The organism is Paenibacillus sp. NPDC057934 (assembly GCF_042887565.1).
Lineage (GTDB): Bacteria > Bacillota > Bacilli > Paenibacillales > Paenibacillaceae > Paenibacillus_AQ.
On the sequence record NZ_JBHVPB010000006.1, the window covers coordinates 235,821 to 351,163 of the forward strand.

The 115,343-nt window shown below is 47.5% G+C and carries 91 protein-coding genes and 2 pseudogenes (2 of these 93 cut by a window edge); 73 read left to right on the plus strand and 20 right to left on the minus strand.

Annotated elements, in window-relative coordinates; translation table 11 throughout:
* From ACFVRY_RS15905 to ACFVRY_RS15955, 11 genes are all read left to right on the plus strand, one after another.
* Positions 1–1,890, plus strand: partial view of a hydantoinase/oxoprolinase family protein gene (locus ACFVRY_RS15905; RefSeq protein ID WP_387501188.1) — the 3' portion only. The gene continues 153 nt to the left of window position 1, outside the view; only the last 1,890 of its 2,043 coding nucleotides appear in the window; the start codon falls outside the window, past its left edge; its stop codon occupies positions 1,888–1,890.
* 2 nt (positions 1,891–1,892) lie between these two features.
* On the plus strand, positions 1,893–3,863 hold the full coding sequence (locus ACFVRY_RS15910) for a hydantoinase B/oxoprolinase family protein (protein WP_387501405.1): 1,971 nt from the start codon (positions 1,893–1,895) through the stop codon (positions 3,861–3,863).
* Between the two features lie 773 nt (positions 3,864–4,636).
* The gene (locus ACFVRY_RS15915; protein WP_387501189.1) at positions 4,637–5,791 is read left to right on the plus strand and encodes an ABC transporter substrate-binding protein; all 1,155 of its coding nucleotides are present in this window, start codon (positions 4,637–4,639) and stop codon (positions 5,789–5,791) included.
* Between the two features lie 38 nt (positions 5,792–5,829).
* Positions 5,830–6,933 carry an ABC transporter ATP-binding protein gene (locus ACFVRY_RS15920; protein ID WP_387501190.1) on the plus strand — a complete coding sequence of 368 codons (1,104 nt, stop codon included), beginning with the start codon at positions 5,830–5,832 and terminating at the stop codon, positions 6,931–6,933.
* Between the two features lie 2 nt (positions 6,934–6,935).
* Positions 6,936–7,844: an ABC transporter permease gene (locus ACFVRY_RS15925; protein ID WP_387501192.1), complete on the plus strand. Its 909-nt coding sequence runs from the start codon at positions 6,936–6,938 to the stop codon at positions 7,842–7,844.
* Position 7,845: 1 nt separating this feature from the next.
* The gene (locus ACFVRY_RS15930) at positions 7,846–8,664 is read left to right on the plus strand and encodes an ABC transporter permease (RefSeq protein ID WP_387501193.1); all 819 of its coding nucleotides are present in this window, start codon (positions 7,846–7,848) and stop codon (positions 8,662–8,664) included.
* A 15-nt stretch (positions 8,665–8,679) separates the two neighbouring features.
* The gene (locus ACFVRY_RS15935) at positions 8,680–9,879 is read left to right on the plus strand and encodes a M24 family metallopeptidase (protein ID WP_387501195.1); all 1,200 of its coding nucleotides are present in this window, start codon (positions 8,680–8,682) and stop codon (positions 9,877–9,879) included.
* A 42-nt stretch (positions 9,880–9,921) separates the two neighbouring features.
* Positions 9,922–11,130, plus strand: a complete 1,209-nt coding sequence (locus tag ACFVRY_RS15940) for an MFS transporter (RefSeq protein WP_387501196.1) — start codon at positions 9,922–9,924, stop codon at positions 11,128–11,130.
* Positions 11,131–11,483: 353 nt separating this feature from the next.
* Positions 11,484–12,743, plus strand: a complete 1,260-nt coding sequence (tyrS, locus tag ACFVRY_RS15945) for a tyrosine--tRNA ligase (RefSeq protein WP_387501197.1) — start codon at positions 11,484–11,486, stop codon at positions 12,741–12,743.
* 1,138 nt (positions 12,744–13,881) lie between these two features.
* Positions 13,882–14,769 carry a YwqG family protein gene (locus ACFVRY_RS15950; RefSeq protein WP_387501198.1) on the plus strand — a complete coding sequence of 296 codons (888 nt, stop codon included), beginning with the start codon at positions 13,882–13,884 and terminating at the stop codon, positions 14,767–14,769.
* A 21-nt stretch (positions 14,770–14,790) separates the two neighbouring features.
* Positions 14,791–15,717: a DUF4261 domain-containing protein gene (locus ACFVRY_RS15955; protein WP_387501199.1), complete on the plus strand. Its 927-nt coding sequence runs from the start codon at positions 14,791–14,793 to the stop codon at positions 15,715–15,717.
* Positions 15,718–15,801: 84 nt separating this feature from the next.
* On the opposite strand, the gene ACFVRY_RS15960 is transcribed toward ACFVRY_RS15955, so the two are convergent.
* The gene (locus ACFVRY_RS15960; RefSeq protein WP_387501200.1) at positions 15,802–16,566 is read right to left on the minus strand and encodes a WecB/TagA/CpsF family glycosyltransferase; all 765 of its coding nucleotides are present in this window, start codon (positions 16,564–16,566) and stop codon (positions 15,802–15,804) included.
* 51 nt (positions 16,567–16,617) lie between these two features.
* Positions 16,618–17,493 carry a LysR family transcriptional regulator gene (locus ACFVRY_RS15965; RefSeq protein WP_387501201.1) on the minus strand — a complete coding sequence of 292 codons (876 nt, stop codon included), beginning with the start codon at positions 17,491–17,493 and terminating at the stop codon, positions 16,618–16,620.
* Positions 17,494–17,604: 111 nt separating this feature from the next.
* Between ACFVRY_RS15965 and ACFVRY_RS15970 the strand changes: the two genes are divergently transcribed.
* Together ACFVRY_RS15970 and ACFVRY_RS15975 are read left to right on the plus strand one after the other, a co-directional pair.
* Entirely contained in the window at positions 17,605–18,024 is a 420-nt protein-coding gene (locus ACFVRY_RS15970) for a tautomerase family protein (RefSeq protein WP_387501202.1), read from the plus strand.
* Positions 18,021–18,341 carry a carboxymuconolactone decarboxylase family protein gene (locus ACFVRY_RS15975; protein ID WP_387501203.1) on the plus strand — a complete coding sequence of 107 codons (321 nt, stop codon included), beginning with the start codon at positions 18,021–18,023 and terminating at the stop codon, positions 18,339–18,341. The genes ACFVRY_RS15970 and ACFVRY_RS15975 overlap by 4 nt, the downstream gene beginning before the upstream one ends.
* A 579-nt stretch (positions 18,342–18,920) precedes the next feature.
* On the opposite strand, the gene ACFVRY_RS15980 is transcribed toward ACFVRY_RS15975, so the two are convergent.
* Positions 18,921–19,487, minus strand: a complete 567-nt coding sequence (locus tag ACFVRY_RS15980; RefSeq protein WP_387501204.1) for a TetR/AcrR family transcriptional regulator — start codon at positions 19,485–19,487, stop codon at positions 18,921–18,923.
* 197 nt (positions 19,488–19,684) lie between these two features.
* Between ACFVRY_RS15980 and lpdA the strand changes: the two genes are divergently transcribed.
* From lpdA to ACFVRY_RS16005, 5 genes are all read left to right on the plus strand, one after another.
* On the plus strand, positions 19,685–21,073 hold the full coding sequence (lpdA, locus tag ACFVRY_RS15985) for a dihydrolipoyl dehydrogenase (protein ID WP_387501205.1): 1,389 nt from the start codon (positions 19,685–19,687) through the stop codon (positions 21,071–21,073).
* A gap of 30 nt (positions 21,074–21,103) precedes the next feature.
* Positions 21,104–21,736 carry a biotin/lipoyl-containing protein gene (locus ACFVRY_RS15990; protein ID WP_387501207.1) on the plus strand — a complete coding sequence of 211 codons (633 nt, stop codon included), beginning with the start codon at positions 21,104–21,106 and terminating at the stop codon, positions 21,734–21,736.
* Positions 21,720–22,856 (plus strand): ABC transporter permease, encoded by a 1,137-nt coding sequence (locus tag ACFVRY_RS15995; RefSeq protein ID WP_387501208.1) that lies wholly within the window; start codon positions 21,720–21,722, stop codon positions 22,854–22,856. The genes ACFVRY_RS15990 and ACFVRY_RS15995 overlap by 17 nt, the downstream gene beginning before the upstream one ends.
* 81 nt (positions 22,857–22,937) lie before the next feature.
* A complete protein-coding gene (locus tag ACFVRY_RS16000; protein ID WP_387501209.1) occupies positions 22,938–23,360 on the plus strand; it encodes an SRPBCC family protein in 423 nt (140 codons plus the stop codon).
* 1 nt (position 23,361) lies between these two features.
* Positions 23,362–23,694, plus strand: coding sequence for an ArsR/SmtB family transcription factor (locus ACFVRY_RS16005; RefSeq protein WP_387501211.1), 333 nt, complete (start codon positions 23,362–23,364; stop codon positions 23,692–23,694).
* 247 nt (positions 23,695–23,941) lie between these two features.
* Here the strand turns inward: ACFVRY_RS16005 and ACFVRY_RS16010 are convergent, their stop codons facing one another.
* Positions 23,942–24,847: a DMT family transporter gene (locus ACFVRY_RS16010; protein ID WP_387501212.1), complete on the minus strand. Its 906-nt coding sequence runs from the start codon at positions 24,845–24,847 to the stop codon at positions 23,942–23,944.
* Positions 24,848–25,059: 212 nt separating this feature from the next.
* Here ACFVRY_RS16010 and ACFVRY_RS16015 point away from each other — a divergent pair, with 212 nt between their 5' ends.
* Positions 25,060–25,386 carry a hypothetical protein gene (locus tag ACFVRY_RS16015; protein ID WP_387501213.1) on the plus strand — a complete coding sequence of 109 codons (327 nt, stop codon included), beginning with the start codon at positions 25,060–25,062 and terminating at the stop codon, positions 25,384–25,386.
* An 88-nt stretch (positions 25,387–25,474) separates the two neighbouring features.
* Here the strand turns inward: ACFVRY_RS16015 and ACFVRY_RS16020 are convergent, their stop codons facing one another.
* Positions 25,475–26,191 carry a YheC/YheD family protein gene (locus tag ACFVRY_RS16020; RefSeq protein WP_387501214.1) on the minus strand — a complete coding sequence of 239 codons (717 nt, stop codon included), beginning with the start codon at positions 26,189–26,191 and terminating at the stop codon, positions 25,475–25,477.
* 426 nt (positions 26,192–26,617) lie between these two features.
* On the opposite strand from ACFVRY_RS16020, the gene ACFVRY_RS16025 reads away from it, so the two are divergent.
* The 8 genes from ACFVRY_RS16025 (at position 26,618) to ACFVRY_RS16060 (ending at position 35,891) form a co-directional block, all read left to right on the plus strand.
* Positions 26,618–27,340, plus strand: coding sequence for a GntR family transcriptional regulator (locus ACFVRY_RS16025; protein WP_387501215.1), 723 nt, complete (start codon positions 26,618–26,620; stop codon positions 27,338–27,340).
* 24 nt (positions 27,341–27,364) lie between these two features.
* Positions 27,365–28,729, plus strand: coding sequence for an ABC transporter substrate-binding protein (locus tag ACFVRY_RS16030; RefSeq protein WP_387501216.1), 1,365 nt, complete (start codon positions 27,365–27,367; stop codon positions 28,727–28,729).
* Between the two features lie 52 nt (positions 28,730–28,781).
* On the plus strand, positions 28,782–29,672 hold the full coding sequence (locus ACFVRY_RS16035; protein ID WP_387501217.1) for a carbohydrate ABC transporter permease: 891 nt from the start codon (positions 28,782–28,784) through the stop codon (positions 29,670–29,672).
* Positions 29,669–30,535 (plus strand): carbohydrate ABC transporter permease, encoded by an 867-nt coding sequence (locus ACFVRY_RS16040; RefSeq protein WP_387501219.1) that lies wholly within the window; start codon positions 29,669–29,671, stop codon positions 30,533–30,535. Before ACFVRY_RS16035 ends, ACFVRY_RS16040 begins: the two co-directional genes overlap by 4 nt.
* A 26-nt stretch (positions 30,536–30,561) precedes the next feature.
* A complete protein-coding gene (locus ACFVRY_RS16045) occupies positions 30,562–31,917 on the plus strand; it encodes a sulfatase family protein (protein ID WP_387501220.1) in 1,356 nt (451 codons plus the stop codon).
* A gap of 206 nt (positions 31,918–32,123) precedes the next feature.
* Complete coding sequence (locus tag ACFVRY_RS16050; RefSeq protein ID WP_387501221.1) at positions 32,124–34,298, plus strand: LamG-like jellyroll fold domain-containing protein; 2,175 nt, start codon at positions 32,124–32,126, stop codon at positions 34,296–34,298.
* Positions 34,299–34,371: 73 nt separating this feature from the next.
* Positions 34,372–35,346: a formylglycine-generating enzyme family protein gene (locus ACFVRY_RS16055; protein ID WP_387501222.1), complete on the plus strand. Its 975-nt coding sequence runs from the start codon at positions 34,372–34,374 to the stop codon at positions 35,344–35,346.
* 275 nt (positions 35,347–35,621) lie between these two features.
* A complete protein-coding gene (locus tag ACFVRY_RS16060; RefSeq protein ID WP_387501223.1) occupies positions 35,622–35,891 on the plus strand; it encodes a hypothetical protein in 270 nt (89 codons plus the stop codon).
* 386 nt (positions 35,892–36,277) lie between these two features.
* Here the strand turns inward: ACFVRY_RS16060 and ACFVRY_RS16065 are convergent, their stop codons facing one another.
* Positions 36,278–37,861 (minus strand): helix-turn-helix domain-containing protein, encoded by a 1,584-nt coding sequence (locus ACFVRY_RS16065; protein ID WP_387501224.1) that lies wholly within the window; start codon positions 37,859–37,861, stop codon positions 36,278–36,280.
* Positions 37,862–37,927: 66 nt separating this feature from the next.
* On the opposite strand from ACFVRY_RS16065, the gene ACFVRY_RS16070 reads away from it, so the two are divergent.
* Positions 37,928–38,941, plus strand: a complete 1,014-nt coding sequence (locus tag ACFVRY_RS16070; protein WP_387501225.1) for an ABC transporter substrate-binding protein — start codon at positions 37,928–37,930, stop codon at positions 38,939–38,941.
* Positions 38,938–39,988: pseudogene (locus tag ACFVRY_RS16075) on the plus strand (NAD(P)/FAD-dependent oxidoreductase). Before ACFVRY_RS16070 ends, ACFVRY_RS16075 begins: the two are co-directional and overlap by 4 nt.
* Positions 39,989–40,077: 89 nt before the next feature.
* On the opposite strand, the gene ACFVRY_RS16080 reads toward ACFVRY_RS16075, so the two are convergent.
* Complete coding sequence (locus tag ACFVRY_RS16080; protein WP_387501226.1) at positions 40,078–41,037, minus strand: helix-turn-helix transcriptional regulator; 960 nt, start codon at positions 41,035–41,037, stop codon at positions 40,078–40,080.
* Positions 41,038–41,139: 102 nt separating this feature from the next.
* Here ACFVRY_RS16080 and ACFVRY_RS16085 point away from each other — a divergent pair, with 102 nt between their 5' ends.
* The 3 genes and pseudogenes from ACFVRY_RS16085 (at position 41,140) to ACFVRY_RS16095 (ending at position 42,651) form a co-directional block, all read left to right on the plus strand.
* Positions 41,140–41,604 (plus strand): VOC family protein, encoded by a 465-nt coding sequence (locus ACFVRY_RS16085; RefSeq protein ID WP_387501227.1) that lies wholly within the window; start codon positions 41,140–41,142, stop codon positions 41,602–41,604.
* 62 nt (positions 41,605–41,666) lie between these two features.
* Positions 41,667–42,083: pseudogene (locus tag ACFVRY_RS16090) on the plus strand (MFS transporter); the annotation flags it as partial.
* Complete coding sequence (locus ACFVRY_RS16095) at positions 42,082–42,651, plus strand: YdeI/OmpD-associated family protein (RefSeq protein WP_387501228.1); 570 nt, start codon at positions 42,082–42,084, stop codon at positions 42,649–42,651. The pseudogene ACFVRY_RS16090 and the gene ACFVRY_RS16095, both read left to right, overlap by 2 nt.
* Before the next feature lie 151 nt (positions 42,652–42,802).
* On the opposite strand, the gene ACFVRY_RS16100 is transcribed toward ACFVRY_RS16095, so the two are convergent.
* Positions 42,803–43,993 (minus strand): coenzyme F420-0:L-glutamate ligase, encoded by a 1,191-nt coding sequence (locus tag ACFVRY_RS16100; protein ID WP_387501229.1) that lies wholly within the window; start codon positions 43,991–43,993, stop codon positions 42,803–42,805.
* Positions 43,994–44,101: 108 nt separating this feature from the next.
* Between ACFVRY_RS16100 and ACFVRY_RS16105 the strand changes: the two genes are divergently transcribed.
* The 4 genes from ACFVRY_RS16105 to ACFVRY_RS16120 all read left to right on the plus strand — a co-directional run bounded on the left by ACFVRY_RS16105 (position 44,102) and on the right by ACFVRY_RS16120 (position 48,251).
* On the plus strand, positions 44,102–44,992 hold the full coding sequence (locus tag ACFVRY_RS16105; RefSeq protein WP_387501231.1) for a LysR family transcriptional regulator: 891 nt from the start codon (positions 44,102–44,104) through the stop codon (positions 44,990–44,992).
* Between the two features lie 266 nt (positions 44,993–45,258).
* Positions 45,259–45,645, plus strand: a complete 387-nt coding sequence (locus tag ACFVRY_RS16110) for a GNAT family N-acetyltransferase (RefSeq protein ID WP_387501232.1) — start codon at positions 45,259–45,261, stop codon at positions 45,643–45,645.
* 37 nt (positions 45,646–45,682) lie between these two features.
* Positions 45,683–46,621: an SDR family NAD(P)-dependent oxidoreductase gene (locus ACFVRY_RS16115; protein ID WP_387501233.1), complete on the plus strand. Its 939-nt coding sequence runs from the start codon at positions 45,683–45,685 to the stop codon at positions 46,619–46,621.
* 859 nt (positions 46,622–47,480) lie between these two features.
* Complete coding sequence (locus ACFVRY_RS16120; protein WP_387501235.1) at positions 47,481–48,251, plus strand: helix-turn-helix domain-containing protein; 771 nt, start codon at positions 47,481–47,483, stop codon at positions 48,249–48,251.
* Between the two features lie 394 nt (positions 48,252–48,645).
* On the opposite strand, the gene ACFVRY_RS16125 is transcribed toward ACFVRY_RS16120, so the two are convergent.
* On the minus strand, positions 48,646–50,622 hold the full coding sequence (locus ACFVRY_RS16125; RefSeq protein WP_387501236.1) for an alpha-amylase family protein: 1,977 nt from the start codon (positions 50,620–50,622) through the stop codon (positions 48,646–48,648).
* Between the two features lie 136 nt (positions 50,623–50,758).
* On the opposite strand from ACFVRY_RS16125, the gene ACFVRY_RS16130 reads away from it, so the two are divergent.
* The 6 genes from ACFVRY_RS16130 (at position 50,759) to ACFVRY_RS16155 (ending at position 60,485) form a co-directional block, all read left to right on the plus strand.
* Positions 50,759–51,637 (plus strand): helix-turn-helix domain-containing protein, encoded by an 879-nt coding sequence (locus tag ACFVRY_RS16130; protein WP_387501237.1) that lies wholly within the window; start codon positions 50,759–50,761, stop codon positions 51,635–51,637.
* 306 nt (positions 51,638–51,943) lie between these two features.
* On the plus strand, positions 51,944–54,289 hold the full coding sequence (locus ACFVRY_RS16135; protein WP_387501239.1) for a helix-turn-helix domain-containing protein: 2,346 nt from the start codon (positions 51,944–51,946) through the stop codon (positions 54,287–54,289).
* Positions 54,290–54,428: 139 nt separating this feature from the next.
* The gene (locus ACFVRY_RS16140) at positions 54,429–56,066 is read left to right on the plus strand and encodes an extracellular solute-binding protein (protein ID WP_387501240.1); all 1,638 of its coding nucleotides are present in this window, start codon (positions 54,429–54,431) and stop codon (positions 56,064–56,066) included.
* Positions 56,067–56,154: 88 nt separating this feature from the next.
* On the plus strand, positions 56,155–57,075 hold the full coding sequence (locus ACFVRY_RS16145) for an ABC transporter permease (RefSeq protein WP_387501406.1): 921 nt from the start codon (positions 56,155–56,157) through the stop codon (positions 57,073–57,075).
* An 80-nt stretch (positions 57,076–57,155) separates the two neighbouring features.
* On the plus strand, positions 57,156–57,980 hold the full coding sequence (locus ACFVRY_RS16150; RefSeq protein WP_387501407.1) for a carbohydrate ABC transporter permease: 825 nt from the start codon (positions 57,156–57,158) through the stop codon (positions 57,978–57,980).
* Between the two features lie 423 nt (positions 57,981–58,403).
* Positions 58,404–60,485, plus strand: coding sequence for an alpha/beta hydrolase fold domain-containing protein (locus tag ACFVRY_RS16155; RefSeq protein WP_387501242.1), 2,082 nt, complete (start codon positions 58,404–58,406; stop codon positions 60,483–60,485).
* Between the two features lie 250 nt (positions 60,486–60,735).
* On the opposite strand, the gene ACFVRY_RS16160 is transcribed toward ACFVRY_RS16155, so the two are convergent.
* Positions 60,736–61,239, minus strand: a complete 504-nt coding sequence (locus ACFVRY_RS16160) for a DUF3231 family protein (RefSeq protein ID WP_387501243.1) — start codon at positions 61,237–61,239, stop codon at positions 60,736–60,738.
* A gap of 150 nt (positions 61,240–61,389) precedes the next feature.
* On the opposite strand from ACFVRY_RS16160, the gene ACFVRY_RS16165 reads away from it, so the two are divergent.
* The 7 genes from ACFVRY_RS16165 (at position 61,390) to ACFVRY_RS16195 (ending at position 68,402) form a co-directional block, all read left to right on the plus strand.
* Entirely contained in the window at positions 61,390–62,097 is a 708-nt protein-coding gene (locus ACFVRY_RS16165) for a FadR/GntR family transcriptional regulator (RefSeq protein WP_387501244.1), read from the plus strand.
* Between the two features lie 71 nt (positions 62,098–62,168).
* The gene (locus ACFVRY_RS16170) at positions 62,169–62,957 is read left to right on the plus strand and encodes an ABC transporter ATP-binding protein (RefSeq protein WP_387501245.1); all 789 of its coding nucleotides are present in this window, start codon (positions 62,169–62,171) and stop codon (positions 62,955–62,957) included.
* Positions 62,958–63,209: 252 nt separating this feature from the next.
* Complete coding sequence (locus ACFVRY_RS16175) at positions 63,210–63,650, plus strand: CcdC protein domain-containing protein (RefSeq protein ID WP_387501246.1); 441 nt, start codon at positions 63,210–63,212, stop codon at positions 63,648–63,650.
* 164 nt (positions 63,651–63,814) lie between these two features.
* Positions 63,815–65,041 (plus strand): alpha/beta hydrolase, encoded by a 1,227-nt coding sequence (locus ACFVRY_RS16180; RefSeq protein WP_387501247.1) that lies wholly within the window; start codon positions 63,815–63,817, stop codon positions 65,039–65,041.
* Positions 65,042–65,091: 50 nt separating this feature from the next.
* Positions 65,092–66,348: a sensor histidine kinase gene (locus ACFVRY_RS16185; protein WP_387501248.1), complete on the plus strand. Its 1,257-nt coding sequence runs from the start codon at positions 65,092–65,094 to the stop codon at positions 66,346–66,348.
* Positions 66,345–67,022 carry a response regulator gene (locus ACFVRY_RS16190; protein WP_387501249.1) on the plus strand — a complete coding sequence of 226 codons (678 nt, stop codon included), beginning with the start codon at positions 66,345–66,347 and terminating at the stop codon, positions 67,020–67,022. Before ACFVRY_RS16185 ends, ACFVRY_RS16190 begins: the two co-directional genes overlap by 4 nt.
* 120 nt (positions 67,023–67,142) lie before the next feature.
* On the plus strand, positions 67,143–68,402 hold the full coding sequence (locus tag ACFVRY_RS16195; protein ID WP_387501250.1) for an MFS transporter: 1,260 nt from the start codon (positions 67,143–67,145) through the stop codon (positions 68,400–68,402).
* A gap of 865 nt (positions 68,403–69,267) precedes the next feature.
* On the opposite strand, the gene ACFVRY_RS16200 is transcribed toward ACFVRY_RS16195, so the two are convergent.
* Together ACFVRY_RS16200 and ACFVRY_RS16205 are read right to left on the minus strand one after the other, a co-directional pair.
* Positions 69,268–69,996 (minus strand): hypothetical protein, encoded by a 729-nt coding sequence (locus ACFVRY_RS16200; RefSeq protein ID WP_387501251.1) that lies wholly within the window; start codon positions 69,994–69,996, stop codon positions 69,268–69,270.
* Positions 69,997–71,765: 1,769 nt separating this feature from the next.
* On the minus strand, positions 71,766–72,968 hold the full coding sequence (locus ACFVRY_RS16205; RefSeq protein WP_387501252.1) for an MFS transporter: 1,203 nt from the start codon (positions 72,966–72,968) through the stop codon (positions 71,766–71,768).
* Positions 72,969–73,351: 383 nt separating this feature from the next.
* On the opposite strand from ACFVRY_RS16205, the gene ACFVRY_RS16210 reads away from it, so the two are divergent.
* The 7 genes from ACFVRY_RS16210 to ACFVRY_RS16240 all read left to right on the plus strand — a co-directional run bounded on the left by ACFVRY_RS16210 (position 73,352) and on the right by ACFVRY_RS16240 (position 81,883).
* Positions 73,352–75,193: a UbiD family decarboxylase gene (locus ACFVRY_RS16210; protein ID WP_387501253.1), complete on the plus strand. Its 1,842-nt coding sequence runs from the start codon at positions 73,352–73,354 to the stop codon at positions 75,191–75,193.
* Between the two features lie 185 nt (positions 75,194–75,378).
* Positions 75,379–75,816 (plus strand): MarR family winged helix-turn-helix transcriptional regulator, encoded by a 438-nt coding sequence (locus tag ACFVRY_RS16215; RefSeq protein WP_387501255.1) that lies wholly within the window; start codon positions 75,379–75,381, stop codon positions 75,814–75,816.
* 95 nt (positions 75,817–75,911) lie between these two features.
* Positions 75,912–76,607 carry an MBL fold metallo-hydrolase gene (locus ACFVRY_RS16220; RefSeq protein WP_387501256.1) on the plus strand — a complete coding sequence of 232 codons (696 nt, stop codon included), beginning with the start codon at positions 75,912–75,914 and terminating at the stop codon, positions 76,605–76,607.
* Positions 76,608–77,184: 577 nt separating this feature from the next.
* Positions 77,185–77,598 (plus strand): VOC family protein, encoded by a 414-nt coding sequence (locus ACFVRY_RS16225; RefSeq protein ID WP_387501257.1) that lies wholly within the window; start codon positions 77,185–77,187, stop codon positions 77,596–77,598.
* A 69-nt stretch (positions 77,599–77,667) separates the two neighbouring features.
* Entirely contained in the window at positions 77,668–78,537 is an 870-nt protein-coding gene (locus ACFVRY_RS16230) for a LysR family transcriptional regulator (protein ID WP_387501258.1), read from the plus strand.
* Positions 78,538–78,741: 204 nt separating this feature from the next.
* Complete coding sequence (locus tag ACFVRY_RS16235) at positions 78,742–79,638, plus strand: NAD-dependent epimerase/dehydratase family protein (protein WP_387501259.1); 897 nt, start codon at positions 78,742–78,744, stop codon at positions 79,636–79,638.
* Positions 79,639–80,002: 364 nt separating this feature from the next.
* Entirely contained in the window at positions 80,003–81,883 is a 1,881-nt protein-coding gene (locus ACFVRY_RS16240) for an amidase family protein (protein ID WP_387501261.1), read from the plus strand.
* A 102-nt stretch (positions 81,884–81,985) separates the two neighbouring features.
* Here the strand turns inward: ACFVRY_RS16240 and ACFVRY_RS16245 are convergent, their stop codons facing one another.
* The 4 genes from ACFVRY_RS16245 to ACFVRY_RS16260 form a co-directional block, all read right to left on the minus strand.
* On the minus strand, positions 81,986–83,065 hold the full coding sequence (locus tag ACFVRY_RS16245; RefSeq protein ID WP_387501262.1) for a Ger(x)C family spore germination protein: 1,080 nt from the start codon (positions 83,063–83,065) through the stop codon (positions 81,986–81,988).
* Positions 83,062–84,126, minus strand: a complete 1,065-nt coding sequence (locus tag ACFVRY_RS16250) for a GerAB/ArcD/ProY family transporter (protein WP_387501263.1) — start codon at positions 84,124–84,126, stop codon at positions 83,062–83,064. The genes ACFVRY_RS16245 and ACFVRY_RS16250 overlap by 4 nt, the downstream gene beginning before the upstream one ends.
* Complete coding sequence (locus ACFVRY_RS16255; protein WP_387501264.1) at positions 84,119–85,483, minus strand: spore germination protein; 1,365 nt, start codon at positions 85,481–85,483, stop codon at positions 84,119–84,121. Before ACFVRY_RS16255 ends, ACFVRY_RS16250 begins: the two co-directional genes overlap by 8 nt.
* Positions 85,484–85,626: 143 nt before the next feature.
* Positions 85,627–86,283 (minus strand): helix-turn-helix transcriptional regulator, encoded by a 657-nt coding sequence (locus tag ACFVRY_RS16260; RefSeq protein ID WP_387501266.1) that lies wholly within the window; start codon positions 86,281–86,283, stop codon positions 85,627–85,629.
* Positions 86,284–86,508: 225 nt separating this feature from the next.
* Between ACFVRY_RS16260 and ACFVRY_RS16265 the strand changes: the two genes are divergently transcribed.
* The 8 genes from ACFVRY_RS16265 (at position 86,509) to ACFVRY_RS16300 (ending at position 95,978) form a co-directional block, all read left to right on the plus strand.
* The gene (locus tag ACFVRY_RS16265; RefSeq protein WP_387501267.1) at positions 86,509–87,732 is read left to right on the plus strand and encodes a multidrug effflux MFS transporter; all 1,224 of its coding nucleotides are present in this window, start codon (positions 86,509–86,511) and stop codon (positions 87,730–87,732) included.
* 105 nt (positions 87,733–87,837) lie between these two features.
* The gene (locus tag ACFVRY_RS16270; RefSeq protein ID WP_387501268.1) at positions 87,838–88,404 is read left to right on the plus strand and encodes a dihydrofolate reductase family protein; all 567 of its coding nucleotides are present in this window, start codon (positions 87,838–87,840) and stop codon (positions 88,402–88,404) included.
* Between the two features lie 126 nt (positions 88,405–88,530).
* Entirely contained in the window at positions 88,531–89,322 is a 792-nt protein-coding gene (locus ACFVRY_RS16275) for a helix-turn-helix domain-containing protein (protein ID WP_387501408.1), read from the plus strand.
* Positions 89,323–89,408: 86 nt separating this feature from the next.
* Complete coding sequence (locus tag ACFVRY_RS16280; protein WP_387501269.1) at positions 89,409–90,311, plus strand: LysR family transcriptional regulator; 903 nt, start codon at positions 89,409–89,411, stop codon at positions 90,309–90,311.
* 220 nt (positions 90,312–90,531) lie between these two features.
* Positions 90,532–92,235, plus strand: coding sequence for an alpha,alpha-phosphotrehalase (gene treC / locus ACFVRY_RS16285; RefSeq protein ID WP_483875152.1), 1,704 nt, complete (start codon positions 90,532–90,534; stop codon positions 92,233–92,235).
* Positions 92,236–92,273: 38 nt separating this feature from the next.
* The gene (treP, locus tag ACFVRY_RS16290) at positions 92,274–94,364 is read left to right on the plus strand and encodes a PTS system trehalose-specific EIIBC component (RefSeq protein ID WP_387501270.1); all 2,091 of its coding nucleotides are present in this window, start codon (positions 92,274–92,276) and stop codon (positions 94,362–94,364) included.
* A gap of 108 nt (positions 94,365–94,472) precedes the next feature.
* Entirely contained in the window at positions 94,473–95,189 is a 717-nt protein-coding gene (treR, locus tag ACFVRY_RS16295; protein ID WP_387501271.1) for a trehalose operon repressor, read from the plus strand.
* Between the two features lie 39 nt (positions 95,190–95,228).
* Positions 95,229–95,978, plus strand: coding sequence for an NADPH-dependent oxidoreductase (locus ACFVRY_RS16300; RefSeq protein ID WP_387501272.1), 750 nt, complete (start codon positions 95,229–95,231; stop codon positions 95,976–95,978).
* A gap of 280 nt (positions 95,979–96,258) precedes the next feature.
* Here ACFVRY_RS16300 and ACFVRY_RS16305 read toward each other — a convergent pair whose 3' ends face one another.
* Positions 96,259–97,122, minus strand: a complete 864-nt coding sequence (locus tag ACFVRY_RS16305; protein ID WP_387501273.1) for a CPBP family glutamic-type intramembrane protease — start codon at positions 97,120–97,122, stop codon at positions 96,259–96,261.
* A gap of 309 nt (positions 97,123–97,431) precedes the next feature.
* Between ACFVRY_RS16305 and ACFVRY_RS16310 the strand changes: the two genes are divergently transcribed.
* Positions 97,432–99,273 carry a methyl-accepting chemotaxis protein gene (locus tag ACFVRY_RS16310; RefSeq protein WP_387501275.1) on the plus strand — a complete coding sequence of 614 codons (1,842 nt, stop codon included), beginning with the start codon at positions 97,432–97,434 and terminating at the stop codon, positions 99,271–99,273.
* Between the two features lie 69 nt (positions 99,274–99,342).
* On the opposite strand, the gene ACFVRY_RS16315 is transcribed toward ACFVRY_RS16310, so the two are convergent.
* Positions 99,343–100,224 carry an NAD-dependent epimerase/dehydratase family protein gene (locus ACFVRY_RS16315; protein WP_387501276.1) on the minus strand — a complete coding sequence of 294 codons (882 nt, stop codon included), beginning with the start codon at positions 100,222–100,224 and terminating at the stop codon, positions 99,343–99,345.
* A gap of 36 nt (positions 100,225–100,260) precedes the next feature.
* The gene (locus ACFVRY_RS16320; RefSeq protein ID WP_387501277.1) at positions 100,261–100,989 is read right to left on the minus strand and encodes an RNA polymerase sigma factor; all 729 of its coding nucleotides are present in this window, start codon (positions 100,987–100,989) and stop codon (positions 100,261–100,263) included.
* Between the two features lie 188 nt (positions 100,990–101,177).
* Here ACFVRY_RS16320 and clpP point away from each other — a divergent pair, with 188 nt between their 5' ends.
* Both clpP and ACFVRY_RS16330 read left to right on the plus strand, forming a co-directional pair.
* Positions 101,178–101,759 carry an ATP-dependent Clp endopeptidase proteolytic subunit ClpP gene (gene clpP / locus ACFVRY_RS16325; RefSeq protein ID WP_387501278.1) on the plus strand — a complete coding sequence of 194 codons (582 nt, stop codon included), beginning with the start codon at positions 101,178–101,180 and terminating at the stop codon, positions 101,757–101,759.
* A 30-nt stretch (positions 101,760–101,789) separates the two neighbouring features.
* Complete coding sequence (locus ACFVRY_RS16330; protein WP_387501279.1) at positions 101,790–101,996, plus strand: hypothetical protein; 207 nt, start codon at positions 101,790–101,792, stop codon at positions 101,994–101,996.
* Between the two features lie 44 nt (positions 101,997–102,040).
* On the opposite strand, the gene ACFVRY_RS16335 is transcribed toward ACFVRY_RS16330, so the two are convergent.
* The gene (locus ACFVRY_RS16335) at positions 102,041–103,036 is read right to left on the minus strand and encodes a LacI family DNA-binding transcriptional regulator (RefSeq protein ID WP_387501280.1); all 996 of its coding nucleotides are present in this window, start codon (positions 103,034–103,036) and stop codon (positions 102,041–102,043) included.
* Positions 103,037–103,314: 278 nt separating this feature from the next.
* Between ACFVRY_RS16335 and ACFVRY_RS16340 the strand changes: the two genes are divergently transcribed.
* The 6 genes from ACFVRY_RS16340 to ACFVRY_RS16365 form a co-directional block, all read left to right on the plus strand.
* The gene (locus ACFVRY_RS16340) at positions 103,315–105,066 is read left to right on the plus strand and encodes a glycoside hydrolase family 13 protein (RefSeq protein ID WP_387501281.1); all 1,752 of its coding nucleotides are present in this window, start codon (positions 103,315–103,317) and stop codon (positions 105,064–105,066) included.
* A gap of 233 nt (positions 105,067–105,299) precedes the next feature.
* Positions 105,300–109,628 carry an S-layer homology domain-containing protein gene (locus ACFVRY_RS16345; RefSeq protein ID WP_387501283.1) on the plus strand — a complete coding sequence of 1,443 codons (4,329 nt, stop codon included), beginning with the start codon at positions 105,300–105,302 and terminating at the stop codon, positions 109,626–109,628.
* 580 nt (positions 109,629–110,208) lie between these two features.
* Positions 110,209–110,481 carry a hypothetical protein gene (locus ACFVRY_RS16350; RefSeq protein WP_066372116.1) on the plus strand — a complete coding sequence of 91 codons (273 nt, stop codon included), beginning with the start codon at positions 110,209–110,211 and terminating at the stop codon, positions 110,479–110,481.
* Positions 110,482–110,849: 368 nt separating this feature from the next.
* On the plus strand, positions 110,850–114,416 hold the full coding sequence (locus ACFVRY_RS16355; protein ID WP_387501285.1) for a M14 family metallopeptidase: 3,567 nt from the start codon (positions 110,850–110,852) through the stop codon (positions 114,414–114,416).
* 395 nt (positions 114,417–114,811) lie between these two features.
* Positions 114,812–115,057: a GntR family transcriptional regulator gene (locus ACFVRY_RS16360; protein WP_387501286.1), complete on the plus strand. Its 246-nt coding sequence runs from the start codon at positions 114,812–114,814 to the stop codon at positions 115,055–115,057.
* Between the two features lie 10 nt (positions 115,058–115,067).
* Positions 115,068–115,343 carry the 5' portion of a DUF5808 domain-containing protein gene (locus ACFVRY_RS16365; RefSeq protein WP_387501287.1) on the plus strand. Its footprint extends 894 nt past the window's final position, so only the first 276 of its 1,170 coding nucleotides appear in the window; it begins with the start codon at positions 115,068–115,070; its stop codon lies off the right edge, out of view.

The following is a 115,343-nucleotide window of genomic DNA, read 5'->3' on the forward strand; positions in this document are numbered from 1 at the left end:
CAGAAGGCTTCTATTAATATTGCGGATATTGGCCTGTTCGTGCATGGGACAACACTGGGTGTCAACACGTTAATAGAGCGGAATGGAGCGGTAACCGGACTCCTTGTAACGGAAGGGTTCCGGGATGTGCTTGAAATTCGCCGGTTACGATTAGAAAATACTACGAATCTATACGGCGACAAGGCACTTCCATTAGTGCCTCGCCGTTTGGTCAAAGAGATCGATGAGCGTTGCCTCGCTAGTGGCGAAGTCTTTCGCAACCTGAATGAGCAGCAGCTTCTTCAAGCCGTTGAAGAGCTGGTACAAGAGGGCGTAACGGCCATTGCGATCAGCTTCTTGCATTCCTATAAAAATGCCGGGCATGAGCAGCTTGCTGAGCAGCTCATCAAGCAGCATTATCCAGAGTTATTTGTCTGCACAAGCAGCGGCGTGTGGCCGCAGCAGCGCGAGTACGAAAGAACGCTGGCTACGGTCATGAATGCCTATGTCGGGTCGCAAATGGGAGGATACTTCCAGCGGCTGGAGCAGGGCGTGCAGCATTATGGTCTGACTGCCAAGGTGCTGTCCACAATGTCCAATGGCGGAATCATGTCCTCCACCAGAGCGTCAAGCGAGCCGGTGAAGACATTGCTGTCCGGACCAGCTTCCGGGGTTATTGGGGCCACGCATGTAGCTCGTATGGCAGGACTGAATCAGGTGGTTACGTTCGACATGGGTGGAACTAGCGTGGATGTTGCGTTGATTGACGGGCAGCCCGCTTACTCAGTTGATAATCAAGTTGGTGATTTTCCGGTGATTATCCCGGCCATCGATGTGACCGCTATTGGAGCAGGTGGCGGCTCCATCGCCTGGGTAGATTCAGCGGGCGTATTGAAAGTAGGTCCCCGCAGCGTCGGGGCCCGTCCAGGACCGGCCTGTTACAATCGCGGCGGAACACTACCGACCACAACCGATGCCTATCTGCATCTGGGCATTTTGCAGGCAGATCGTTTCCTGGGCGGTCAGATGGAATTAAGACCGGATCTGGCTCAAGCGGTGCTGAAGCGTCTAGGCGAGCAGCTCGGAATGAGTTCCTATGAAGCCGCACAGGCCATACTGGATGTGGCAACAGCCAACATGTATGCCCAGTTCACACCGCTTATGGCCCGCAAAGGCGTCGACCCGCGTGATTTTACACTGCTGGCTTACGGCGGTGCCGGACCTATGCATGCATTTCTAATGGCTCGTGAGGTTGGGATTCGCAAGGTGTTGATTCCGCCTTCACCCGGAACACTGTGTGCGATGGGCTGTGTAGTAGCCGATCTGCGGAATGACTTTGTGCATTCTCTGAACAAGGTTAGCGATGAGCTGCAACCGGATGAGCTGGCACACTGGTTCGAGCATCTTGGGGAGCAGGGGAAACGCTGGATCGATGAGGAAACAGAGCGAGGCATTGAGCTGGACCATACGTATCTGATGTACAGTGCGGACATGCGCTATGAAGGACAAGCCTTTGATCTCAGCGTGACACTTTCCAGTGAAGCGTACGGAGATATGACCGATGCCGAGGCAAGATTCCACCAGCAATATGAAGCGGTGTTTGGGACTAGTCAACCTGAATCCCCTGTAGCCCTCATGAACCTGCGGGCGACTATTATTGGCGTCACTCGCAAATCAGAGACTGTTGTTGTTCCAGCGCCTGTAAAGACTGACTATGAAGCAGAGCGGAGAACGATTGTTTTTGATGGACAAGAGTATCAGGCCTTCATTACGGACCGGGAACAATTGAACGTAGGTGAGTTGTTGTCAGGACCGGTCATTATCAATGAGTATGATACCACCGTATTCGTTCCACCAGGATACAGCCTGACTAAGGATCGTTTTGGAAATATCATCGGGGAGGCCGAATAGTGATGACAGACAAGGTCTTTCTTGAGATTTTTAAGAATCGGGTACAAGCCATTGTAGAAGAAATGGCCAATGTCGTTCTTCGGACAGGCTTTACAGCATTCGTCAAGGAAACCGGGGACTTCGGAACCTACCTGCTGACACCGGCTGGAGAAACCTTTGGTTCGCCGCTGGATACAGGCTATAATCTGTCCCTTGGTATTCCGGCGGGCGAAACGATTGAAGCCATCGGAGAGTGGAAAGAAGGGGATATCGTCATCACGAATGATCCCTATGCCACAGGCGGAATGGCGACCCATCTGCCGGATGTGCATCTGATCAAGCCCTTTTTTCATCAAGGAAAGTTAGTAGCATTCGGGATGTGCTTCGTGCATTCTTCGGACGTTGGCGGCAAAGTGCCGGGTAGCGTCTCGCCGACTGCTTATGATATTCATATGGAGGGCATCCGGATTGCACCGGTGAAGCTGTATGATCAAGGCGTCCTTAATGAGCAGGTACTTCGTCTATTCCTGGATAACAGTCGTATTCCCGATCAGAACTGGGGCGATCTAAAAGCGCTGATGGCAGCACTACATCGGGGGGAGCTACGGCTTCAAGAGCTGATAGGCCGTTATAGCCTGGATAGGGTCGAGCAAGGAATTGTTGATTTGCTGCAATATTCGGAGCTTAAGGTAAGGACCATTATCCGTGATATTCCGGATGGTTCCTATGATTTTTGGGATTACCTGGAGGATGGTCCTGGTGGCTATCCGATCCGTCTTCGCTGCCGGATGGACATCGCCGGTGAAGAAATCTTCCTTGATTTTGATGGAACTGATCCGCAGGTTCGAGCTTCCTTTAATATTGTAACTGCGAATAAACAAGGCCACTATATGCTTGTGCCGGCACTGATTCGCTATTTTCGAACCGTTGACCCTACGATTCCGTGGAACTCTGGCATGATCCGTATGGTTCGTAATGATGCACCTCCAGCGACGATCCTCAATCCTGAACCGATGGCGGCGGTTGGGGCCAGAGCTGCGACCTTTATCCGCGTCATGGATGTGCTGACAGGTGCGATGAGTAAGGCACAGGGAGATAAGCTCCCCGCCGCGGGAGCTGGACAAGCCTGTATCGTCATGCTGTCGATCACAGACCCTGTCACAGGCCGGAAGAAGGTTGGCGTGATTCAGCCAATTTGCGGCGGATCGGGTGCGCGGCCGATGAAGGACGGGATAGACGGCATGGACTTCGCTGTCGGACATTTGCGGAATATCCCTGCGGAAGCGGTGGAGGCTGAAATGCCGATTTTGATCGAAAGATATGGCTTGCGCCAGGATTCAGCAGGTGCGGGCAAGTATCGCGGTGGTAGCGGTATTGATCTGAAAGTGAAAATCCTTAGCCCAGATACGATCATGACGGCGCGCAATATGGAACGGATGCAGTTCCAGCCTTGGGGCCGGCTCGGCGGCGGTGTAGGGCAGGTTGGTGCAGCGATTCAAAATGCCGGGATGGCAGATGAGCGTTCCTTGGGAAGAATTGATGAGCTGCTGCTTCATCCTGGTGACACGGTAACGTTCCTGTCACAGGGCGGCGGCGGCTATGGTGATCCTTTCCTGCGTGATCCGCTGGAGGTACTGGAAGATGTTCGCAGCGGGTTACTTACGGAAGACGCAGCTGCGACGCTGTACGGTGTTGCACTCGTTGGGCAGAAGGTAGATGAGGCGGCAACATCCATTCTTCGGAACAATCATCAGGAGAATGTGGAGGATTTCAGCTTTGGCAGCAAGCGCGAGCAGTTCGAGCAGCTATGGAGCGATGAAATGCAGCGGGCTGTCGGACAGGCGCTTCGGCAACACCCGCTTGCGCTCCGTGATTATCTGAAACGAAGAACGATGGATAAAGCTGAAGCACTGGCACAGCAAGGCGTGCAAATCGCCCCCGATGATATCGAAAAGCTCATGCAGGATATAAAGAATCAAATCGGAATGTACTAAGTTATAAGGCTATATTCAATGAAATTAACATGCAAATAGAAGACTAGGCGTTACTCTGGTTATGTCAGGACTCTAGGAATGAAGTTAGGGCTCTTCGACGCATTCCTATCCACTTCACTCGTCTTCATAACAGAGTATGGATGAAATTGTAGGGGGGTGGTCGGAATAACAGGAATTTTTCCTGTTAATGTAGCACATTTCTGCAGAATGCGCGAAATAACTGGAAAAACTCCCGTTAGTCAGCGCGTTTGAACAAAATTAGATGAAATTAGACGAAATAACAGGAGTTTTTCCTGTTAATGTGCCCCATCTCTGCGTAATGAGCAAAATAACTGGAGAAATTCCCGTTAGTTAGCTTGTTTGAACAAAATTAGATGAAATTGGACTAAATAACAGGAATTTTTCCTGTTAAAGTACCACATTTCTGCAGAATGAGCGAAATAACTGGAAAAACTCCCGTTAGTCAGCTCGTTTGAACAAAATTAGATGAAATTGGACTAAATAACAGGAGTTTTTCCTGTTAATGTGCCGCATTTCTGCAGAATGAGCGAAATAACTGGAGAAATTCCCGTTAGTCAGCTTGTTTGAACAGGCTTAGAATCCGATTAGAGTACAAGTCCAAACATCACTGTAATGACGACCAAGCTTTACGTTCGGATCTTACGCTCGGGCCTTACGCTCGGAGCTTACGTTCGGATCTTACGCTCAGTTCCTAAGTTCATCTTGTATGGATTCATCTTATATAGATTCATTAGATAAAAGGAGAGATTACCATGAAATTGAAGAAACGTTCCCTGGCTCTGTCTGTACTTACCTTGGCAACTGCGGTGGCTATCACAGCTTGCGGCAGCAATGCAGCTTCTAACAACGGATCTAATACGGGCAGTAACACAGGTTCAAAACAAAGCACTAATACTAGCACTAGTAAGGAAGACAAAGTTAAGTTGACGATGTTCATCTGGGCAGGCTCCAATCAGGATGTAGTGCCTAAAGAGGTTGTGGCAAAATATGTAGCTGCCCATCCCAACGTCGAAGTAACCTTCGAGGAATCATCCAACTCTGTAATGTATCCGAAAATGGTTGCTGGCAAGCAAGCAGATCCGAACAATCCGATCGTTAACTTCGGTTATTTTAACGCGGACGCTTCAGCCAAAGGCTTGAAGGACGATATGTGGGAATCGCTGGACCCTTCTATTGTGACGAATCTGTCTGACATTCCAGAGCAATATCATCAAGCTGACAACAAAGGGATTGTATGGGGGATCTCCAGCTTTTCACTGGTATATAACAAGGATCTTGTGAAGACCCCACCAACCAGCTGGAATGATCTGTGGGACAATGAGCAGTTCAAAGGCAAAGTTGCGCTGTGGGATTACATGTTCTATCCGGTGATTTCGCCGCTGATTGCCGTTAAAGGCAACGAACTAGGCGCAACGTATGACAATCCGGAACCTGCCTTTAAGTTCTGGGGGGAGCATAGCAGCCAAATTCAGACCTTGGTGACCTCAAATGATCAGCTTAAGAGCCTGCTTGATTCAGGGGATGCTCTGATCGCACCATTCAGTGCCCAAGTCGCGCAGACCTGGATTGATGGCGGTTCGCCGCTTGCAGTCGCCTATCCGAAGGAAGGCGCGATATCCTTCCCTTACTCTCTGCAAATTGTAAAAGGATCTACACCGGAACAAGCTCGTGTGGCTAATGAAATTATCAATGAGCTGATCTCTGCGGATGCGTTGACCCGCTATGCTGAAGAGACAGGCACACCATTCACTAGTACGAAGGCGACCGTTCCAGACAAGTATAAGAATGATCCATCCTTCTCCGCAGAGGTGCAAAGCAAAGGCATCAACCCGGATTGGAGCAAAATGGCCCAAGATAGCTCCAAATGGAAAGAGCTGTGGGATCGTCTCGTCAAAACAAATCTGTAAAAGCTGTAAAGTAAGTGGAGGAAGGTGGGATTGGCATCATGAGCAATCAGTATGCTGAGACAACAGCCATCGAGGCCCGTAATATTGTGAAACAATTCGCTGGGCAGACAGCCTTGAATCAGGTTTCACTGGAGGTGAAGCGGGGGGAGTTTATCTCCCTGCTTGGCCCCAGCGGCTGTGGCAAAACAACGCTGCTGCGGATTCTAGGCGGATTGGAGCATCCAGATGGGGGAGTCGTTCTGCTCTCTGGTAAAGATGTTTCCGGAGTGCCGGCTTATGGACGCAATACGAATATGATTTTTCAACAGCTAGCGCTGTTTCCTCATATGGATGTATACAACAACATTGCGTACGGCCTTAAGGTGAAAAAACTGGGCAAGGCTGAAATCAAGAAACGTGTGGCGGAGGTGCTGGAGCTTGTGCAACTGTCCGACTACAGCAATCGCAGCATATCGCAGTTGTCCGGTGGTCAGGCACAACGGATTGCCATTGCACGCGCTTTGGTCAATAAGCCGGAGGTGTTACTGCTGGACGAGCCGCTATCTGCGCTTGATATGCAGCTGCGTTTGGATATGCAGCATGAACTCAAGCGTATACAGCGCGAATTCGGCGGGACCTTTATCTTCGTTACACATGACCAGAATGAAGCGATGAATCTGTCTGACCGTATTGCTGTTATGCGTTCTGGTGTCATTTTGCAGTATGGTACACCTAGTGAAATCTATGAGCGGCCGGTAGACAGCTTTGTAGCCAAGTTCATCGGTGATACGAATCTACTGGAAGCTAAGGTGATTGAGAGTAGCGGCTCTAAGCTGATCGTGGAGTGCTGCGGCAGAACGTTTGAAGCGCGGAACCCGGGGGCAGCTGGCGTGGGATCAACAGGTCATCTCTCGTTGCGTTATGAGTATGTTCAGCTAGGCGAAAGCGCGGGACGCTGTGATAATCCGTTGACCGGAAAAGTTCTGGAGAGTGTATATGGCGGTGCGAGCATCCGCTACAAAATAGATATTGGCGGCGGCTATGAGTTGACAGCTAATGTACAGTACCAGCCCGGGAATCCTATATATGGCGTGGGGCAAGAGATCGCGCTTGGTTTTCAGCGAGAGCATGCGCTGTTCCTTGATAGCTCGAGGGAGGCGTAATCATGACAAAAGCGTCCAGCAAGCCTGTTAAAAGGCCACCGCAGGGCCAGTCTTCCTGGCTTATGCGCTTGCTGTTATTGCTGCCTGCGCTGCTGCTGATGGGGATTATTTATTTGGCTGGAATGCTGATTTTTAGCCGATTCAGCTTTGATGCTTTTGAGCAGGGGACTATTGTATCGGCCTGGCGCACAGATACGTACAAGGCATTCCTGAGTGATCCGTATTATTGGAAATTGATAGGCTCGACCTTCCGTCTTGCGCTAAAGGTGACCTTCTGGAGTTTGCTGCTGGCCTATCCGCTCGCTTATGTCATTGCAGGGGTGCGCAGCTCCGGCTGGCGGCAAGTGATGCTGCTTGTGACCTTCATGCCGCTGCTGATCAGTGCTGTGGTCCGTTCTTATGGATGGATGATCATCCTTTCCCGCCAAGGCTTCCTGAACTGGATCTTTGTGAAGCTGGGTCTTACGGAGACGGGCTTTAATCTGATGCATAATGAGACAGGTGTCGTTATTGCGCTTGTGCATATCTTCCTGCCGTTCATGGTCTTTCCGATATTGAGCGTACTGCTTCAGAATGACGGGGTGCTCAAGCATGCCGCACATGACTTGGGAGCTGGAAAATGGCGGACCTTCTTCACGATTACCTTTCCGTTATCGGCAAGGGGAATAGCGAGCGGAGTACAAATCGTATTTACGCTGTGTCTAACGGCTTTTACTACCCCTCAACTGATCGGGGGCGGACGTGTGATGACCTTGCCCGTGTTTATTTACCAGCGGACGCTGGATACGAACTGGCCGATGGCTGCGGTAGCGAGTCTGTTTCTGTTCGCAGCTTCGATACTGGTCTCCCTACTAGTGAACCGATCGGCTGAATGGTTGATGTATAGACGCAGTTCTGTAGGAGGTCGATAAGATGCGTACAAGGAATGTTAGCTTCAAATGGGTACTGTACGTTGCAGCGATCTTGATCTGTCTGTTTCTGACGCTACCGCTGCTGATTATTATCCTGACCTCCTTTGGTGCGGGCACTTCCAGTGTGTTTCCGCCCAAAGGCTTCTCTACAGAATGGTACAGTCATTTAGCGTCACAGAAGCAGTTTGGTCAGGCTTTTGTTAACAGTCTGATTGCCTCCAGCGGTGCTACTCTGCTTGCCCTGGTTGGTGGGACTTTGGCGGCTATGGCGATTCTGTATTATCCCTTTCCAGGGAGTGGCGTTCTGAAGGCTTTCTTCATGTCACCGATGGTCGTTCCGAAGATTACACTGGGCGTAGCCTATTTGATTCTTTTCTCCAAAATGCATATCGCAGGCGGCTTGTTTGCGCTGATTTTGGGCGAAGCAGTGACAGTGTTTCCTTTTGTGATCTCTATTGTCGGAAGTGCGCTGGCGAACTTGAGTCCTGCGGATCGTGAGGCTGCCGCTGATCTTGGTGCCAAGCCGCTGAGAGTCTTTTTCACAGTTACGTTGCCGCAACTGAAGATTAGCCTCTTGATGGCGAGTGCGATTTCGTTCGTCTTTACCTTCGATCAGGTGGAGACAGCGTTGCTCATTTTGCGTCAGGGCAGCTATACCTTGCCGATTCAGCTGTTTATTTATATGGAAAAATGGCAGGACCCTACTATCGCCGTTGTCTCTGTCATGATGATTGTATTTGCCCTGCTGCTCTTCTTTGGCATTAAAGTCGCGCTGAAATCAGCGCCGGCCATGGAGAAAATGTTAGGGAATAAAAAATAGGAGGTTGTTGTTCCCATGAGTGATGTCGTCATTGCCAACCGCAGCCGGGCAGCGGCCTATATGGAGCTTCATGGCTTGTCTGCTCTCATTGCAACGACACCGGAGAATGTAGCTTATACCATTGGCTCACAGCTTCGCGCGACCAACTGGACAATGCAGATTTATGCGGTCATGCCAAAGAATCCAGAGCAGCGTCCATGCATTATTATCCCGACGAACCGGCTGGGCGTGATTGCCCAGCTGGGCATTTCAGGTGCGGACCTTTATGTCTACAGTGATTTCTTTGTAGAGGGGGCTATCGCGGGCAAGCCTTCAACGCCTGATATTGATCTTTTCTATGACCTGCTGCAGACAACTCCATCCTATGCGACTCCTTTCGCAGCGTTGGAAGCGGCTCTAACACAACTAGGTATCAAAGGACAACCTGTCGGCGTCGATGAGATGCGTATGGCTCCGGATATTTATAGTAAGCTGACTGACCTGTTGCCGAGCGGTGGAGCGTTCCCGGCGTATGGCCTGTTCCGGCAAATTCGCGGGGTGAAGACAGATGCGGAGATTGCGCTGTTGAAACAAGCTGCGGCGTTGAACGAGCAAGCGGAAAGCGAGCTGATCGCGATGATCGCGGCAGGCGTGCATGAAGCGGAAATTGCGCAGCATTATCGTCTGTCGGCAGTAAAAGGTGGAGCCGTTCCGGCGATGACCGCCGTGGGTGCCGGTCCTCGCAGTGCCTTGCCGCTGATCGAAAATTATTTTCACACCATTGCACCGGGAGATCTGGTACGCTTCGACCTTTGTCTGCAGCTAGGCGGGTATTGGGCGGATACCGGACGGACAGCTGTACTAGGTGAGCCGACGGAGTGGCAGCACAACCACTTTCAATATGTCAAAAGCGGCTGGGAGCGGGCGCTCGACATGATCAGACCTGGTGTCAAAGCCTCCGAGGTGTTCGAAGCGGCGCTGACCACTGTGCAAAAGGAAGGGATTCCGCATTACCGCCGTCAGCATGTAGGCCACGCGATTGGTTTGGAACTTTACGATGGCATAACGTTATCGCCTGGTGATCATAGTGTGCTGGAGAAGGGAATGGTCCTTTGCGTAGAGGTGCCTTATTATGAGCTTGGTGCGGGTGGTTTCCAAATTGAGGATACCGTTGTTGTGACAGAGGATGGCTTCGAATTTATTACTCACATGGAGCGTAGACTGTATCAACAATAGAAAAGGCACGAAGCATGAATTAATCAACGAAGGATAGATGTAATGGGAATACAGCAAGGAACAAAAGAATTTAAACACAGCAGTCTAGCGTTGTTCGCTGGCGGTTTCAGTACATTTGCACTTCTTTATTGTCTCCAGCCTATCATTCCTGAGTTAACCTTGGATTTCAAGATTACACCTACTCTGGCGAGCCTGGCGATGTCGGTCACGACCATTGCTATGGCGCTTACGATGCTGTTCGTTGGTGCACTGTCGGATGCTTGGGGAAGAAAAACGATCATGACTGCGTCGCTGGCGGCAGCTTCAGTAATTACGGTGGCCTTCTCTTTTAGTACCAGCTTCACCATGCTATTACTGTTGCGTATCGTGCAGGGCATTGTGCTTGCCGGGTTGCCTGCCATTGCAATGACCTATTTGTCGGAGGAAATGGATAAGAATAGTCTGGGCTATGCCATGGGCTTATACATAAGCGGAAATGCGATTGGTGGCATGGCTGGGCGGATTATAAGCGGGCTGTTGACCGACTGGTTCGATTGGCGTGTGGCGACAACAGTGCTGGGAAGTCTCAGTATACTGGCTTCAATCGTGTTCTGGCTGACCATTCCGGCTTCCCGGAGCTTTGTGAAGCGTAAGCTGGAGCTTAGCAGACTGGTGCCGCTGCTCTGGACGCAACTCGTTAACGTGAGGCTGTTATGTCTGTACGGTTTGGGGTTTCTGTTCATGGGCGGATTTGTGACGTTGTTCAACTATATCGGGTTTGAGCTGCTCGGGGCACCGTATAATCTAAGTCAGTCTTTGGTAGGTAGTATTTTTGTCGTATATATCATGGGTTCGATCAGTTCGACCTGGATGGGCAGAATGGCCGACCGCTATGGACGGATTCCGGTCATGCTGGCAGCCTTGGGTATTTTTTTGAGCGGGGCATTACTTACCGGCTGTGGAAGCTTAGTATTTAAAATACTTGGGATCACGTTGTTCGTGTTCGGCTTCTTCGGTGGGCATTCGATTGCCAGCAGTTGGGTTGGCCTAGTCTCCAAGGAACATAAATCGCAAGCCAATTCATTGTATCTGTTCTTCTACTATGTAGGCTCCAGTCTGAGCGGTACAGGCGGCGGTCTGCTGTATCATGAATTTGGCTGGTCTGGTATTGTTGGCTTGATCGCAGTGTATGTCGCTATCGGCATTCTGTTATGTGCCGTTCTTAAACGGCTGGGAGCTGGGGACACCAGCATTTCTCCTTTAAGTGGTTGACATCGGTGTCAGAATTCACATATACTGTCTGTATTCTAATATACGATATACGTTGAAAGAGCCCAGTAGCAGCTTAGTCCCTGTCACAGAAAGCCGGGGGTGATGGAACCCGGTACACACTAAGTCTGTCGAATTACACTCTGGAGTATCTCGGGTAATGCCGAGCGGAATGGCGATCGATACTTCGCTAAGAGTGGCAGCATTGGTGTGCGTTAGCACAAGAATCCATCGCTGCAAGCTGGGTGGTAACACGGTTATTGAATCGTCCCTATGTCTACAATAGACAAGGGGCGATTTTTTTTCGTGGAATCATGTTTGGATACTAGATAACTATGACTGAGGAGTGGAATGATTTGAATATTATTGACGAATTGGAATGGCGCGACGCCATTAATCAACAGACGGATGCCGAGGGACTTCGGGAGCTCACGAACCAAAAAGCAGTCTCGCTATACTGTGGGGTAGACCCAACGGGTGACAGTATGCATATTGGTCACTTGATTCCGTTCATGGTACTCAAACGTTTTCAGTTGGCTGGTCACCGTCCGGTGATTCTGATTGGCGGAGCTACAGGAACGATTGGTGATCCAAGCGGCCGGCAAAGCGAGCGTTCCCTGCAGACGCTGGAGCAGATTCAGGACAACGTGAATGCACTGGCGGCTCAATTGAAGAAGCTGTTCATCACCGAAGGTGACAATCAGATGCGTATGGTGAACAACTACGATTGGACCCATAAGATCAATGTGATTGAATTCCTGCGTGATTTCGGTAAAAACTTCAGCATCAACTCGATGCTGGCGAAGGATGTTGTGGCGAGCCGTCTGGAGAGCGGGATCTCTTTTACAGAGTTCTCTTACCAGATCCTTCAGTCGCTGGATTACCTGCACCTCTTCCAAAATGAGGATGTACAGCTGCAAATCGGCGGCTCCGATCAATGGGGCAACATTACTAGCGGTCTGGATCTGATCCGTAGAAAAGAAGGTTCTGAATCGAAAGCGTTCGGTCTTACGATTCCGCTGATGCTAAAATCGGATGGCACCAAGTTTGGTAAATCAGCTGGTGGAGCGATCTGGCTTGATCCGAACAAAACAACGCCTTTCGAATTCTACCAATTCTGGGCAAACACTGACGACCGCGATGTCGTGAAATACCTGAAATACTTCACCTTCCTCTCGAAAGAGCAAATTGATGAATTGGCTGAAAAGGTACAGACCGAGCCGCATAAACGTGAAGCGCAAAAAGCGTTGGCTGAAGAAATGACGAGATTCGTTCATAGCGAAGAATTGCTGGAGCAAGCAAAACGCATTACAGCGGCGCTGTTCAGCGGCGACATTAAATCGCTGACAGCCGATGAGATCGAGCAGGGCTTCAAGGAAATGCCGACATTTGAAGCGACACAAGAATCGAAGAACATTGTCGATTGGCTCGTCGATCTCGGCATTGAACCATCCAAGCGTCAAGCACGTGAAGACATTACCAAAGGTGCAATCTCACTTAACGGTGAGCGTGTAACCGATGTGGCGTTAGAAGTAACGGCGGATCAGGCGATCGGCGGCCGGTTTATCATCATCCGTAAGGGTAAGAAGAACTACAGCTTGGTGAAATTGTCTTAGCAGCTTGTATCCTTATTGCTGGTATGTCAAAATTTACGAATCTTGATGTGCCAGCAATTTTTATAAGGAGAGTGTTATGCTAACCTATCTGAATAATTCTGACACAGCTATTGTCGTTGTTCATGAGATTTATGGGATAAATGAGGCCCTCTGCTTATTTTTATTAAGCTAACGGGGAGCATAGTTTAATAATATTACGAATACTTTTTAGGAAGTGTTGTTTCAGTGAACCAAATTAGAAGAATTTCATAGTAGAGAGGTGACTTAAATTGTATTTATTGTATTTACCGACGGAGTTGGCACTGAACCTCCATAAGTTCTCACTTAATTATAGTAATCTTCCAAATCAAATTTCTCTATCTCAAATCAGGACGATGAATAAAATTGGATATATTCCAAAAATAAACAACATCATTCCAACAAGAGTCTTAATCTCAAATAGGAAATATAAAGAAATCCCGTGTAACATCGTTACTGTAGAATGTTATAGTTATAAGGAGCGTAAGTGGTTCCCTGTCGATGAGTATGAGCCACAATAACGTTAAAATTGTTGTTGTAGGTAGAATTCCAAATGTACACGCATTAAGGGTTCTAATTATCTCTAAATCACCTTGTTAAGCTCTAACGGGAAACAATCGCTCGATGAACCGCCTTTTCATCAAGGTGGTTTTCTTATGGTCAAATATTAATATTAGAATTTAACATAGATTTATCCTAAAGGGGAAACAATCGTTTAAAGTTGAGGAATTAAGCTCGGCATTAGATATGAAAGATAACGTCCGTGTTGAAGTTATAGGTCCTAAACATGGTTTCAGCGATCCTGGTTCGAGCCATTATTGTGAAGAGTCAGCGTTGAAAGCTAATAGTAAAATGATTGAATTTAAAAAGGCACTTCAGAAGTAAGCTTCTGAAGTGCCTTTTTTGCTGCACAAAACCAACCCGAATATCCTCCAGATAAAGATGCTGGCAGCAACTGCTATAGAGTAGGCTTACAAATGGGAGGAATCGAATTATAATCTTGTGAAATAGCAGCGCTTTTCCCTCTATAGCTCCAAGGTACCTGGGCACATAGCATTATAGAAGGCACTTCCAGGATCAGATAAAATAGATTTATGCCTATGATCTGAGGAGGACTGCTTTGAACCTGAATGAAGTTAACCGCAAACGGCTGGAAAGCTTGATATTGGAACATCAATTGACACATGCCGCGCCCTATTTGCTGCAAAATATAAGACAAACCATTAGCTGCACTAAGGCTGATGTTGAAGATTACATCACGCCTGGCGTGTCCAGAATCGGGGGAGATCCGGATCTCCCACCTCATATAGAGTGGCCTTTAACGACAGATGGGGTGCCGATGACCTTTTTAACACAACTGAACCTCAAGGAATGCTCCGGGCATGACGAGTCGTCATTGCTCCCGGCTGAGGGGATGCTTTATTTCTTCGTAGGCTTGGATGAGCCGGCGTACAATATTGAACATCGTGTGCTTTTTGTGCGGGAAGATCAGCTTGCTGGTGCAGAGCGGCGTGTAGCTCCCGAAACGACCGTGCTGGAAGAGAAGTTCAACGGTTATCAGCTGGATATTAAAGCCTCGCTTGAAGCGCCGAATTACGCTTATGTCGATAACGACAAGATCGAGAACGAAGCTGTGGGTTATGAGGAATATGAGGAGTTTGGTTATGAACTGAGTGACCGTCAGAGCAGTGAGGTAGCGCGGATGTTCGGTTATCCGATCGGCCAGCATGATGATGCGGAATATGAAGCGGCGTTGATGCTGCTGACTAATAAGAACTACAACTATAGCAAAGAAAAGGCGCTGGCGCAGATCACTAATCATTTTGGCGGAGATGAGGCAGCAGCTATGCAAGAAGTTCAGGATACGCTGATGCTACTTGAGCTGGAATCAGATAACGATGTGGGATTCTGCTGGTGGGATGCCGGATTACTGCACTTTTTTATCCGCAAGGAGGATTTATTGGCAGGGAATTTTGAGCGTACATATTGTTCGCTTTATTCTAGTTAACGGCAGGAGGACAATTAAATTATGACTGATGTTATAGATGAGCAAAAGGACTTTGGCTTCGCAAGAGTTTACGGCATTGAACTGAAATACAGCAAGAAGCCGAAGCTGGACAGAGATTTACTATTTGCGAAAATGGAGGCCTACACGGGCCAAGTCGAAGGTCCAGTAACCGAGGGGGAAAATGATCCCAAGCTTGCTGTGTGGGAAGCTAATGAAGCGGAACAGCAGGAAATGCTGCATTTTTTCCATTTAAATTACCAGGTTCAATATACGGATGGGGAGGTTCCTGCTCAGACTTGTCTGATGGAGGTGGACCACCATTCTGTGGATCATTACGCGACCGCTATTCAGCAGGCTTGGCATTGGCCGGAGGCAGCGCAAGCGCTGGAAGGTTGCCACTACTCGTTATTGCTGACAGATCTGATGAATTCCGGGCTAGAGCCAAAAGCCAGATTGCAGCTGTTCACTAGGACGCTACGAGCCATTCTGGAAACGGCACCTTGCGAGGCCATCTATTTTCGGGAAAGTGATAAGCTGGTGGAACCCGGGGCTTATCTGGCTGCGGTGGAACAGGGCGCGATTTTGTATGGGGCAATGAATATACGCTTCTACAATGTCGAGGGCACCGGAAGCGGACGGCGGGAGGGCTTGATGGATTCGCTGGGACTGGCCGCACTGGGGATACCCGATGTGCAGTGTCATTTCTATGATCTGGAGCCAGGTGAAGTAGCTGGACAATTGACCGACATCGCTTATTATCTGTTCGATCAGGGAGACGTTGTTGGTGATGGGGAGACGATTGGTTTCACCGAAGAGATGCGCTGGTGCTGTGAGCACCAGTATGCACTGGCAACGCCGCATCGGGTCGTGTTGGATATTGATCCAGGCGAGCCTTATTATGCTGGAAGACAGGGGCATGGGGAGCAGTACACAAGACGATTAACATAAGATAATCTGCGATCAACCACCTGCTCCAGCAGGTATGGAATAGAGGGGGAGACCCCTCTTTTCGTGCTGCTAAAATACGAGGTGTTAGCCTTTGATGATGGCCCGGTACACAAATTTGGGAAGGGCGGATTGTCTGCGCCAGCGTGATTTTTGACCTTTTACAACAGGGACAGTCAGTAATCTATGTAACCACTCCAGATTGAGCGTCTTCCAGATTCTCGGAGTCGGGTTTACTTTTCCCGCAATAACGTCCAGACTTCCTCCAACGCCAAAAACCACCTTTACTTGACTCAGCTCTTGCTTGTGCTTATAAATCCATTTGTCGGAGTAAGGTGCCCCCATCGCAATAATGAGTATATCCGGCTTGGTATGCGTTATGTTCTTAAGGATGCCAGCTTCTTCTTCCCTGTTGAAAAAGCCATTATGCCGCCCTGCAATTTTAACATTTGGATAGCGTCTGCTGATTTCCTCTACTGCTTTGTGGTTTGTCTCCTCGTCCGTCCCCAGAAAAAAGAAGCTCCAATTTAATTCATTCCCTTGTTCCAAGAGCTGAAGGAGCAGATCATAACCCGTTACTCTTTCAGAAATAGGCTGTCCTTTTCTTTTGGAGGCAATCACTATGCCAATTCCATCGGGAGTAATTAAATCAGCCTCTCTTACGATGGTTTGAAGTTCAGTGTCTGTTTGATGTGTTATTGTGATTTCCGGGTTAGCTGTAATTAGATGATACAGATAGCTCTGTTCCTTCTGGATGTGCCTGGCTAGTTGTTGTGTAGTTTCATCAAGAGTTAACTTGGAGAAGGGAACACCTAATATATTCACTGTACCTTCCACATAATCACCTTCCATTTAATATTATAGAATATTGTAACATATTAGAGTGTTTGAGCTTATATCTTGCTATTTACCGTCGTAACTTTCTCGTATCAAATCCATCATTAGTGATCTCGAAGCTGGAAGATACTCCTCTTTTCGGAGCTGAAGCAGGCCAACAGGGATCGTAGAATCATGCATATCGACCTCTATTTTAACCACCCCTTCCGGCAAGCGCGTTGAATCCAGAATAACACCAACAACATCCAACTCTCGCACGAAGCCTGGAATGGCGGAGATTTGGCTTACGGTATTGAGAAATGGTGCTTTGTCGAATCGGGATAACTCTCTGGATAATCGCAAAGAATATAAGCAGGTGTGCCCACCAGCTATGAGCGGGAAATTCAGCAGGTCTGTGAATGATAGATCCACTTGTTGGGCTAATGGGTGGTTGGCAGGAACGATAAAGGTGATCTTTTCTTCATACAATGGTTCAAAGTGAAAAGAGGACAAGTCTGCCGGCTCGCCGCAAATGGCAAAATCCAGTTCCTTATGCAGCAACGCTTGTGACAGGAAATCGGTATTCCCGATGATGATGTTGCACGCAATCCGGGGCTTACGCTCCCTGAATTGGCGTAGTACGCCAGGTAGCACATGACTAGCTAAGGATTCCAGCCCACCGATGGTCAGGGTTCCAATTTCATCTTGATGCAAGGCTCTGGCCTGCTCCGCTGCATAATTCCAATGCTGGATCAGCTTGTCTACCTCTGACGCATATATGACTCCTGCATCCGTTAACTCCGCTTCCCATCCTCGTTTAAAGAGCTGGATACCGAGTTCTTTCTCCAATCGCTGAATCTGATTCGTAATGGTGGATTGTGCGTAGTTTAATTTTGCCGCCGCTTTGGCGAACGTTCCCTCTTGAATAATAGTGTGAAACGCTGTGAGTTCTCTTAGATCCATGGTTGACACCTCCATCTATATTTTAGAATAAGAATATCAATTTATTCAATTATATAGATGAAGATAGAAATCGTACAATGGAGACATCCCACAAAAGGAGCGAAAAACCATATGCCATTTATTCGTGTAAGCTACCAGGACGGTCAGTACAAGCCTGAGGAGTTGCCTTTGATCAGCGAAGTGATCATGGAGGGACTGGTAGAACATTTTAATGTGCCGGAAGATGACTTTTTTCAAGTCTTTCATGCCCATAAGCCTTATGAATTTTACTACAACCGGAACTATTTGAATGTCGACCGGAGTGATCGGCTGTTGTATATTCAGGTTACTTTGAAGTCGGGCAGAAGCACTGCGCAGAAGACAGGTTTTTATAAAAGCTTGGCTGAAAATTTGGCGAGCAAAGTGAATATTAGACAAGATGATGTATTTGCAATATTAATTGAAACGGAGTTCGAGGATTGGACGTTTGGCAACGGCATTGCGCAGATGCTACAAACTACGGAGAGCCGGAAGGAGGGTGGCTTGGCATGAAGCATCCCCTTATCCAATCGAGTGCGCGGGGTTCTTTTGGAGAGATCGCTCCCGCTTTTGTCCAATATTCCGAAGACGTTCTCTTCGGGGATGTATGGAGAAGGACAGAGCTGTCGCTTCGTGAGCGCAGTCTGATTACTGTAGCTGCATTGGTTGCCGGAGGGCAATCGGAGCAGTTGCCTTACCATCTCCGGCTGGCCCGGGAGAATGGTCTCACAGAAGGCGAACTAGTCGAAGCGATAACCCATCTTGCCTTTTATGCAGGCTGGCCTCGGGCCGCTGCGGCGTTACAGATTGCGAAGGAAGTGTTCGAGTGAAGTAGAGGGTGCCTCAAAGCCATGGGCTTGGGGCGCTCTTTTTTCATTTTGTGCGCTGCTGGAAGAGGCTGGTGATTGGGTGGGGGAAGACCCGTTGGTGGTGGGTAGATGACGTGTCGGTGCGGTTAAGTAGCTGGAAGTTGATGGTGGTGGCTGAGTGAAAGTATTCGTTGGTGGAGGATAGATGGTGTGGCTGGGTGGGGTTAGGTAGCTGGCAGTTGGTGTAGCGAACTAAGAGCATTTTTGCACCTTAATTTCAATCAAAACAGCATTATCAGGGAAATAAGTGCAATATTGTACTCTATTTTCTCAGGATGAGCTTTTTTTCGTGTACACTGCAAAATTAACATACATTTTGCCTCTAAATAGCATTTATACGAAATATATGAGAAATTAACATACGTTTTTGCTCTTAATTCTACTTTACACCAACACATTCCAATCAAAGCGGCTATGTCTCTCGATTGAACGGTTCCTCAGAGCGCTTTATGCTCCAGGGACCGTTCAATAGTTAGATTTTCGTACAAATTTGGAGCTCAACGCAGCAATCAGCACGTTCCCCAATAGCAATCCTACCACTTACGCCGCAAGCAGCGCTTTAGCCTGTTGTTTGCCTGCTGCTAGCAGGCTGTCACTCAACTCGGCATCGTTGACAGAACGGGCCAGTACAACCGTGCCAACCATGGTACTGAGCAGCGCACTGCCGACGGACTTGTCCACCTCTGCGATATTGGAGATAAAGTCAATCATCCGCTCCAGCTCTTGGGTGAAAATATGCCGGACTTCCTCTGAGGCGCGGGAGATTTCGCTGGAAAGAGCGGGCAGTATGCAACCCATCTCTGTGCGATCGCGGTGATGCTGGCTCAAGTAGTAATGGACAACAGCATGAATTTTAGGGCTTTGCGTTTCCTCATCGGCGGCTTTTTGCAAAAGAGCAATTGTGTCACTGATGGCATACTGACAGACTTCGGCCACTAATTGTTCTTTATTCTCAAAATGTGAGTAGAACCCTCCATGAGTCAGTCCGGCCCCTTTCATAATGAACGGAACACTGATCTCACGGATGCCATGGGTGCGAAAAGCCTGGGCTGCACTTTCGATGATTTTGCCGCGAACCTTTAACTTATGTCCTTCGGGATAAGGCATGGCCATCACTCCGTTGTTAAATATAAATGAATTCTTAAAATATTATAATCATCATAATAAAGGGTGTCAAATTGTCTTTACCAGCCTGCTATTCATAAGAAAAGTAAAAAGTGGGCTATTGACGATTCTAAAATATGATGATAATAATATATTACGGTCATAATATTTTAAAAATAAAGGATCGGAGGTAACAAAACATGAGTCAGGTTGAAGTGGTAGATACATTAGTTATTGGATCAGGTCCAGGGGGATATGTAGCAGCCCAGCGTTCCGCCCAGCTCGGATTGAAGACGGCGGTTGTCGAACGTGATCGTCTTGGCGGTGTCTGCACCCATGTGGGTTGCATTCCCTCCAAAGCATTAATTGCGGAGTCACATCGCTTCAGTGCATTCAGAGAGTGGGCGACCGTGGATTCATCAGCTTCCTTTGGAAGTGCCCAGACATTCAAGCAAGCGGTTGTGAATAAGCAGTCAGGTGGAGTAGGTTATTTGATGAAATCTGCCGGAGTTACCGTACTGGAGGGCGAAGCAAGCCTGCTGGATCAGCATACAGCACGTATTGTCCAGGATGGGAAAGAGCAAGTCGTCACTTTTAAAAATGCGATTCTGGCAACAGGTTCTCGTCCAATTGAACTGCCATCACTGCCATTTGGCGGACGTATCCTGTCTTCGACCGAGGCGTTGTCACTCTCCGAGATTCCGCAGAGTCTGGCTATCATCGGCGGAGGATACATCGGCGTGGAGCTCGGTCAGATGTTTGCCAAGTTCGGAACGGAGGTTACGATTCTCGAAGGTGGAGGGCAAGTGCTGCCGGGATTCGAGGCAGAGCTTGCGGCACCTGTGATCAAACAACTGAAGGCTGACGGTATCCAGATCATTACCGGGGCAATTGCTTCTAAAGCTGACCAGAGTGAGGACACCATTACATTGTATTATTCAAAAGATCAAGAGCAGCATCGGTTGACCGTACAATACGCGCTGATTACTGTCGGCAGAAAACCGAATACAGACGGAAGTCTGGGACTAGAGCGCATTGGCTTGCAGGTCACGAACAGAGGCCTGATCGAGACTGACGCACAATGCCGGACGGCTATCCACAATATTTTTGCGATTGGAGATATTACGGCCGGTCCGGCGCTTGCGCATAAGGCTTCTTATGAAGCGAAAATTGCTGCGGAGGCCATTGCAGGACATGCAGCGTCCATAGTTGATTACAAAGCTCTGCCGCTGGTCGTCTTTTCTGAGCCGGAGTTAACAAGTGTTGGGTTAAGTGAGACAGAGGCTCGGAACAAAGGGATATCCGTGGTCATCGGCAAATCACCATTTTCGATTAATGGTAGAGCTCTGGCCCTGAAGGCCGTGGATGGATTCGTGAAAATCATTGCCGATGCGGGCTCGGGGATTGTATTGGGTGCACAAATCGTTGGTGTAGAGGCGTCCACCCTTATTTCGGAGCTGGGACTGGCGATTGAGATGGGGGCCACGGCCTTGGATCTCGCCATGACGATTCATCCCCATCCTACTTTGGGAGAAGTGATTATGGAGGCTGCCGATAGTGCTGCTAGGAAAATTAAGATTCACGCATAGAAACGATCAGATCAAAGGGGAGTCAGAATAATGAAATTGAAAGCAGGTTTATCTATTGGTTTGGCGGTTATATTGATCACAGGCGGCATACTTTTAACTGTCAAAGGCAAGGATGCTGTGACTCAGGCGGAGCACAGAAAACAGGGTATACTGGAGGCGGAGCAGACAACGGTCCTCTATGATAAAAGTCCGGGAGCCATTGTAGCGGTCAACGCGGCCGTAGGCGATTCCGTCAAGCAGGGGCAAAGTCTGTTCACAGTTCAGACGGCAGATGGTGCGGAAGCAGATATCGTCTCGCCGGGAGAGGGTCAGCTTAATAGATTGGTAGTCAAGCCAGGAGATAAGCTACAGCCAGGAATGCCGGTAGCACTCCTGCAAAAGAACACTTATTATACCGATCTTTATGTCCAAGAAGAGGTTATTCAAAAGCTTAAGCTGAATCAGAATGTTACTGTTCATTTCCGTAATTTGGATGAGCCTGTTGAGACCGAGGGTGTGGTAGCTTCCATTGCGACTGCGCCACAATTCGCGAGCCTGCGGATGACACGTGAGAAAGGGCAAGCTGATTTAAGCATGTTCCTGGTCAGAATATCTATGGATGCCAAGGCTGAACTGCTTCCCGGCATGACAGCGGAGGTCGATCTTGATGAACTCGCTAATTGACGAGTGGAAATTCGTAGCGGGCAGCAAGTATGTCCGGATGATTTTCATCGCTCCGCTAATTGCAGCTCTGTTCTTTGGTTTAATGTTCTCCCATAATCAGATTAACAAGTCGCCCGTTATAGTGATTGACGAGGATCACAGTGCCTACTCCAGATCGCTGATTAACAAATTAAATGCATCCCAATATATGCAGGTCACGAATGTTTTTCCTAACCGAATGGAGCCTGACACCTTGTTGGCTAACGAAAAAGCAGTAGCGGTTATTATGCTGCCAAGCCAATTAGAGCTGCGCCAGCTGCAGGGGAAATCATCAAATATCGGCATACTAATGGATAACTCCATGCCTTCCGGATTAACGGGTATCCGAGCCGCGATTTCTGAGGTTATCCAGACGGAAAATACGACCATCTCCCTGACCCGACTGGGCCAAAGTGGAATGGATGCCGATTCTTCCAAGGGACTGGTGTCTCCGTTAGCCCTTCAACAACGAATGCTGTACAACCCGACCACAAGCTATGTCAGCTTTATGGTCTTGGGCTTCGTAAATATCGTTGTCCTAATGATTACTACTACCGCGGCGGGTTCCGTCGCGCCCCGGCTCAGACGGGAAGGGAGACTGTTCGCAGATGGCGTCAATCCGGCACAGCTGTGGCTCCGCAGCGTTCCCTACGCTGTACTGAGTGCACTTTCCTTATTCTTGAGTTACGGACTCCTTAAACAGTTAGGTAGTATGCGCTTTGAGGCTTCACCGTTTCTATTCTTGATTCCGTTATTGGTCTATTCATTTGCCTTATCCATTCTGGGAATGCTTCTAGGGTATTCTGCAAAAGATATTTCCAAGGTCGGTTCCCGGACCAGTATTGTACTGTACCCTTCCTTTCTGGTGACGGGGATACAGCTGAGTCCGCTTGCGTTCCCGAAAGCTTTTCAAATTTCCGCCTGGGCCTTGCCAATGAATTGGCTTAACCGTCTCATTCGCGGAATGGGGTTCCGCGGGGGCTCCCTGACCGCTTACAGTCTGGAAATCGGCGCGTTGTTGATTATTATTGGTGCTGCGGCTTTGTTCATTGGTTTACTAATGCTGCGGGAAGCGGGGAAGACGAACACTGCACTGGAATAATAGTGAATTGACATAACACCAAAAGGTGTTATAATCGGATGTGAACCCAAATGGTGTTACATTGAATACTGGAGGCCAGTTATGTCAACTCAAGAATCATTACCAGAAATCCGTCAGACTATTGTTCTTAATGCCCCAATCGATAAAGTATGGAAGGCTGTTGCCACGGCAGAAGGAATGGCCGCATGGTGGATGCCAAGTACATTTGAACCCGTGTTAGGACATGAATTTATCCTTCATGCCGGGCCATACGGCGATTCGCCTTGTAAAGTAACGGAGCTTGATCCACCGCACCGGCTCGGTTTCAACTGGGGCAAGGATTGGCATCTGGCCTTTGAATTAAAAGAAGTCGACGGCAAGACAGAATTTACCCTGATTCATTCCGGCTGGGACCACAGCAAGATAACCGAATTTGGACAACCCCATCCAATCGTCCGTGGCTTCATGAACAGCGGCTGGGAGAAAATCGTGCAGGAGAAGCTTCCTGCCTACCTCGAGGCCTAATATGCCTGTCGCTGAATCTGGTCATGATGTCTTTCAAGCCATCGCAGATCCTACTCGTCGCAGTTTGTTAAAGCTGCTAGCCGATAAGGAGATGTCCATTGCATCTATTACGGATTGCTACCCGATCAGCCGAACGGCTGTCAATAAGCATCTGCAGGTTCTGTCCGATGCACAGCTTGTCAGCAGCCAGAAGGTCGGACGGGAGACCCGGTACAGACTTCAGCCGGAGCCTTTAGCGGAGCTACAGGAATGGCTGACCTTTTTTGAACAATACTGGTCCAATAAGTTACTGGACCTTAAAGATTATGTCGAGGCTGACTCTGATGACAATTAAAAAACCGGGAGGCGTGTGATTGCACGCTTCCCGGTTTTTTGTTGTACATGTCGCTATCGGTTGCGCCTATCAATATCGGCTACTTCTGCCGCTAACAGTTATACCTAACGATATCGGCTACATCTGGCACTAACGGTTACACCTATCAGTATCGGCTATATCTGTCGCTAACAGTTGTACCTAACGATATCGGCAACTTCTACCGCTAACAGTTGTATCTGTTGCAAAAGCCCCAAATGTTGAGGAATCAACCTAATTGCTGGGCTTTCGCTGTGCCGGATAGTTCGCCTATCGCCAAAGAAGCCAGAATAACAACAAGCGCAGCGATGGAGGTCCAGGCCAAGTGATCCCCCAGGATCAACGTACCAAGCAGGATGCCGAATAATGGAACCAGGTAGTTGGTTAACGATGTGAAGGCGGCGCCGGTTCGTCTAACCAGTGTGTTGTACAGCATGTACACTAGCCCGGCATGGAAAATCCCAAGGATGATGACATATAGAACCTGCTGCCCGCTTAAGTGTAGCTGCATTGGGTTCTCAAAGATAAAGGCCAGCGGCACAAGGACAACCGATGCCACGAGCAGAACGTTGCGCATCGCCAGAATCGACGATATGGGTGGCAGGCGCTTGATCATCAGCAGGGAAGCCGCGAAGCTGACCGCAGCGCCGAGCAGTGCAGCATAACCGACAAAGCTTCCTTTTCCAGCCAAGGATGTCGATGACAGATCAGGAGCGAACAGCAGGCATAGGCCTGCAAAGCCGATCAGTACACTCAGCCATTTTTGCCAGGAGACCTTCTCGCTGGGGACAAAGATTTTCACAAAAACAATGGTGAAGATCGGTATGGAACCTAACAAAATTGAAGCAGTGCTGCTGTTGATGTATTGCTGTCCCCAGCCAATCAGAACGAAGGGAACCACGGCTTCAAACAAGCCGATTAGGATAAAGGACCTCCAGGTGCCGGTTGGCAGAGGGGTACGCTCCTTTTTACCTGTGAATAGATACAGTACAGCTAGGGTAATGGTGCCCAGCACAGCTTTGCTGGCCGCCAGTGTAATCGGCGTAATGTTGCCAATAACCAGATCCACAAAGAAGAATTGGGAACCCCAGATCAGGCCGATGCCTAAGAGAAGCATGTAGTTTAATCGTTTCATCGTTCAATCCCTACCTTCTTCTATATGATGATTGTCTTCATCATCTTAGAGCGGAGTGGTCCTTGATTCAATGCATAAAAAGGTCATCTGTACCGATACAGTTTGGTTTTTCTAGACAAACGTACTTTTATTTCTTGTCCACATTTATACCTTTCCCAAAACGGTTCAATTGCATTTAATAAACAGTATCAAAATTAAGGGAGGTTTTGAGGATGGGAAATAGAAAAGCTGTTAGAGGTTATGACCCTGTTCAGATCTATAACTCTACTTCGTTTAATGCGTCTGGGAAAGTTGAATATGCATCTATTTTTTGTAGTGATGACAACTATAGTGTTCAGCGTGACGAGACTTGGACAGCTTCTAGCCGTGGAGTCTGTTTGGTGACTCAAATCTCCGCAACGGTTAAAACGCCGAGTGGAAATATTCAAGCGGAGCCTTATACTTCTTCCGGTACTTCTTACAGCAGGTTTGCCATTATACAGGTAGGGGTAAACAAGTTCCAAGTGACGCGCATTACAAGTGCAAAAAGACGCAAGTAAAATCCAAAAGCGAGACATTAGTAAGATTAGGTACCAAAATTAAAAAGACGACTAGCCAAAGATAAAAGGCTGGTCGTCTTTTTTCACGTTAATGTTCCTTATACCATAATATTCTGCGATGCATCGAGGGATCTTTCAAGAGCCGGAAAGGGCGCAAGTCCGGTTGGTAATTGCCTTCGATGATCCAAATCCGACGCTTCCTGTCGATACCTATATCGAACCCGACTTGTCTAAGCTTGGGGTAACGCTCACCCAGCTGTTTGGCAGCCAATAGTGCGATCCTTTCTGCTTTGACAAGCAAGCTCCGATCTCCAATCTCGGCTAATTTTAGCGCTTCAAGCACTGGAATGGTGCGGCTAGCCACATTCGTGACTAGATATCCTTGCGCCGCAACTTTTGCGTATGAGCCTGTCACATTCCAGGTGGATGAAGAGCCTTTTTTTCGCTGAACCATTATCCGAATGTCGAACGGCTTGCGCCCAATTTGAGCAAGCTGCAGACGCCTTTGGACAATATATCCACGATCACTGTTTGTTTTACGAAGCCATTTAAGTAATTTATTGGTGTCTCTCATAGTGACCGCATTCTTTTCGTTATGAATACGATAAGCATTCGGACCGTTCCGTTTAATGAACACAATATCCCTACCGTAACGCCCATCGCGAGGTTTCAATACAACGCTTCGATATTGAAGCAGCATTTTCGTTAAAGCGTCTTTCGTAAACAACTGTGTTTCTGGCAACCGTCCGGCGAGAGAGGACCCATCGCGAAGGATGCGATACTGCAACCATTTGTCTCTTTTCATTAACATCGGAATCACAGCCTTTTCCAATCTTCTACGGTAATTCTAAGTCAAATTAGTGATCAACATCAGTGGATATTCGTCCATATTTATGTGGCAAGGGCTTGTAAATCCTGCAAAGGATGGCCCAAAAACTTGCCGTTACAGACAGCGCGGTGAACCGTATTACAAATAGTGGTAAAGCGAAGAGTGGAACTAAAGGTAGACGTTGCGACGCTAAATCTAGAGAAGGACATATTATAAATATTGACATCTCGCACACTTGCTCGGTATAATTCCAACTAATCGGGTTCGATTTATATGTGTTACATTGTTGACCAGTCCACTGGAGACAATTATTCGTTTTTGCGAATAATTGTCTCTTTTTCGTTTACTGGTAATTACCAGATTACCACTTGATCGAGAGAGAGACCAAAAGGGGGAATATTCTTGGAACTGTTGCAAGAGGTGGTACCGTTGTATCACCAGCTCAAAACGTATATCAAACAACAAATCGAAAGCGGCCAATGGCAGCCAGGTATCGCGATTCCAAGCGAGCGGGAACTGGAGAAACTGTTGGGATTGAGCCGTACGCCCATCCGTCAGGCCCTTGGAGAACTTGTTGCGGAGGGATGGCTTGAACGCAAACATGGAAAAGGCACTTTCGTTGCACAGCGTACTTCCGCCGCTGTCACGACGAAGCTGGTCGGACTAGTCGAGCAGCTTCGCAGCCAGGGATTATACCCGACCATTGAAATCGCGGAATTCGGATACTGCGAAGCGCCGGCCGCCGTATCACAGGCACTCGGCATTCCGGCATCTACGCAGATGATCCGTACGGTTAGACGAATTGCGGTATCCAGCGGTCATGTGATAGTGGATGAGAACTATTTCAACATCAATTTATCCGGGGTCATAACGGAAGAGCGGCTTGGGCGCTCAACTGTCTTGGATCTGCTGGAACAGAGCGGAATGAATGTCAAGAAAGGCTCGCAAGGCTACTCAGCAGTCAATGCCGACGCCCGCATCGCCAGACTGCTCGAAGTTCCCGAAGGCACCGCATTGCTAGTCATACAGACACTGTTGTTCAACAACCGCGATCAGCCTTTGCAATATTCCTTGTCTTATTGCAATCCAGAACGCTACACCCATGAGATATTGCTCAGCCGTTAACAAATTCAAAGGAGATGGAATGTCATGAAATTATGGAAAATAGTAACTTTATCTCTCGTCACCGCAATACTAACCATCGTAACGGCCTGCTCGGGCAGCAGTAATAACGGCGCAAAGCCGGTCAATCAGGCAGGCAACGTTTCAAAAGATAATCAACAACAACAACCAGCCTCATCGGAAGAAAATATCGAACTAACGTTTGCTAACTGGATTTCAACGGAGGATGCGACGAAGGATGCCTACAACCAGTTAGTAGAAGGTTTTGAAAACGCCCATCCGAACATCAAGATCAAGTCACTCGGCATCCCGTTCAACGAATACAAAGATCAGGTACTCATTGCCTCTACCGGAGGCAATACGCCGGATGTGCTGATGGCAAACCAGAGCTTCACGCCGGCATTCGGCAATGCAAACATCGTACAGCCGCTAGAAACAATACTTGGCGGTGACATCATCGACGATATTTTGCCTTCGAGCAAAGCAGGAGTCACCTTTAACGGAAAAGTGATCGCTATGCCGTGGGCGCCGCATCCTAATGCACTGTTCTGGAACAAGACGCTGTTCGCCAAAGCGGGTCTCGACCCCAATGCGCCGCCAAAGACGTGGGACGAGCTTCTGAAATATGCGGAGGCAGTCGCAGCGCTTAAACAAGACGATAAAGGCAACCCAATCTACGGTATCGGCGAAGCAAATAAAACCGGCGCTTACACCGGCCAAATGCTGCTCCGTATAACGCTCTCTCATGGCGGTAAGTTCGTTGACGATCAGGGCAAGCTGATCGTCAACCAAGGCTCGGCGCTCGTAGAATCGCTGCAATACCTGCGCGACATCACCAATAAGAATGTTGCCCCGGTCGGCGCCGAGATCAAAGATTTGCGCGCCATGTTCGGGACGGGTTCGCTGGGGATGCTCGTCGACGGCGACTTCGGCCGAAACACGTTCCGAACCACTAGCGGCAAAGGGGAAGTTTTCGATAAAGAGTGGGGCGTGACAACCGTGCCTGTCGGCGCGACCGGACGTTCCGAGACCGTCTTCACCGAGCATCAATTGCTTATCTCATCGTCGACCAAACATGCCGAAGCAGCCGCTGAGTTCGTGAAGTATCTGGTATCTAAGGATGCCATGATTTTGTACCACAAACTTAACGGAGTCATGTCCTCCCGCGCCTCAGTTGCATCATTGCCCGAGTTGAACGAGGACGATTACGCCAAGGTATTCAATGAGCAGATGAAAACGGCGAGCCCATTCCCGACGGGCAACCCTGCGTTCGAACAGGCTATGAAAGAAACGTCCAACTTGACTGTGCTCGCGACAACAACAGCCGAGGATATTCCAGCTATTATCGCCAAGATACTGCCGAAGCTTCAAGAACTGTATGCTGCGAAGTAGGCAATGGCAAACCTTTATTTCAAACACTTATAAGCTAAGGGGGAGGCAGTCTATGTCAATCAAATGGTCTCGCACCCTTAAAAATCAGGCGTTCGGCATGCTGCTTGTCGCGCCCGCGACCCTGCTGTTGTCTGTGACGATTCTAATCCCGTTGGCTCGTTCCATTTCGACGAGCTTCCGGGGCGCTTCGTTGCTTTCGGCTGAACAGCCCTTTATTGGTCTGGCCAATTATAGGGCGTTGTTGTCGGGACAAGAATTTTATCATGCGCTCTCCATTACGCTTCGGTATGTTGCATGCACTGTCGGCATTGAGATTGTTCTTGGACTCGCGAGCGCTTTGCTGCTGAACAGCCGTATCCGATTTCGGGCGTTCTTCCGCAGCATTTTGCTCATCCCGTGGGCGATCCCAACGCTTGTCGCAGCGCTTGTCTTCCTACTGATTTATCAGGCTGATTATGGAGTTTTGAATGGCCTGCTTATCCAGAGCGGATTAACGGACAAGAAGTTGAACGTTCTGAATGATTTAAACTTGGCGCTGTATGGCATCATGGGCGTTGCGATTTGGCGCCAGACGCCGCTGGCCGCCGTAATGACGCTTGCCGGGCTGCAGGGCGTCCCGCGCGACTGGTATGAAGCTGCAACAATTGACGGTGCAAGCAAATTAAAAACATTTTTGTATATTACTCTTCCCGCTTTGAAACCTGTACTCGCTAATGTGACGCTGTTGATGGTCGTTGCCAACTTTCAAATGTTCACGTTATTTTATGCTCTTACCGGAGGCGGACCGGCGGACGCGACTCAATCATTGGCTATTTACACGTACGAAACGGCGTTCCAGGCCTACGATCTAGGTAAGGGCTCGGCAATCGGCGTAATATGGATGCTGTTGCTGCTGCTCATCGCTGTTCCACTTAACCGTGTGGCGCATCGGAGTATGTCATGAAGGGGGTATATCGGCTTCCCACTGTTCGACGTCATCTGCTGACCCGCAGCAATATCGGTGTTTATGTCCTGCTTGCGGTTATTCTCTTGTTGTTTCTATTTCCGGTTTACTGGTTGGTATCGGTCTCACTGCAGACGAACGGCGATCTGTTTCAGTTTCCACCCCAATGGGTTCCGTTCAAGCTGACGATGCAAAGCTATAAGGGTGTCCTGCTCTCGGCGAACTTTCTTACTTTTTACAAAAACACCGCGATTGTCGCGGCCGGATCAACAGCACTTTCAATTGCCGTTTCGATTCTCGCCGGATACGGCCTCTCGCGCTTCCGGTTCCGGGGCAGCCATCTACTGCTCGTCTTCTTTCTATCGTCGCAAATGTTCCCCGCCGTGACGTTATTGATCGGACTGTACACGCTTTACAGCAAGCTTCATTTGCTCAACACCCTGCCTGCGTTGATGTTAGCTGCAACAACGACAGCGCTGCCTTTCTCTATTATGATGATGAAAACATTCATGGACGGGATCGCCGGCGAGTTGGAAGAGGCCGCGGAGGTCGACGGCGCGACACGCCTAAAGGCGCTTATCCATATCGTTTTGCCGTTGACCAAGCCAGGGATCATGGCGGTAACAATCTATTGTTTTCTCGTCGCGTGGGACGATTTTCTGTTTGGCATGACGCTTGTTAGCGATCTCAATATGCGGACTCTCAGTCCGGGGCTGTCCCTTACCTTCCTTGGCGAATTAAGCACCAACTGGTCCGGGGCGGCTGCAGCAGCTGTCACGGCTACAGCCCCGCTGCTCGTCTTGTTTCTGTTTTTGCAGCGGTATATGGTGGAAGGTTTAACCGCAGGAGGAGTTAAAGAATAAGCAAAATGCTTGAAAGGAGAAGAAGTATGGCAACCGTCAGCAAACCGAATGTCCTCATTTTTTTCACCGATCAACAGCGCTGGGACACCACGGGCATCCATGGAAATCCACTGGGGCTGACGCCTAATTTCGACCGAATGGCTGCATACGGTACGCATTTGGAGCATTCCTTCACTTGCCAGCCCGTATGCGGTCCAGCGCGCTCCAGCCTGCAAACCGGTGTTTACGGCACTACATCCGGCTGCTACAAAAACGGTATTCCATTGCCGGAGCATTTAGGGACGCTCGGACAATATTTCGGGCAGGCTGGCTATCAGACCGGCTATATTGGGAAATGGCATCTGGCAGACGAGGAGCCGGTGCCTGCGGCCAAACGTGGTGGCTATGATTATTGGCTTGCCTCGAACGTGCTCGAGTTTTCGTCGGACAGCTACCGAACGGTTATGTACGATAATGACAGCAATCCGGTACGGCTGCCGGGATACCGGGTTGATGCGCTTACCGATGCTGCAATTCGATACATCGACAACCATCAGGAAAATCCATTCTTTCTGTTTGTATCGTATTTGGAGCCTCATCATCAGAATCATATTGACGACTATCCGGCCCCAATTGGCTACCGCGAGCAATATGGCGGCCGCTGGGTTCCGCCCGATCTCGCGGCACTAGGAGGCACCGTCCATCAGCATATCGGCGGTTATTATGGCATGGTTAAACGGCTAGACGAAGCGCTCGGCCGGGTGCTCGACGCTCTTAAAAGCTTGGAGCTGGACGAGCAAACAATTGTACTGTTTACCTCCGATCACGGCAACCATTTCAAGACGCGGAACGAGGAATACAAGCGATCTTGCCATGACAGCTCGATTCGCGTCCCTACAGCTTTTAGCGGCCCTGGATTTAGCGAAGGCCGCAAGCTGCGGCAGCTTGTCAGTCTGATCGACCTGCCGCCTACACTGCTGGATGCCGCAGGAATTAAGGTGCCTGCCCAGATGCAAGGGAACTCGATAATGCCACTCTTGAACGGCGCGGGCTCTTCTCAGCCTTGGCAGGAGGAGGTGTTCGTGCAAATCAGCGAAAGCAGCATCGCTCGAGCGATCCGCACGCGAAAATGGAAATATTGTGTCGTCGCCGAGGGCAAGGACGGTAACGCGCAGGCCGGCTCGGAGGAGTATATCGAGGCTTATATGTACGACCTTGATGCTGATCCGTATGAACTAACGAACCTGATTGGTCTGGACTCTCATCGCGAGGCTGCGGATATCCTGCAAGCCCGTCTGCAGCATCGCATGGCGGCCGCGGGGGAGAGCGTGCCGATCATCCGGCCGGCGCCGGCCGTGCCGGGAGGCCAGCGTCATGTTTCGTTGCAGGAAGCGCGGAGCTGACAACGGAAAGGGCCGCTGTCCTTCTTGCCGGATCGCTTTTCGCATCGCTTGATCTTAATTGCCAGTACTGGTCTCCTTCCGTGACGGGCGCGACTTCCGCTACCTGTCGGTGAAGCCCGCAGCTGCGGTACAATTCCCTTGCTCGCCTTGCAAAGAGTGCCGCAGTGCGATTAAACCTACACTGAACGAAGGAGCTGTTTTCCAAAATGATTCGTCAACTAGTCCGATTACTGGTTCTATTAGCGTTGTTAATTCCCGTCTTTGGCCCGATAGAGCGCGTACCCTCCGTTTTCGCGGCCGGCATTTCCTATTATGTGGATTGTGCTGCTGAGAAAGCCGGCACAGGAACCGAGGCCGCTCCATTTCACAATTTGGCGTCAATTAATGCGGTTCATCTTACCCCCGGTGATTCCGTTCTGTTCAAACGCGGGTCGATCTGCTCCGGCACTTTTGCGCCGGTAGGAAGCGGGAGTTTCGCCGCACCTGTCACGATTGCTGCCTACGGTCCGGGCTTGGCAAGACCCGTTATTAACGCGAATGGTCAGACCGACGCTATTTTGCTTCGTAATTTGCAATATATAGAGTTAAGCGATCTCGAACTGACAGCTTCCGGCGATAACAAGACGGCTAGACGGGGGGTACACGTTCTTGGCGAAAACGCAGGCGACTTATACGGCATTACGTTGCGAAACTTATATATTCACGATGTCCGCGGCTACATGCCTTCAACGGTCAGCGGCAACTATCACGGCACAGGCAAATACGCGAACGCTTCAGGCGGCATCGTTATTGAGGTGCTTGGCACAGCGGTGCCGACCGCTTTTCATCAGGTGCAAGTGTTGAACAATCAGATTGCAAGCGTAGACCGTCAAGGGATTTATGTTTGGTCTAATTATTGCCAACGACCGGGACTGGTGGAGTTTTGGGGGAGTTTGTGCAACGGGTCGTGGAAGCCGATGACCGACCTCTACATTAGCGGTAATACGCTCTCGGATATCGGTGGGGACGGAATCGCACCAATGACGGTTGATGGGGCGCTGGTCGAATCCAACACCTTAACCGGTTTCAATATGCGATCCGACTCGCCGAACGCAGGTATGTGGACGGCGAACGCAAACAATGTCACCTTTCAATTCAACGACACGTCCGGCGGCAAAACGACTAAGGATGGTATGGCATATGACATCGATCATTCCACAAGCAATATCACATTCCAATACAACTATTCCCATGGAAACGAAGGCGGATTTTTTCTGATTTGTGCCCAGGGAAACAGTAAGGCGGTCAACTTCGTGATCCGATACAATATTTCGGTCAACGACCGGGCGCGTATGTTCCAAAGCTGCGGCGGCGAGGTGGTCTCAAGCCATATTTACAATAATACAATGTATATAGGTTCCGGCCTTGCGCCCGTTATTTATCAAGAGACGACGAATCAGCGGCAGGCGATCCAGTTCCGGAACAACCTCATATACAAAGAGGGTGGCGGTCAGGTTACATGGACGCTGGACGATTTGAATTTCGTTATCGACAATAACGCGTTTTTCGGAGTGCCGGTTCCAGCATGGGCGACTAATACGGTAACAACTGACCCTTGGCTGAACGGCCCCGGCAGTCTCAACCAGGCGGGTTACAAGCTGGGAGCCGGCTCGGTGGCACTGAATGTAGGGGCTGTGATCCCTGCAAACGGAGGCCGAGATTATTTTGGTAATGCTGTTTCTTCTACGACAGCGCCGAGTATCGGAGCTTATCAAGGGCCAGGACTTGCACCTGCATTCGTTAGTCCGCTTGCTCATTTCAAGCTCGATGACGGAAGCGGCGTCACGGCCGCTGATGCAGCAGGTACGAATAACGGCAGTTTGATAGGCAACCCGGTCTGGAACAACAACGGCAAAGTCGGCGGTTCGCTCAAGCTGAACGGCAGCGGCGATTACGTGAGCGTGCCGGCCGTACTGAATCCGGGCTCAGGCAATTTTACCGTTGCGGGATGGGTCAAGCTGGATACTGCGGCTGGTGTTAACCAAGTTATTTTTCAACAGGAGGGCGTTTTGGGGCGCACATTACTATACCGAGTAACTTCGACCGGCCAACTCGGTACTTTTCTTGGCGGAAGCGCCTTGCTCTCATCTGAGACGATTCCTACAGGAGAATGGACGCATGTAGCGGTTGTAAATCGGGGCGGAGCCGTCACGCTTTATGTGAATGGACAACCGGTCGGATCGGCAACACGCACCATCGAATCGCAAACGTCCCCGTTCCGCATCGGGGCCCATAAATCGCCTACCGATGCCAACGACTATTGGAACGGCAGCGTAGATGATTTCCAGCTATACAATACTGCGCTGAACAGCGCCCAAGTGTACCGGCTATACAACAGTTAAGTTTAAGCTCTCTGTCCGTTAGTACGGCCAGGGAACTTTTGCATATTTGAATACTGCGACAGGAGAGATAAAGATGAACCATCCAATTCCCAAAGCATGCTGCTCGGTGAGCAGACAGCATACGAATGATAAACTTATACAAGCAGCAGAACCGGTTGCGACTCGATGCACTCTCGGTGCTCCGTCTAGTCTCCGATTTGACTGGGTAAGTTTAACAGGTGGTACGTTCGAGATGGGAACGAATGACTCGGAAGGCTTTCCGGACGATGGGGAAGGGCCAGCTCGAAAGATTGAGATTAATCCGTTTTACATTTCGGCTTATACAGTCACAAATGCGCAATATCAAGCTTTTGTTGAGGCTACGGGTTACATAACGGAAGCGGAGAAATTCGGTTGGTCTTATGTATTTCATCTTCTGGTGTCCGAAGAGACAAGGAGCAAAGTGAAGGGTTCCTCGCAACAGGCGCCCTGGTGGTTGGCGGTAGAAGGAGCAAATTGGAGAAGGCCGGAAGGAATAGAGAGTGGCATCACGGATCGAATGGATCATCCTGTCGTTCATGTCACTTGGAATGATGCAATAGCGTTCTGCAAATGGTCAGGGACAAGGCTGCCAAGCGAAGCGGAGTGGGAATACGCAGCACGTGGTGGATTGAAAGGGAAAAGATACCCGTGGGGAGACAAACTGAAGCTTGACGACCAGCACATGTGCAACATTTGGCAAGGAAAGTTTCCTGTTAAAAACCATGCAAGCGACGGTTATATCGATACGGCTCCGGTTCATACATTCGAACCGAATGGCTATGGTTTATATCAGATGGCAGGAAACGTATGGGAGTGGTGCGCAGACTGGTTCAGCCCGGCTTATCACCAACAGACGCAAAATGTGAATCCGATATTTAACATCGATACAGGACATAAATCGATGAGAGGAGGATCTTACCTTTGTCACCGTTCCTACTGTAATCGCTACAGGGTTGCTGCTCGAAGCTCGAATACACCGGATAGCTCAAGCGGTCATTGTGGCTTTCGAGTCGCAATGGATGCATAACAGTTCCAAGGGACTACCGGAAATTATGATTTGGAAATTTCGATCTATTTGGGAAGATCACTTATGGAACGCAAAAAGCTTTCCGAAACGGACCAGCAACGTGGCTCGTCTTGAAAAGCTTTTTGCGTTAGCTGGATCTAGCCGAAAATATGACGAAGCTCGTCCGGCACCGGACGGCTTTTTCGCGTCGCTGGGTCCATTGCTACACTCGTTACTAACGTTTCGGAACATAGTTCGCCCTGGATGTTGAGAACGATCCTGAACAAAAAATATCTTTGTATGGCCAAGAAGGAACACTGTCTTTGGACCCCACAGGTAATGCTGTTGTAGAAGACTTTGTCACGCAAGCCGGATTAAAGGGTAAGAAATATACCAGTGAGGATCAAGATACGATCTCCATTTATTATGCGTTTGATCAGAATCAATTAAGGGATCTTGGATACAATACAAGAGCTTTAGGCGGGAACATCCATATGACGAAGGACGTTTACGAGCAAAACAAGGACACTATTGAACTTATCATTCGGAGTATCCGCCTCTCATAGCTAGTGAAAATATCCCGGCAGTCTCATCGGCGTGACCTATCTCGCGTCCGCTGAGCAATTGATTGAAATAAGTGCCGTCGCACACACGAACTAACTTGGCCATCGTGGTCGGCGCAATAGGGGCGGTCGGGCTTCGGATAGGCGCGACCGCCGTTGGTGCAAAGCAGAACGGTTTCGCCAAGTAAGTGTAAAATAGTCTCCGCTCTGATCGCTAGGTGGAGACTATTTTTCGATTATGGTGTTCATCCAGTCTACGTTATAGATCTATGCTCGAACCTACATATCTCACATACAGATTTGGTCAGCTATTAAAGCTGGCTTTTTTAGCATAATCTTGTTTTCTTTTTTATAGAGCAGAAAGAATCCTTACCCAGATTGCCTCCATATTAACGAACAAGTAGCAACTTCATCTGCACGTCCATTTGGCTATGCATGGAGATGGGATCGCTGACAGCGAAATGCTCCGGGTCTATGAAATAGACGCGATTATTTTGTACAGCTTTTAACTGCTTCCAGATAAAAGTCTTCTCCAGCGCTCTGAAGCGAACCGGATCAATAATGCTCACGAATAACCGGTCGCCTGCGTATAGTGGCAGTTGCTCCTCCGTGATCAGGCGGTAAGCCTCACGGTTAAGCATCTCTTGCTCAATAATGGGAGGGGCCGTCATATCCAGTCCATCGTATAAATTATAAGCTCCACGGCACCAAAAATTGCCAAACACATAAATGGAATCGGTGCGTATTTCGATAACAGACACCGTTTCTTCCTTAGATATGAATCTCCGCAGTTCGGTTCTGTGACGCTCAGCTTTGTGTTCATATTGCACAATAAGCTGCTGCGCCATCCTCTGTTTGTTAAAAGCTTCGCCAAGCATCGCCAGTAAAGTCATTGGTTCATGGTCGTTTTGTGAGAAGATCATCGTAGATGCAACGGTTGACAGCTCTTCACATTCCTGTTGGTTCGATACCAGTATATATTCCGGGTGCAGCTCGGCGATCTCTTCCAGTTGATAAGGAATATTGTTCACCCGGTGAATATCCAGACTAAGGTTTCGCAAGTAGGGTCTGTTGGTCAAATTCTTTGCGGCTGCAGTGGGACGGATGCCAAGTGCGTGTAAATGCCCAAGACAGGTTAACGCACAAATATTAGCTGGTTTATTCTCATAGTTGCGGACAAATTGTCCAGGCGTTAGGCCCTCTGTCTGCTTAAAGCGGCGGTTGAAATAGAATTCATCCCGATAGCCGACCTTGACGGCGATCTCTTGCAGGCGCTCACCTTTTAATAAGAGCTGTTTGGCTGATTCCATCCGTAAGGCCGTGATGTACTCGATAACCTGCTTGCCAGTAATTTGCTTGAACCAGTGGGTGAATCTGCGTTTACTAATCTGGGCTTGCGCAGCAAGCTCCTCTACGGATATCTCTTCGGCAAAGTGCTCTTTGAGCTGTTCAATAATGGCTATTACGGATTGACGTGTGGTTTCAGCAGCTGGCTGATTTTCGGTGCTCTCTATCATCATTCGCATCAGCTTTTGGAATCTTGCATGATTGTCCATTTGCCGTGCAGCAGACTTATCATCCTGGAATTTGCTGATTTCCCTGATAATGCGCAGCGGAGCTTTAATAGAGGAAATACGGCATTCACCGATCTGTAAATAGGTCGTGACGGGTCTGGTTGTGTTGCCTAGGATGGAAAAGCTGAGCAGCCAAAACGAGCCGCCTTGACCGTGAAATATGCTCATGTCGATAATCGATCCAGGATTAAACAGCCAACAGATTCCGGTCTTTAGCGTATATTCTTCATCGTCCCATCTTAGCGCGCCCTCACCTTCCTCCATGATCAACAAGGTATAAGAGGTTAGCGGCTGCGGGGGAATTCCACTTGAGGGGGAAGTAACGACATGTTGTAAATGGTGCAATTCGAAATAAAGGGTATGTACCGGCCTTGTGACCTCCAGACCATTCCTGTTCAAGTGAAAACCTCCAAGCTTAGTTGAGAATTATTATCAATTAATACAGAGAGATGGGCGGAGACAAGAATGGTAATCCAAAGTAAGAATATTCTGAAAGGTCTAGCTGTGCTTTGTATCGCAATGGCATTGAGTGCGTGTGGCAATAGCGGCGGAGGCAGTGAACCAAAAGCAGAATCGACAAATACAGCAGCGGCTGTAACAAACCAAGGAAGCGAACAAAAAAATGTGTCAGCAACCAAGTTTGTGACAGATGCTTACGATAAACAAGTAGAGATTCCAAGTTCGCCCAAGCGGATTGTGTATACAGATAACACGGTCGGGGATATTTTGCTATACGGCGTTAAACCTGTTGGACTGATTCAGGAGGGACTTCAATATGCCGTGTACAGGGATGAAGTGAAGGACGTTGCCGATGTGGGCTGGCCGCCGAGCACGGAGAAATTGATTGAACTGGAGCCTGATCTGATTATTACCTCGATGACGGATGCACAGCAGCTTGATGTTATGAGAAAGATTGCCCCGGTTATTCAGACGAATGAGTGGGACCCCATGCCTGTACGTGTCAAGAGAATTGGCGATTGGCTAGGTTTTGAGAACCAGGCGGATGAATTTCTAGCGAAGCATGAGGCAGACATTAATGATATGTGGGATTCTCTGCTGCAGAAAGGCACCATTCAAAGTGGTGAGACAGCTTCCGTCTTTCAATATATGTTAGGTCAAAAAAGACTTAGCGTGTATACGACCAGCTATTTGCCAACGTTTGTCTATCATGAGAAAGGATTCAAGCCAACGGCAGGTATCCAAAAGCTGATTGATGACCCAGAGAATTACGGATACTCGGACATATCGGCTGAAGTGCTTCCGAATATAGCAGGAGACCGGATCTTTATTGTTTACTTTGACGGTCCTGAGCTTGAAGCGGTGAAGCAAATGATCAAAGAATCAATTTGGAAGGATTTGCCTGCTGTGAAAGCGGGGAAAGTTTATTTTGTAAACGGGGGGCTGGGCATCACAACCGATCCGCTCGCGAGAGAAGAGCTAATTAAGCAGCTTCCGATTATGTTAGGAGGACAGTCATGAGCCATTCTTTGGAATTATTCGATGTTACGATTATTGGCGGCGGCCCTACAGGATTGTACACGGCCTTTTACAGTGGTATGAGAGAACTGAAAACCAAGCTGATAGAAGCTCAGGACGAATTGGGCGGACGTATACTGACTTATCCGGAGAAAATGATTTGGGATGTTGGAGGGATCACGCCTATCCGCGGGGAACAGCTGATCAAGCAGCTGGTTCAGCAAGCACAGACCTTTGAGCCGACGATTGTTGCTCGGCCAACGTATTCAGCATTGTGACCGGCAGGATGATGGGGGTTTCCTGCTGACGACAGATGATGGCCAGCAGCATCTCACCCGGACGATTATTCTGGCCATCGGTTACGGCGCCCGCAAGCCGGCAAAGCTGGAGATCGAGGGCGCAGATCGTTTCGAAGTGACCAACTTGCATTATACGGTGCAGCAGCTAGACGGTTTTCGCGGCAAGCGGGTATTGATCTCTGGCGGCGGTGATGCTGCGGTGGATTGGGCCGTTGCGCTGGAGCCGATTGCAGCCAGCGTGACGATCGTCCACCGGCGCGATGAATTCGGAGGACATGAACGGACCGTAAGCCAAATGAGACAGTCTTCCGTGAGAATCCTTACCCCCTATACGGTAGAAGCACTTCATAGCCAGGACGGCACGACTATAGACACTGTCACTGTAGCTCATACCGTTACAGGCGAGCAGCAGAAGCTTGAGGTTGACGCGGTGGTTGTTAGTCACGGAATGAGATGTGATTACGGTTCGATCCGCGAGTGGGGACTTCATATGAATGAATGGAATATGCAGGTAGACGACCAAATGCTTACCAACATTCCGGGTATTTACGCGGCAGGGGATTTCGTTACCTATCCGAGCAAGGTGGAGCTGATTGCGGGTACCTTCACCAGTGGTGTTTTAGCGTTAAATAGTGCGAAGCGGTATATGGAGCCGAATGCCCCTTACATGGCCTACGTCTCGTCCCATAACGACCGTTTCAAAGAGAAGAACCGTGCGCTGGGCGTTGTGGAGGAAGAGGAAGGCGCCTAATTCATCTCTCTGATGGTTCGTAGTGACCGAGATGAGACAATATTGCTCAAACCAAATAAAGTTGCAGAATCCCCTAACCAAGATAACAATCAAAATTCTTGGTTAGGGGGATTTTGTTTATGGAAAGATAAAACTTGTAAGGGATAATTATCTATCATATTTTTTAAATAATTTCGAAAGTCTTCAACATATGCTTTGGGCTCTATGATGGTTAGATTTGTACCGAAACTTGCTAAAAAATCAAATCCCGTACTGTTTTGAGGGACATAAATGGTTGCTAATAAATATTCAGCACTATAGTTTTCAATACTCTTCCGACCGTACCGTTCAATGAATTGGTCTTGTATACTAGGCGAAATCAATGCCTTAATAGCGACTAGTTGCGGTTGATAACTTGCTTTTTGCTGCTGTTCCAACAAATCGTCCCTAAGGTTAAACGTTTGTTCGTTCATATGAAGATTATCGATCCGAGATAATTTGAACGTTCTATATCCCATACGATCTAAACAGAATCCTTTCAGATACCAACTTCTTTCGCTAAAATGAAGCTGATAGGGCTCGACCATTCTATTCGATGTAGCGCCATCTTTATCTATATAATCAAATGAAACTAACCTTCTCATTAATATGGCTTCTTGACATGTCCTCAAGGTTTGAAGGATCTCCGACCGCCCCTCCCAATCATAAAATGACAGTTGAATTGAACTTTTCAAAGATAAGGGGCTAACCATCGCTTCTATTTTTTTAAGAGTAATTTCAACTTCCTCGCTAATTAGAATTTGTTCCAATCCGCCGAGCGCAGTTAATATATTCTCTAAGTCGGAGCTGCTTAAAAGACGTTTATCAACCTTGTATTCCTCCATAATACCGTAGCCGCCATTAACTCCATGGGTAGCATAGATCGGGATGTTTGATACACTCAGTGTCTCCATATCACGTAGAATCGTTCTTTTGGAAACATTAAATAATTGCGCGAATTCACTTGTTGAAACGATATTTTTTTTCAGCAAAATCATTATTATAGAAATAAGTCGCTCAACCTTGTCCATATTTCCTCCTCTTAATTCTCCACATCATTTAAGAACGGTGACATACAGTTGTCACCTTTTGTAGATTATACTACATTTATCACAAGGAGGAGGGATTACTTTATGTCAGCTATCGCATATTTGAATTTTGATGGAATCACAGAAGAAGTGATTGAATTTTACGCGGAGGCTTTAAGCGCAATTGAAGTAAAGAAAGTGAAGTTTGGGGATATCCCGCAAGATCCAAACTACCCCATGCCGGAAAATGAGTTGAATATGATCATGGAGTCTTCCATCGAATTCGCAGGCGGGAAGCTCATGATGTCGGACATTCTGCCTTCCATGAAGGCGGTAACAGGTGAACTGGTGATAGGGAATAATATTCTGATTAGTCTGGTCATCGAAGATAAGCAACAACTGGAGGAATACTTTAGCCGTTTGTCCATTGGTGGATATGTCACCATGCCGTTATCCAATTATCCTTGGTCTTCGTGTTTTGGAACGCTGGTTGATAAGTTTGGGGTCAACTGGAAATTTAATAGCGACGCAGATAAATTCCTAGATCAAGTAATATCCAACACACAGTAACTCATTCTGAAAAATGGTCTTCCAACTGAAGGCCATTTTTTTATATACCGATGGCACGAATTATGAAAAATAGCTATTCTTCGCTTATCTTTTTTATGGCTTTAGGTATATTTGGCATTATAACAACTGAAATGGGCATGATCGGAGTTCTTCCCCAAATCACTCAAAAGTTTCACATAGCGCCCTCGGAGGCCGGATACCTTGTGAGTGCATTTGCGTTAATCGTGGCCATCTCTAATTTGGTGTATGCTTATACTAGCAGCTTCGAAGTTATGCTGGCTTTCCGGATGGTTCCTGCGTTTTTTCATCCTGTCTTTTTTTCGATTGCCCTTGCGACCGCTGCCAGCCTTGTTTCTCCCGAAAAGAGCGGCAAAGCGGTCACCCAGGTGATGGCCGGAGTAACCGTTGGATTCGCTTTTGGCGTGCCGATCACATTACGGATCGTTGATAACTGTGGAGAGGAGTTTCTTTTTATATATGAAAATGGATCATTTGACTCCCGTAAAATCGAGAGAAGAGCTGAGGTTCTGGCTACAGGAAAATAGTAAGACTGAAAAATGTTGTTGGGTCTTGGTTAGTATGACACCTAGATGGGATACGCTCTTCTATTTGGACGCGGTCGAGGAAGCTTTGTGCTTTGGATGGATTGATGGCGTCAAGAAGAAAATATCTGAGACGGAGCTAGCTCAGAGACTGTCTCCCCGAAGTAAAAAAAGCTCATGGACTGAATTGAATAAAGAACGTGTCCGCCGCCTCGAAAAGTTGGGGCTCCTAACAGACGAAGGAAGAAGGGTTCTTCCTGATATGGATTACGATTCTTTAAGAATAGAAGGAGTTATAGAGGAAAGGCTCAAAGAAGAAAGGCAAGTCTATGAGAATTTCATGGCATTTCCAGATCTTTATAAAAGAGTCCGCATCGACACGATACAAAGCAATAAGAAACAGCCAGAATTGTTTAATAGTAGATTAGACAAATTCATAACAAATACTAGAGAAAACAAAATGTACGGCCAATGGAATGATCATGGACGTCTGCTAGATTATTAAGATGCTCTGGGCCTTTTAATTTGTTATGGGTTCCCATCACAGCATAAAGGGCAAGAGTTTGTTTTAAATAAAGTAAAGCTGGGCACCTTTAGAGGTACCCAGCTTTTTTTGCGAATAGTCTTATTTGAAGGGGGCAGGCCTTCAGAATACACTAATTCGTATAGTTATCAAAATATCCTTGAATAAAGATAATTGGCGTACCCTTGTCTCCACTGCCGGAAGTAAGGTCTGATAAAGAGCCGATCAGATCGGTCAATCGTCTAGGTGTCGTACCTTGTGCTTCCATAGCGCCTACCAGATCGGCTTCTTTATTGTTGATGTATTGAGAGATGGCCTGCTGCAATTCCTCACCTTTCAAGCCAGCGAAGTTGTTATCAGCAAGGTATTTCAATTTCACCTCGTTTGGTGTGCCATCAAGTCCTGCTGTATAAGCAGGCGATACAACCGGATCAGCTAGTTCCCATATTTTACCGACCGGATCTTTGAAAGCTCCATCCCCGTAGATCATCACTTCGACGAGCTTGCCCGTTTTTTCTTTGAGTCTGCGTTGAATGTTATCCACGATTGGTTGGCAATTGCGCGGGAATAGTTTTATGCTATTTTCTGTCGACTTATTAGAACCAAGCAGACCATAGCTTTCATTACATCCACTGCCATCCACCGATGCAGCTAATATGTCATCAAGGCTATATACTTTTTCTCCGCCATTGGCCTTCAAAATTCTCTTCGTTCTGAATCTTGTATGGATATCGCAAGTCAGTACATGTTTAGTATACTGCAGGATAGTCTTTGGATTATTGGAGAAAATGACTTCACATTCCACGCCGTATTCTTCAATTAATGATTTATAGTAATCTATATAATCGATGCCGGTAAAGGTGTGCTTCTTATATCCGAACAACTCGCGGAATTGTTGCTCTGTCAATACATCGGTCCAAGGATTAACGCCTTTTTCATCAAGCTCGTCCAGATCCACTAAGTGGTTGCCTACTTCATCCGACGGATAACTGAGCATAAGTACAATTTTTTTAGCTCCTTTGGCAATGCCGCGAAGACAGATAGCAAAGCGGTTCCGGCTTAGGATGGGGAAAATAACACCGATCGTATCATCTCCAAATTTGGAGTTTACATCTTGTGCAATATGATCAATGGTAGCATAGTTGCCTTGCGCACGTGCAACGATGGATTCCGTAACTGTAACGATGTCTTTATCCTGAATGGCGAAGCCTTCCACTTCGGAAGCTTTTAGAACGCTATCTACAACGATGTCTTCTATGCTGTCTCCTTGATTAATGATGGGGCAGCGAAGGCCTCTTACCACTGTTCCGACGACTCTTTCCAATTTAATCGCTCCTTGCATAATTTGGATTCCTATTTGTAATATACACTCATCAGGTGGTATAAATGAAATTAATATATTGAATATATGATATAAGAGGTGCTTATAGCAGTGAGCAAGTTAGATTTATATAAAGTGTTTTGTACGGTAGCTAAGAGCACAAGCTTTTCCAAAGCGGCTCAAGAGCTTTACATGACACAGCCGGCTGTCAGCCAGGGGATTATGCAATTAGAAAGGGAACTCAATACTCGATTATTCACCAGAACATCAAAGGGTGTATTTTTAACGGATGAAGGTCGCCTCTTATTTGACTACGCCAATTCGGCCATGAATTTAATTCATGTCGGGGAAGAAAAGCTGCTCGAATTGAAAAATTTAACGTCAGGCGAGCTGAAGATAGGGGTAGGCGATACGATTTCCAAGTATTTTTTACTTCCTTACCTAGAAGAGTTCCATAATCGTTACCCTAATATTAAGTTCAAGATGGTGAATGGCACTACTCTTGAGATTTGTGCGCTAATTAAATCAGGTAGTGTAGATATTGGCATTTGTAATTTTCCGCTGGAAGATCCGGCACTAGAATTAATTCCCTGCACTGATATTCATGATATTTTTGTATATGGGGAGAAATTTAAGAGCCAGTTATCCGGAACAGTTACCTTGGATCAGGTCGTCAAAATGCCGCTAATCTTCCTTGAATCCAAGTCTAACTCCAGAAAATATGTCGAAGACTATATGCTGTCTAAAGGAATAAAAATTTCTCCCGATTTTGAACTGGGCTCACATCATTTGTTATTAGAATTTGCCAAGATCAATTTAGGCGTAGCTTGTGTAACGAAGGAATTCTCCCAGAAGTATTTGAATAATGGAGTATTGCATCAGGTTTCATTAACTGAGGAAATACCGAAGCGGAGTATGGGCATCTCTTTTCTGAAAAGTGTATCTTTATCGCCAGCGTCGACAAAATTTGTGGAGATTATAAAGAACAGGTTAGTGGATTGATTTTAGGCTAATAAAAGTTCTGGAAATGGGTGAGATGAATACGAGCGCACCGCATCACCCGGGCTTTTTTATGGAGAGTATAGTTTAGCTATAATTATTTTCGCCAAGTCATAGAATTTAATAAATGATTATGATGAGTAAAAGGACATTTTCCAGAAGGAGATATTTCATGGACACCCATACTCATTATCAAGCAGAGGACAATACATTTAGCATTGACTGTCAGGACATCATTTTAAGAGAATACATAGTTACTGATCTTCTGGATGCATTTCATTCGCTTACCTGGCAACCTGAAATACATGAATTTTGGCTGGAACGTAGCCAAAGAGCAGCGGGAAGAATGGCTGATACATTACGAAATCCCAGAGAACGGGCAGTTTCTGAAGACTGTAGCGGAAGGTGGGGATATTGGTGAGCTCCGTCTTCGATTGGGGATTGTTTTGAAAGAGACAGGAGAGCTAATCGGATGGGGCGCCTCAGGGATAAAGGATGAATTGCCGGCCCCAAACCGCGAAATCATGTACGCAATATCCAGGGATCATAGGGGGAAAGGGTACGCAACACAAGCCGTACAAGGGATTATTGAGCTCGATAACGAAAGCTATAATCATTATAAGCTTGATAGAAAAAATTGGGTAATCCAAAAGTAGAATTCCAAGGCAAACTAAGGTGTCAGGGAGGCCGGGTATGGAACAGCGAATGGTGATCATTACTGGGGCAAATTCGGGGATAGGTAGGGCGGCGGCGCTGAAGTTCGCCAGTGAGGGCTATCATGTGTTGATGGCCTGTCGTAGTTTACAGCGGAGCAGGGGCGTTCAGGCGGAGATCATACAGCTTTCCAGTAACGAGAGTGTTGATCTCATGGAGCTTGATATGTCTTCTTTTGCATCCATCCGTGTATTCTGTAAAGCTTTTATAGCCAAGTATTCCCGTTTGGATATCCTCATCCATAACGCTGCTTACCTGAATCATGGTGAAAAAGAGTATAAGCTCAGCCCCGAGCATATCGAGCTGACCTTTGCGACCAACACATTTGGGCCTTTGCTAATGAGTCATTTGCTGCACGGCCTGCTTGAACAATCGCCGGACCCGAGAATTCTGCATGCCAATACGACGAACATTAAGCATTTCTTTGATCCCAAACGAACAATTGAGTTCGATAATTTGCGCGGTGAGTTCCGTGACACCCGGCCTTTCAGCATGTATAAGCAGTATGGAGATTCCAAAATGGCATTACTGCTGCTGAACTTCAAGCTGGCCGAAGAGTACAAGAGCCGAGGAGTTAACGTGAATGCTTTGCAGATTAATCGTGTAAAGTTGTCTCCAGCGACGATTAACAAAATGAGTCCCCTGTGGCGAGTGCTGGCACGAGTCCAAAATCTGACTAACCCACTGCCATCCGGCATGGCTGATCACTATTTTCATATCTGCACCTCTGACGAATTCAAGTCTGTTACCGGGCAGTTCATTAATCACAAGCGAGAGATTATGCATCCGGCAACAACGGAGACAGGACTCGCACAATTGAAGAATATCTTTGGATTGGAAAGCTATCCGGCTTATGCTGCGGATGTGCAGAACATAGAGAAGATATGGGCGCTGGGTATGGCGCTGATTGAAGAGTAGAGCGGGGCATGACCCGTTCACGTAACGGGCCTGAATTCAAGGCCTACAGTGGAAGTATCCTGCTCAGTACTTTAATGAAGAAAGCAGATTGCATGTGCAATCTGCTTTTTGAGCTGTCGTACCCTGTTAGTTGAAATGTCGACTTTGCAAATTATTAAGTGGTTTTCATCGAAGTTTTGAATCCCGTCTGTTATACACTAATTAAGCATTTGTTTTATATTACCTGGTTAATTTTTCAAGTTTGATTACAAGTCCAGCATCACCAAAACATAAAAGCTTAAAGGAATTATTACATTATTATAACTTTGCGGTAACAGCATAGCGAAAATTTTTTCGCACATAATGATTACAAATTGTGGCGTGTGGTGACGGAATACTTTTTTCTCAGAAAAAAATCGATAGAACAACCAAAATAAGTGGTACTTGCACTTAAAAGCTTATTTTAAGGTTTTAAAGTATGGGTGAAAAAGGTCCCCCTGTAAAAGAATCTATTGGTTACGAAAACGATAGAACAGTTAAATTGGAGTATCAAAATGTTCATTATTATCTTCATCAGTGGACATAGTTGGTTTCAATTATAATTCTACATCTATATTTCTATATGAACCGCAATAGATGATAAAGAGTTCTAAACCAAACAAATGGAGTGTAGGGCCTTTTATTTATAGGTTTATTACTTCCGATAAAAGAATTAAAAACCTAAATAATTAGATAAAGAATCCTCCCAAAAGTATTTTTTCATATACACAACTTGACAACGCTGCATAGCTAATATATTCTTTGATTATTCCAGTAATATTATTTTTTATATTCTCGGAATATAGAAATTTTTTCTATTAAATTATTGGAGATGATGGTTTTGAATTCTAGTGGCCTTTATTTGAAAAACCTTAGAATTTCGAATGGTTACAAAACACAAACGGACCTTGAAGTTGCCACGTACATCGTGCAGGGACATATCTCAAAGATTGAGTCTTCCAAGACTAACCCCACTATCGGTACTCTCATGATTTTTTCCCGCGCATTTAGAAAGTCTAAAGTAACCTATGAAGAGATTATACATCAGTTTTCCCCGCGCCTCCTCGTTGAAGACGTTAATCAATTAATGAGAATTCGTAAACAACAAGAAATTGATGATACGTTTATGAATCTTCTTGATGAGATCTATAAGCGGATTTTATTCGACGATGGAAACAAGCAATTCCTTGATCAATACTGCGATAGTCTCTCTAATTGCATAGGCCCGTCTTGTACAATAGCCTTGCGTACAAGAGTAGAAACTTTTATTACTAACATGACAACCGATGATTCCAAAAAACTGGAGAAAAGTGAAAAGAGTAAATTCTACGAGAAATTTGTTGAGCGGGAGTCGATAAGAACATTTTCTGTGTTCGAAAGATCTTGTCGCACTGATACACGTGCTTCCTTTATTACGACTCTACAAACCTTGTTGGCGGAACAACACAAGGCAACAACGATTCCTGTGCAGAGAACGGAGTTTTCAGACGAATCTGCACCGGTTTATCTCGACTCCGTTATGATGTCGATAAAAGAACGTAGGCTTGTAATAGAGTTGATTCGGGCACATCGTAAGATTGAACTGAGTCTTACGAATGAAATTGATGAATGAAAAAATAGACTAAACTAAAGGAAATTCTTAGTTAAATTGTTTCAAATGAACTATAAATCTGAACCGGCGTGCATCAAGATATCTGTGTGAAAATTTTTATCTTGTGTGTATGTTACTTGTAGTGTCTACAAAAAAAGCTATAATGCAACAAACAGAAAGGTGTTTTCATTCTGCTTACATGTCGGAAGACAAGAACCTTATCTCATAAGGGTTGCGTAAATCGTGGTTTTTTATGGATAAAGTTCTTGTTACGTGCCATTACACTAGGGTCCGAAAGTCTAAACCTCCCCGCAGCGAGAAACAGTCTTACGTTACTTACATAAGCCCAGCTTAAAAAAAGCATCCCCACGCCCATAGCTGGTGGCGGGGATGCTCATTGTAAGTGCGCTATTTTCTAGTATTGAATCACAACCATTTGATGACATGCCCACAGCGGCACAGTATAGCTCAAGTTGCCGTCAACTTGGCTGAATGGAAGACTCTCGTTTTGAGGTGCCAGATACACATCTTTTACTTGCGCTGCTGCCTCAATGGTGACTTCTGTATTCATGAGCGGCAGCAGATCTTCGATTATTTCTACGCCTTCACCTCTCCGTACCGGAGAAGCATACAGCAGATGATTGATCCATCGATTGGAGGCCGGCTGCGTCTGTAATGTGGTAACACCTTGCGCAGGCAGGTTGGTAGTTAGCGATTTATGGTTTCCTAGCAGGCGATCCAGTGCGTAGCAGATGATTTCCTTCACCGGCAGGCTCCCTTTGACAGCATAATCCTCAAACACATGCCAAGCTACATAGATGCCGTCCCGTCCTTCTGCTATGCCTACACCTGCCTCTTGTAGATCGGAGGGGGTATGCTGGTGCGAGCAGAAGGTGAACAAGTCGCGGTTAAAGTATGAATTCTCTTTGCTGCCGAGTAGAGTACCGCCCGGTGAGAGCACTGCGTCTTGACCTTCGGTATAGATGACAAAAGAGGCCGTGCGCAGTGAAGGAAGCTCGAAAGCCGGTCGCAAATACGAAGGATGGAACGCAGATACTCCCTGCCATGCAGCCCCTAAATCCAGTGTAAATCCGCTGCCGTCCTCGGACAGGCCGGAACGTCCGGTAGCTAGGATTTTGCCGCCGCCAGCAATAAAGTCATCTAGCTTAGACTTAAGTTGCGCTGTGATTAGAATCTCGTCTGGTAGAATCAGCACCTTGTATGATGTCAGATCGGCCTCCAAATCCACCACGTCGAAGAGATAGTTACCCTCCAGCAAAATCCGCACAGCCCCCGTATCATGCTTGTTGTGCTGAGGGATCGGACCATTGCCAGCAGCCCATGATGCAGCTTCGAGCGACAACAGGGCGATATCAGCTATGCCTGTGGTATCCCGGCACCATGCTTCCTTGGCTTCTACCTCGCGGTAAGCTTCGCCAATCAGCGTGTAGGTGGCGAGATCCATCTGGCCGCCGGGATGTAGTTGATCTCCTATGGAGCAGCGCGCCCCGTTGGCAAGGCTCAATGCCGCTTCATAGCGCAGCGCATTTGGATGTTTGTACCCGCCAAACTCGCCCCAGGAGGTATGGAACTTTCCGGTCATGCCGAGGAAATCCATGCCCATCGTCTGCGCATAACGTGCGGAGAGCGGGAAGTGGTCATAGCCCCAACCCCCTGTCGGCAGAGACTCTAGCTCCAGATGGGTGTTGACATGGGCAAGGTCACGCCGCCCGCGGTCAACGTGGCTACTGTTGTGGAATACCGGCAGTCTAGGCTTCACCGCGTGCACGGTTTCGTTCATTCTTTTTGCGTACCGGGCGTAGGTCTCTTCCCACAACTTCCTCATATCCTGCAGGTTACGCGGGTCCGAGCCCTGCTCACGGATGTCAGCCACACAGTACTGACAATAACATTCCCGGACGCCGACGATATCCAGAAAAATGCCGTCCGCATCGTAGTTCTTCACCACTTCCTCCACCTGCTGGGCCAGCACGTCAAGATAAGGGGTGTTCATACAGAATTGATGATATCCTGGTGTCATGAAGTCACCCGTCCAGCTAATGACCTCCTGCTGATTGCGAATCAGCCACTGTGGATGCTTGCGGGCGAGACGCTCATCTAGTCCGGCGGAGAGATAGACTGGCGTCTTCACGCCGATTTCATGTGCAGCTTCAATCTGGGCGCCCAGTAGGTCAAAATCCAGATGTGGATGCCTTTCATTGGCGGTTGTTGGGTGATAGGCCCAGCCATGATGACATTTGGAGAAGATGGTGATGGAATCGACATGCCCGGTCTTGAGCATCTCTTGGAATTGTTGTTTGGAAAAGTCCCGGCCAATGCCTTCAATGGCTTCGGATGTATGGAAATCGAGATGCACCTGACGAAATTTCATGCTTGCGTCCCCCTGGTCATTAAATGATAGAATCATATTATATCTACCACTCTAATGGATTATCAGATGACATACAGCCGACAATTCCGACTTTGTATAGTACAATTTCGGTGTGTTTGAATCAGGAGGACGTTACATGCTTGTGCTTGAACTACCGGTCCCGCCCTTTCCATTGCTGGCGGCAATCGGTCATACGTTATGGCAGCCCGGCGTGCAGCATGCTCAGCGCCAATTTGAGGTATTTGATCTCATTATATGCGCCAAAGGGGTGTTGCACATGGAGGAAGATGGTATTGGTTATGAGGTTGCCGAAGGCATGATGCTGGTTCTGGAGCCTGGCAAAACCCATCGCGGCTCACGGCCGACCGAGCTGGAGACCGAGGTGTACTGGATTCATTTTCAGTACCCTGTGTCTGTGGAACCCATGTTGAAGGAGAAGACACATTGGCAGCAGCCGCTGCTCCAGCGTAGTGATCAGGATACGGAAGCTCCACCGGGAGTCATTGAGATTCCGAAATTCGCTGCTGTGGATCTGCGCTCACTCCAGCCTCTGTTGACCGAGATGCTTGAGCTGCACCATGTGTTGACCCTACAGCGTTCCTTTGAGCTGAATATCCTGCTCGGTCAATTTCTCCTGCAACTGCAGAACGGGATGCGACGCAGCAGTCCGCAGGCCCGTTCCTATTTTCTCAGCGAGAAGGTGGCGGCTTATTTGAACCAGCATTTGGAGCAGCCGTTCGATTCCGTGCAAATGGAGCGTGATCTGCTCTATCATTTCGATTATCTGGCTCGCTGCCTGAAGCAGTATACGGGGATGAGCCCGCTACAATACAGGCACCATCTTCAGATCGAGAAGGCCAAGCGGCTGCTGGCGCATTCCGAGCTTTCATTGAAACGGATCGGTGAGTTGTGTGGCCTGCAGGACAATAACTATTTTACACGCTTGTTCAAGCGCCAAACTTCACTCACACCTGGGGAGTACCGCAAGCAATATCAGGTGTTTTTAATAGAATAGAATCATGGAATAGTTCGTCAACGTTGTATCCCCAGCATCAATAAATATGATGGAATGAGGTGTCGTATCCCTCAAAGAAGAGGCCTTCTGCAGGATCATATCCAGACCCATTCTCCGTAACTTATTGGAGGATGGTTTTTTTATGCTTGGCTTCCAGTGTATCTCCTTACAAATCATACAAATGGATACTCCAGTGAACGAATGGTTAGGTCCTGCCCACTTGTAATGATGGTATACTAAAGCGGGATTATAGAGGTCCTCTAGGTGTTAGGGGCACAACAATAGAGCGGAAGCGGAGGAGAGCCGATGGAGAAGAAGGGTATGAGAAGCTGGAAATGGTTTAGGTTCAAAGGCGCTTGGCCGGCATTGTTCTGGTCCTATATCTCAATACTTCTGCTGCTGCTTGTTCTTGGCAGCGTACTTTATTGGAGCGCCAGGGAAGTGGTGGTGAAATCCGTGGAGCGCAGTAATTCGGCTATGCTAGGGCAACTAAGGGAACTGGCCGATGGGCAGCTGCAAATGATCGAGCAGTTGGAACAGCAGATCGCCAATCATCCTAAATTACTGCAGCTAATGAGCAGTAGAGCGCCCTTGTCTGATAAGGAGCAGTACGAGATGATTTCACTAGCTGAAGATTTGAAGCGCTACAAGCAATTGACGCCATTCATTAATGATTACTATATATATCTGCCCAAAACTGGAACCATGCTGGGGCCGGGCGTGAAGACGACACCGGAGATTTTGTTTGAACAGGCTATTCGCTTTGACGGGTTGAGTGCCGATGAATGGGTGCAGAAATTTGAAAGCGGATACCATTTCCGCACCTTCGAACCCTCGCTGCATGCAAGAAGCAGTATCGGAGAGCCTAGCGACATTCTTGCGTATATGCAGACCCTTCCGCTCGGCAACCGTTCCATGGGATTAGCCACGTTGTTCATCATGATTAACGAAGATGAGCTACGCAAGATGTTTCAAGGTTTGGCAGATGCCGGACAAGGTAGAATCTACATTGTGGACCGCAATAACCGGATGATCAGCACAACGATGGTCAGTGATGTTCCGTTATCATTTGCATATGGAGACATGCAAGGCGAGCAGGGCAAGCTGGAGACCCGGCGTGAGGGGAAAGAGATGATTGTATCCTATGTGATTTCTAGCGTCTTCGGGTGGAAATATGTTCTGGAGGTTCCCCGGGTTGTCTTTCTGAAGGAAGTGAACGAGGTGCGAAGCTGGGCTTTGTTACTGCTGATTTTGGCTGCGCTTTCAGGAGCGGCTGTATCTGTTTATCTATCCTATCGCAATTTTCGCCCACTCCGTGATCTGGTATCGGTTGTGACCGGTAACAGCACCGCCCTGCCCAGCAAGGAGGGACCGCTGGAATATCAGTTCATACATACATCGATCCAGTCGGCCCGTATAACGGAAACGGAACTCAGGGGCCGTTTGTCGCACCAGACACCAATTATTCGCCTTCATTTCCTGAACCGGCTGATCAAAGGCTATGCAGATTCTCATGAACTGCAGCCAGAAGCATTGGAATTCATGGACATTGTCTTCATCTCCGATACCTTTGCGATCCTGCTGATTGATGTGGAAGATATGAGTGCTTTTTCTACTGCAAATGACCCTAAAGAATGGCTCTTTATCAATTTCGTCATTTCAAATATTGCCACTGATCTGGTGGGTGAGCGACATATCGCCTACACCACTGAGCTGGATCAAGGTAGAATTGCTCTCCTGATTAATTTCAGTGAAGTCGATGAGGCGGCATGCAGGGCAGAACTGACGGCGATCACAGAGCAATTGGAGCACATGCTGTGTAGGCGGTTCCGCTTAAAGGTAGCCGTAGGCGCCAGTTTCATTGCGCGGGAAATAAAAACAATCGGTGAAGCCTTCCGCGATGCCCTAAAGCGGCTGGATGAGGACGCTAAGCAGCAGGCCATGGATCACGCAGTTGACCGATTACGGGAGCGGCCGCCGGTATATTATTATCCGCTGGATATCGAACAGCAGCTGACCAATTATGTGAAATCAGGTGAGGAAGAGAAAACAGAGCAGCTTCTGAATGCTTTGTATTCCGATCATTACAGCACTGACGGCAGCAGTCCGCTGGTTGGCTCGTATTTCCTGCTGCATCTGTCTTCGACGCTGTTCCGGATTGTGCAGAATACGCCGAATGCGGACGCGGAGCTTGCCATGCGGCTGCTGCAGAATCAGTCCGACGGCAGCGCGAATGCCCACCGAACATTTCAGCAGTTGAAGAAGGAGTTCCAGACCGTCTGCCGACTCTGGCGCGAAGGGCGTAGCGACCAAGGGAGCCGGATGCTGGAGACGATCAAACGAATGGTTAAGGAACGTTACAGCGAGAACATGCTGAGCGTGAACCTGATTGCAGATGAATTGGGAATCACGCAGCCGTATCTCTCCTCTTTTTTCAAAAAGATTACCGGTCATACGATCCTTGAATTTATCGCGGAGACTCGTCTGCAGGAAGCTAAGCGGCTGCTGAAGGATACAGATCGTACCGTTGCCTATGTAGCGCGTGCGGTCGGTTATTCGAACGACATTGGTTTTATCCGTTTTTTCAAGAAGCATGAGGGAATTACACCCGGGCAATATCGCACGAACACACAAACGGAACATCGATCTTAGAAATATGCAGTCTCCGATCTTTCAATTGGGATGGTGATGTAACATCCAGGCCATATTCAGCAGCAACGTGACACGGGTATGATGATGTCGGAGTTGCGAGTGGACGCACCATACAGTAACCAGAGGGGGGAATATATTCATGAACTATGGTAAAAGAGGCCTGATCACCATACTGGCGGCCATGACGGCATTGACCGTTTCCTTATCGGCTTGCTCAGGGAGCAACCAATCAGAAGCGCCTACGGATTCGCCATCGGGAACGGAGGCCACAGAAGCGCCGAAGGATGGAAAGATTGTATCCAACCCGCTTACATTAACTTATTACGTGCAAGGTTTGGGCAATGCTGCCCCAGGGATTAAGACTCATAATGACATCGCTGCTTATCAAGAGACAGAGAAGAAGACAGGAATCCATATTGATTTCCAGAGCCCTACAACCGGTCAGGAGAAGAATCAGTTCAATCTGCTGATGAGCTCAGGTTCTTATCCGGATGTTATTGAATGGGGCTGGAATGATTATCCGGGGGGTGGTGTAGGAGCCATGAACAGCGGCGTCATTATCCCACTTAACGATTACATTGAGAAATACGCCCCGAACCTGTCCAAATTGCTGGCGGATCATCCAGAGATCAAGAAAGAAGTGTCCACGGATGATGGGCGGATCTACGCGTTTCCGTTCCTGCGGGCAGATCCGTATCTGCGTACGTACTTTGGCCTTGGCATTCGTCAGGATTGGCTTGATAAACTAGGTCTTCAGGTACCGACGACAATAGATGAATGGCACACTGTCTTGAAAGCGCTTAAAGAAGGCGATCCCAACGGTAATGGCAAAGCTGATGAAATTCCGCTCCTGATTAAAAAGGATACCATGCTGAATTTCAGCAATGTTTTCCTCAATGCCTGGGGAATCACCAGCCAGTTCTATTTGAAGGCTGGGAAAGTGACTTATGGTAACATTCAGCCGGAATATAAAGAATTTTTAGAGACAATGCGAAACTGGTATGCGGAGGGCCTCATTGATCGCGATTACGCGGCAACGGACGACAAGCAAAAGGATGCCAAGTGGACCGGTGGGCTGCTGGCTGCATCCGAACTCGCGGTAGGCGGTGGGATCGGCAAATATATGACTGCCATGTCCGAGAAAGATCCTGGATTTAATATTGTAGGCGTACCTTATCCAACGCTCAAAAAAGGCGACAAACCGGTTCTGGGACAAATCACGCCAATCTTCAACAGCGTAGGAGCGGCAATTACCAGTAGTAATAAGCATATCGAGGAAACAGTGAAATGGTTGGACTATAAGTACGGTGAAGAGGGGAGCATGCTGTTCAACTTTGGCATCGAGGGTAAGAGCTATGAGATGAATGACGGCTTTCCTACCTATACCGATGATATTATGAAAAATCCGGATGGCATGGCCTTCGCCACTGCGCTTGGCAGATATGCGATTCCATTCGGAGGTCCATTTGTCCAGGATAAACGCTATCAGGAGCAGAACGTTTCGCTGCCTCAGCAGAAGGAAGCACTCAGTACCTGGATGAATGTGGAAAATGGGGATTGGCTTCCGACGTTGTCTCTGACCAATGATGAATCGGTTCGATTGGCGGCCATTATGACGGACGTGACTACCTATCGTGACGAGATGTTCGATAAGTTCGTTATGGGTGTGGAGCCAATCGATAATTTCAATACCTTCTTGAAGACCGTTGAAGGTATGGGCATTCAGGAGGCCATTGATATTCAGCAGGCGGCTTATGAACGGTACTTGAAGCGGTAATCAGTAACACTGTTGTGGGCGGGTTTCTGAGGCTATTTTTGCGCTGACCTGCGCCGGCCCGGAACCCGCTGTTTTTTTACCCTTGTTCATGAAGGAGGTCTATGTGTTGAAGCTGCGGAGAGATTGGTCCCGTCATAAATACATCTATATCATGCTGCTTCCAGTTGTGATCTACTATCTGGTCTTCATGTATTTCCCGATGTACGGATTGCAGATTGCTTTTAAGGATTTTTCTCCTGTCAAAGGAATTCTGGGCAGCGAGTGGGTCGGCTTCAAGCATTTTGTATCTTTTTATAACAGTTATTATTTCTGGAGATTGATTCGTAATACACTGCTGCTCAGCTTTTACGAGTTGATCTTTGGCTTCCCGGCGCCAATCCTTCTGGCGCTCCTGCTTAATGAAATCCGGGGCCGGATATTCAAGAATGTGGTGCAGTCCATTACGTATCTCCCGCACTTTATCTCTATTGTGGTTGTGGCGGGGATGATGGTCGACTTTCTTTCCGGGAACGGCCTGATTAATCAATTGACCGGCTTGTTCGGCATTCCTTCGGTTTCTTTCCTGATTGCGCCTGAATGGTTCCGGACTATTTATGTCTCTTCAGGCATCTGGCAAGGAATCGGATGGGGATCGATTATTTATTTGGCCGCGATTGCGGGTATTGACCCAAGTCTGTACGAAGCAGCCAAAACCGATGGTGCGGGGCGCTTCAAACAAATTTTCCATATCACACTCCCGGGCATTATGCCGACAGTCATCATCATGCTGATCTTGCGCTTCGGCTCACTCATGGCCGGGGGGAGTCTGGAAAAAATCCTTCTGTTGTACAATTCGACAACCTATGAAACAGCAGATGTGATTTCCACTTTCGTATACCGGCGTGGGTTGCTCCAGATGGATTACGGGTTCTCGGCGGCAATTGGCCTATTCAACAATATCATTAACTTCCTGCTTCTCGTCTCGGCCAACAAGATCAGCCGGAAGATCAACGACACAAGTCTGTGGTAGTCCATTCCTGGGGGTGAATGTCCTTGAAGTCTCCAATTTCCTGGGGTGAACGGCTGTTTGATATCTGCATCAACCTGTTTATGTTGGCGCTTATGGCCGTGACCCTGTATCCGTTTCTGTATGTGTTGTTTGCTTCCTTCAGTAATCCTTCCGATTTGATTCAACACCAGGGGTTACTGTTGATGCCGACTGGCTTCAGTCTGGAATCCTATAAGCTGGTATTTGAGAATCCGATGATTTCCATCGGGTATCTGAATACTCTGATCTATGTCGTCGTCGGAACGGCGTTGAATCTAACGCTTACTAGCTTTGCTGCCTATGCGTTGTCTCGCAAGGGGGTACGATTCGTCGGACCGATTATGTTCGCTATCGTATTCACGATGTTCTTTTCCGGGGGGTTGATACCGACATATCTCAATATGAAAAACCTGGGACTGCTCGATACGCGGTGGGCGATGATCCTGCCATCTGCGATTAGCACCTGGAACCTGCTGGTCATGCGTACTTCCTTCGCGGGTATCCCCGCAGCGCTGGAGGAATCGGCGCGGATCGACGGAGCTAATGATTTTCGTATCCTGTTCCAGATTTTTATTCCAGTTTCATTGCCCATAATGGCTGTAATGACCCTGTTCTATGGTGTAGGGCATTGGAATGCCTATATGGATGCGCTGATTTATCTGCGTAACAAAGATTTGTACCCACTGCAATTGGTACTGCAAGGGATTCTGATCTCGAACAGTACGGACTCCATGATGAATTCTGTGGCGGATGTTGATAAGGGGCTGATTCAGGAGACGATCAAATATGCGACGATCATTGTTGCGACGGTGCCGATCCTGCTGCTATATCCTTTCCTCCAGCGGTATTTTGTCAAAGGTGTCATGTTAGGTTCTATTAAAGAATGAGTAAGACACGGAAGTGTTGTTAATGGACTACATCTCAATCTTAGCCGAACCATAACTGGGCTCTGGTGAGACTGTGAGACTGTGAGACTGCCCAAGAGAGAAACGCCAAGCATCGGATTTCTGATGCTTGGCGTTTTTTTGAGCAGGTTATGTTGATGAATCATGAGAGGGTTTGAAGTGTTGTATCAGAAAGTCTATTTTTATTATGTGGACTGCCTGTGTAAAGGTATTGGTGGCAATAGTGTGTCGCCCGAAGCTGAAAACGTAATATTACACTTGTTTTACGAAGAATACAGGATTGTTAAATGCTTTTGGGAAATCTAGAATAAAATTAGATTTGGTATTATCTTACTGCCGACTGATTCTGCGAGTCAGAGCGGGGTGTGGATCATGCATATAAAATCATTCTAGGAGGTTGTCACAGTGAAGCGAAGGCTTTTTTATGTGATTCCGATTTTGCTTATTGTTCTAGGTACCTGGCTATTTCTGCATAATCGCGAGGATCATAATGTTTCTGATAACCAAGAAAAGGAGGTGGTATCCGTGGATCCTGTTAATAACAGTGCGGCACAATCCAATGTTAAGGTGATTCATGAGCAAGAGCCGGTGCAGTATTTGACCCCAGCTTATGAAGTTGATGTGAAACGCGATATTTTGTATGCCAAGAAGAAGAATGAGACAGAGGCAGAAGAAGCGCTGAAGCTTGACCTGTACCAGCCAATAGGTGATAGCAACAAGCAAAGACCAGTCTTCATTTTCATCCATGGGGGCGGTTATTCAGGAGGGAGCAAGGAAGGTCCCGCCGATTTTGCTACGGTGATGGCCAAACGGGGATACGTGGTCCTGTCTGTGGATTACCGGTTGAAAAAAGACCCGTTTAGTAACTTCAACCGCACGCTTACTGACGCTTGCGAGGACATAGGGGATGTGATGCATTGGATCAACGACAATGCAGTGACATACGGACTAGATGCCGAACATATTGTGATCGGTGGAGATTCTGCGGGAGGCCATCTTGCAATAAACTTTGTCAATCTATCTTTAATTAGTGATCCATCCATCGTGAAATCTGTCTTTGCCGTTCTGGATATTTATGGCGGAGATCTGACCAGAAGTGCGGATAACAATCTTCCACCGTTTCTTATCGTTCATGGGACTATAGACAAGTTAGTACCTTATCAACTAAGTGTAGAACTGGCTGAGCAATTGAAGTTGAAAGGGATTTATCATAATCTGCTGACGATGGAGGGCGTAGGTCACGACTTCACCAATGCGAAGTACATAGACGAGATTGTGGAGACCACTTCGCATTTTTTATGGAATGTCAGGAACAGCCGAGACCTTGACCGATTGCCAGAGAATTCCGGCCTCACCGTTGCATCTGGTGATATCTTTGAAATCAAATTGCCTGAAGCTTACGGAAGAACTCCCGGGGAGCAGCTTAATGTCACTTTGCCGGATGGATGGGAGCTCATAGGAGAAGAGAACCACACGCTTAAGATCCAGACTCCGGAGGACGTCAAGCGAGGAAATCTATCCGTTGATGTATGGCAGGGCCAAGGCCGCGAAACCGCCCAGGGATTTACTGTTAATGTGAATGTCATCGATCCGCTGGAGGCGCATTATACGACTTTCTACGATCCATCACGCCAAGGGGTAAGAACTCATATGGACGTTACCAACCAGTCCAAGAACAAATTCAGTGGGTTACTGGAAGTGGAGTATGAGACAGCACAATCTACCCCAGGCACTTTTACAACAGCAGTAGCATTACAACCGGGCGAGAGAGTACGCATAGATCTACCGGAATTGGCAAGAGGTCAGCGAACACTGAAAGCTTCTAACGACCAGGGTACACTACTGCAGACAGCGTTGGATACCTTCAATGCCCTTCTTATCCCAAAGCTCAGCAAGCCTCTGAAGATCGATGGCGACCTGTCGGACTGGAATAATTCTGTTAGATTTGCTGTGAAGGATGTCAGGGTCAATGACTGGAAAGGAGAGCAGGATCTTAGCGCCACCGGCCAGCTTTCCTGGGATGCGCACAACCTGTATCTAGGGGTAGAGGTCACCGACGACAAGCATGTTCAGTCAGCATCGGGGGATGCCATCTGGAGCGGGGACAGCATTCAGATCGGGATAGGCGTAGCCAATTCAGATGGCACAGTTCCGTCAGAGTATCATGAACTAGGTGCCGCAAGGGACGATAACGGGACGTTGTACAAGTGGCGCTGGATCGCGCCAAGCGGCTTCCCGGTGGGCGATGCTATAGACCTTAAATACACAATCAAACGGGAAGACCCAAAAACCACCTACGAGCTCGCAATTCCGTGGGAAGAGTTAAGCCATGATACCTCACTGGTCAAGAATGGCCTGAAGCTGAAATTTTCAATCCTGGTCAATGACAATGACGGGGTAGGACGTAAAGGTTGGGTAGAATACAATGGTGGCATAGGTACCTCCAAGGATATCGATGCTTTTGGCGACCTGTATTTGACTGAATGAGAGAGGCTATAGGAGGATCTGATTAAATTGAAATTCCTAAGTGAATAGATTCGCATGATTCAAAAACCGAATATTAAAATATATATATTGACTATGATCGTTCCGTTGCTATTACAGGGGGATATACACAATGATTAGCTAAGTCAGCCTTCATACACCAATTAAAACTGGAGAATAGGCAGCCGAACAGCCCGCGAAAAATACCGCGGGCTGTTTCGGTTAAACAATAAACGTGAGGAAATGGTATCTCTCAGCCTTTGATATGTAGCGGGGGAGGGATCAGCCAGCCTTTTTTCTTGTTCATGTGCAGGATTTTTATACCGATAGCTGCTTTAGTGAGATGATACTTGGCGAACAAGGCCCCGATATCTTCGCGTATGGACATTCCCATAATGGTACTACAACCCACTAGTCCGGCAGCATTATCTGCAGCGATTTTGGAGGCGATTTCCATATCGGTGAACCGGGCACCTGCGGGAATATCCTCCACCTTTACTTCCGGACGGTCAGGGAGCGTCGGGACTGAAGCAATACCGACTGTCCCAAGGAGCGCGTCACACTCACTGCTTTCCAGCTCAGACTGGTTAATTAAATCTCCCAGTACTTTTTTTAGATCATCATCACCAGCATGGGATTGAAATGCCCGATAGAGTGATACTAGCCCTTTTGCAGCTGTTGATGACATCCATACATTGAAAATCTCTCCATAATGCATGGGCTCATCTTTCGGATTACCGCCTAAAATACCAGCCATACTCAAACCCCTCTCAATAATTGAATCGTACTGGATTAGTATGGGAATCTGATGAAGAATGTATTCTTTAGTAGCAGCTGCGAATTAGAAAAAATAGGGTTGATCCCATAATCGTGGCGTGATATTATCCAATAAACAGGAGATGATCTGATGAATTCTAAAGTTTCATTCAAGACATTAAATCGTCCCAAACTGGTGGATGATGTGGTCAATCAACTGCAAAAGAAAATTTCCGACGGGGAACTCAAGCACGGTGATAAAATCCCCACGGAACCGGAGCTAATGGAGCAGTTCGGCGTCGGGCGTTCGACGATCCGCGAGGCGGTCAGAGTGCTGGTGCACGCAGGTTTATTGGAGAAGCGGCAGGGATTTGGTACTTTTTTGACAGCCGATCCTATTATTCACGAACCACTGGTTCACCGGTTACGGAGAGCTGAATTGCTGGAGGTATACGAAGTAAGAAAGATGCTGGAGCTGGATATTTCCCGATTGGCTGCCGAACGGCGGAGCGAGAAGGACCTGGAGCACATGCGGACTGCACTGGATCAGAGGTTGCAGGCATTGGAAAACGACGATATGACCGCCTATCTGAACGCCGATATTGCTTTTCACTTGGCAGTGGCGGTGGCTAGCCAGAACAGTATCGCTGCCGATCTGTACAGGACGTTCTCGTCTGTGCTGCTAGACTCGCAGCATACGCTGGCCAAAGATCAGGAAGTACATGACCCGCATCATCTTTTCCACGAGAATCTGTATCTGGCGATCCGGGACAAGGATGTGGCTGCGGCCGAGCACTGGACCTTACAGAATTTGAACGGTACAGTGGGGCAGCTCAAAAGATTTTTGAACCAGGGTTAGATTTTTTTGATTTTAAACATCAGATGATATGCTGAATGCCTTCCATTTTCCTTCAAGGAGTGATTATGCAGATGACGAATGTGATCGAAGTGAACAATGTAAGCTGGTATCGGGAGAACAAGACGATTCTGGAGCAAATTGACTGGACCGTGACTAAAGGGGAGCATTGGGCGATCTTGGGACTTAATGGCTCGGGTAAAACGACGCTGTTAAACGTCATCAACGGTTATATCTGGCCGACCAAGGGTCAGGTGTCTGTGCTCGGACACAGATTCGGGGATGTGGACCTTCGGGAGCTGCGTAAGTCCATCGGCTGGGTCAGCTCCTCATTACAAGAGAGATTACATGCCAATGATAAGACACAGAATGTAGTGATCAGCGGAAAACATGCCTCGATCGGGTTATATACCGATCCGAGCGAGGAAGATTATGAACAGGCCCGGAAACTAATGGAACGTCTGTCTTGCCTTCATTTGCTGGATCGTGCTTATCAATCCTGTTCGCAAGGCGAGAAGCAGAAGATTCTGATTGCCCGGGCATTGATGGCTTCGCCAAGACTGCTTATTCTGGATGAAGCAACGAACGGACTTGATTTCCTGTCCAGAGAAGCGCTGCTGACGAGCATCAGTGAGTTGGCCCAGGAGCCAGATGCTCCAACGCTATTATTCGTTACCCATCATATTGAAGAGATCTTGCCTGTATTCAATCAGACCTTGCTGATTCGGCGGGGTGAGGTGTACTCCAAAGGCCAATCGCAAGAGGTTCTGACCAGTGCTAACCTGACGGCCTTCTTTGAAACCCCGATTCAGGTGAGCTGGCAAAATCAGCGGGCCTGGCTCTCCATTCCTGAAAATAACTAAGACAAGCTTTTATGAAGACATAGCCTAAATGGGCTGTGTCTTTTTTCTTTGTACCATAAGAGAGGCGTTCTTAACGTATTATTGCAGGTCCGGGAGGGAAAAATGCCTGCATCAGGCATTTCAGATGCTTTTCCCAAGGTCCATCTCCGGATGGAGTGTGAGCATCCACCTGCGGGTGGACTCCATGGAACCTTAATTTCGGTACAATCATGTTATGCCTTTCAAATTGTTACAGAAAAGAGGAATTCAAAAATGAGTATGACCAACTATGTGATTGTGGTGATCCTTGTTGTAATTTTAAATCTGCGGGAAAAAGAAATCAGACCTTCCCGTTTATGGATTACCCCGGCTCTCTTTGCATACTTGATGTTGTCCAGTGTGACCAAAATCGATCTTACTCCTGGCAGCTTGCTGATCTATCTGATCTGTATCGTCATAGGTCTTGCTCTGGGCGCCTGGAGAGGCAAGCTTCAGAAGGTGAGAGTGAATCCTGATACGGGCAAAATCACTTCACAGGGCTCGATAGTCGGCATTGTGATTTTCCTGGCCGTGATGCTGATTCGCCATCTTACGGAGTACTGGGGTGCGCACCATGCTGTGTTGTCTTTAAGCACAGGGTTGCTGTTCGTTTCGCTTGCCAACGTCTGCGCCCGCCGCTATTTTGTCTATCTGAAATACAAACAGTTGGCATAAATGAGTAGAAATGAATATGGAAAATACGAAAATAGGATTAGGCTATTTTGAAACGCAGGCGATTCCGTTGGATTGGCTTGCGTACGGAGCGCAGTCCATCGCCCAAAGGGCAGGGCGAGCTCAATCCGTTGGTTATATAAAAATTCAGGGTGGAGGCTTTTATTGTGACTACAAATCATGTGTCTTCTTTATTGATTAACATACTGCGTTCAATTGTCCTTATTATTGGAGGTTTGGTGAGTATCGTGGTAGTATTTGCTGCCCTCACTCTATTTGTTCCCGCTAAAGGGAATTCATTAATAACCATTGGGATCATGACTTGGTCGGTATTGGGTCCGCTCTTTGTTGTTGCTAGTTTGGCTGTGGTTATCGTTACTTTTGTGTTGCGCAAAAAGGTGAAACGCTGGTTTGCGAATACAACCGTTGTTTTGTCCGTGCTCGCCTTGTTGTCCTCCAGTGGGATCGTTGGGAATTTTATAAAGGTAACCTATGACAATGACGGTTCGATAAATGTGCTATCGACGATTTGGCCATTCTCGACAAAACCAGCCGTTCCTGATATCACCAAAACTTATCAGGTGGCAGAGGGTAAAGAACTGAAGGCACTCGTGTATAAGCCCCGAATCCAAACAAATGCAGCACCGATTATCATGTATATCCATGGCGGTGGTTGGATAAGCGGTGAGGCATCAGATTTGTCTTCCACCATGAGGTGGTATGCAGATCAAGGTTGGCTAGTGGTAAGTGTAGACTATCGTTTAGCTTCAGATCAATATGCTACATGGGATAAGGCTCCTGCTGATGTTGCGTATGCGCTAGCTTGGGTTTCCAAACATGCTGAAGAATGGGGGGGAGACAATAATAAGCTAATTGTTATGGGAGACTCAGCAGGCGGTAATTTGGCTGTCAACCTCGGTTGGGCGGCAGCAACTAACGAAGCTATGCAAGATCCTTCTGATTTTAGAACAATTCCAAAGCCGAAGGCAGTAGTCGCTGGATATCCTGTTGCTAATCCCGGTTATTCCTATGACTACGGGCAAAAATGGTGGAATAATCAAAGTCCGAAAGATTTTACAGCAGATTACATCGGTGGTTCGCCTAAAGAGCACCCAGAGCGACTTGCAGCTATCTCCTCGTTAACCTACGCATCTCCTTCTGCACCACCTACACTTATTGTTGCGGCAGAAAACGATGACTTTATTCCAGCACAAGGAACTTATGAGGTAGTGCAGAAAGCAAAGGATATGGGCGTTAACATAACATTAAGAAAGTTCCCATCTACACATCATGGATTTGATGTAATCCCGGGAACCCTTGGAGACATGGCTAAAAGGTCAGTTGTCACTCAATTTCTAAAAGAACAAGGACTTGCTCCAACAACCGTCAGATAGAGACAAAGATGATATAATGAAATATCATTCTAAACGACAAGGATCCTGCTATGAAAATTAAACAAAAGCCCGGTGCGCTGCTAGATTTCCTGCTGACCCACCAGCGTAAGATCGTATTTAGTCTTATACTGCTGTATACACTAAATGTTGTTCCCCAAACCATAGTGCATTCGTCCAGGTTCCCCGCAGCAGGCCCAGTTGTGGGAATCCTGGCGGTACTGATTTATTTGGTCCTCTTATGGTTTCCAGCGTCGATTGTCAAAGCCCACTGGCGTGGAATTATGATTCTGCTCAGCTGGCTGCTGACAGTGCTCTATTGCCAGATGTTCAGTACCCCGGCACCGCTGATTGTCTTTGTTTTCTATCTTATTGGCTATGCTACGCTTCGGCTTCCGTTGTTTTTTTCAATCCTGCTGGGCGTATTGATGATATCCGGTGATGCTCTTATTTTCTTTCTGTTCGGGGTGCAGAAGAATGATATCTTAGTCGCTTCTGTCCTTCACTTGGGTACGTACATTATATTTTGGGGAGTACGGGTCCGTAGGGAAGCTACCCAGTCTAGGATGCTCTATTATGAGCAATTGCAGGCGGTTCATACGGAACTAGAGCAGGCACATCATCAATTGCAGCATACTCACAGTGAACTGGAAGAGGCTACGGTGCAACTGCTTCGTTATGCTGTTCTGGAGGAGCGGACCCGCATTTCCCGCGATCTTCACGATAGCATCGGCCATGGCCTGACTTCTGTCATCGTACAACTTCAGGCGTTGCCTTTTATGATGAAAAGTGATGCCGCGGAAGGCGAACAGGCGCTGCGCACCGTCCTTGACGTCGCCCGTCACTGTCTACAGGATGTCCGCTCGGTCGTCCGGCAGATGGCGACGGATGAGGCACGACTTGGCCTGGTGGCTTTGCAAAGTCTTGTTAAGCAGGTGCAAGAACAGGCTGGGCTTACGATCGGAATGTCCGTTGACGGGGACGATCAGGAATGGGGGACAGAGATTTCTGAGTTGTTGTATCGGGTGCTGCAGGAAGCACTCACGAATGTGATCCGGCATGCGCAGGCATCCCATGTTGAAGTGAACGTTACCAGCGATGGCAGGAGGTTGACGCTGACGGTTGCGGACAACGGAATCTGTCAGCCTGCTTCATCGGTGCAGCTTGGGTTCGGCCTGGCCAGTATGGAGGCCCGTTGTGAACGGGCCGGCGGTAACTTGCAAATACAAGGAGTTCAGCCGCACGGCATGAGACTGGTGGTTACAGTGCCACTGGGTGAAGGGGAAGAGAAACAGGAGGAGAGAACATGAAGGGATCTATGATCCGTGTCATACTGGTAGACGATCAGCAGCTTGTTCGTCATGGCTTGCGTTACATCATCAATGCGCAGGACGATATGGAGGTGGCCGGGGAAGCGGAGAGTGGGCCGGAGGCCGTGGAGCTTGTCCGGCATATTCGTCCTGACGTAGTGTTGATGGATGTTCAGATGCCAGGTGGCAGTGGAATTGCAGCAACACCTCACATTCTGGAACTTGAGCCGGATTGCAAAGTTGTCATCCTCACCACCTTTGACCAGGAAGACTACGTCTATGACGGCATCCGTTCTGGCGCGGCTGGCTATCTGCTTAAGGATGCCGCTCCCGAAGATATGGTGGATGCGGTGCGAGCGGCATTTCGTGGCGAGGCCATTTTCCGGACAGCAGTGGCCTCTAAGGTGATCGGGAGGGCGATGAGCTCCAGAGCGCCGATCCCTCTGGAGGACCATGTGCCGGACCCTTTAGCAGCCTTCGATCCACTGACTGACCGGGAGCTAGAGGTTCTCCAGCAGATGGCATACGGGCTGCGCAATGAAGAGATCGCAGCTGCGCTCTATATCGGAGAGAGTACGGTGAAGACCCATGTCCACCGTATCCTGCATAAATTTGATGCCGACGATCGTACTCAAGCTGTTGTATTCGCTATCCGCAATCGAATCGTTAAGTAACCCTTCTTTTACAAAAGGAGGGTCTTTTTTTTACAGGAACTCATTTACAAATATTCGTGCTCTGATTATACTCATCCATATATTTCAATTTTTATAGAGAGATCCCCCAACAAAGGAGAGTTGAAAACGTTGAGTGCAGTGCCTAACGCATCGAAATCACCAAGTCTTCTCAGCAACCGCTTCATCCAGACGATCATATTTTCTAATGTTTTGCTACAGATCGGAATCTGGGTCCGCAATTTTGCCATTTTGCTGTACGTTGCGGAGAAGACGAACAGAGATCCATATGCGATCTCGTTGATCAGCCTGGCTGAATTTGCGCCGATCTTTGTGTTCTCCTTCATCGGCGGAACGTTTGCAGACCGTTGGCGGCCCAAGCGGACGATGATCTGGTGTGATTTGCTGTCAGCGGTATCCGTATTTGCTGTTCTTTTGACCATTCATTTTGGTAGCTGGCACTCTGTGTACTTTGTAACATTCATCTCGGCGATCCTGTCTCAATTCTCGCAGCCTTCGGGGATGCGCCTCTTCAAGCAGCATGTGCCTGAGGAGCAACTGCAGCAGGGCATGGCACTATTTCAGTCGCTGATGGCGATCTTCATGGTGCTTGGACCGATGCTGGGTACGTTTGCTTACAGCAATCTAGGTTTGGAGTATTCGATAGCGGTGATGGGGGTTGTGTTCCTACTGTCTGCGCTTGTACTGTTCAGGTTGCCGAAGGATAAAGTTGAGCCACGGGCGGCTGATACCAAGGGACAGTTCCGCAAGGAATTGAGTGAGGGCTTCCGTTACGTATGGCAAAGCCCGGTTCTGCGCATGCTTGGTGCGGCTTTTATTATTGCCGGGCTGGCCGTTGGTGTAGCTCAGGCCTTGAGTTTATTTATCGTAACGGAGCGGCTGGGCAAGCCGGAGGATTTTCTGCAATACATGCTGATCGTGAACGGGGCGGCTATGTTGATTGGCGGCGGAGTTATTGCTGCTTTCTCAAAACGTGTGCCTCCGCAGGCTCTGCTGGGCTTTGGTATGCTGGTTAGTGCCTTGTGTACGGTCGTTATTGGTCTCTCGACAAGTGTAAGTATCACATTGATTGCGCAGTTTGTGAACGGTCTGGCCTTCCCTAGCATTCAGATCGGGATCAGCACAATGATCTTGAAATGGTCGCATGAATCCATCGTGGGCCGGGTGAACGGGGTGCTAATGCCAATGTTTACAGGGATGATGGTCATCTCCATGTCTCTGGCTGGCACATTGAAGCATGCCTATCCGCTGGTCACGATCTATGGTGGAGCCGGTGTTCTGTTCCTGCTTGGCGCACTGCTGATGATCCCGATCCTGAAACAGAGAGCGCCGGAGAACTTGCAGGCTGTGCCGCAGCAGTAAGGGATTTAATGTCGTAGATAAACAAGGGCCGCTTTCAGTCTGCTCCTCCTTAAGATTAATAGGGGAAGGGATGAAAGCGGCCTGTTCTGGATGGAGTTGTGGCATGAGGCGGGAAATGCGGTAGACCGTAATCATCCCCCAAGTGAATAGAGCGATGCTACAGGCTGCAACAGGGATACTGTAGGTGGAATATTAAAGGTAAGTTATTTAATATTTTTTGATTCTTAATGGGCAGTAATTACTTACAGTTTTCGATTTGGGGGGCGAGTTACAGCTATCATAATTTTGGACTGGCCACAGTCTCCAGATGGTATTTCATCTGATACTGATACAACTTCGTGCCAGTATAGAATCTTCAACTACTGCAATGGGTGTGAAATACAAACCAAGGCGAAATACTGTGAACGGCAGTTATGATTTTTACTGGCTGGTGACGATATCTTGGATTATGGGGATGTTTAGAAAGTGGAATTATACGGATTAAAAAACAGAAGTTTCCGCAATAGATTACGGATACTTCTGTTTTTTTGGAATTTAGTAAAAAATAGTATTTTAACGTTATTTACTTTTTTTATTTTGAAAAAAATAACCACCAGTGAGGGCTGCAATGATAATAAACATGGTGAAGGTTGGACTTAGTAATGAATTCTTGTACATATAACTTTGTATTAAAAGGCCCGCAAGTCCACAGATTAATATCACTCTCATGACGTGTGCTGCCAAACGATTAGGATTGTTAGTGCGTCTTAAAATAACAAATATCACACACCCTACAATTAAAAATATAACCATTGCAGCTAGAAGCGTGATAAATATGGACATAAGTTTCACCTTTCAAAAAGCATTTATTATAAATAATAACACATTAGTAAGGTTTTTTGCTATTCATTGTTACTTCATAATAAGGGAGAGGTAACCAATGGACATTTAACGTTACGCCATTAGAAGTATTGCCATTATGAAATTCAACACTAGAACCGACCATCTCACAGCCGGCTGTAACTATTGCTCCTGCTGCAGCTGCTGAGAAAGTCGCTGGGTTAGGGAAAATAGCACTTAAGAGGGTGGCTACTGCTGCCTCTGCGGCATATCCTTTTGCAATTTGTTTTAGACTATAAGCGAAGTATGAAGCATCAGATTTATTCATTGTTAATGCAACTCCCCACCAATAGGTGTTGGAGAATCCAGACATAATGGAAATGCCACCAGCTGGGGAACTAGATTTAGCAACAACTAAACCATTTGAAATAGTTGTTGAACCTGTAATTAGAGACTCATTTAAAATTGAAATTCCATGTTCAACAATTTGGTATGTCTCATTACTCACAATTTCTTTACCAGCAGGGTCAATATGTAAAAGACCATCCGAGCCTTCAGAAATATAGGGATTTAGTAGATTCGATTCTGCTATAACACTCGAATTGAAACTACTGCCACTAACAGCGGTTGCCTTGATAATACGAGACTCGGATGTTGATATAACTTGGGTTTTAACTTGATCATTCTGTAAAGACGGACTTGCAAAAATCATTGATGGGACTAAACTCCCCATGATGCTAATTGATACAATGCTACATACAATTTTCTTTTTCATTGTAAGCCTACATGATGTGTTATATTTAATTACGGTAATAATACTAACATTTTACAACAGAGGTTTATTTAGGGCTAAAAAACCATTTTAATATTTAATTATCCTAATTTATTGAATATGCATATATATTGTATATAGTTAATAGATACATTTAGTAATAAGCTATTTTCACGCAAAATCAAATGGGAACTCATAAATAAATTGGAATTACAATATGAATATATTCCTATTTTTAATATTTATTTAAGAGAATTCCCTGATTCCTGAAGTTACTAAGCAACTGTAGCGACTGCAGTATATGCTTTAATGTAAATGTTTAAATTAGAACTCAATCCTATAAACTCACCTAAGGGACTATGACCACATTGTAAAAGCCCTTTTCCCGGAGGGGCCCAAAATTGCAGGGGAGCGATATTCTAGGAGTTGGTTTGAATTTAGATTACACATAGAATAAGACCCTAGAGGAAATAGCAGGGTCATATCTATGTGTGCGCCCGGCATGGGTGATAGCTTGGCAGTAGGAACTGTTAGCCAAAGACAAGGGTGTCCGTCGCGAGACGGAATATGAAGGAAGCGGATGAGGGGAAGGTTATCGATCTTACCCGGGAAGATCTCACAGACGTAGAGTAGGAAAAAATCCGAAAGACGGAGTAAAGCTTGCTGTGAGAAGTCAGCAGAGGTCATACTATCGAAAGTTTTTTTCGGGAAGGGCCGAACAATCGTAAGTCTAGAATATATACAGGAAGGAGAGTCGGCGCGATGAAATCAGAATACCAAAAAGGCTGCCCTCAGAGGGAACGTGTGGAACACGAAGAGTATGTGGGAGTGTGGAGTGTCGGGATTCGGATTTCAAAAGGAGTGAATATATAGCATTTATTTACTTTTGTTGTTTTTATGGTAAATTATATTCTTTAGCTATTTATTATTTGTTGGAGCTAAAGATAGTCCATTACCCAGCGATGCAAAGGCATTTAAAATCCTCGAGAAGAAGAAGCTATTTGAAACGAAGCTCAATGTGAATGGTTAACATGATATCCTACAGCGTGTACTAGCTAGTTTTACAGATTTTGAGAAAAATTTAAACAAGACAAAAGACGTGATCGGACTGATGGTTCTCAGCGCCAAGGATTCCAATGCTGGTCTCATGCATACACGACATGTTGCCAAAGATTAGTGCCCATATCACTATGTCGCTCTGAGAAAATTGTTATGACAATGCCTCGATGGAGTGTTTCTTCTCGATCTCAAAACGGAAGGACTCTATTCTTACAATATTCGAAATATGGATGAGACATAATAGAGAATTGGGGCTTATATTCATTTTTACAACCAACATCGGCCTCAACGAGATTAATTTAGATACCTCCGATCCTGTACCAAAAGCAGTTTATAGCCTAGTATATTTATACAGTGTATATAACATTTTGTGATGGTTGTATATTGCATTAACCAGCCCACCTATGAATAATCTCATCGGCAGAGAACTTGGCGAAGAAAGGGTTATCGAGGGTGAAGGACTGCTATTGGTTTAAAAGCTAGATTAGTTTGCGCGTAACACGATACTCCAGCATGACCGCGAAGCTCTCTCATTAGAGTTTTCGGTCAGATCGACATACAACGGCATGCGGAGAATGGGTGTGTTTTTTCAGCCCTTAGGTAGCAGCTGATTCACGCCAGGAGCGAATACTCCGGCTTGGTGGAAGGTGGCTAGAGGGTAATAGATCTAGCCATCGTCGTATACGCCAAGCCGGATATTCCCCCTTCATAGATTAATTTCGTTCGAGTTTGGCTGAAATGCCTGTCAGAATAATTGCAGCGAAGACCATGACGGCACCGATCCAAGGCGTATGCACGAGACCTAGATGGTCGATCACTACGCCACCGACAACTGAACCAACAGCAATACCCACATTGAATGCTCCAATATTAAGCGCAGAGGCAACATCGACCGCTGAAGGAATATACTTCTCCGCAAGCTGGACAATATACAATTGAAGGCCAGGCACGTTCATGAAAGCGAACCAGCCCATTAAGATGACGCCGATGATGCCAGCAATTTTGAATGGAGCAAGGAATGTCAGCAGTACTAATACCCCGGCTTGAATTACGAACATCCAGAATAAGGCGCGGATAGGATTCTTGTTCGCTAGCTTGCCGCCAAGAGAGTTGCCAAAGGCAACGGCGATACCGTAGACGATCAGAAGAATGTTAATGACTCCTTGGCTAATACTGGTTACATCATGCAGAAGTGGCGTTAGATAAGTGAAGGCTACGAATGTGCCGCCATACCCAAGAGCGGTAATGAGAAAACCGAGCAGTAGGCGCCCATTGGTGATCAGTCGGAACATGTCACTGAACTTGGCAGGTGGAGATTGTTTCAGATTCCTGGGAATCAAGATGCTACTAGCAATAATGGCGATCACGCCAAGCGCAGCCACACCCCAGAACGTTGCCCTCCAGCCGAAGGCTTGACCGATATAGGTTCCGAGCGGAACGCCCGTAACAATAGCGATGGTCAGACCCGTGAACATTAACGCGATAGCACTAGCTTTTTTCTCAGGAGAAACGAGCTGAACAGCAATGGTCGCACCAATGGAAAAGAAGACACCATGCGAGAAATCCGTTATGAAACGTGCGATGAGCAGCACCGTGAAATTAGGCGCTAAGCCCGCTATTACGTTGCCGACTATGAACACTATCATCAGGGACATTAGCAGTGTTTTGCGGCTCATCCGGTTCGTAAGTGCAGTCAGAATTGGTGCGCCAATAGCGACTCCAAGTGCATAACCGGAGATGAGCAGGCCAGCTAGTGTAAGGGCAATATTTAAATCGTCAGCAATGGAAGACAGGAGGCCAACGGGTACAAATTCAGTGGTGCCGATCCCAAACGCACTGATCGCGAGGGCAAAAAGGGCCCAGCTTCCTGATGATGACCTTGTATTCTGATGAGACTGTGAAAGAGACGAACTCATGTTAATCCTCCTAGTGTTGTTGTGGTAACCTATGCAGAGTAGTCATGCTGCCCTGCGAACGAGAGTTATTATATAACCATAGGAATTGAAATTATAAGTACGTACTTTTAAGTGCTATAGGTACCTATAAGTACCCCATGTGGCCTGGCGGGGGTTTTCCATACTTACGAGAGTCAGTGGGAATAAGAAAACAGATGCAGTCTTGCGAGTTCATTAAACTCCCGAGACTGCTTTTTGGCATGTAACTGAACTGTGACAAAGGAGAGTGTTAGAAGAGATGTGTTTTTGCGGAATATATCGTAAACTATAACTATATGAATTTTTACGGGAAGAAGAGGTAAACGGAAGTTTATCATTTTAACCTAATAGATTGGAGCAATGACATGAGCTATCGCAATTTGGAAGAATGCATTATTGATCTGGAGAAAAACGGACATTTAGTTCGTATTACCGAAGAAGTGGACCCGCATCTGGAGATGGCCGCCATTCATATGAAGGTATTTGAAGCGGGTGGACCAGCATTGCTATTCGAAAAGGTGAAGGGTTCGAAATTCCGTGCGGTATCCAACCTGTTCGGAACGGTGGAGCGCAGCAAATTTATTTTTCGCGATACGTGGGATTCCACTCAGAATGTTATTGCACTCCGCAATGATCCAGTGAAAGCACTGAAGAATCCGTTCAAATATATCGGCACCGGACTTGCGGCAAGAAGAGCGCTGCCACTGAAGAAATCCGGTAGCCTACCATCTGGCTTCCAGGAAATACAGATCTCCGACCTTCCGCTGGTTAAGCATTGGCAGGGAGATGGCGGAGCTTTTGTAACATTGCCTCAGGTGTATTCGGAAGATCCGGACAAGCCGGGCATTATGAATTCCAATCTGGGAATGTACCGTGTTCAGCTTACAGGGAATGAATATGAGCTGAACAAAGAGGTTGGCATCCATTACCAGATCCACCGCGGGATCGGCATCCATCAGGACAAGGCCAACAAGCAAGGTAAGCCGCTTAAAGTAAGCATCTTTGTCGGCGGTCCTCCGGCACATACGTTGTCGGCAGTGATGCCATTGCCGGAAGGGATGAGCGAGCTGACCTTTGCAGGGCTGCTGTCCGGGCGTCATTTCCGCTACAGCTATGTGGATGGCTATTGCATCAGTAATGATGCGGATTTTGTAATCACAGGTGAGATCTATCCGGGAGAGACGAAGCCGGAGGGGCCATTTGGCGACCACTTGGGATATTACAGCCTGATTCACCCTTTTCCAGTGATGAGAGTGCATAAGGTGTATGCCAGACAGAATGCCATCTATCCGTTCACAGTGGTGGGCAGACCTCCGCAGGAGGATACCGCCTTTGGTGCGCTGATTCACGAATTGACTGGGGGGGCGATCCGGCAGGAGGTTCCCGGGGTAAAAGAGGTTCACGCCATCGACGCTGCGGGTGTGCACCCGCTATTGTTTGCAATCGGAAGCGAGCGTTATACCCCTTATCAGAAGATCAAGCAGCCTGCAGAGATTCTGACCATTGCCAACCGGATTTTGGGCACAGGGCAGCTCAGTCTGGCGAAATTCCTGTTCATTACGGCGCAAGAGGAGAAGAAGGTCAGTACGCATGATGTTGAGAACTTCCTGACTTATATTCTCGAGCGGATTAATCTGCGCCGGGATATCCATTTCCAGACCAACACGACGATAGATACCCTTGATTATTCAGGGACGGGATTGAATACCGGCAGTAAGGTGGTTTTCGCGGCGGTTGGAGATGTCAAAAGAGAGCTATGCCGTGAAGTACCGGGCATTCTGAAGGAGCTCCCGGGAGCCGGACACGCCGGGCTGATCATGCCAGGCATTGTGGCGCTCCAGACATCCCCGTTTAGTAGCTATGACGAGGCGCAGCGGGAGATTGGAGAATTATGCAAGTCTATTGAGCAAAGAGGATCACTGCCTTCCTGTCCGATGATCATTCTCTGTGATGACAGTGAATTCATGAGTGCAACGCTGGATAATTTCCTGTGGGCTACCTTTACGCGCAGCAATCCGTCACATGACATCTACGGTGTGAACAGCGGATATGAGCATAAGCATTGGGCCTGTGACAATGTTATTATCGACGCCCGCACCAAACCGCATCAGGCGCCGCCGTTGATCGAGGATCCTGTAGTGCAGAAGAATATTGAAAGAGTGTTTGTGAAAGGTGCAAGCCTGGGCGGTATCCGGACAGGGGAATAAACTATTTTATAGAAATTATCCAAGATTATAGGTAAGTAGTCACAGCAATTTCTTAGAATGAGAGACGCATTTATATACCTCCTGGCTCAAGCCCGGGGGTATTGGCGTGTGTGATAAACTGGGAGGAACACGCTGCTTGACAGTAAAGTAAAAAAGATTAATAATTACTTAGGGGGGCTAAATAAGTGGGTCATCCATTCAGTGGATATATCGTGTATTGGAATAAACGGATTTACCGCGATCTTAACGCTATGTATGACAGGAAGTTGGCACCCTACGGTCTTACTTCAGGACAGGTGAATGTATTGGAGCAATTGTGGACCCTTGGAGATGGCATGACGCAGAAGGAATTACACGAGCGGCTTGGCATTCGTCCGGCATCACTTACGAATCTGCTTAATGCTCTTGTAGAAGGCGGTTGGGTGGTTCGGAAGTCCGATCCGCAGGATGCAAGGTCCAAACGGATTTATCTGACAGAAGCAGGACTGGCTCAGAGCAAGATCTGTATGGAGATTATCACGGAGCTGGAAAGCGTGGTCCGGCAGGGAATGTCCCCGGAAGAGATCTCCCTGATGCTGGTGTGGATGCAGAAAAATCATAACAATGTTTCCAATGAGGAATAAAAAACAATAGAGAGGAGGGAGGTTTTTTTTGAGATTATATTTAGCCTAGCTAAATATAATTCTGACAAACCCATTCTGTAATAGAAAGGAAGATAATGATGAAGATCAAACCAGTAGTGGATGGAATCTATTTATTACCTCTGAAAAATGTAAATGCCTACCTGCTGGAAATGGAGCAAGGGCTTGTACTAATAGATACAGGATTACCCGGGAGTGAGCATGAAATTATAACAGCCATTGAATCGCTGGGTCACAAGCGTGAGACGTTGAAGTCTATTCTGCTTACGCATTGCCATACCGATCATGCTGGAAGTGCCGCAGCACTGAAACGAATGCTTCCACATGTTAAAATCTATGCAAATGCCATGGATGCCGACATTATAGAGAATGGGTTGCAGATGCGGCCGATGACTTCGGCTCCGGGTCTGCTAAACAAGCTGTTGTTCCGTCTCTTTGGCAAGGGAACTCCCGTCGAACCTGTTCAAATTGATGTTAGGTTGGCAGATGGTGAGCATCCTGATTTCTCGAATGATTTAATGGCTGTTCATCTCCCGGGTCACTGTCTAGGTCAGCTTGGTTTCTTGCATTCCGGGCATGGCGGAATTATGTTCGTAGCAGATGTGGCGACCAACATGACGGGACTCGGTTTCAGTATGGGGTATGAAGATATAGAGGTTGGGAAACAAAGTATTCGACAATTGGGTCAGTACGATTTCGGAATTGCCTGCTTCGGTCATGGCAGACCCATCATGCGGGAAGCCTCACGCCGGTTTCAGCATATGCTCCGGTAATCGCTACGATAGTACCCAGCTAGTTAACGCACAGCAGCCCTCCGGGTGGAGAGGCTGTTTTTTTACGTATATATCAGAGATCAGTAAAAATAGTTGTCCGTGGTCATTTGAGGAATTGTCCAATATAGTTAATTTTTATAGAATACAAAAGAAGCTCATATTCATCGACCACTAGGAGGCTTAGGGAGAACATATGCTGTTAGCAGAAGAAGATTATCAGTTTAGAGATACATATTTTGTAGTGTGGCATGGAGATGGGCTACTTCTCATCTTGTATATTGTTGTTATCATTGCAGTGGGTTTGTTTTGTTGGAGGAAAAGCATAAAGCGGAGAAAGGGATAAACTGAAAAAAACAGAGAACTGAACCCTTTGGTATGAGCATTATCAAACTAGATTCATTGCTCTATGTAGTTGCTTAAAAATTGATCCCATGGACATACTTTAAACAAATTTCCTTTTTTTAAAAGGGATAGTTATGAGTAAGAAGCAAACCGCAATCCATAAGTAAACATGTCCGACTAAGGCGTGTTAATATGTAGCTGTAAACTTATTTTAACTTCAAAGGGAGCGATCGCGTTGACAAAAGAATTGTGGATTAACCTTCCGGTAAAGAATCTTCAGAAGTCACGGGAGTTCTTCGGCAAGCTTGGTTTTTCGTTTCATCCTAGGCATGAGAACAGTGATGAGGCCGCGGGGCTGATCGTTGGGGATAAGAATGTGATGGTGATGCTGTTCCCTGAGGAGACCTTTAAAAGCTTCACAGGTCACGAGCTTGCAGATACGCAACTGGGGACGGAGGTCTTATTGTCCATTGATGCAGAGAGCCGGGAAGAAGTCGATGAGCTGGTGAGCAAGGTGCTGGAGGCTGGCGGCATGGTCTACAAAAAGCCCGGAGGCGAGGGCTGGATGTATGGTGCCGGATTTGCTGATCCAGACGGTCACCGCTGGAATGTGTTGTACATGAACATGAGTCAAATGCCGCAGGGATGAGATTTATCCTGAGTGGTTTAAATAATAGATAAGTCTTGATAGCAGTAAAAGCAGGAGAATGGAGGCAGTATGGCAGATTTCGAGTGGTACAGAAGCTTCTGCAACATCTATAAGCATAACTCGGTGTCCGAAGCCGCGAAGACACGCATGATGACACAGCCGGCGATGAGTCAGCATCTGGCCTCTTTGGAGGCCGAGGTGGGGGAAGCGCTTTTTATCCGAACGGCACGAAAGATGCTGCCCACTGAACGGGGGAAGGAACTGTACTCACAGTTGGCTCCTCTAATCGAGTCGCTGGAGGAGGCGACAATGAATTTCAGAGCGGCTTCGCTGCCGACAATTACAGTGATAAAGATAGGGACGGCACATGAGTTCTATGTAGAAAAAATACTTCCACGGCTGCATCAATATGATTTGCGCACCATTACCCAATTTGGGACGGCCAGTGAATTGCTGGAGATGTTGAAAGAAGATAAGGTAGACATCATCATTACCTCACAGAAGGTGCAGACGCCGGGAATTGAGTACCTGAAATTAATGGACGAGGAATTTGCCATTGTAGCACCGAGCCATTATGAGATACCGGATACGGATGATCTTAAGGCAAGGGAGCAATGGCTGTCTGCGCAGCCATGGATGAGTTATGGACTGGAGCTGCCGATCATTCGGCGGATTTGGAGAGAGCATTTTAACAAACGCCCTCAGATCAAGCCGGTTCATGTCATTCCGAATTTACATATGATCCTGAAGGCGATAGGTAACGGTACAGGTCTTAGTGTTATAACAACATATTTGACGAATGAAGCCGCCAGAATTAACACGAAAGAGATTTATGAAGATTTAAAAGTGAAAAACGAATTGTTCTTCGCTTATAAGCTTAAGCACAAGCATTTGCCGCAGATCCGCGAGATTATGACGGTTATCCGTGAAGAAGAATAGCGATCGGCCAGTGTCAGCTGGGCGGTCTTTTTTTATATCAACAACTATAAAAATATTTATGTTTAAACCTATAATTCATAATTTGTTTTATGTATTGTGGAGAACTACAATAGGGAGGCAATGTACATTTAATATTCACCAAAGCGGGGATTGAACACTCAGGTTAACCCGTATCTATACAAAATATATAGGAGGAGAGACACAATGAAAGTATTTGTGACAGGTGCAACAGGTTATATTGGCGGGTCTGTATCTAAGGTGCTGATTGATGCTGGACATGCAGTCTATGGGCTCGTACGTGATCCGCAAAAGGTGGGAGCTCTTAAAGAAATAGGGATTGAACCCGTACTGGGTACGCTTGAAAACAATGAAGTGCTAACGAAGTATGCTAAGCTAAGCGACGCGGTTATTCATACCGCCGACTCGGATCACAGAGGAGCAGTGGAGACCTTTATCGCTGCCTTGAGTGGTACCGGCAAAGCTTTTCTGCATACATCGGGTTCCAGTGTGGTGGGAGATGATGCGAGGGGCGATTCCAAAAGCGAAAATATTTATGACGAGGAGACACCGTTTGTTCCGATGGATATCCGGGCTGACCGGGTAGCTATCAACAATCTGGTGCGCCGAGCCGGAATCGACGAGTGGGTGAGAAGCGTGGTTATCGTGCCTTCCATGATCTACGGTGATTCACTTGGCTTACCGACACAAAGCGATCAGTTGCCGCAGGTTATCCGCAAATCGAAGGCCGTGGGAGCTGGTGTTCATGTGGGAAAAGGTGTGAATCGTTGGTCTAACGTCCATATCAAGGATCTGGCGGAAATGTATCGACTGGCTCTGGAAAAAGCACCTTCTGCTTCGTACTTCTTCGCTGAGAACGGGGAAGAATCTTTCCAGGATATCGCCAAAGCGGTCAGTGAAGCACTGGGCTTTGGAGGCAAAACAACGAGCTGGCCGGCCGATGAAGCCATTGCAGAGCTGGGCGACTGGGCTCGCTTTGCCATCGCCTCCAACAGTCGTGTGCGTGCGGTACATGCAAGAAATCTGTTAGGCTGGCAACCTTCGGAAGCACCCATGCTTAGCTGGATAAAGAGCATCTCATAATCCTGAATTCATTCTTAAAAAACGGCAGAAATGCCGTTTTTTTGTGTGCGGAAATCTATCATGTTAAAGATATGAAACAATATTAAATAGATTTAATGTTAGTATATATAACATAAAATCGGTATATGGATATTGAGATTTCGTTCTATGTCATTTTAGTGCAACCAATTCCTATAAGAAACATTAAACGATATAAAACGAAATAGATAGAATAACGCCGAAAATAGCAGATAATTTGAGATAAATAACTATGAAATCGCTTTTTATTAAGAATTTTATGTTTGTTAGGAAATATAACGCCAAATATAATAAGGGGGAATTACTAGTCAACTAGATTACATAACTTGAAAGCGGGGGAGTCATCATGTTCAGAAAATCCAGATTTACTATCATCTCCGGTCTAGTAACAGGAGCCTTGATGTTGTCCGTTCCGTTGTCTGCTTTTGCAGCACCAACAGTGGCAACTTCGATCAAACCGGTTACTTCACAGGAATTAGTCTCCCTGATGAACGATGCTAGTTCACGGGCTGGAAGTACCGTTTCGTTTCAGTTGAAAGAGGCCCCGAGTGTGTCCCGCGAACAGTTGGCTGTTATGCTGGGGACTTCGCTCAAGCTGGCAGATGCCAAAGAGCCATTCGTCGATGTACCTGATAATTCAGCTTCCGCAGGGGCAATTGGAGCCCTGAATGAGAAACAGCTTATGCAGGGAACGAGTCCAGCCCGCTTTGAACCTAAAGCGCTTTTGACAGAGAAGCAGGCTCAGGTGCTGGCTGACCGTCTCTATGATTATTTAAAGCCCTTTGAATTGTTGGAAACAACGATTGCTGATATTCAAAAAGCTGTCGGTCAAGGGAAGCTGACCTATAAACAGCTGACCCAAATGTACCTGGATCGGATCAATAAGTATGATCACCAAGGTGTAAAGTTAAATGCGATAATTACTGTGAATTCCGATGCCCTTAAGACTGCCGAAGCAATGGATAAAGAAAGAGAGACCAAAGGCATTCGCGGACCGCTCCACGGGATTCCAATCATACTAAAAGATAACTACGCTACTGCTGATCTGCCTACCACCGCAGGCTGCCTTTGTCTGAAGGATGCTATCCCGACACATGATGCCGAGATGGTTAAGAAGCTCAAGGATGCCGGTGCTATCGTGATCGGCAAATCCAATCTGGATGAGTTCGCCTCGGGTATTACGGGAGCCAGCTCGCTGGGTGGACAGACCTTGAACCCTTATGCTCCTGACCGCAATCCTGGTGGGTCCAGCGCAGGCACCGGCGCATCTGTAGCGGCTAACTTCGCTTTGGCTGGCCTTGGAACGGATACCGGTGGTTCGATCCGCATTCCATCTTCGTATAACAGTTTGGTTGGTATTCGTCCAACGATAGGTTTGACAAGCCGGGATGGTATTATTCCACTGGCCCTGACCCAGGACGTAGGCGGCCCGATAGCCCGTACCGTAACGGATGCAGCGATTCTTCTGGGAACCTCATCTGGTTATGACGCTAATGATGTAGCAACAGCCTATGGCGTTGGTCGGTCCAAGACCGATTATACGAAGGACCTGGATGTAGGTGGTCTTAGAGGTGCCCGCATCGGGGTGGCTACTGAGTTATTTGGCACCAAGCCGGAAGAAATGCCCACTACCAATCTGATGAATGCTGCTGTTACCGACATGAAGAAGCTAGGGGCGATTACAACCCCGATCACCATCCCGAATCTGGCGGAAATCATGAAATATCCAAGTCTCAGTGGATATGAATTCAAATCTCAGCTGAATGAATACCTGGCGAATTACCAACCGGATGCGCCTTACCATACGCTTACAGAGATTATCAACTCCGGACAATTCTTAAAAGGGAACGAAAGTACCTATAAGCTGCGCGATACACGAGATCTGGAATCTCAAGAGTATAAGGATATCGTTCTGAAACGCACCAAGCTGACACGCGATGCGCTCTTGAAGGTAATGGCTGACAATAATCTGGATGCCATCATCTATCCATCCACTGTACAAACTACTGTACCAATCGGCGAATCCTCCAAAGCCGGTAACAATAACCGACTTAGCCCTTTCAGCGGATTCCCTGCGATCTCGGTTCCGGCTGGATTCACGTCGGAAGGTCTGCCGGCAGGCGTGGAATTCCTGGGTCGTCCGTTTGACGAGGCTACCCTGATCAAGCTGGCTTATGCTTATGAGCAAGGTACGCATAACCGCAAGGCACCTGCACTTTTACCTTAAAGTATTACTTCGATAAGCCGATTTCATAAAGTTATAGCAAAGCAGCGAGCCTTCTGTCATAGGGGCTCGCTGCTTTGTAATTGTCAGATCATATACAATGCATCACATCCGGAGATTGTTGTCTCTGAGTTTGTCTTTAAGATAGATGTTGTTTCGGATATTAATCTCAACCTCAATTTTGGATTGCAATTTCGGGTACCATCTCTCCTTCCATTCCTTCAACTGTGCTACCGTCATCTTCGGCTTGAACAACTGTCCAATCCCAAGTACGTCTGCTTTGAGCGTATGCAGCTTGTCGATGATATTGGCGCCTCGTTTCTCAATAGATGTCTTGATCTCCTGGGTAATTTCCTGATTGGAGAGTTTTTGCTTATTCTCGGATACCTCTATGTCCAGCTTCAGTCTGCTGTCTAACTCCGGGCCGGAGTCTCCCCATTTTACTCGATGGCGTACTGTAGCTTTCTTAATGAGGATGCTGGCATCTTCAGATGTCTCAATGGTTCCGCCGGTATATTTTTCTGCAAAAATATTGTTGATCAGCGTCTCGTCTGGCGTTAGTGTGCCTACCATCTTGGAATTCCTCATAATGGCGGAGCCCCTGAATTCATATAACGTGTCTGTTCCGGCTTCCACCAGCGGAATAGCTGTATCTTGTGTATAGGAGCGGCTAACTTTATAAGCTTCCCATAACCGGACAAGCGATACATTGGGTGTCCAGCCGGCTTCTTCACTGAAGTAATCGTAGGAGGACACCTCTGGCGTCGGTCCGACTTGATGATGCAGTGCCTTCTGGAAGTCCCCGGTAACAATAGCTACCATGCCCTTGATGGAAATATCATCGGCCCGAATGGCGTAGTCTATAATATCCTCGATTCCTTTTTCGGCCATTTTTTCACTAATCAGGATCAGTCGTAGATGGAGAAGATCGACATGCTTTTCAGATTTGGTCCGGATCAAATCGAGGGCTTTACTGATGGACTTAGCTTCCTGCTCCAAAATTTGGGTCGTTCCGGTTACGGTAGGAACCTGAAGGGTTACATGGTAAACATCACTTTTGCCATCACAGATGCCCATCACCACTGGAAGATAACGTTTGTTGATATCTTTAATATCCCAGCAGCCGCTCAGCAGCCAAGGGAGGCAGAGTGTCAGTAGCAGCCTGGGAATGATTCTGTGCTTCAAGCGGAGGCCCTCCTTTTCTTTAAACCGGACAAGAGCACGGCAAGAGGGAGCATAAGCATGCTATAAATTCCAGGGATGCTGTTCCATATTAAGTATTGGTTCAGATCATGATTGTTTCTAACCAGCATGCTGAGAAAAAACATGGCTAAGGTCAGACCTGAAGCAATCCACACTTCATTGATAGGGAGAAACAACTTTTTGATTAGAGTGGTAGCCGTCCAAAGTGTTGTAGCTGCTTCTAGAATGCCCAGTCCAGTGGAGGAAACCACCGAGAAGGTAGGCAACCAATCGAAAACGACCCATTCCAGATCAATGGTGTCTGAGGCCAGCACATCGGGATATTGAAAGGTAATGGCGACCTCCTCGCTGAAAATAAGCAATGGGACATAGACAGCGGAGAGGTAGAAGAAGGCAAGGATAATCATAACCAACATTAATTTGCTAGGTTTGAAAGGTTTGTCGAGGGATAACATGCCAAGAAACAGAAAGCCAGAGAAAGAGATGAGGCTGGAATAATAGGTAGGTTGGGCCAAAAAGGTCATTTTCGGGTCCCAGATCGGAAAGACATTATGAAAATCAAAGTTATGAACACTGATAAACAGGGAGAAAAGCACAAACGGAATGTAGAAGATGAATAACGCCGCGCTTATGCGGAGGATGACAGAGAATCCTTTGCACGCTGCATACAAGGGTAGAGCCATATACAGCAAAGTGAGGGCCCAAAGTGGGGTCTCCTGAAGCAATACTACGTTGATTTTGAATATTTGGAACCGGTTTAACAAGGTGAGATGGAAGAACAGAAAGACTGCGAAGGGAAGAAGTATCAGTCTGGCCATCCATTTTCCCGCCGCTTCGGAAATGACTTCAATCATGTTTTTTCCGGGGAATCGCGATAAGCCTTTCAGGTAGACCCAGACCAGCAACATCTCCAGCACACAGTCGAGTAGAATGGCCTCCCAATGGGCTAGCGTGGTAACCTCCAGGATTCTTACGGTAAAAATGGATAGCATCGCTGTCAGATGCAGTTGGATAAACAGCATGACAACCATGGGTTTAGTCATCCGGACTCTTTCCTTTCGTGCTAAGGCTTAAATAGGGCACCGAAAACGTCTTGAGTGCGGCAAAATAGATGAACAGCCAAATCATCGCTACCTGTAATCCCAAGATGCCATAGATCGAGCTGAGAACCAGAACGACGTATTTGAAGATGCGAATTCCTATCGTATTGAGATAACCAGCCATTGTGAAATTGGAGATGGTCGTTGCGGCCAGGATAATAATCAGCAGATTGCTCACCAACCGGGCTTGTACAATCGCCTGCCCGAGGATAATGCCTCCAACCATCGTGATCGTGGGACCGATGTTCTTGGGTAGCCGGATGGTAGCCTCAATCACCATTTCCATGAGGAGCAGCATCAGCATCACCTCTACAAATGAGGGATAAGGGACGCCTTCTCTGCTCTTCGCGACAGAAATCGCCAGCTGAATCCGTAAAAGTTCTGGATTTACAGAATTAAGCACAACATATAGCCCAGGCATAACGATTGCGAAGGCAATACCTGCAATACGAATACAACGGAAGAACAAAAGATACAAGTAAGGATAGTTTAAGTCTAGCTTGAAGGACCACAGATCTTTGACGATGGCTGGAAAAGAAAAGGCATTAGGAAACAGGTCCATCAGAATAACCACTTTTCCATCCAGCAGGTTCTGTGCAGCCTCTCCTGGCAGTTCTGAAGTTAGATATGTGGGGACGAGCGAATATTTAGGCTGTTCCAGCACTTGCAGTAGACCATTCACATGGATGACATCTTTATGCTTGTTTCTGGAGAGTCGTTCTTTGACAGATTGGACAACCTTCGGACTAGCTGCATTTTTCATATAGATCAGTGCGATTTCCCTGTGGGAATTGGTGCCCAGGATATACGATTCAACGACAAGCTCTTTATTGCTGATTCTTCTACGAACCAGACCGATATTAGTATCCAGCTTCTCAGTAAATCCATCGATGGAAGACTGAATCGGATTCTCGTTCTCTGAAGCTGAGATGGAGCGGTTTAGCGGCCACATATCTGCATCCAGTACGAGCGGATTACCGGAATCTGGGTCTTTAGCAATCAGTTTGCCCTTGACGAGGGAATCGGCGACTTCCTGGTAGGAGCCATCTACCGTAAACTCCAGCGGGAGAAGGTCTCTCGCGAGGGAGTGATCTTCTTCTCCGGTCGCCGAAATGATTTGATCCCATGTAACTAACGTACTCGTAAGATCCACGAGCGAGCTGAGATAATATACTTTTACTGTTTGATCGAACAACGTGACCGTCTTCATGGAAAAATCGCTGTTCAAATCGAAAGTGTGAATCAAATCCTGCTCCCAGTCCTGCTCGATCAGGCTGCTCATCATAACCACCTCGCTCATATTCTGTGATGGTTTCCATTTTTTTATCCATTCGTGGGGACAGGGAGTTCAGGCACAAAAAAGGACGCCGGAAGATGGGTTCCGCGGCGCCTGTTTTTTTGTAGTTCAGTTGAGCTAAAAGAGCGGATACGAAGCTGCTGGTGTTACTTGCGTGTGGACTCTTTTTCCTTGCGCATTCGTAGCTCCCGTTGGTAGTTATAAAGGGTGGCCTGGGAGATAGAGAGCAGCTCACAGACTTTGGGGACCGCGTCTTTAACGTCGAAGACACCCTTGTCGTCCAGTTGTTGGATAATCTTCAGCTTCGCTTCCTTGGAGTCCATAGAGAATGGCTTGGCTTTAAAGATCTCCTCCATAATGAGCTTCGTCGTGATTTGTTTGATAGTTTCGCCGCCGGGCTGTACGTCGGTCACCTCATAAGTAAAAGTGCTGGTGAGGTGGGTCAGTAGATCCATGGCGCTTTTGTAGGCGGAGATATCTTGGTTGACACACAGCGTGTATTTGAGGTTGCCGTCTAAATCTTTGATGAAAAGAGTGGATGATTTAAGTGGCTTGTTGCTCTTGGCAGTGCTTAAATACCCGATCAGGGTGCTATTTTGCTCAGCGCTTTGAGAGAGTAAGGTAATGGTATTGGCATCCTCCAAATCCCCTACCTGTCTTTCGGTAATATGACCGTTTTCAATATGAATGATTTCCGCCTGTTCCATGTCATGCACAACCACTTCCGTAGAAGGCCCCATCAGGGCTGCGATCATAACTGAAATGCTCTTCAGCAGCCCAGTGACATCGATGTTATTCTGCATCTGAATGACTCCTGATTCCATTGGATTTATAAAAAAATTATAACATATAGCAAGAGAGCAGGCGAAGCTCGTACTGTTCATTCAATTGGAGAGGATATACGTATAAAATTACCAGTGTTCAATAAAAGATTGACAGGGAAGGTTATGTCTTATAAATTTGTTATAAATGTTGTAATAAAATTATAACAACGTTATCTCTTAAAGACAGGTTGTGAAGTGGGAATTATGATTTCTAGCTCTAAAGTTAACACCGGTAGGACAGCGAAAGCCAGCCGCCTATGGATTGCGTTGATTCTGGGGGCGCTCACGGCTTTTGGGCCGCTGTCCCTTGACATGTACCTGCCCTCACTGCCGGACCTGGCTAAGGATCTGCATTCCAGTCCGTCACTAGCCCAGCTCAGTTTAACAGCATGTTTGGTGGGTCTTGCAGTAGGGCAGCTGGTCGCCGGACCGCTTAGTGATGTGCGCGGTCGGCGGATGCCGTTGATCGTTGGTCTGTCGCTCTATGTGATTACTTCGTTTCTCTGCTCGATGAGCACATCGATTGAAGCGCTCATTATTCTGCGGTTCATTCAAGGTCTGGGTGGCTCGGCGGGGGTTGTAGTAGCCAGAGCGATGGTAAGAGATATGTATTCCGGGACAGAGTTGACCCGGTTCTTTGCTTTGTTAATGCTTATTAATGGTGTGGCTCCTATCGCTGCACCTATTGCTGGCGGCCAATTATTGAGATTCACTTCGTGGCCGGGTGTGTTTATCGTGCTTGGTGTGATTGGGCTTGTCATGCTGGCCTCCGTTCTATTCGGTCTGCGTGAGACCCTGCCAGAGGCGCAGCGGTCAGGGGGAGGGCTGAAGAGTACACTGGCTACCTTTGGGCGTCTGCTGAGTGATCGGATGTTCATGGGATATGCTCTTTCGCAGGGACTGGTCTTCGCCGCCATGTTTGCTTATATTGCTGGTTCGCCGTTTGTGATTCAGAATTTGTTCGGGGCAACACCCCAGATGTTCAGCTTGATCTTCGCCGTGAACGGTCTTGGTATTATTATCACTGGACAGGTTACGGGTAAATTGGCGGAGCGGTTCGGTGAGACGAGGCTACTGGTCGCCGGACTGATCTACGCTGCAATAGGTGGTCTGCTGCTGCTTACTATGACCTTGCTTGGAGCCGGACTAATTGCTACTCTGATTCCACTATTCATGGTGGTATCCAGTGTAGGGATTGTCAGCACGGCAGCCTTCTCTCTGGCAATGCAACAGCAGGGACAATCTGCGGGCAGCGCTTCTGCTCTTCAAGGACTGCTGTCGATGATAGGAGGGGCGTTGGTAGCGCCTCTGGTTGGCCTTGGCGGCAGCGGAACGGCACTGCCGATGGGGATTGTCATCGCGGCAGCTGATGTTGGCGCTATTCTCTGTTATGTGCTCATGATTAAGAGATCGGGGAAGAGGTCGTAAAATAGCAATTGATAAGAAATTCTGCATGCTGTCCCGTGATATACTTTGAGCACATTCCTTTCAGTTGAAGTGCTAAGTCAGTCGGGATGGTGATGGAGGGAGTTCATGCGCAAAGTAGTGCTAAAAATGAGTATGTCCCTGGACGGATACATCTGCACGCCAAGCGACGGGGTGGACTGGGTCTTCCGGAGTTTTGATAGTGGGCTGGAGCAGTATATAGTAAATCTGCTTTGGCAGGCGGATATCCATATTATGGGCAGGAAAACCTATGATATGATGTTTGAATATTGGAAAGCTTCTACAGAAAGCTATGCTGCGCCATTGAATGAAATTCCCAAAGTAGTGTTCTCCAGAACCCTGATGGAAGCGAACTGGAAAAATTCACGACTCGGACAAAGTGACCTGGAAGAAGAATTGGCGTACTTGAAGCAGTTGCCTGGCAAGATGATTCTTGCGCATGGGGGCGCTGGCCTCGCACAGTCCTTGATGAAGCTTGGGTTGGTCGATGAATATCAGCTGATGATCCATCCTGTAGTGCTGGGCGAAGGTATTCCGCTCTTTAAGGACATGCATCAAGCGCTGCCCCTTAAGCTACTAGACACGCGAGTATTTGATGCTGGGGTGGTGCTTCATGTCTATCAACCGGCCAGCAGCCTGAAATATCATCATTGAGCAGTGATAAGGCCTCCACAGAGTTGTGGAGGTTTTTGGTTTATTACGTGTCAAAATTATGATAAAATAATGGCGAACTTACGTTCTTTTTAGCATAAAATATTCCTGGAGGGGTGCGCCATGCCTATGTCCAACCGGTATGCAGAAATAGATGGGATTATTGCCTATATTCACCGCCACCTTTATGAACCCCTGCCACTGTCCCGGCTGGCTAGCTATGCGGGTTACAGCCCTTTTCACTTTACGCGTATATTTAAACAAAGAACCGGCTTGCCGCCGCTCTATTATGTTTCTTCCCTTCGTCTGCAAAAAGCAAAGGATCTTCTGTTGCGAACGAACCTGAGTGTCCGTGATATCTCTCTTGAAATTGGTCAGCAAAGCCAGGGTACCTTTGCGACCCGTTTTGTCGAACGTGTCGGGGTAACACCGTCTGAATTCAGGCATTCACGGTTTCAGGCGGAGGAACATCTGAGATCCCTGCAAAGTCTTGGAGGTTGGAGAGAGTGGCAGTCTGGGGCCACTCGGATAGGCACGGTAGAGGGAACGGTGAGGTCAGAGGTTCCGTTTCAGGGAGTAACTTTGGTTGGGTTGTTCGCCAGGCCCATCCCTGAAGGTCTGCCGCTGCATGGGATGCTGTTGCACAATATGGGCGATTTTCGCTTTACGAATGTAAAGCCAGGTAGCTATTATTTGATGGCTACCGCTGTCTCCTGGGGGATGCAGGCCCTTGATTTTTTGCTGCCATACACCACCTTGCGAGCCCGCTTCAGGGAACCGCTAGTTGTAACATCGCATTCACCGATCCCTTATCAGGAGATTACTTTGCATCCTCCCGAATTTGGTGACCCTCCGATCCTGATTTCCTTACCACTCTTGATGAATCATTTTCTTAACAGAACGATGTATGTCGGGAAGTAAAAACTTGAAATGTATTATATAATAGAGGGAAGAGAGGCGGGGACTCATCCCCTCTAAGCAATTGAAATATAGAGAGGATTATTCTATTGACCTTACAACAGTTGAAATATGTCATTGAAGTGGCAAGCCGGGGGTCTATGAACGAAGCGGCTAAGCGCTTGTTTATTTCCCAACCGAGCTTGTCCAATGCCATCAGAGAGCTTGAGAAAGAACTGGGGATTACGATCTTTGAACGCACCAACAAAGGGATCTCGCTCTCTCTGGAGGGAGCTGAATTTCTTGGGTACGCAAGGCAAGTATTGGAACAGGCGGAACTGCTGGAGAATCGCTATCTCGATGCGAAGCCGTCTCCACAGCATTTTTCCGTGTCCACACAGCATTATGCCTTTGCGGTTAATGCGTTCGTGAATCTCGTCCGTGAATATGGTCATGATGAATATGAATTGGCACTGCGTGAGACGAAGACCTATGAGATTATTGAGGATGTCAAAAGTCTGCGTAGCGAGATCGGCATCCTGTACTTGAATGAGTTCAACGCCAAGGTCATCAACAAGCTGCTGCAATCGGCAAATCTGGAATTCCACAGCCTGTTCCTGGCCAAGCCGCATATTTTTATCAGCATTAACAACCCGCTGGCAAAGCAGTCCATCGTAACGGTTGACCAGCTTCAACATTATCCTTACCTGTCTTTTGAGCAGGGGGAATATAATTCCTTTCACTTCTCTGAGGAGATTCTTAGTACCTTGTCCCATCAGAAAAGCATCCGGGTGAATGATAGAGCAACCCTCTTCAATCTGCTGATCGGTCTAAACGGCTATACCATTTCTACCGGGGTACTCAGTGCGGATCTGAACGGCAATGAGATCATTCCGGTGCCTCTGGATTGTGACGAGACCATTAATGTCGGCTGGATCAGCCATAAGAATGCGGCGTTGTCCAAGCTTGCTCTTGCCTATGTCGAGGCGCTTCAGCAGGCGATTGCTGAATAAAGTACAGATCGTTCTGTTGCGTGTGAATATTGATTTAGAATATAGGGAATAGGTTAAGTAACGGTTATTGCTCCTAGAAGCAATAACCGTTTTTTTATAGATGGAGACAGGGAATAAATTCTTCCGATTGACAACATGTATATACAAGTAATACTATGGTAAGGCTAATGAACTTGTATATACAGGATTAATTAATTTGCTTGGTAAGGAGGACTAAACTGTGATTATTTCAAAAGCGCAGGATTGGTGGAGGCGTTCTACAGTTTATCAGGTATATCCCAAAAGCTTTATGGATTCAACAGGCAGCGGTGAAGGTGATATCCGGGGTCTAACAGGCAAGCTCGACTATTTGCAGCAGCTTGGTATTGATATTATCTGGCTTCAGCCGGTTTATGTGTCTCCCCAAAATGATAACGGATACGATGTGGCGGATTATTGCCAAATCAACCCGGAGTTTGGAACGATGGCGGATTTTGATGAGCTGATGGAAGGTGTCCAAAGCCGTGGCATGCATCTTATGCTTGACATCGTGGTTAACCATTCTTCAACAGAGCATCGTTGGTTCCAGGCGTCCAAGAGCTCCAAGGATAATCCGTACCGGGACTATTATATTTGGAAGGACCCGAAGCCGGATGGTGGCCCGCCGAATAACTGGCAGTCCAAGTTCGGAGGTTCGGCCTGGCAGTATGATGAAGGCACTGGCCAGTATTTCTTGACCTTGTTCGACAAGACGCAGGCTGATCTCAATTGGGAGAATCCGGCGGTGCGTGAAGAGGTCGTTAAGCTGATGAAATTTTGGGCGGACAAAGGCGTTAGCGGTTTCAGAATGGATGTGATCAATCTCATCTCCAAGAACCAGGCGTTCCCGGATGATGATGGCAGCGTTCTCCCCGGTGATGGACGGCGCTACTATACTGACGGTCCAAGGGTGCATGAGTACGTTAAAGGATTGTATGAGCAGGTATATGGTCCTTACAACGCGATCACGGTAGGAGAGATGTCTTCCACCACGCTGGAGCACTGTCTGCGTTATTCCAATCCGGATGAGAAGGAATTCTCTATGACGTTCAATTTCCACCATCTGAAGGTGGATTACCCAAACGGGCAGAAGTGGGAGCTTATGCCGTATGATTTTGAGGCGCTGAAAAGCCTTCTGTCCCGCTGGCAGCAGGGTATGCAGGAAGGCGGGGGCTGGAACGCGCTGTTCTTCAACAATCATGACCAGCCGCGGGCGTTGTCCCGTTTTGCCGATGATGGACGTTACCGTGTAGAAAGCGCTAAAATGCTGGCGACGACCCTGCATGGTCTGCAAGGTACGCCTTATGTCTACCAAGGGGAAGAGATTGGTATGCCCAATCCTCATTGGACAGACATGAGCGAGCTGCGGGATATTGAGTCCCGGAACATGTACGGTATTCTACTGGAACGGGGGAAAACGCCAGAGGAAGCAATGGACATTATCCGGGAGCGTTCCCGCGACAATTCCCGCACACCGATGCAGTGGAATGACAGTCCACAGGCTGGATTTACTACGGGGACGCCGTGGATTAAGGTGGACGAGCGTTACCAGGAGATCAATGTGCAGCAGCAATTGGCCGATCCGAATTCGATTCTCCACCATTACCGCAAGCTGATTGGCTTGCGCAAATCGCTGGCGGTTCTGACCGATGGCCGTTATGAGCGTCTGGATGAAGGTCATCCGCAGGTATTTGCTTATGCACGGCTCTCTGACAAGGAGACGCTGGTGGTAGTCTCCAATTTCAGCGGCCAGCCGGCGACATTCACGCTGCCGGAGTCTTTTGCAGAAGCTGCGCTGGCGGGTAAGTCGTATGAACTGCTCATTGCCAATACAGAGATGGTTCCAGAACTGGGAACAGAGATGAGGCTGTCGCCTTATGCCTCGTGTATGTGGGTTATAAACTAAGAATCGATACGGAAATACAGAATAAAGGAGTGAATCCCATGGCTGTTGATAAAAAAAGTGTAGAAGAGATTGTCCGGGCCATTGGCGGCAAAGACAATATTGAAGTGGCTACCCACTGTGTCACCCGGCTTCGCTTTTCGTTAGCCGATGAAGAAAAGGTTGATCATGCGCTTCTGGAGAGTAACGATCTCGTTAAAGGCCATTTCTCCTCCCAAGGCCAGTTCCAGGTTGTCATTGGACCGGGACTCGTGGACAAAGTATATGATGAAATGATCGCAATTACAGGTGGGCCGCGCTCATCCAAAGAGGATGTCAAGAACTCAGCCGGGAAGAAGCAGAATCCGCTTCAACGGGCGATTAAAACGCTGGCGGATATCTTCATTCCGATCCTTCCAGCTATTGTAACTTCAGGTCTTCTGCTGGGACTTAACAATATTCTGACCGGTCCGGGGATATTCTTCGAAGGCCAGTCATTGGTGCAGGTTTATCCTGAGTGGACGGGCATCGCCTCTATTATCAACCTGATTGCCAATACTGCCTTTACCTTCCTTCCTGCGCTGATCGGTTGGTCAGCAGTGAACCGGTTCGGCGGCAGTCCGCTGTTAGGGATTGTACTCGGTCTGATTCTGGTTCACCCGGATCTGCTTAGTGCCTACAGCTATGCTGAGGCTTCTACTAAGGGAACGATACCGGTATGGAACCTCTTCGGCTGGCATATTGAGAAGATCGGCTATCAGGGACAGGTGCTGCCCGTTTTGGTCTCCGCTTACATTTTGGCAAGGATTGAGGGCTTCCTGAATAAAAGAGTGGCCGATTCTATCAAGTTACTTGTTGTGGCCCCGGTCGCACTGTTAATTACCGGCTTCCTGGCCTTTACGGTGATCGGTCCGGTAACTTTTGCCCTGGGTAATGCCATTACCTCCGGCCTTGTACATGTATTTAATACGCTACCAGCACTCGGGGGATTGCTCTATGGCGGGTTATACGCTTTGCTCGTAGTTACGGGGATGCAACATACCTTCCTTGCGGTCGATGTGCAATTGATCGGCAGCGAGGGCGGAACGTTCCTCTGGCCGATGCTGGCACTCTCCAATATCGCTCAAGGTGCAGCGGCACTTGCGATGATGCTTGTACTGAGAGAGCAAAAGGCGAAGGGGCTCGCAGCCACTTCTTCGATCTCGGCATTCCTTGGTATTACGGAACCAGCGATCTTCGGGGTGAATCTCCGTTATAAATATCCATTCATTTTCGGGATGATCGGCTCGGCAATTGGCGGCGTACTGTTAACCATAAACCATGTGTTGGCCTCCTCGGTTGGGATCGGGGGTATTCCCGGCTTCCTGTCGATCTTCCCAAAACAATGGGGTGTGTTCTTCATCGGGATGGGCATCGTGCTAGTTGTGCCATTTGGTTTAACCGTATTGTATGGCAAAATTGTCGGGCGTAAAGAAGGGGCGATTGCCGCAGGATCAGCTGGTACAGCTGCGGTAACAACTAAATCAGCTTCCGAGAATCACGTTGTGCGTGCAGAGACTCCTGTACAAGGCGCGAAAGCTTCCGGTAGCGCTACCGATAAGGTTGATGCAGGTTCGGCTACCTCCGTGGCGGCTGAATCCGGTATTCCATCTTTCGGCATCGTTACAGAGGAAGATGGTACCCGGGTACTGAATATTTATGCTCCACTGACGGGTCAAGCGGTACCGCTGGAGAACGTTCCCGATCCGGCTTTTGCCGAAAGACAGATGGGGCAAGGGATCGCTATTGAGCCGGAAGAGGGGCGGGTAACCGCGCCATTCGATGGAACAGTGGCGCATATCATCAAGAGCAAGCATGCCGTCATTCTGGAGCATAGCACTGGCGTACAGGTGCTGATCCATGTCGGGATTAACACGGTGTCCCTGAAAGGCAGCGCTTTTACAAGCCATGTCAATATCGGGGACGAGGTCAAGGCTGGGCAGCTCTTGCTAGAATTTGATATGGCGGCGATTTCTGCCGCAGGGTTACCGCTGATTACACCGATCATCATTCCGGACGGTCAGGATATCATTGCAGGCGTAGAAGAAGCTGCGCCAGGCGCAGTAGCGGCTGGGCGGAACGTCAGCTTGAAAATTCGCTTGAATGCAGAGTAAGAGAAAATCAATCATCGTGTAAGCAGAAACGGGTATCGTCCAGCAATGGACAATGCCCGTTTCTTTTTTTAACATAGAATTATGGTAAAATGGTAAGCGGTGATGGAATTGAAGGAAAATATATATCAGAGCATTTTTAATACGTATGCAAAACGAATTCAGTCAGGCAAGATTCCCCCGGGGACCAAACTGCCTTCGGAGAATGAACTAATGTGTTCATATTCTACCTCGCGGGAAACCGTCCGCAAAGCGCTAAATTTACTAGTACAGCACGGGTTTATCCAGAAAATTAGAGGCAAGGGTTCATATGTGCTGGATATCGGGCGCATGAACTTTCCGGTTACGGGGCTTACCAGCTTCAAGGAGATGTCGGGAAAAATCGGCCGTTCGACGCGTACGCTTGTACAAAGAACCGTCTGTACCGAGGCTTCGCCGTCTATTGCGGATTATTTGCAGATAGAGCCGGGGGCGCCTGTTTGGGAGGTGATCCGGGTCCGAGAGATTGAAGGCGAGCGTATCATCCTGGACAAAGATTATTTTCGGCCGGACAAAGTTGTTCTGCTGACAGAGGAACTAGCCGCAGGCTCTATCTATGAATATCTGGAGCAGACATTGAATCTTGTGATCAGTTATGCCAAAAAAGAAATTTCTGTCGAAGAGGCTACGGACGAGGATCGGGCGCTACTGGATCTGAACGGACTGACCCATGTGGTGCTTGTCCGCAACTTTGTATTTTTGGAAGACACAACTCTGTTTCAGTATACGGAATCGAGGCACCGCTTGGACAAGTTCCAGTTCGTGGATTTTGCCCGGCGGATTCCTTAGGATTTTTTTAGTTAGTGAAGACAGAAAGGATGAACTTTTGTGAATGAGGTTATACGAACGTTAACGAACCACCGCTCTTACCGGAACTATTCTGACCGGGCAGTGAGTACTGAGGATTTGCAAAATATTATTGCTTCGGCTCAAGCCGCACCTTCCTGGGTCCACGGTCAACAGTTCACGATCATCGCAGTCCATAATCAGGAGCGGAAACAGCGGCTCTCAGAGCTGAGCGGTAATCAAAAGCATGTGGCAGACGCACCGGTGTTCCTTGTGTTCTGCATGGACTTTTACCGTGCGGGTTTGGCAAGCGAGATGGAAGGTCAACCCTTTGAAGCAGCTTCCGATGTGGATGCTCTGCTGGTTGGGGCGGCAGACGTTGGTCTCGCCATGGCTGGCGCAATCACGGCCGCAGAATCGCTAGGTCTCGGAACCATTCCGATCGGTGGGGTCCGCCGCAATACGAAGGCTGTGATTGAGCTATTGCAGCTACCGAAGTACGTTTTTCCCATCGCAGGTCTATGTGTCGGTTATCCCGGCGCGGAGAGCCCGAAGAAATCCCGTCTGCCTATGGAGGCCGTCTACCACGAAGAGCAGTACAACCCTGATCAGACTGGGATACTACAGGCTTATAATGAAACGCATCGTCAATCCCTGCAGCAGCAAGGTCTTCCTGAGCGAAGCTGGACGAGTTGGGTCGCCCATTTCTATGCCAATAATCCTGTGTACGGCGATGCCCGGAATACCCTCAAACAGCAAGGGTTTATGTATGATAAGGAGCGGGAGGAGTAAGACCGGACCGCTGTGTAGGAGCAAAGAAGCATTCCAAAGCCGTATTTGGCAGGAATGCTTCTTTTTATACTATATAGAGTGAACTAGGAAATTTAACATATGGGTAACGGAATGGAGGGGATTTTGGAACTGTAGGAGCGAAAGCGACGCCTTTGTCTCCGGATTTTATCCGCGAATAGCGGTATAATCCCAAGAAATCTGGAGACAACAGCGGCCGGGAGTCCAAACATTTTCCGCAATGACAACCTTAACCATATAAAAATCTTAAGTTCAGTTATAATTACAATTTTCTTGCCACCAGCGGTTTCCGTGAAATGATTACTGCCGCTACCAGCAAGGTAAGAGCCACCAGAATTCCGGACTCTCCAGTCCAGAGCAGTGCATGATCTCCTTTGGAGAAGGCATCAAAGACATCTTGAATGATGGCATTCCATGAGGCATGCAGGAACGCCGCAGCCCACAAGCTACCGGTTGTTAGCCGTATACGCCCAATGACATATCCCATGGAGGTAACCGAGATCATAAACAGGAGCACGGAGAGCACGGGATAAGGCCCTGAATAATAGTTCCCGGCAAGGATCAAGGGGAGATGCCACACACCCCAGATAAGCCCGCTGAGAAGTATCGGTTGGGGAACGCGGGCGTCAATCAGTCGAGTAAGCATATAGCCGCGCCAGCCCAGTTCTTCGCCGACACCACCGATCAAACCCTCCAATGTGCCAAGGAGCATTTGTGCAAGTAACAATCCTATGAATACAACAACAGGTGATGCTTTAATGAATGTATCTGGTGTGACGAATTGTACCAGACCTGTGATCCAAGCGATTCCGTAGCCGACGAGACCAATAACTACAGGAAACAGTAGTATAAAGGGCAAGGTCTTCAGTGTACGTTTTCCGCCAATCTTCAAGGAGATATCTGATATACCTTCACGCAGTATCAAGCGGGTGAAGATGGAGGCCAGTCCCGGTGTCCACATCAGGAACAGGACGAAGATCTCTTGTTTCATTGATAGCACATAACCAAGGATAGAGAGTGGGATAAGTATTGCAAAAAAGACAAGTAATCCCCGTCTGGCGGAGCGAACACGTTCCATATCCCCGTTTGTACTTGTGGCAGGCGTGCTGCCAGCGTTTGTTTTCATGATGTGATCCCCTTTAATCAAAAAGTATGTATGTCCAAGTAGAAGTATAGCAAGCGTTGTGCCTTGATCAGAACAATCTCAAGTCCAGAATTTTCCCCCGACCAAAGTCGAGCAGGAACGGACCTTCGGTCGAGGGAAGCACCTGGACCCGATATAGGTGTACCTTGCACTTTCACACATTGTTAAAACATTCTTTACGTTCACCGAACAAAACTGTGCGGAACATTTAATATCTGGCTCCTACAATCAATATGTGTTGGTAGAATGTACCTACTGGCACTTGAGGCTTTTGATGGAGGGATGATTCTTTTGAAGGTAACCCGCATGCATCTTTCGATGAAATGGAAGCTGATCCTGAGCTTTTCCGCTGTGGCACTGATTTTTTTAGGGGTGGCTGTTTACCAGGGGTACAAAATCAATCAGATCGAAAAATCCATGGAAACACAGAAAACAGAGATGGAAAATAGAATCACAGTCTCTACGCTTACGCAGCTGCTACAGGAAATGAAGAGTGTGGAAGCCTCGCTGGCCGGCACAAGTGATCTGGAATGGGCCGATGCTTTCAAGGAGAAGGAGAAGAAATTATATGCGGAAATGGCTAAAGTAGAGTTTGGATCGGGTACTTCCGCACAGGAGGGGCTGCAGCAATTGCAGGGCCAGGCCCAGGAATATACGGGCGTTGTCGACGAGTTGGTTCAGACTTTGAATGACAGCAGTCTCGACCCGATGACCGTTCTAGATAAAATCGATGAATTACATACGAAGGCACAGGAACTAAACGGCACCATGCTGGAGAGCAATGGGAAGTTGTACACTGCGGCGGCAGAAAATGCCGAGCAAGCCCAAGGAGTGTCCTTTGATCTGCTGAAGAATACCAATGCAGTTGTGCTCTATGCAGCTATTTTTGTACTGATTTTCACGCTTGTGATTGCTATAGTGTTGATTCGTTCGTTCCTGAATCCTGTTCGTAAACTACAAACGGCACTACGCAAAATATCCGAAGGAGACCTGCGTGAGCAAATCAATTCTCCATATAACGATGAGCTTGGGCGTTTAAGTCATCATTTTGACCATATGGTGGGCCGGGTTAGAGAAATGCTGCAACAGACACAGACGGTGGCTTCTTCGCTGGCGGATTATTCGAATTCTTTCCAACAGTCGTCGGCCATTACTGCTCATACGAACCAGGATATCGTCAGAACAATCCAGGATATTTCATCTGGTGCTGATCAACAGGCCGGGCAGTCTGAGCAGAGTGCGGGACTGATTCAGGAATTGGAGCGTGGAATCCAAGAGATTACGGAGTATACAGAGGTCATGTTGACGACAAGTGAAACGGCGAATCTAAATACACGCAGTGGTTCGGCAGCGGTAACCGCCCTTCGGGAAGTTTCCGGGCAATCCCGTCAATCAGTGGGCAAAGTGTATCTTACGCTGGACAAGCTTGCTGAACAGTCGCGGGATATTTCGCGGATTACCCAGACCATTACGGAAATTTCCAGCCAGACGAATATTCTGTCACTGAATGCTGCGATTGAAGCTGCAAGAGCCGGGGTGCATGGCAAAGGTTTTGCGGTGATCGCAGATGAAGTTAGACAACTGGCTGATCAGACGAAGGTGTCCTCCGGGCATATTCGCGAGATTATCGCTGAACTTCAACAAGGGATGGAAGATTTCCAGCAAGATATGCTGGAGACACGTGGAAATCTGGAGGAGCAAGAAGAGAAGGTTGAAGAGACGCTGGCATCTTTTGAGGCGATTGATCAGTCGATTGCCGAGATTAGCAAACAGATCGGCCATATTCATGACAAGGTGGATGAGACGCGCGGGATGAATACCCGGCTTGCTGAGTCTGTGCACTCTGTTGCCGCTATTGCCGAAGAGACCGCTGCAGGGGTACAAGAGGTGAATGCTTCCAGCATTCAGCAGGACCAGTCCATCGCTGCCATTGCCCGGCAGGCTGTTGATATTCATGAAATCTCACAGAAGCTGTTCCAGGAGATCAATGTGTTCAAAATTAATAGCGGAAGTGATTCGGCCAATCAATCCGAATCACTTCCGCTAGGGCGACGGGCAAAAGTGGAAAGTGGCGATGCTACATCTTCCACTACAGAAACTGTTGTTTCTTACCCCAAAGCAAGTTCAGCTTAGAGCTGAGTTTGCTTTAAGATTTTTCTTTAAGATATTACCCGGGCAATTTTTCGCTATAAGCTGACAATTTTATTCATATGAGCGGTTTAGCACAGTTATCAGTTCTGGCATCCATGTAGCCAGGTCGAGGAAGGAATATCCTGCCGACCTGGCTTTTGTTGTGTCCATAAACCACGGCTGATGGATATAGAATGGTGAGCTATGTTCTATCGGAGCATCTGCCACAATCACAGCCTTTTTCCCGACGACCGTTTCAATCATACCGAGCAGTTCGCCCATCTGTAGGGCGCCATTCGAGCAGGCGTTGACCGGTCCGGTGATATCGGAACCTCCAAGCCAATACAGAAAATCTGCGGCTTCATCGGAACGGATGAAGGACATTTGCGGCTTGGGATCAATTGCAATGGGCTCACCGTTGCGAATGTGTTCAATATGAAAATGCAGCCGGCGTGTATAGTCGTCCGTGCCAAGCACGATCGGAATCCGGACAGTTACTACAGGAAATGAGGCTCGTTGGATCAGAACGGCCTCAGCCAGTCTTTTGCCTTCTTTATAGCTGAAATCCTCTGCTTCGCCATATTGCAGCGGGTACGCCGCCGCATCAAAATCTCCTTCAGTGATCACTTTATCGCTGAAATCATAGACCGACAGACTTGAGGTCAGGATGTAACGCTTGGCTTTGCCATCAAAAATGGCACAGGCCGCTGCGGCATCGTTCGGTGAAAAGCAGATGTTGTCATAAACGACATCCCATTCCCGGTCTCCTACCGCTTCAGCCAGAGCAGCTTGATCCCTGCGGTTGACATGAACTCTGCGAACACGGTTTCCGAAGGCATCCGGGGTTTCCCCACGTGTCACGATTGTCACTTCGCAATCTTTATCCTCCACAAGGCGATCCACTAGGCGTTTGCCAAAAAAACGCGTTCCTCCAAGTACCAATATATTTCTCATTATCGCTCTCCTTGCAGTCCTGGTATTTGAATTAGATTAAGCGATCATTCTCATCTCAGGCTGTCCTGTCCAGCCAGCCGCTCCATAACCTCCAGCAATGATCGTTTGGACAGATGATACAGCTACAGCAGCGACGTTATCCCCCACCGTATCGAGCATCGCAAGTCGGATCAGCTCTGCAACCTGTCCTTTCTCGTAGGCGGCGGCAAGTCGCTGAAGGTGAAGCAGGTAGTCTGAATCTTCTCGGAAGCGCGGCCCTTCATCTGCTAGCTCTTGCTGCACGTTCGGTAGGGCCTGGCGCGCCCGGTGCAGAGCAGCTTTGACCGCGCCCTCCGTAGTGTTCAGCAGCTCCGCCGATTCCAGGGCGGAATGCCCAAGCACATCACGGAGCAGGAAGACCGTCCGCTGTAGCGGCGACAAATGCTCCAGCAGAGCCTGAAAAGCAGCCTCAATTCCAGCGGTGCCACTGTCTTCCATACCTTCTGCTGCCGGGGGGTGAAGCCCCAGAATTCGGGCGAAGGTCATTTTGCGTCGTACCGTATCTATCCATGTATTTCTGGCAGTTCGCAGGAGCAACGCCTCGATATTTCTGTGCCCTGCATTTTGCAGATAGCTCAGCACTTTGATCCAGGTCTCCTGAGCGAGATCTTCCGCATCCCAAGAGGATTGGGTCAATGTGAGACAGTAACGCTTCAGGGCAGCTTGCAGCAATGTGGTCGTATGGGTATCCGGCAGCATTCCGGCAGGCTGATCATTAAAGGTCATTAGGTGGGCCATCTCCTTTTTACAGCAAGGTGGAATTCTGTTCCTTCTTAATAATAAACGAATAAAGTATAGACGAAGATACGCAGTCGGCAAAAAAATAATTGGTGCGGGCGGCGTATCTTTTCAGTTCCCTGGGACGTTTACGGGTCAGAACACAAAACAAAATTGAGAGATGGAGGCAATATACAATGAGTTATGTTCCCTATGTTATCGAACAGACCGGCCAGGGAGAACGATCATATGATATTTATTCCCGGCTGCTGAAGGATCGGATTGTATTCGTAGGGTCGCAGATTGAAGATGGAATGGCTAATAGTATTGTAGCCCAGCTGCTCTATCTCGCGGCAGAAGACCCGGACAAAGACATCCATATGTACATTAATAGTCCCGGTGGTGTCACTACCGCTGGCTTCAGTATTTACGATACGATGCAGTTAATCAAGCCGCAGGTGAACACGATTTGCACAGGGATGGCCATGTCCTTTGGTTCCTTACTGTTGCTATCCGGGGCGAAGGGTAAGCGGTGTGCGCTTCCCAACAGCGAGATTATGATTCACCAGCCGAGTGGGGGCGCGCAGGGGCAAGCCAGTGATATCGCCATCAGCGCGAAGCGTATCCTGCAATTGCGGTCCAAAGTGGTTCAGATTACCGCTGAGAGAACAGGGCAGTCTGTGGAGAAGGTCGAGAAGGATATGGATCGTGATTTCTTCATGACCGCCGAGGAAGCGTTGGACTATGGAATTATCGACAAAATTATTACCCATCTGTAAAAAACTTATGTAAGAGAAGGAGGAAGAATCATGGTGGAAGCCTTACTGGGAAAAGAAGTCGCAATACATTTTCTTGACGGCACCAGTGTCAGAGGGGGAGTACTGAAGGGAGTTGGTGGTCAGTATCTCAAATACCTCACAGAATATCAGGAGATGTACATTCCTATCACATCTATTCAGGCCGTCACACTCGATATTAAGGAACATGTGCATCCACGGATAGGTTTTGCCCAATAATCTTCATCGGATCTAAAAAAAACGGGCCGGGGAAGATGCCTCCCCTAACCCGTACTTTCCCGAATCTTCAAATGATGTGCCACATTGGCATGGCTAGGGGAAACCGCCTCGCCCTTGATCAGCTTGATCAGGGTCCGCGTCGCGGTTCTCCCTATTTCTGTACCCGAATATTCCACGGAGGACAGCTTCGGACGGACAAGGGAAGCCACATAGCTATTGTCAAAACCAAAGACGGCCACATCCTCCGGGATGCGCAGGCCGCTGTCGATGAGATAATTCATCGCCCCCACCGCCATCCAGTCTGTCGAGCAGAATACGGCTGTCGGTTGCTCCCCGCTGTTCAGGATATTTTCCATAGCCAGCCGCCCGTCTTCCACAGAGAACCCGCTCTCTACAACCAAGCTCTCATGGATATGTATCCCCGCATCTTCAAGCGCTTGCTGGTAACCCCGGTAGCGATCGCCCCCAACTGAAGTTTCGCCAGCCGCACGAATCATGGCGATGCTGCGGTGTCCTTTTTGGATCAGATAGGTCACCGCTTCATAGGAAGCAGTGATGTTGTCCAGATGTACTGAAGGTAAGGAGGGGATTTGTGAAGCTTGCCCAGCCAGAACACAAGGCACGGCTGAAGCGGTGATAAGCTCCAGATGCTCTTGCTGCGGCACTGACCCGACAAGAATATTTCCCCGGGTGCCGAGACGTCTGAACAAATCCAGATAGTGCAGCTCACTTTCCATACTGCTGTCCGTCAAGCCCACGATTACTTCATAGCCATATAACTCCGCGAGATTGCGAATGCCGAGATTGAAATCATCCAGCACTGTATTGTTGCTCTGCGGAATAATGACACCGATCAGATTGTCATTGCTGCCTCCAGCACTACCTCCAGTAAGATCAGGCCGGTAATTAGTTTGCTTAATGGCTTCGAGCACGCGCTTGCGTACCTCATCGTTGACGGGCTTGCTGTTATTGACCACCCTCGAAACGGTGGAGATAGAGACATCGGCCATTTTGGCGATATCTTTAATAGTTACTTTCACTTCAAATCACCATAACTTTCCAAGCTTGTTATCCAGCTTTCATGCGACATCAGCATATCATGGAATCCCGTTAGAATCCAAAGATATGTGTTGACCGGGAAAATAAAAAATCCTATAATGATCGCTATGGGAAAATAATTTCCCTATAGTTTTATGTTTTTGGTCGATAATAATGAATTTCTGATCTGATTTATAAGTTTATAGGATGATTTGAATGTTATTTAGGAAAATAATTTCCTGATTAAACGTAAACCGCGGTTATATAAAGGAGCGTACACATGAATAGAACATGGTGGAAAGAGGCTGCAGCCTACCAGATCTACCCGAGAAGCTTTATGGACAGCAACGGAGATGGTATCGGCGATTTGCAGGGGGTCATTTCCAGACTGGATTATTTGCAGGACCTTGGGATTAATGTCATCTGGATTTGCCCGATCTATAAATCCCCTAATGACGATAACGGATATGACATCTCTGACTATCAGGACATTATGGCAGAGTTCGGCAGCATGGAGGACTTTGATCAACTGCTGCGTGAGGTGCATGCCCGGGGCATGAAGCTCATTCTGGATCTGGTCATTAACCATACCTCGGACGAGCATCCGTGGTTTGTTGAGGCGCGTTCAGGTAAGGATAATCCGAAACGGGATTATTATATCTGGAGCGATCCGGTGGATGGCCGTGAGCCAAACAACTGGGAGAGTATTTTCAGCGGTTCTGCGTGGGAGCTGGACGAGAGAACTGGACAATATTTCATGCATGTGTTCTCCAAGAGACAGCCTGACCTTAACTGGGAGAATCCGGAGGTACGCCAGGAATTGTATGGTATGGTCAACTGGTGGCTGGACAAGGGAATCGACGGTTTCCGGGTGGACGCCATTTCACATATCAAGAAGGTAGCAGGCTTCCCTGACCTTCCGAACCCGCATAATCTTCGCTATGTTCCGTCGACAGACGGTCATATGAACCGCGAAGGCATTCACGAGTTTCTGCAGGAATTGAAAGAGGAGACCTTTGACCGCTATGATATTATGACGGTTGGTGAAGCAAGTGGAGTAGGCGTCGACCAGGCGGAGCAGTGGGTCGGTGAGAAGCAGGGCAAATTCAATATGATTTTTCAATTTGAGCATTTGGCCTTGTGGAATAAGAGTGTTACCGGTGGTCTTGATATCATTGCGCTGAAATCCGCGTTGTCCCGCTGGCAAAAAGGGTTGGAGGGCGGGGGCTGGAATGCGCTATTTATAGAAAATCATGATCAGCCACGCTCTGTCTCTACTTGGGGAAATGACGGCGAATACTGGCTGGAATCGGCCAAATCGCTGGCAACGATGTATTTTCTCATGCAGGGAACACCATTTATTTATCAGGGTCAGGAAATCGGCATGACGAATGTGAGATTCGACTCCATGGATGATTACGACGATGTGGCGATGAAGAACATGTACCGCATTGAGACCGCAGCCGGTCGCAGCCATGCGGAGATCATGGAGGTAATTTGGAAGAACGGACGCGACAACTCCAGAACACCAATGCAATGGGACGGCAGCGAGAATGGCGGTTTTACCAGCGGCAAGCCATGGATGAAGGTCAATCCGAACTATGTGGAGATCAACGTCGAACGTGCACAACAGGACCCGGACTCCATCTATCATCATTATAAAAAGCTTATTGCGCTACGGGCGCAGCATTTAGTCGCGATCTATGGGACCTATGATCTGCTGCTGGCTGAGAATGAAAGTATCTACGCGTATACTCGTACGCTTGGCGCGGAGAAGCTGCTTGTGATGTCGAATCTAACCGCCCAGGAAGCGCTGTTCGATTTGCCGGCAGGTCTACACTTCGAATCTCATCAACTGATGCTGCATAATTATGCTGTAGATCTTGGCGAATCTATCGAAACGGTGGCTTTGCGGCCTTACGAATCGCGTGTCTATTTGTTGGCGGGTGTCCCTGCTGATCAGGAGAGCACGGATGATGCCATCGCTCCATTACAACAAAGTGATTCACCTGTCTTAACTGAACCTGTGTGATAGGGAATTCAAAAACCTTCGACCATGCTCTAACTTGGGTCGAAGGTTTTTTTTCTGTTAAAAAGGGTACGCTGTTCCATTTATTAGTGTGCTTGTTCAAGTGGTGTGTAAAATAAGCCTTGTTACGCGGGTTTTTTTTACGTTCTCATGAGTTCCTGCTCACATATTGAACACATTGGGTTGTTAACATGAGTCGGTACATAGATAAAACACCACGAATACGGGAGGCACAAATGAGTAGGTTGTTTAAAAAAGCAGTATCGATGACACTGGCCCTGATCATGGTATTGGGGGTTGCAGCGAACGGATTTACCGTTTATGCAGCAAATAATGACGAAGGTGCAGACCTGCGGACGTTAGCACTTCAACCTCTGACACTACTGGAAGGTAATGCTTCCTGGAAGTATGTCGATGACGGTAGCGATCAAGGTACGGTATGGCAGGCTGTCTATGATGATTCCACTTGGAAATCGGGACAGGCTCCACTAGGTTACAAAGATAATGGCACCGGAGTCAGCAGCCCTAATTTTGGTCCATTGAATACGGAAATTAGCTACGGCGGAGATAAAGCCAATAAATACATGACTTCCTATTTTCGCACGAATCTGAATGTAAATACAGCTCAACTTAGTGCGTATAACCGGATTTCGGCAACATTCGGATTCGACGATGGCATCATTGTGTACTTAAATGGCACAGAAATTTACCGGGAAGGTATGCCGGAGGGTCCGGTCAACTACTTGACGAAAAGCACTTATAATAAGGCTGATCCCAATGTTACGAATGTAGATCTTACAAATATTATTAAAGCGAATCTAAAGAACGGAAACAATGAGCTTTCGGCTGAAGTGCATCAGAGCACTAAATCCAGCTCCGATCTTTATTGGGCAATGAATTTGATTGCGTATCCTCCAGTAGACCCTGTGGTTCCGGGTGCAGGGAAGCCGGAGTCGATTGCCCTGACATTCAATGGAAATCCGCAGACTGGCATGGGATTTGCCTGGTATGCATCGGAGACGATAACAGGCAGCAAGCTGGAGGTAGTGGAAGCCTCTAAATTAGTTGACGGTAAGCTACCGGCAGCCGGTGTCCTGAGCTTCGAGGGGACAACCACAGCTGCTAGCGTGTACCAGTCCAAGGCAGATAAAACTGCTAACAAAACCAAAGTAATCACCAGCCATAAAGCGGTTGCTGAAGGCTTGCAGCCAGGAACAACATATGCTTACCGTGTAGGTGATGGACAAGCGGGTAACTGGAGTGATATCGGAACTTTCACAACGGAAAAAGCTGACAACAAAGCATTCCAGTTCCTCTATACTACGGACTCTCAAGGTACCACTGAGGCGGATTTTGATATCTGGAATCATACGCTGCAAGAGGGTCTTGGTAAGTTTCCGGGTGTGGAATTCATTCTGAACTCCGGTGATTTGGTAGATAATGGTGATCTGGAAGAGCAGTGGGGATGGTTCTTTGATAAGCCAAAGGACATTTTGACACAAACACCGATGGTTCCACTGGTCGGTAATCACGAGAGCAAGAACTACAGCAACTATGCAGGACACTTTAATCTACCGAACGTGTCGAACACAGGCGCTAAGCCGGACGGCTCAGTGTATGCGCTGGATTACGGCCCTGCACACTTTATGATCATTAACACCGAATATTACGGCACAAGCACTAACGCTGCCAACAATGAAATCTATTACAAGCAAGTAGACTGGCTGCGCAATGAAGTAGCCAAGACAGATAAGAAATGGAAAATCGTGCTTCTGCACAAATCACCATACTCTGTAGCCAGCCACACGAATGACGCTGACGTTCTGTTCTACCGGACTCAATTAACTAAGGTGTTCGACGAACTGGGCATTGATATGGTTATTGGCGGGCATGATCACACGTATACACGCAGTTATCAAATGCTGAACAATGAACCGCTGACGGATATCGTACCGGATGAGAATGGTCTCGTTAAAGATCCAGGCGGTACGCTTTATCTGATTACGAATGCTGCTGGTAACAAGAAATATAGCGTGAAGGCAGGTCCATTCCCCTTTGCAGCTAAATACGAACAGCCTGGCAAGGAAATGTTCACAGGTGTAACGATTACCGAAGACAAATTGAATTTCCAAGCTTATACGACTACTACCGGAGGAACAACGGATCTGTATGATCAATACAGCATTCAGAAGTCGGATGTAACGGTTGCTCCTGTACAGCAGGCCCAAGTGCTTACTGATGCAGACGGTAAGACGACATTGACATGGAATGCACCGTCTTCCGGTTCAGCGGTATCCGGCTACCGCATCTATGAGAAAAATGATCTGGTATCCCCTAACTGGAGTAAACTGGTTTCGGCTCAAGATGGAGTAACCTCTTACAGCTATACAGTGGATAACCTGGATGCAACAAAGAACTATCAGTTTGTAATTAAAGCGGTAAGCGGCAGAACCAATTCAGCGGGCGTGATCGCGGTTCAACCTTCCGTGAGTAAAGTAACGGTAACCTTTAACGGTGACCCTACCAGTGCTAAAGGTTTCACTTGGTATACACCGCTGGTTTCCAAGGGAAGTGATTTGCAAGTAGTAGAGAACACTGGAACTACCCCGGACTTTACACAAGCAACTAAGTTTGCAGGCCGCTCGTCTGTCTCCACGAATGCTAAGGGAGAACTGGTGCATAAAGTGGAAGCGACTGGACTTAAAGAAAATACTTCTTACTACTTCCGTGTTGGCGATGAGGCATTGGGTATCTGGAGTACGACGGGAACTTTCCGTACGGCATCTAAATCGGGAGCATTTACTTTTGTGGACCTGGCGGATACTCAAGCAAAATCAGAAGATGAAGCGATTCTCTCTGCCGAGACGTTGGCTAAAGCACTGAAGACAGTGCCGAATGCCGAATTTGTTCTTCACAACGGAGATATTGTGGACACAGGAACTAATGAGACACAATGGGATTGGCTGCTTGGTCATTCGCAGGATAGTCTGCTTAACACAACCATTGCACCGTCGGCAGGTAATCATGAAGATAAAGCAAATGCCTTCTATGAGCATTTCAATATTCAGGAAGCAGCTGGTTCAGCGACTGTGACAGGCGCTTACTATTCCTATGATTACAGCAACGCTCATTTCGTGGTCCTGAACAGCAACGAGAATTCTGATCAATATGCTAACTTCAGCAACGAGCAAGTAGAGTGGTTGAAGAAAGATGTTCAAGAGGCTCATAAAGCCGGTGCACGCTGGATTATTGTGAACATTCATAAAGGTCCATACACAACCTCCAATCACGCAACGGACAAAGATATTATGGGTTCGAATGGCGTAAGAACTAAAATTGCTCCGATTATGGCAGAGCTGGGTATTGATTTTGTCCTGCAAGGACATGACCATATCTATGCCCGTACCAAGCCGATCAAGGCTGACGGAACTGCTGCAGCTACCGAGAAGATTACAGAATCACTCAACGGAACAACTGTAGAATACACGGTTAACCCTGATGGTTCAATCTACCTCATTCCGGCAACAGCGGGAGCAAAGGTTTATTACAAGAACCAAAAGCCTGCACTGGGAGAAGCTTATTACAACCTCTTTGAAGTGGCTGATGAGAACCATGCCGCTCCATACGGTCCGGACCCAAGCGACAACACTCGCCCTAAGCGTGGACAGGTTCAGAACTTTGTTGGTATCACTGTAGATGGTGACAAACTGACTGCCGTGACGTATGAGATCGACCAGAACAAGAATAATGCAGAACCATTTATCGTCGACCAGTTTGGTATCATCAAGAAAGAGAATGACGGCGAAGTACCAACTACACCAACACCGGAAGTACCAACACCGGAAGTACCAACACCGGAAGCGCCAACGCCGACTCCAGTGGTACCAATGCCGACGCCAGGAGGTTCAGCACCGTCTGTACCAACGCCTTCACCTTCGGCTACTCCGCCGGTAGCTCCAACACAGACGCCTGCACCGACAGCTCCACCAGCAACCAATGGTGGAAGCACGGATGTGCCTGCGAAGCCTGTGTTAACGGATACTGGCAGTCACTGGGCAGCGGCAGCTATTCAAAAGGCTGTTGCAGCTGGATTCGTCAATGGTTATAACGACAACACATTCCGTCCGAACAAGGACGTAAACCGTGCCGAGTTCATCACGATGCTGGCCCGCGCATTGCAACTGCCAGAGAACAGCGATAGTGCAACCTTCAAGGACATGGATAAAATTCCAGCATGGGCGAAGTCCTATGTAGCACAAGCTGTAACTAAAGGCATCATCAGCGGGTACAATGACGGATCTTTCCGTCCAGAACAGAATCTGACCCGTGCGGAATTGACAGTCATGATCGTACGTTCATTGGGAATTACTGTTGATCCTAAAGCTAAATTAACCTTTGCAGATGCCAAAGATGTACCGGCATGGGCTGCTCCTTACATTGCAGCTGCTGCGAGCGAAGGTCTGGTAGGCGGAGTTGGCCAGAACCAGTTCGCTCCTAACCGGACAGCTACACGAGCAGAGGCAGTTACGATCATCCTGAATTTGCTTGATAAAAAAGCGGAGTAATCGCGCTGAGAGAGTATGATATTAACAAGCTGTTCCTGACACTCAGGGACAGCTTTTTTTTTTATATGCGTAGGTATGGTTTTAACGGGGCTATTCTTGAGTATGACGTTATGAATTATTATTAGAATTCCCGAAGTGGAATTAACGGCATTTTTGTACCTTAAATCCTCTGCCGCTGAGGGTTAGTGGTGATTAACGGCATTTTTGTATCTTAAATCTTCCGGATTATCCCTTGAAGCGTACTTTTTCGGAAAATAAGATACAATAATGCCCTTATTTCCCTCATTAACCTATTTTCGATGAATATAAGGTACAAAAATGCCGTTAGTTAGGGAGAAGAAGGGTTTTAATTTCACTACATAATTAGCGGTTGAAATCTGGCAACAGCTTAGGCTTACGGGTGCGAGCTTACCAGCGGAAAGCTTTCAGGCGAACGCTTTCGCTCGTACAGCTCCCACTCCCCTTCATTTTTTCTCGTTTCTTGCGACTTGTAATGTCGAATATAGTCGAAAATTTAGAATTAATGACTCATACAGATTTTGGATATAACATGTTAGGCTGATATGAGAGGGGGATTCAAATGAATGTTTATCTATTTGCTATTCTGATCTTTATTATTGTGTGCAGCTTATTTTTTAACATTTATAAGAAAAAACAAAGAGAAGGAAGCAAAGCACCGGATGTGGTAATACTCATAGGGTTTACCGTAGCTATCGCGTTGGGGGTGACCCCGGCATTACGGTATGGTACCGAAGCATGGACTTGGAATACAACGGTACTTGTAATTGCGTCAATTATCGGTATTGGGCGTATCCTTTTTAGTTGGAGCAAAGCCAAGAGAAATAGCGTGTAAAATATTACGAAAATGTAATTATTTAAATCTAGAAAATAGTCTTCCATACAATGGAGGGCTATTTTCTGAGGGTAGGCCCCCATGGATTTTATATTAATATCAGCTCATGCGAAGAGAAAATATTAAATTTTTTTAATATATTTTAATAAAAGTGCTTCCGAAATTGAAACAAATGCTATATTATAGTATCTCATATGAATAATAATAGTTTATTCTGCATATTAATCCGGTTCTTACATGGGAGTGTCAGTTTTCCGGATGGTTTAGAAGATATGCCGGAATGGAGGAATGCAAGGAATATAGCTTCATAGAGCCGAGAGGATGCTTCGGCCAGAAATCTATCAACACGAACATACAGGGGGTTTATCATGTCTAAAAGATTATTATCCTTATTAATTGCGTTTACCCTGATGATGTCAGGACTGCTTCCAGCAGCCTATGCCGCACCAGTAGTAAGCGAGATTGCACCTCAAGCTGTTACAGCACCTGCAGCTGATGCAGCAGGATCTTCCGAAGGGGTATCTCAGACATCGGTAACATCGGAAGTCTATGCGCCACCTACAGTATCTACAGAGGTATACCAAGCTTCCATGACGGAAGCCAGAACACTGGAAATCACGTTCGATCTTCCGCAAGGCACAACCACTGACCAAATCATCTGGAACTTCGGCAGAAATGCAGAAGAGATGAAGCCGCTGGCTGCTTGGAAGAAATGGAATAATGACTCTAAAGTTAGAGATTATACGGGAGACCCATTCATTAAGGTGACTTATGAGCCTGTCTCTGGTTCTACTGTCAAAGCACTGGTTCATTTTGACCTTTTGTATGGCGTCAATTTGTCGCTCTCCGGGATCCGTGCAGAGTATGTGAAGCGTGCAGGTATATACAACCTGGTAGCCTCCATCCCGTCCGGACATGTTGTAGCAGAGCAGCAAGTGAAGCTGAACCCGTATGATACTTATCATACATACGATGAGATCAAGCCGGCGATTGACCGTATCACTGCGCCGGGCAACAATAAGTACAACCGCTACGTAGAATATCAACAAATTGGTACTTCTACTCAGGGCCGTGCGATCCACTTCTCCATCGTGGGTAAAGACAAAGCTTCGGTTGACCAATATTTGAATGAAACCTTGCCACTAATGATGAATGATCCTGCTGCACTGCAGGAGAAGATCAGAAGCGGTGAACTGAAAGACTATAAAGTGCCTATCTGGCTCAACAACATTCATGCTGATGAAGCTAACGGGGTAGACGTGATCATCAAGTTCCTCGACACCCTGATGACACAAAAAGTAGTAACTTATGACACGATTGATAAGGATAAAAATCCTAAAAAAGTATCTCTTGATATTGATTCGGCATTGGATAACGTAATCTTCCTTCTGGATTATGTAGAAAATCCGGATGGCCGTGCGTTGAACACACGCGCTACTGCTACATTGCTGGATCCTAACCGGGACAACTCTTACCAGACTCAACCCGAGACTAAAGCAGTAACGGCACAAATTGCCAAATGGACGCCGCTTAGCTTCCTGGATATGCACGGATTTGTCAGTGGTTTCTTGATCGAGCCTTGCACTCCGCCACATGATCCTAACATCGAGTATGACCTTGTTCTGGACAATATGGTTAAACAAGCCAAAGCGATGGGTAACGCAGCGATTTCGAATACTAAATATGATTCTTATCATATTCCGTATGAAGAAAGTAAAAAGTTAAAAGCAAATCCGAACTATAAAGGTGATGCCGGTACTTATGTTACTGGATGGGATGATGCTTCCCCGGCTTATACGGCTGTATACGCCATGCACCAAGGTGCAATGGGACATACGATCGAGGTTCCTGAGCTGAACGAAGACTCTTTAGATGCTTTCTATTATGCAGCCCTTGGAGCTACCAGCTTTGTAGTGGATAACAAGGAAGAGTTGTTCCTGAATCAGTTGGAAATTTTCAAACGTGGAATTAACAATGAAGACAACAAAGCTGTTGATGAAAACTTGATTAATGCGAAATACGAGCCGATTGGCCGTCCGCGGGGCGAGAATGCAAACTTCTTCCCTGAGTATTACGTGCTGCCAGTTGACAAAAGCCTGCAGAAAAATGAGCTGGAAACGTACAAAATGGTACAGTACCTGCTCCGTAACAATATTAAGGTAGAGCAGACCACCACTAGTGTTACTGTGGGTTCTGTTACTTACCCAGCAGGAACCTATGTCGTGAACATGCATCAGGCCAAACGCGGATTTGCGAACCTGGTTCTGTATGATGGACTCAACGTATCCGACTTCAATGAAATGTATTCCGATACAGTACAAAATTTCGCAGATATGCGCGGTTTCGACCGTCACATTATCCGCACTGCTGGTGCTTTTAAGGGAACAACAAAGCAAGTTACGAGTATTGCAATTCCTAGCACCAACCTGGATAGCTATCCATTCGAGCAAAATTACGTAATCCGTAACAGCAACAATGATGCGATCAAAGCAGTAAATGAGCTGCTGGCGAACAAAAAAGCTGTAACTCTGCTCGAAAAAGACGGATATGGATATGAAAAAGGAAGCTTCCTCGTCTCCAGATCGAACTTAAGAACCGTTGCTTCCAAATATCTGCTGGATCTTGTACCATTTAGTCCATCCGCAGATAAGACTGGTAAGCTCTTGAAGGCTCCGAGTGTCGCTATTGGCGGTGCACCTGGCTTCATTGTGGCTGATCTTGGATTTAAAGTAACAACAGATACCGCAGCAGCCGACGTTCTTGTGAACTCGGGAACCAATTTGATTACAACCGGTAAACCGTTTATCGGATATGGAAGAAGTATGCTGGACACAGTCAAAAAACTGAAGGTCCTGCCGGGTCTGGATTATTCGAACCCAGTCAACGCAGCTGGCAAAGCTGATGCTCATGAAGGATTGTTCAAGGCGGTTATCTCCCAAGATAACGTAATTACAGCGCCTTACGCAGCTTCTGAATACCTGTACACTGTGTCGGCGGCTTACATCACTAGCGTTCCAGAGGGTGCAGAGGTGCTGGCTAAATACGGCAACGGCGATGACTTCTTCAAAGCCGGATGGTGGCCGAACAGCAGTGCTGCTAAGGACCAAGTATTGGCTCTGAGCTTCAAGCAGAACAACCTGAATGTAACGTTGTTTGCCAATGACCTACTGAACAAATATCATCCGCAGAACCAGTTCCGTTTGCTGGCTAATGCGATCTATGCCTCTTCCCCGGCTGCGACCGAAGCAGATGGTATGGACAATGGTGGCTTGGAGACTCCGCCGCCTGTGTCATCGGGTGGCAGCGGACCTGTTGCAACACCTGCACCTAGTGCGACGCCGGCTCCAACAGTGCAACCCTCTGCGCCTGCAGCAACACCTGCGCCAGCCTTCACTGATCTTGGTAAAGTGGCTTGGGCAACGGATGCCATTAAGGAACTGACGGAAAAAGGTATTATTAAAGGTATAAACGATAATTCATTCTTACCACTGAAAGAAGTTACACGTGCCGAATTCATCACTATGATTGTGCGTGCTTTCGATCTGCTTGATGAGAAGGCGGAGTCTTCCTTCATTGATGTGGATGCAGCGGATTGGTCTTATAGCTACATCGCTTCCGGGGTCAAAAACGGCCTGATTAACGGTGTAGGTGGAGGCAAGTTCGATCCGAAGCGTGCGATTACCCGTGAGGAAATGGCGATCATCGCTGCCAATGCCCTGAAGAAATTCAAAGGCAAGACTGTAAGCGACGTTGACGCGACACTTGCGACCTTTAAGGATAAAGGAAGCATTGCTTCCTACGGTAAAGAAGCGGTAGCGCTGCTTGCCCAAGAAGGTATTGTCAAAGGTTTGACAGCCGACACGTTCGGACCGAAAGGCATCGCTAACCGCGCGCAAGCTGCGGTTATCATCAGCAATCTGATTAACTTGAAGTAATAGAATCAGCAGATACGAATGAAGGGATGTCCCGAGGCCGGCTATGGCTGAGGGACATCCTTTTGTTTTATGTAGCCGTCTGGCAAGGAAATCTCTCGCTGTGCTTGTTACTTGTATCCTGAGTCCTTCGGAGAATCGAACCCCCAAAGTGTAATTAACGGCATTTTTGTACCCTAAATACTCTGCAGCTAAGCATTGATGGGAATTAAAGTCAATATTGTACGTTAAATTTTCGGATATAGTCCTTTTAAGGTTTTTTTAGAAAAATAAGATACGATAATGCTCTTATTCTCCTGTTTTCCCGCTTTTCAAGAAATTTAGGGTACAAAAATGCTGTTAGTTGGGGAGAGGGAGCCATTATTCATTCTTAAGGAGACTGGTACAGGGGACACGCGATGACTGTGAACAAGGCCTATGCCATTTTGAAGAATGAAGGATTTATCTTCATTGATCGCAGGCACGGGGCTACGGTCATGCCGCTGGCGGAGGGACAGACGGAATTTAAAGCGAAGCTTGAGAATGAGCTGCGTCTGGTCATCTCGGAAGCAAGTCTGAAGGGCATTCCCCGCGACGAGTTTATGCAGATGTGTGCTGCCATTTTTAATGAGGTGACCTTTCAAACTAATTCTATTTCAGAATAGGGGGACTTCCATGCAGATTCTCTTTTTGCTCATAGGACTGTTAATCTTCACGATTATTCTGGCCACTTATGTAAGTCAACTGAAGCCGAGGGAATACCTGTGGTTTGGTGTGAGCCTGCCACCTGAAGCGATGGAGGATGAAGAGCTGACGCGCCTGCGGGTGACAAGTAAAAAAAGGTTTGTTGCCTACAGTATGTGGGTATTGCTTGCTTTACTGCCGCTCCTGTTCCTGACTAAATACGTCTCGCTGTCCTATATCTACACGATGGTCTGGGTAGCTGTCATG

Bases quoted from the DNA above. Each gene is read 5' to 3' on its own strand.
- ACFVRY_RS15910 (WP_387501405.1), top strand. From the start codon at position 1,893: ATGACAGACAAGGTCTTTCTTGAGATTTTTAAGAATCGGGTACAAGCC.
- ACFVRY_RS15915 (WP_387501189.1), top strand. From the start codon at position 4,637: ATGAAATTGAAGAAACGTTCCCTGGCTCTGTCTGTACTTACCTTGGCA.
- ACFVRY_RS15920 (WP_387501190.1), top strand. From the start codon at position 5,830: ATGAGCAATCAGTATGCTGAGACAACAGCCATCGAGGCCCGTAATATT.
- ACFVRY_RS15925 (WP_387501192.1), top strand. From the start codon at position 6,936: ATGACAAAAGCGTCCAGCAAGCCTGTTAAAAGGCCACCGCAGGGCCAG.
- ACFVRY_RS15930 (WP_387501193.1), top strand. From the start codon at position 7,846: ATGCGTACAAGGAATGTTAGCTTCAAATGGGTACTGTACGTTGCAGCG.
- ACFVRY_RS15935 (WP_387501195.1), top strand. From the start codon at position 8,680: ATGAGTGATGTCGTCATTGCCAACCGCAGCCGGGCAGCGGCCTATATG.
- ACFVRY_RS15940 (WP_387501196.1), top strand. From the start codon at position 9,922: ATGGGAATACAGCAAGGAACAAAAGAATTTAAACACAGCAGTCTAGCG.
- ACFVRY_RS15955 (WP_387501199.1), top strand. From the start codon at position 14,791: ATGACTGATGTTATAGATGAGCAAAAGGACTTTGGCTTCGCAAGAGTT.
- ACFVRY_RS15960 (WP_387501200.1), bottom strand. From the start codon at position 16,566: ATGGAAGGTGATTATGTGGAAGGTACAGTGAATATATTAGGTGTTCCC.
- ACFVRY_RS15965 (WP_387501201.1), bottom strand. From the start codon at position 17,493: ATGGATCTAAGAGAACTCACAGCGTTTCACACTATTATTCAAGAGGGA.
- ACFVRY_RS15970 (WP_387501202.1), top strand. From the start codon at position 17,605: ATGCCATTTATTCGTGTAAGCTACCAGGACGGTCAGTACAAGCCTGAG.
- ACFVRY_RS15975 (WP_387501203.1), top strand. From the start codon at position 18,021: ATGAAGCATCCCCTTATCCAATCGAGTGCGCGGGGTTCTTTTGGAGAG.
- ACFVRY_RS15980 (WP_387501204.1), bottom strand. From the start codon at position 19,487: ATGCCTTATCCCGAAGGACATAAGTTAAAGGTTCGCGGCAAAATCATC.
- lpdA (WP_387501205.1), top strand. From the start codon at position 19,685: ATGAGTCAGGTTGAAGTGGTAGATACATTAGTTATTGGATCAGGTCCA.
- ACFVRY_RS15990 (WP_387501207.1), top strand. From the start codon at position 21,104: ATGAAATTGAAAGCAGGTTTATCTATTGGTTTGGCGGTTATATTGATC.
- ACFVRY_RS15995 (WP_387501208.1), top strand. From the start codon at position 21,720: ATGAACTCGCTAATTGACGAGTGGAAATTCGTAGCGGGCAGCAAGTAT.
- ACFVRY_RS16000 (WP_387501209.1), top strand. From the start codon at position 22,938: ATGTCAACTCAAGAATCATTACCAGAAATCCGTCAGACTATTGTTCTT.
- ACFVRY_RS16005 (WP_387501211.1), top strand. From the start codon at position 23,362: ATGCCTGTCGCTGAATCTGGTCATGATGTCTTTCAAGCCATCGCAGAT.
- ACFVRY_RS16010 (WP_387501212.1), bottom strand. From the start codon at position 24,847: ATGAAACGATTAAACTACATGCTTCTCTTAGGCATCGGCCTGATCTGG.
- ACFVRY_RS16015 (WP_387501213.1), top strand. From the start codon at position 25,060: ATGGGAAATAGAAAAGCTGTTAGAGGTTATGACCCTGTTCAGATCTAT.
- ACFVRY_RS16020 (WP_387501214.1), bottom strand. From the start codon at position 26,191: ATGAAAAGAGACAAATGGTTGCAGTATCGCATCCTTCGCGATGGGTCC.
- ACFVRY_RS16030 (WP_387501216.1), top strand. From the start codon at position 27,365: ATGAAATTATGGAAAATAGTAACTTTATCTCTCGTCACCGCAATACTA.
- ACFVRY_RS16035 (WP_387501217.1), top strand. From the start codon at position 28,782: ATGTCAATCAAATGGTCTCGCACCCTTAAAAATCAGGCGTTCGGCATG.
- ACFVRY_RS16040 (WP_387501219.1), top strand. From the start codon at position 29,669: ATGAAGGGGGTATATCGGCTTCCCACTGTTCGACGTCATCTGCTGACC.
- ACFVRY_RS16045 (WP_387501220.1), top strand. From the start codon at position 30,562: ATGGCAACCGTCAGCAAACCGAATGTCCTCATTTTTTTCACCGATCAA.
- ACFVRY_RS16050 (WP_387501221.1), top strand. From the start codon at position 32,124: ATGATTCGTCAACTAGTCCGATTACTGGTTCTATTAGCGTTGTTAATT.
- ACFVRY_RS16055 (WP_387501222.1), top strand. From the start codon at position 34,372: ATGAACCATCCAATTCCCAAAGCATGCTGCTCGGTGAGCAGACAGCAT.
- ACFVRY_RS16070 (WP_387501225.1), top strand. From the start codon at position 37,928: ATGGTAATCCAAAGTAAGAATATTCTGAAAGGTCTAGCTGTGCTTTGT.
- ACFVRY_RS16080 (WP_387501226.1), bottom strand. From the start codon at position 41,037: ATGGACAAGGTTGAGCGACTTATTTCTATAATAATGATTTTGCTGAAA.
- ACFVRY_RS16085 (WP_387501227.1), top strand. From the start codon at position 41,140: ATGTCAGCTATCGCATATTTGAATTTTGATGGAATCACAGAAGAAGTG.
- ACFVRY_RS16095 (WP_387501228.1), top strand. From the start codon at position 42,082: ATGAAAATGGATCATTTGACTCCCGTAAAATCGAGAGAAGAGCTGAGG.
- ACFVRY_RS16110 (WP_387501232.1), top strand. From the start codon at position 45,259: ATGCATTTCATTCGCTTACCTGGCAACCTGAAATACATGAATTTTGGC.
- ACFVRY_RS16115 (WP_387501233.1), top strand. From the start codon at position 45,683: ATGGAACAGCGAATGGTGATCATTACTGGGGCAAATTCGGGGATAGGT.
- ACFVRY_RS16125 (WP_387501236.1), bottom strand. From the start codon at position 50,622: ATGAAATTTCGTCAGGTGCATCTCGATTTCCATACATCCGAAGCCATT.
- ACFVRY_RS16130 (WP_387501237.1), top strand. From the start codon at position 50,759: ATGCTTGTGCTTGAACTACCGGTCCCGCCCTTTCCATTGCTGGCGGCA.
- ACFVRY_RS16135 (WP_387501239.1), top strand. From the start codon at position 51,944: ATGGAGAAGAAGGGTATGAGAAGCTGGAAATGGTTTAGGTTCAAAGGC.
- ACFVRY_RS16140 (WP_387501240.1), top strand. From the start codon at position 54,429: ATGAACTATGGTAAAAGAGGCCTGATCACCATACTGGCGGCCATGACG.
- ACFVRY_RS16145 (WP_387501406.1), top strand. From the start codon at position 56,155: ATGAAGGAGGTCTATGTGTTGAAGCTGCGGAGAGATTGGTCCCGTCAT.
- ACFVRY_RS16150 (WP_387501407.1), top strand. From the start codon at position 57,156: ATGTTGGCGCTTATGGCCGTGACCCTGTATCCGTTTCTGTATGTGTTG.
- ACFVRY_RS16160 (WP_387501243.1), bottom strand. From the start codon at position 61,239: ATGGCTGGTATTTTAGGCGGTAATCCGAAAGATGAGCCCATGCATTAT.
- ACFVRY_RS16165 (WP_387501244.1), top strand. From the start codon at position 61,390: ATGAATTCTAAAGTTTCATTCAAGACATTAAATCGTCCCAAACTGGTG.
- ACFVRY_RS16170 (WP_387501245.1), top strand. From the start codon at position 62,169: ATGACGAATGTGATCGAAGTGAACAATGTAAGCTGGTATCGGGAGAAC.
- ACFVRY_RS16175 (WP_387501246.1), top strand. From the start codon at position 63,210: ATGAGTATGACCAACTATGTGATTGTGGTGATCCTTGTTGTAATTTTA.
- ACFVRY_RS16185 (WP_387501248.1), top strand. From the start codon at position 65,092: ATGAAAATTAAACAAAAGCCCGGTGCGCTGCTAGATTTCCTGCTGACC.
- ACFVRY_RS16190 (WP_387501249.1), top strand. From the start codon at position 66,345: ATGAAGGGATCTATGATCCGTGTCATACTGGTAGACGATCAGCAGCTT.
- ACFVRY_RS16200 (WP_387501251.1), bottom strand. From the start codon at position 69,996: ATGAAAAAGAAAATTGTATGTAGCATTGTATCAATTAGCATCATGGGG.
- ACFVRY_RS16205 (WP_387501252.1), bottom strand. From the start codon at position 72,968: ATGAGTTCGTCTCTTTCACAGTCTCATCAGAATACAAGGTCATCATCA.
- ACFVRY_RS16210 (WP_387501253.1), top strand. From the start codon at position 73,352: ATGAGCTATCGCAATTTGGAAGAATGCATTATTGATCTGGAGAAAAAC.
- ACFVRY_RS16220 (WP_387501256.1), top strand. From the start codon at position 75,912: ATGATGAAGATCAAACCAGTAGTGGATGGAATCTATTTATTACCTCTG.
- ACFVRY_RS16230 (WP_387501258.1), top strand. From the start codon at position 77,668: ATGGCAGATTTCGAGTGGTACAGAAGCTTCTGCAACATCTATAAGCAT.
- ACFVRY_RS16235 (WP_387501259.1), top strand. From the start codon at position 78,742: ATGAAAGTATTTGTGACAGGTGCAACAGGTTATATTGGCGGGTCTGTA.
- ACFVRY_RS16240 (WP_387501261.1), top strand. From the start codon at position 80,003: ATGTTCAGAAAATCCAGATTTACTATCATCTCCGGTCTAGTAACAGGA.
- ACFVRY_RS16250 (WP_387501263.1), bottom strand. From the start codon at position 84,126: ATGACTAAACCCATGGTTGTCATGCTGTTTATCCAACTGCATCTGACA.
- ACFVRY_RS16255 (WP_387501264.1), bottom strand. From the start codon at position 85,483: ATGAGCGAGGTGGTTATGATGAGCAGCCTGATCGAGCAGGACTGGGAG.
- ACFVRY_RS16260 (WP_387501266.1), bottom strand. From the start codon at position 86,283: ATGCAGAATAACATCGATGTCACTGGGCTGCTGAAGAGCATTTCAGTT.
- ACFVRY_RS16265 (WP_387501267.1), top strand. From the start codon at position 86,509: ATGATTTCTAGCTCTAAAGTTAACACCGGTAGGACAGCGAAAGCCAGC.
- ACFVRY_RS16270 (WP_387501268.1), top strand. From the start codon at position 87,838: ATGCGCAAAGTAGTGCTAAAAATGAGTATGTCCCTGGACGGATACATC.
- ACFVRY_RS16275 (WP_387501408.1), top strand. From the start codon at position 88,531: ATGTCCAACCGGTATGCAGAAATAGATGGGATTATTGCCTATATTCAC.
- treP (WP_387501270.1), top strand. From the start codon at position 92,274: ATGGCTGTTGATAAAAAAAGTGTAGAAGAGATTGTCCGGGCCATTGGC.
- ACFVRY_RS16305 (WP_387501273.1), bottom strand. From the start codon at position 97,122: ATGAAAACAAACGCTGGCAGCACGCCTGCCACAAGTACAAACGGGGAT.
- ACFVRY_RS16315 (WP_387501276.1), bottom strand. From the start codon at position 100,224: ATGAGAAATATATTGGTACTTGGAGGAACGCGTTTTTTTGGCAAACGC.
- ACFVRY_RS16320 (WP_387501277.1), bottom strand. From the start codon at position 100,989: ATGACCTTTAATGATCAGCCTGCCGGAATGCTGCCGGATACCCATACG.
- clpP (WP_387501278.1), top strand. From the start codon at position 101,178: ATGAGTTATGTTCCCTATGTTATCGAACAGACCGGCCAGGGAGAACGA.
- ACFVRY_RS16330 (WP_387501279.1), top strand. From the start codon at position 101,790: ATGGTGGAAGCCTTACTGGGAAAAGAAGTCGCAATACATTTTCTTGAC.
- ACFVRY_RS16340 (WP_387501281.1), top strand. From the start codon at position 103,315: ATGAATAGAACATGGTGGAAAGAGGCTGCAGCCTACCAGATCTACCCG.
- ACFVRY_RS16345 (WP_387501283.1), top strand. From the start codon at position 105,300: ATGAGTAGGTTGTTTAAAAAAGCAGTATCGATGACACTGGCCCTGATC.
- ACFVRY_RS16350 (WP_066372116.1), top strand. From the start codon at position 110,209: ATGAATGTTTATCTATTTGCTATTCTGATCTTTATTATTGTGTGCAGC.
- ACFVRY_RS16355 (WP_387501285.1), top strand. From the start codon at position 110,850: ATGTCTAAAAGATTATTATCCTTATTAATTGCGTTTACCCTGATGATG.
- ACFVRY_RS16360 (WP_387501286.1), top strand. From the start codon at position 114,812: ATGACTGTGAACAAGGCCTATGCCATTTTGAAGAATGAAGGATTTATC.